Here is a 111556-nt window from a genome sequence, read left to right on the forward strand (position 1 = left end):
CTCCCGCTACTGTAATTTCGACGCAACACGTTAAATATTGTTCCAAGAACAAATAGAGAACAATCGAGCCCAATTTGTGGCCTGATTTGATTCAGCGAGTGGCCTATTTCGGCCAGTACCGGAATTTCGGTACTGGCCTGTTTCCGACCGCAGTGGCCTAATTTGAGAACAGCACTGGCCTACTTTGATTCTTGGAGTGTTCGATGTCCGATACCGTGCGCGATCTATTCGACCGCTGGGAGAAGATTTGGCATGAGTGCCAGTACGATTTAATTCCGAACTGCGTGGGATCGCACTACATCCGGCATGACGAAAAAGGCGACCGGACCGTCACTCGGGACGCCTACGCGACTGAATTAATGACGGTGCACAAAGAGCGGCCCGGGACGCGCGTCGTAGTCTACGACCATTCCTTCACGGATGACCGCGCATGGTTTCGATTTGCGTTCGTCTGGCCCGATCCGGCGAGTGGTAAGCAGCGCAGCCGGGCGGGGATGCAGAGCTATCGGATCGAGGACGGCAAACTTGCCGAGACATGGATCACGCTGCTGGCCTTGGGCACCACATGGGCCGATGAGCCACAAGAGCGCTGGACCGTCCGTCGAGCATAAGACAAGGTCGTCTCAGTGGGCGGCCTCTTTCTTAACCCGCTACGACTTCTTGAAAAGTGCAGGCTTCGAAGTAATCGCTTCCCAAAGGCCCGTGATTTGCCTACAGGCTGCGCGTATGCCGCGGCGCCTGTAGGCATGGTCTGACGCTGGGCCAATTCGCTCACCGAGCCGGACATCCGCGACGAGCAGAGGTTTCGCTGCATCCCGAGCGGACGGAATCTGGTCAGGTAGTCATCACCGGAAGTTGCCCCTTTTGCTTCGAGTGCCGGATTGATGAAGAAGCTCACGACCATCATTCACTTCATCTGGGCAATCTCTGCGGTTACGTTGGGTACGACAATCGGCGCTCTGTACGGGTGGGAGCATCATGGGTGGATTGGTGCCATCGCCCTTGGCTTCGTTGGATTCTGTTTCGGCACGCTTGCTGCGGCTTCCCCTCAAATGGTCATGCAACTCTTTCGCTAGCCTCAGTGGCCTGGTTCGAAAACGGCAGCCGCCCTATTTGCCTCATCGAGCCACTTTTGAACCTTCCCGCGCGTTTCCCGCACAACAGGATGTCCGCATCGCTCATGCGTTCAATCCGACATGGGAAGGTCACTCGCCGTGAAGACGATCGCACTGCTCTCCGTCGCTGCCCTGTTGCTCGTCGAACTCAGCGGCGCGATGCCCAGGTCGAGCGTGGGCGGCCCGCTGACCATCATGCTGATCATGTTTATCGCCATGCTGGCGGTGGGAATTCACGAGGCCTGGACAAAGAAGCGCGGCCCGCTCGGATGGATTGTGAGTATTGTCGCTGCGGTCGTCGGCGGCTTCGTGGCGGCGAGCCTGGTCGGCATGGTCATGGACATGATACGCTCGCACCTGTACCTGAACGGGTCGCTCGTATCCTCACAACATCCTCTGCTCTATATCTCGCTCGCGGGCATGGCGATCCTCACGGTGCTCGGATCATGGATCACGCTGCAGATCCCAGGCTGGCTCGTGAAGCGCAGCGAAGCCCCCCGTAGCGGTGCATGAGGCGGATCACCCTTCATTGAACCTTCTTGCAGCTTTCCTGCACAACAGGGGGTGAAGCCAGCGAGTAAAATCCGATGAATAGAAATCAGCGCATGGTCGTGGCAACAGCACTCTGCGTGATCGCAACCGTGCTGGCATTTACATTTCTCGTGTGGTCACACGGGCACATATCCAACGCCGCAAAATTTGTCGTCTTCTATACGACCACCGATTCCCGTTACCCCGGCCTCGTCAACTATTGGGGCATCTACATTCGACACGGCCTTGCCGGATACCTGCTCGGTCTGATTGCGCCCATCTGCCTTCTGGCAGTCGCAGCATTCGTTGCCCTGGGCAGGCCTTCATCGAGAGATCTGGGAACATTGCCAAGGTAAGGCCGCCTCGGGGCGCGGCCTCTTTTGGTCAGTGCAGCGGTTGAACCGGCCGGACGCCCGGGTCACCCCAAGACAGGCAAGTCGGGTCACACAAATTGCGAGCCCGGCACACTCTGGACAGTTCCCTGCCACCACTTTAGAACGCTTCTAGCCAGGGAGCGTGGATGCCCAAGCCAAAGAAAACCGCCGCCGAACTTCAGAAGATCATTCGAGAAGCCGCCGCCATCGCCGGGCCATGGCCCAAGAACATGAGCGTGATCATCTATTCGCTCGATGACAGCTGGCGCGTCATCGTCAGCTACTCGGATCCGGCCCAGACCCCCTTTCGCGACAGGTTGATGGAGATCTGCCGGGGCCTCGCCCACTTCTACGATCTGGACGAGCCAGCCTAGAGTCGCCCGGCGCCGCGCACCGGGCCCATGGCACCTCTGCCTTATCCCGCGAGATGCGTTTCGCGCGTGGCGATCAAATCGCGGATCGCTTGCGCGATCGGCACCGGACGATGGTCTTCTGATCGGTATTGACCCAGACGATCTCGCCGGTGGCAAACAGACCGCCGGCTGCGCGCGCGAAGATGCCGAGTTCGAACACCAGACTGGAGTTGCCGATTCGCGCCACGCGCGCGGCAACATCGAGCTCCTGATCGAACAGGATCGGCGCCTTGTATTCGATCACCGATTTCACGACGTGAAAGTCGACGCCGCTCGCCTTGGCATCGGCAAACTGGTCATAGCCGAGCGCACGAAAATATTCGGTGATGGTCGTGTCGAAGTAAGTGAGATAGTGCGCGTTGAACACGACGCCCTGGCCGTCGATCTCGGAATAGCGCACCCGAAACGGGTGGAAGAACCAGAACCGGTCGCGTGACATATGCCCCTCGCCTATGTGCGGCGGCTTCGTTCTCCGCCCTGATGCTCCCCTAGCCTCTCTTGCCCGGCGAAGCCAGCCGCCGCAGGGAGACGTCATGCCGCAACTCAGCTCCGCTTGATGGCCTTCAGCACAATGAAAATGTGCGACGCTGCGATGATTACCGACGCCAGCATGAGTCCGAGATTGGCGCCATGAACCTTCTCCGGTGCGAAGGTTGTCGCCGTCCAGATGATCAGGCGCACCGTCAGCATAAAAACGACCATGCCCCACAGTGCAGTCCGCTTCGGCGCATCCCATGTCGGCTTGCCGTCGAAGCCCCACTGCATCGCAACGCGCTCACCTGCGATCCGCGGCTCGCCATAGAGGTTGCACCCGATCATCACGGCCAGAGCACATGCAAAGACAATATCGGCCGACGACATGATTGCCCCATATGTGAAATCGCGGCCGGATGACTTCCGTATCTCATCCCATCATACCGCAACGATCATGGCGCCCGATACAATGGCCGCCTTCGATGACAACCCAGAGATGCATCACGGTTCCGAAAGCGGATCCCTGCACGCGACGGGCTGCGCAAAAAAACCGTTTATTTGCCGCAAATTTTGCACATTTCTATCGACGCACGGAACAAGTTAGTTTAGCGGTATCATTGTCTTACAGCAACCTCAGGTGCTGCAAGCCATTTACACGCGCGCCAGCTGTGGTCGTTTCCCGTGCCTCGATATTTCTTTCATATTATCGCCGAAAACACGTTCCTCGACGAAGAAGGGACGAGCTTCAAGGACGATCAGGAAGCGATGCTGCACGCACGTCAGCTCGCATCGGAGATGGTGCGCAGCCTCGGCGTCGTGAGGGGCGCGATCGTCGTCGAGAATGAAGACAGCGGCGGATTGTTCGAAGTGCCGCTGTCCTGGAGCAACTGACACAGGCGCATATGTCAGTGGCCGCGCGCAGGCTTCAGTCAATTTGCGCGCCCGGCGGCACGAGCCGCCGATGCCACGTCATCGCCTGATCAATTCGCAGCGCTGCCGGTCTTGGTGCGTGGCTGTTTAGCGGGTGCAGCCGCCTTCGGCGCATCGCTGCGCACATTGCCCCATGGATCGGCCGCGGCCTTGGTGTCGGGAATCTTGCGCAGCGACTCGCGATACGCCTTCTCGGTGATCGCGTCCTGCTCCTTCTCCTCCGCCGACTTGGACTTCACCTCCGGCATCAGGTTCATCATCTGCGCGGCGGCCGGTCCGGTCAGAAGCGCGAGCGCTGCGACGACGCTGAATAGTTTGCTGGATCGTTTCATGGCACCAAAGCTCCGTGAATTTCGGAGGGGTTATACCACCGGCCATTCGGGCCCGCCAAGCGCCTGACGCAAGGCACCCCGTCGTGCCTCACGCAGGTTGAAATCTTCGGAAACCGGGAAGCCGGGAAACCCGGACGCTGGCCCGGACTGGAGCCTAGTCGCCCAGCACTTTCTCCGCGGCCGTCACGATGCTGATGGTCGGGTGCGCCGCGCAATAGGTGCCGAACTTCTTGGCGTTCTCGACGAACACCTCGGTATCGATGATCGCATCGTCCGAGTCGCCCTTGTACCAGCCGTCCATCCAGGTCAGCACCATCTTGATCTCGTCGGGGCCGGCTTCGACGAATTGCTTGCAGGACATGGTGGACAAATCGAGCACGACGGCCTGGGCCGGCGCGGCAGAGAACATGGCAGCGACAGTCAGAAACGCGCAGGCGAACTTCATCATGGTCCCCTTCCCCGAAAAATGACGCCGGCCAATGGCTGGCTGAGCGTCCAACGGCCAGACGGTATCATGGAGCCCATTTCCTTGATTTGATATTTTTATGAAATCTTCTGATCCTCCAGAACTTCACGAAGGATGAACAGGCGGGTCCGGATTTCTGCGATCGGCTTTATCGGCCGGCAAGATCGCGGTGCTAGGCATGGCGCGTGCAGACGATGCGGACGACGACCATGATCGAGAAACGAACGGCTCCACGACACCGGGTTCTGAAGCGCGGCACGCTGGCCTTTGGCGGCGGCGGTATCGATTGCACCGTCCGCAACCTCTCGGCCTCCGGCGCGCGTGTCGATATCGCAAGCCCGCTCGGCCTGCCCTCGAATTTCATGCTGGTGATCGAGGCGGATCACTTCATCCGCCGCTGCCGTCCGGTCTGGAATAACGACCGCCAGCTTGGCGTGGCGTTCGAGTAGACGCCCGTCAGTAGCGCCCGCGGCCGCCATAGTTGCCGCCGCCGTAACCGCCATAGCCTCCACCGCCGTAATAGACGCGCGGTACCGGCTCGTAATAGACCGGCGGCGCACGGCGGATGATGACCTCTTCCTCCACGATCTCGCGGCCGCGCCGCGGTGGTGGCGATGGCTTGTCGGCGCGCTTCTTCGTGGGCTCGGTGGTTTTCTCCGCTTTCTTCGATGCAGGCGCTGCCGCGGGCGGCGCGCCGCACGGGCATGTCGGTCCGGGTCCGGCCAATGCGACATTGGTCGGTGCGTTCGCCGCCGCATCCGGCACCGGCTTGTTGCGCGTGCGCTCCTCGAGCTTCTGCGCGGTCGATGTCAGATCGCTGTCGGGATATTTCGCCAGGAAGTCGCGATAGGACGGCGCGGTGTTGGTGATGACGGCGTTATTCCACGCCACCATCTTGTAGTGACGGTCGAGCCATTCTTTCGCCTGCGGGCCGAGCGGCGGCTCAGCATAGAGGCCGACAAAGGCCTCATAGGCTTCCACCGAGCCGTCCGACACGATCAGGTTGTTGGCGTCCTGCACCGGCTTGCCCTGCAGCTCCTTGCGCCATTGATCGACGGTCTTCTTGGTCACGGCGGGCTTGGCGCTGGCATCAGTGCCAAAGAAGCGAAAGTCATTGACCAGCGATGAGCTCTCCCACGGCGTTTGCCGGCCTTCGGTGGCCTGATTGACCGATAGCCGCACACGCTTGAACGCATCCTCGATCGGCAGGCCCGGCTCGCGCCCCGCCTTCAGCAGCGCCGTCGTATAGGGGCTGTTGCCGTCCTTGCCGTCTTCGGCTTCGGCGCCGGGCGACGTCGAGAAGGACAGCAACGTGCCGGGCGTGCCGAATTTCACGTCGACCTGGGCGAGCCCGCGGCCGGTGGTCTTGCTGATGGCTGGAAACGGATTGTTGCGGCAAGCATCCAGCAGGATGATGCGGCTCTTGCTCGGCACGGATGTCAGTGTGTTCAGGATGTCGTTGAGGCGCACCGCCTGCAGCGGAATATCGGCTTCGCGCTTCGGATCGATATCGACCGGCACCAGATAATTTTCGCCGTCGATCTGCAGACCGTGGCCGGCATAGAACACCAGCGCCACCGTGTCGGGCCCCTTGGCGGACACATTGGCGGCGAAGCCGGCGATCCTGGCGCGCAGATCGGTCTGCGACAGGTCCGTGGCCGACTGCACCTCGAAGCCGGCATCGCCGAGCATCTGCGCCATGGCCTTGGCGTCATTGACCGGATTGGGGAGCGGCGCGATGGACCGATAGGAGGACTGCCCGATCACCAGCGCCAGACGACTCTCCGCCCATGCGGCTTGCGAGTCGAGCATTACCGTGGCTGCAACGATCGCGCTGCGAATGACAGGACGAACCATCGAACAGTCTCCCCGGCCTGGGCCAGCTCGCGCGACGGATAATTCCCCGCCTGATTCAACTGAAATCAGGATGGCCGCACGCCAACAATGCGACGGCCTGCCGCTGCCCAATTTGGTCGCTGTCAACGCAAGCGCGGTTCACGGGAACCGCGTGCGACATATGCAGTCGAAGATTACTTTTTCTTCGCTGCCGTTGCGGGCGCGGGAGCTGGCGCGACGCCGCCCCACGGATCGTATTTTTCCTTGGGAGTCGGAACGCGTTCCAAGGCGGCCTTGTAGGCCTTCTCGTCGATCTTCGGCTTTTCGGGCGCGGGCGCATGATCGCTGCCGCCGCGTTTGCCGCCGCCCACCTGTGCGTTCGCCGGCGCAGCCAGAAGCGCCACTGCCGCGATCGCCAATACCAATGCTCTCATCATAGGTCCCTCCGGCGCCTTGATAGCCTGACGTAGAGGCCATTTTCCAGCCCCAACATGGCGAGGCCGCGACCATCGACCGCAGGTCCGCCCGTCCGCGGAAACGCGCGAATACTCCGGCACCCGTCACCCCGGCCGGCCCATATCCACTGAAAACACAGGCTTTTCAGCGACCGTTTGGTGAACGATCGGTTGCACATTCCCGTCAAATTTCGTGTCCGGAAAAACCGGATCTTGGAATGTTTCTCCTAATCTCGGCAGACAGCAATGGAGAAGCGGCCTGCGCCGCCTTCCTTGCGACGGGGATCGGGGACGTGGTCGACATTGCGAACTCAGCCGGCATGCATGGCAGCAGAGCAACGGGCGCCGGGATGACCGCGGCGAACCGCCCAGCGTCTGCGCCCGATGCGCTTGCACCGCTCGCAGCAATCGCGCCCGAGCCATGGCGCGCGCTCGCGCAGCAGGCCGTCGAGCCGAACGGCTATTACCTCGCCGACTGGGAACTGGCCGTCAATGCATCCGCGCGCGGCCGCACCGATGTCGCCGCGCTCAGCGCCTGGGCGAGCGACACCGGAACACCCCGCTTGATCGGGCTGCTGCCGGTGATCACCGCGCGGCGCGCCTATCGCATTCCTCTCCCCGTACTGGTCAGCGCCGATCCCTATGGCACGCTGTCCACGCCGCTGCTCGATCGCGACATGGCAACGGATGCCGTGACGCGCCTGCTGGAACAGGCCCGCAAGGCTGGCGCGCATGCGCTGATCCTCGAGAACGTCTCGCTCGACGGCGCCGCAATGCAGGCGATCCGCAAGTCGCTCGCCATGCAGGATCTGGCGCCGCGCATCCTGCAATCCCACGCCCGCGCCTGCCTCGATGCCACGCGCGATGCCGAGGATCTGCTGCGCGATGCGCTCGGCGCGAAGAAGCTGAAAGAACTGCGCCGCCAGCGCAATCGTCTCGCCGAACATGGCGATGTGACATTCGAGATCGCGCGCACGCCGGCGGAAATCGCTGCGACCATCGACACGTTCCTGACGCTTGAAGCGAGCGGCTGGAAAGGCAAACGCGGCACCGCCCTGATGCAGGATGCCGGCGACAACAACTTCATCCGCAGCGCCACCAAGGCGCTCGCCGAACAGGGCCAATGCGAGATCGTCACACTTCGCGCCGGCGACACGCCGGTCGCCTCCGGTGTGCTGCTCAGGCATCTCGATCGTGCCTTCTATTTCAAGCTCGGCGTCGACGAGCGCTTCGCCAAACTGTCCCCTGGTGTGCAGCTCACGCTCGACGTGACGCGGCATCTCTGCGCCGATCCCGTGATTGCAAGTGCCGACTCCACGGCCAATGCCGGTCACCCGATGATCGACCCGATCTGGCGCGGCCGCCTTGCCATCGGCGACGTGCTGATTCCGCTGCGCAAGCACGATCCGCTGGTATCGCTGATCCACGGCGCACTCACCTTGCGTCGCTCGATCCGCGAGCCGCTGCGGCACGTCGCCCGCTCCATCCGCAACCGCCTCCGATAGATATCCAGGGGTTCAACCATGAACGCTGCAACTGACGTCGCGCCGGTGATCTCGGCCGCCAATCAATCGCTCAAGAACGATTTTCCGCTGAAGCCGTTTGCCATCAAGCACAAGCTCGCCGGACATCCGCTGCTGACGCTGCAGCGTATCGCGCAGCTCGCATCCGAACTGCCGCGCGATCTCATCGAATACAATTCGGGAAAGGTCGCGATCAGCCAGGACCCCGACGCGATCCCGTCGGTGGATCTCGACCCGGTCGAAGTGGTCAAGCGCATCGAGACCGCTGGTGCGTGGATGGTGCTGAAGCGGATCGAGAACTCGCCGGAGTATCGCCAACTGCTCGAAGACACGTTGCTGTCGGTGGCGCGCGCCCGCGGCTTCAACAGCCTGCTCGATGCCGGCTTCGAACAGCTCGAAGGCTTCCTGTTCGTGTCGTCGCCGAATTCGACCACACCGTTCCATCTCGACAGCGAGGATAACTTCTTCGTCCAGATCCACGGCGAGAAGTTCTTCACGATCTATGACAACAAAGACCGCGCGATCGTCTCCGACGACGAGATCGAGCGCTCGATGACTAAGCACCGCAATCTCAAATTCGACGACAGTTTCGCACCGCGCGCCGTCGAGTTTCACATGTTCGATGGCGATGGCTGCTACGTGCCCTATCAGTGGCCGCACTGGGTGCGCACCGCCGGCTCGTTCTCGATCTCGATGGCAATCACCTGGAAGACCAAGGAAGTGCGCCGCGTCAACGACCTGCACTTCTTCAACTCGATGCTGCGCGGCATCGGCTTCCCACAGAAGCCGCCGGGACAGCAGCGGATGCTGGATCTGCTGAAGCTCGCCTTCTACCGGACGGTGACCACGGCGATCAAACCGCTCCGTAGCTCACTGGCCATGCGCAAACTGCTGCGCCGCATCGCGCTCGGCAAGAAGGCAAATTACTATCTAAAGGGCGCGTAAGCGCGCGCCCTACTCCGCCGCCTCGGCGTTGATCTCCGCGGATACCTGACGGATCGCGCGCGCGAGCTTCTCTGCATCCTGCGCACCGGATACGGCATATTTGCTGGCGAAGACGAAAGTCGGCACGCCGGAGATGCCCTTGTCGGCGGCTTCCTTGGCGTTGCCGGAGATCAGTTCGACGTCCTCATCAGTGGCAAGGCGCTTGCGAATGTCATCCGCATCGAGACCGACATCGGCCGCAGCCTGCACCAGCGTCTCGCTCTGGGTGAGATCGCCGCCATCGCGGAAATACAATTCCATCAGACGCTGCTTGACCTCGGCCGACTTGCCGGAGACTTCGGCCCAATGGATCAGCCGGTGGCAATCGATGGTGTTCGGCTGGCGCTTCACGCTGTCCGGGCGATAGGTCAAGCCTTCCTGCTCTGCCGCATCGACCACCCGGCCGGCGATGCCTTTGTAGGCTTCCACCGATCCGAATTTGGTCTCCAGATAGGTCGAGCGATCGATGCCCTCGCGCGGGATCCACGGATTGAGGAAGAACGGCCGCCAATTGACATGCACTGGCACGTCGGGGACCAGCGCCAGCGCATTCTCGATCCGGCGCTTGCCGATATAGCACCATGGGCACACGACGTCGGAGACGATATCGATCTGAAGCGGCTTGATGGTGCTCATGGGCGGGCTCCCTGTATTTGTTCCGCCCACAAATAGGCGTCATGGACATCACGGACAAGGCCGTTAGTTCCCGTTTGAAGCGATCTCGCGGAGCCTGTTCGCCGTGACCTCATCTGCCGGAAAGAACGTCTCGATGGCGATTTCGGACAGGGTGATATCCAGCGGCGTACCGAAAGTCATGGTCGTCGACATGAAGCTCAGCACATCGTCGCCCAGCCTCATCCGGAACGGCACCACGACGCTGTCAGCCGCGATCGGCGCCGACCGCGCCGGCACCGGATAGGTCTTCAATTCCTGATACAGTTTGAGCAAGTCAGGATCGGCGGTTGCCTCGCATTGCCGGTGCAGACGTTCCAGCAGATGCGCGCACCATTCGCCGAGATTGACGGTGCGCGGGGCCAACGCCTCCGGATGAAAGCTCAGCCGCAGCACGTTGAAAGGCTGCCCGAGCAAGCGCGGCGCGATGCCTTCCAGCAGCGGCATCACCATTCGGTTGGCCGCGACCAGATTCCAGTGCCGATCGACCGCCAGCGCCGGATTGGGCTCATGGGCCTTCAGCACGAGGCCAATGGCCTGTCGCGCTGAATTCAGCGCGGGATCGTCCAGCGCCCGCTGCGGAAAGGCCGGTGCGAAGCCAGCAGCCACCAGCAAGACATTGCGCTCGCGCAGCGGCACGTCGAGCCGCTCGGCCAGCCGCAACACCATCTCGCGCGAGGGCGAGGCGCGGCCGGTCTCGAGGAAACTCAGATGACGCGTGGAAATCTCGGCATCGCCGGCCAGATCGAGCTGGCTCAGGCGGCGGCGCTGCCGCCATTCGCGCAAATGATGGCCGATCCCAGCGGGCCGGGATGTTGCGGAGGACGCTGCAAGCTGTGTGTTCATGGCAAAAAGCTAACACGCGAATTTCGCAGCTTCCATGACCTCACAGGTAATCGATTTGGCTCCGCCGCGCCGTCATGGTCGGGACATCCACAACGACCAACCGAAGGACAACGACCATGATCAATCCCTCTCTCCTGCTCCGCCGCGCCATCCAGATCGACGCTGTCGTCAGCGGCGCCATGGCGCTGCTGCTGACCTTTGCCACGGGCCTGCTGGCGCCCCTACTGCATCTGCCTGAAGCACTGCTGCTGGAATCCGGTCTGTTTCTGATCGCCTATGCGGCGCTGGTCGGCTGGCTCGGCACCCGCGCGACCATGCCGAAGCTGCTGGTGCTGGTGATCATCATCGGCAATGCGCTGTGGACGCTGGGCAGCATCGGCCTGCTGTTCTCGGGCGCGGTGACGCCGAACCTGCTCGGCCAGATCTTCGTGGCCGCGCAGGCGATCGCAGTCGGTGTGTTTGCGGAGCTGCAATATATCGGACTGCGCCGGAGCGCAGCGGCACAGGCGGCTTAAGCCGCCTTGCTCTTGACCTTGCCGGCCTTTGCCTTGCTAGCCTTGGCCGACCTGGAGTTAGCCGACTTGGCCTTAACAGACTTGGCCTTGGTCGTTGCGGAGGTCTTCTTCGCGGCGGCCTTGGTCGTTTTGGCTTTGCCCGAAGCCGCTTTGCCCGAAGACTTGGCCTTCTTGGCCTTATCTTTGGCCCTCTTGGCCTTCGCCTTTTCTTCCTTCTTCAGCGCCTTGCGCTCGGCCTTCTCCTTGGCCTTGAGCTTCTCGGCACGTGCCTCGGCGCGCTTCTTCTTGCGCTTCTTCTCGCAGGAATCGCATTTGCAGCCGATCGGCTTCAGGTATTCCTTGAAATACTCCGTGCCGTAATCGTAGTTGATCTCTTCGCCCGGCTCGATCTTCTTGATCGAGCGGATGATGATCTTCTTCTTCGCCGCATTGACGTCGGACTCGGCGTTCGGCTTGCAGGCGTGGTTGATATAGCGCGCGATGTTCTTGCGGATCGAACCATCGACGGTCCAGCGCTTGCTGATCTGGAACAGATACTTGTTCTCGATCGCGTCGTGCTTCTCGTTCTTCGAATCCAGCAGGGGCCCGAAGTATTGGACGATCTTGACGCCCTTCTTGATCGGCTGGGTGGCGAAAAGACCGAGACCGGTTTTGGAACGGCCGATGCGATATGGCTTGGCGGAAGTCGAGGCGGGCATGGGATGAGGAACTGACGCTGCTGGAGACAAAATGAAGGCTGACCAAGCTGTCTAGCGCGATTCAACCAGCCCTGTCAGCCGCTTCCGTTGAACCTTCCCCAGCTTGTGAGCGTCAAAGCAGCACCTTTCCCGTGCTGGATGCCCTTGAATGCCCCGCCTGCCCGCCCTCGCCGCCGCCCTAACGATCCTGCTTGGCGCCACGTCGCTCGCCGCAGCCGACAATATCGGCAGCCTCTACAGCTCCGTGGCCGACAGGGATTGCCGCGGCGTCTCCAACTTCAAGATCGATGGCGACGACTATGCGCGAGAACAGGTCTGCAAGGGCCCCGCAGGCCTCGTCGTGTCCAAGAACGAAGATGATCTCCGCGAAACCATTTCGGCCGGCACCACGGCTGCGGCCGCCAACAGCGAGCCCGCAGCGTCGCAGGGCTTCGGCCCGTTCAATTCGACGACCAATACCATCGAATGGCGCACCATCGCCGGCAAACCATTCGCCATGATCCAGCGCTGGCACATCGCCGATAACGATGATCCCGAGAAAAATGGCAGGCCAAAATCCAAACAGATGCTGGTGGTCACGCGGTTGCCGCCGGGCGCCGTGTGCCATGTCGCCTATATCGACGTGACGGCCAATCCGGAGGCCAACGAGCTGGCCCGCAAAGCCGCTGACGAACTCGCCCGCGGCTTCGATTGCAAGACGGACAAGGTCAGCGTGATCGGCATCGGCGGCCGGGCTACGGCACTGGCGATGGCATCGCGCAATATCCCGGGCCCGGCCAAGTAGGTTCAGATCGATCGCGCGGTCAAAGTTTCGGTATTTTCGCCGCGTCGATCACCGCCGTCCATCGCGCGATTTCCGACGTGACCAATTCGCGCATTTCCGGCGGCGTGCTTCCCCGCACCTCGCCACCGATCGCCGCTTCCAGCCGCGCCCTGATCCCCGGGTCGGCCAGAGACTTCAGAACGGCCGCGTTGAGTTGGGCGATGATCCCTGGCGGAGTGCCCTTCGGCGCCAACAGCCCGGCCCACGTCCTGACATCGAACCCCTTCAGACCTGCCTCGCCGGCCGATGGAACATTCGGCAGCAAAGCACTCCGGGTCGATGATGTGACGGCGAGGCCACGCACCGCACCACTCTCGATCTGCGGCGCAACAAGCACGCTGGTGCCAACGATCATCGGCACATCGCCCGCGAGTAGCGCGGTGATCGCCTGGGAGTCGCCGCGGTAGGGCACGTGCAACACGTCGATGCCGGCTGCTGCTTTCAACAATTCGCCAGCAAGGTGATGCGTGCTGCCGAAGCCGACCGATCCGAAACTCAGGGATCCCGGCTTGGCCTTTGCGAGTGCGATGAGCTCTCCCAACGTCTTTGCTTCATAGTCGCTGCGGGTCGCGACGACGAGCGCATAATAGACGATCGTGGAGATCATCTCGAAACTATCGACGGGTTGATAGGACAGCGATTTGTAAAGTCCTGCAGAAATCGCATGGCCTCCGGTTACAAGGCCGAGTGTGTATCCGTCAGGCGCAGCCTTGGCGACAGCGTCCGATGCGAGGTTGCCGCCTGCGCCAGGCTTCGCTTCGACGATGACGGTCTCATTAAGCTGTTTCGCCAGCCCGTCGGCAACGACGCGAGAGAGCGTGTCCGCCGCCCCACCCGATGCGAAACCGTGAACGATACGAATGACACGATTTGGGTAGGCTTGCGCTGAGGCGCCAGGCACGTCGATCGACGAGACTATAAATATAGTCACCGCGAGGCATGCGAGAACTCTGCCTCGAATAGATTTCGACAGCTGGCTCATTATTTCCTCCCCTTTTATTTCTTCAGCACTGATCGCCGAGGTGCCGCTCTGTCGCTTCATGGCGGCGACTTTGTCGGCAGCGATGTCATGTCGCCTTGCGTTTGAACTCCGCGAGCTCCGGCGATGGAGCAGGCCCCCATATATCTCGGGGGAGACCTACCCAGACCTTGGGGCGCTGCGGACGATCCCGGTGCCATGGACGCGGCTCGAAATAGCCGAGATCTTCATCGATCATCTGATCGAGATCGAAGAACAGTTCGATGAGATGGCCATCGGGGTCGCGGTGATAGATCGCGACATTGTGGCCCGGGCCATGACGCACCGGTCCCCACAGGATCTGCATCTTCTTGCGCCCGAGCAGGTCGCAGGCGCGATGCATGTGCGAGGCATCACGGAGCTCGAACGCCGCGTGATGCAATCGCCGACCCGGGCCGCGCGCGAAATTGACGGAGTGATGATCAAAACCACACCGCATGAAGACGAAGGCGTCCTCGATCCAGTCCGACACCCTGAAATTCAGCACGTCACCATAAAATTTCGACGCCTTCAGTGGGTCTTGAGTGTAGAGCGCGATATGGCCGAGGCGGTCGGCTGCAATGCCGCCGACAGGCTGCTCCGCGACAGCGAATGTCGGCCCCGCAAGCAGTTCGATCTCCATGTCCTCAAAGTCGCGGAACAGCACCGAACGGGACACACCCGGAAGCGGATCGGACTGGATCTCGGCTACAATTCCAGCACGCGACAGTGTTGCCACCAGGTCGGCGAAATCCAGATCAGGCGCCACTTCGAAGGTCAATCGCCGACAGGCCGCCTGATCGCCACGCTGCAGGACGACGGCGAGTTCGTCCGAGTCGGTAGCCAGCGATGCGCGACTGGCGTCACGCGTCACCACACCGAGACCGACCACCGTTTGATAGTAGTCGATCTGCCTGTCGATATCAGGCGTAACGAACGTCACATGCCTGATGCGTTTTACCTTGATCATGTGGTCCTCCGTATCTCGTTCTAGACCAATAGCCGTTCGCCTACGGGGTCATGATGATCTTGCCGAGTGCGCCTCCGGACTCCAGCAGCGTGTGCGCCTGCCGGACCTCGGATAATTTCAGCCGCGCGGAGATTGCGGGCTTGATCTCCCCGCGCCCAAGCAGCGAGATCAACTTCCCCATGATGGCGCGGCGCGCATCGCGGTCATGGTCGTAGATGTGAAAGGAGAAACAGCGGACAGCCGGACAGACGTCGAGATACTTCCGCATCTCTCCCATCAGGTTTTCTTCGGGAAGGCCGGCGAAGGCGTTGTAGGAGACCAGCGTCCCCCATTTGCCGAGCACGCCGAGATAGGAGACGAATTCGGGACCGCAAACATGGTCGAGCACGAGGCCGACGCCCCTCCCCCCGGTCAATTCGCGCGTCCGCGCGACGACGTCCTCGTCACGATAGAAAATAACGTGATCCGCACCGTTGGATTTAGCGAATTGGGCTTTTTCCGTCGTGCTCACCGTACCGATCACAGTCATGTTGGCGAGCTTCGCCAGTTGCACGATCGACGTGCCGACACCGCCAGCAGCACCAATCACAAGCACACTGCCTGCCGGATTACGCCCACCGCATTCATGCAGCAGCGCCCAGGCGACTTGATAGTTCGCAAGGCACACGGCGTCCTGCAAATCGACGGCATCAGGCAACAGATGGATGGCATCGGCCGGCGCGACCACATATTCGGCGTAACAGCCGCCGCGCTGTGACAGATCGCGGGCGCTCAGCAAAACCTTCTGCCCAACCGAGATACCGACAACACCGTGACCCACCGCGGAGATGCGCCCGGCGACATCATTCCCCGGATTGGCCGGTAGTGGCGGCATCCACTTGTAAACGCCGCGCCGGATCAAGGCGTCCGGCTGGCCGACGCCAAAAGCCTCCGCCTTGATCTGCACCTCTTTCGGGCCCGGAGCCGGAATGGCGACATCGACATAATCGAGCGCGTCGGGACCACCGGGACGATGAACCAGCACAGCCTTCATGAATCCACCCTGCAGAACTTATTTTCGAAAATATGTCCTATTACGAAAATTATTGCAATAGCGGTCATGCGCCGGCATTCTGCAACCAGCCGGCGCCATCAGCCGGCGGAATCCGAGGTCCATTCCATGACTGCTTCGGCCGTCAAATCGCGCAAAGAATTCGGCAAAACACTCGCAGTCGATATCACGCACCGACTGCGTCAGGATATCGTCGCTTGCCGGCTCAAGCCTGGCGAACCGCTAAAATTCGATGCCTTGAAGCTCGCCTTCGGCGCAAGCTTCACGACCCTGCGCGAGGCGCTGACGTCGCTGACGGCGGACGGCCTGGTCGTTGCCGAGGAGCAGCGCGGCTTTCGCGTGGCGCCCGTTACGAGCGACGACCTGATCGACATCACCCAGACCCGGATCCTGATCGAGATCGAACTGCTCAGCCGCTCCATCGCAAATGGCGGAGATGACTGGGAAATAGCGGTTATGTCGACCCTGCACAGGCTGGGACGCATTGAGGAAAGGCTTCCCGGTAATCACGTCGAGAATCCGGAATGGCAGATCGCCCACCGCCAGTTTCACGAGGCGCTGGTGTCGTGCGGGCGCTCCCCGACGTTGTTCGGCATTCGGGCTTTGCTGTTCGAGCGCGCCGAACGCTATCGAAACCTGTCCGCCATGTTTCGCCCGCAACCACGCGACAAGGTCGGTGAGCATCGCGCCATCATGCAGGCCGCGATCGCCCGCGACACGGCACTGGCCACATCCCTGATCGACCGGCACATCCGCAGCACCTCCGACAATGTCGTGAAATACGCGTCTCATCTGCTGACTGAATCCTGAGACGGGATCGCCGGCTAGTCGGCGAAGAAACAGACGGCAGGCCCAACATCCCACATTGAAAGTCGCCGTAGGCGCCGCCAGCCCTCTTGTCAGGCATTATTTTCGAAAATATAATAAACTTACGAAATTTCGATATCAGGGATTACATAGGAAGGCCTCATCATGAAGCTCTTGTCTTTCAGTCATCAGCAGCGCGAGAGCTGGGGAGCCGTCGTCAACGACGCGATCGTCGATCTCGGCAAGGCGCTCCCGCACTATCCGACGCTCGCCGATTTCATCGCCAGCCCCGACTTCGCCAAGCGCGACCAGATCGTTGACGGACACAAGCCGGACCTGAAGCTCTCGGACATCAGCTACCTGCCAGTGATCCCCCGCCCCGAAAAGATCGTTTGCGCGGTGCGCAACTATCTCGACCACCACAAGGAAGCGGTGGCTCATGGCATGGACCGTCAGATCACCGAATTCCCGCCGATCTTTCTGCGGGTCTGGCGCTCACAGGTTGGCCACAACCAGCCGGTGATCCGACCGAAGGTCTCCACGCATCTGGACTGGGAAGGTGAACTCGCCGTCGTGATCGGAAAGGGCGGCCGACACATTCCCGAGAGCGAAGCCATGGATCACATCGCGGGCTATTCGATTTATAACGATGTCAGCGTCCGTGATTATCAGCGACACGCGCAGCAGATCGCGGCCGGCAAGAATTTCGTTGGCACCGGCCCATTCGGGCCCTGGCTGGTGACCACCGACGAATTGCCGGATCCCACCAAGCTCAAGCTCGAAACCCGCGTGAATGGCAACATCGTCCAATCCTCGGACACATCCTTTTTGATCTTCTCGATTCCCCGGCTGATCAACTACGCGTCTGAAATCTTCGACCTCGTCCCGGGTGACGTCATTGCAACGGGAACGCCTGCCGGCGTCGGCTTTACGCGCAAGCCTCCAATCTTTCTGAAGGCCGGCGACGTCGTGGAAGTCGAAATCGAGAAGCTCGGCATCCTCAGCAATCCCATCATCGACGAGTAGTCAGCGGACGGCTTCCTCACAACGCTCGCACAATAGGGACTGGGTCAGCCATGACATCCTATGACATTCGCAAGACCCAGATTTCCGTCGAGACGATCTGGCACGAACGCGGGCCGCGCCTGGCACAACCACTTCGCATCGGCACGGCACTGGCGATCATCCGCAATCCTTTTGCTGGTCGCTACGAGCCCGACCTAATGGCCTTCCAGGCCGAACTACGCGAACTTGGGCGCAAACTTGCGGCCGAACTCGTTCAGGCGCTCGGCGGCAAGGAACGCATCGAAGCTTACGGCAAGGGCATGATCGTGGGCGACGACGGCGAGCTTGAGCACGCGGCCGTATGGCACGAGGCTGGCGGCTGGGCGATGCGCGAGATTCTCGGCCAGCCCAAAGCCATCGTGCCAGCTGCGAAGACCGTTGGCGGAATCGGCACACGGCTGATGGTCCCGCTGGGCCATATCGAAGCGGCCTATGTCCGCAGTCATTTCAGCACCGCTGAAATGACTGTCTGGGATGGCCCGCGTCGCGACGAGATCGCCTTCGGCCTGGTGATGGCCACCGGCGGAAGACCGCATGCACGTATTGGCGGGCTGGCCGCGTCCGATATCTCGGTGCATGATGGACAGCGATAGCTACCGCAAACAGCGCCTGCACACGACGCAGGCGCTTCGCAAAGAGTTTCGCTACTTCGGCGTCTCCATCGCCCTGGCGACGGTGATCTTCAACATCTCGACGAACAGCTTCTCTGCGTCGGTGCCATCAGGCAAGCGGCGCAGGATATCAGTGAGCCGGCCATCGAGGGTCAGCATGGTGAAACCATGCACCAGCGACCACGTCCGCGCGATCTGCGCAGCCTGCTCGATGGTCAGCGCATCGGTGGCGACATTGCCCGGATGATGTGCGCCGACCACGCTCGCAAGACCGGCGAAGGATGCATTGGCTGCCTCGCGCAGATTCGGCCGCGTCATGTCGAGCCGCTCGGTACGAAACATCAGCTGATACATACCGGGCTGCGCACGTGCATAAGCGAGATAGGCCTTGGCGCGGGCGAGCGCGCTTTCGAGCGGCGTCGTGCCGCTCGCACCAGCTGCAGTCATTGTGGCGTTGAAGTTGCGAAAGCCGATAGCGGCGAGTTCGCTGACGAGGCCGGTGAGATCACCGAAGTGATGTGTCGGAGCCGCATGCGAGACGCCGGCCTCACGGGCGACGGCGCGCAGCGTCAGGCCAGATAGTCCATCGCGCTCCAGCACGATCTCCGCGGCTTTCAGCAGCGCGCCGTGCAAGTCCCCGTGATGATAGGGAGATTCGGCGCCGGCGTTTTTTTTGGGCGCGCCCTTGGCTTGCGAAATTCCTGCGACCTTCTTGCGGCGGTCTTGCGGAACGGCGCGCGGTTTCGCGATCTTGGTCTGCTTCGTCATGGTCATGTTATAGGTCGTCATTTTTACACTGTAAAGATTTTGCTTGACGGGCCGACCGTTCACATCTAGCAATCTAGACAACGTAAAGATAACAGCATGGGAGACGACGATGGCGCTGCTGGACCCGATCGAGGCTGCTCATGACAATCTTGCGCCGATCCCGATGGAGTGCGACGCGCCATTCCTGACAGTCGTCGGCGAACTGCCACGTGAGCTCAATGGCACGCTCTACCGTAATGGCCCCAATCCTCAATTCGAAACCAAGGGCTCGCACTGGTTCGTCGGTGACGGCATGCTGCACGCCTTTCACATCGAGAACGGCCGCGCGCGCTATCGCAATCGCTGGATCCACACGCCGAAATTTCTCGCTGAGCACGATGCCGGCCGCGCGCTCTATCGCGGCTTCGGCCAGAAAATGCCGGATGCCCCCGCTTCGCTTGGCAATGACTCAGGCGCGGCCAATACCAACATCGTCTTTCATGCCGGCCGCCTGCTCGCGCTGGAGGAAGGCCACGCGCCAACCGAGATCGAACCGGGCACGCTGAAGACGCTCGGCTATCAGAACTATGGCGGACGCATTGGCGGGCCGTTCACCGCGCATCCGAAGATCGATCCCGTTACCGGAGAGATGAATTTCTTCGGCTATAATGCCCGGGAAATCTTCAGTCCGACGATCTCGTTCGGCGCAATCGATTCATCGGGCATCGTGACGCGTTTCGAACGTTTCGATGCGCCCTATGCCAGCATGGTGCATGACTTCATCGTCACCGAGAACCACCTGCTGTTTCCGATCCTGCCCATCACCGGCAGCATGGATCGCGCCCGGTCTGGTCGTCCGCCCTATGCATGGGAGCCGGACAAGGGTTCTTACGTCGGCGTGATGAAGCGCGGCGGCAGTGCCGATGATATCAAGTGGTTTCGCGCCGAGGCCTGCTACGTCTTCCATGTGATGAATGCGTGGGAGGAAGGCGACCGCATCATCGCCGACGTCATGCAGTCCGAGGAAGCGCCGCTGTTCACGCATCCCGACGGCTCGCCGACAGATCCTGCGAAATCCAACGCGCGACTTTGTCGCTGGACCTTCGATCTGGCCGCCAATACCGATCGTTTCACCCGCACCTATCTCGACGACGTTACCGGCGAATTCCCGCGCATCGACGAGCGCCGCTCTGGCCTCGTCAGCACGCAAGGCTGGTACGCCTGCGATAACCCGGCACCGGGTGCCAGCAAGGCCTTTTCCGGGATCACACATGTCTGGCGCGACGGCGTCAGGCTCGGCCAATATATGCTGCCGCTCGGCGACAGCATCTCCGAGCCGGTCTTCGTCGCGCGCGGCAAGGATGCAGCCGAAGGCGACGGCTGGCTGCTCGCGGTGGTGTGGCGCGCCCGGCAGAACCGCAGCGATCTGGCAGTGTTCAACGCCACCGATGTCGCCGCGGGGCCGATCGCTCTTGTCCAGCTCGGTCACCGGGTACCGGCGGGCTTTCACGGCAACTGGGTTGATTCTTTATAAACCATTGATCTAATGACAGTTAAAGATCTCGCCTCACATAATTTTGACAGTGTAAAGATTTTTGTTGACGAGCCCGCGGGCAAGGCCTAGAAGGAATCTTGACAACGTAAAGATGGAGCGACGGGAAAACAGCGTGACGTCCTTTCTCATGATCGGCGCGGCTGCCATCGCCTCCTGAAGCACAACGACAAAATACTCATTCGACAACAAGCGCGCGGAACCACGCCATGATCAACGTCCTCGCCAAGCTAATTATCGGCTTCCTTTCCACCATCGCCTTCTTCACGACCTTTGCGGTCGCAGGAGACGTGCTGATCGCGACTGCCGTCGCCATCGCAAGCGCTGCTACGCAGTTCGTTCTCGCACGAACCGCATATCGCAGGCCGGACATGATGACCCGGACAGCAAGCTGGGGCAGCCTGGCCCTCGTGCTGGTTGTGACCGGGACCACGCTCGTCGGCATCGAACCATCCGGCGCGGCCGCCACGGCTTCTCATGACGTTTTCACGCCGGTCAGCAATGTCTGCCCGCTCTCACAACAAGACATATGATCGCAGAATGATGCGCAACGACGCAACGGCTTCATAAGCCGGCCCGCAACGCACTTTTACAACATCAAGACAGCCCGAACTGGAAACGCCATGGCTTCCTTTCTCATCATCGCCCCGTTCGGTGCTTTCGCCATACTGATGATGGTGTCATCGGTCGCGATCAGCCTCTTCGCCGCAGCCGCGCTGTCGCTCGGCATCGTGGTCTGGGACGTGATCCGCGGCGGCTCGCTGAAGATGCTCGCAGCAGGCTCGGTGCTGATCTTCAGCGCGCTCGGCTGCTACATCACGCTGGTCGACGGCAATTGGAGCACGGTGGCCGTCCGCCTCGCCGTCGATGTCGGCCTGCTCTCCATCGTGCTGCTGTCGCTGGCGATCCGCCTGCCCTTCACGCTGCAATATGCCCGCGAGATGGTCGACGCCGAAACCTCGAAGCTGCCCGGCTTCATGAAGGCGAACTACATCCTCACCTGGGCCTGGGCCGGCGCATTTGTGCTGATGCTGGTGGCGGACATGCTGATCATCTACATGCCCTCGCTGCCACTGTGGATCGGCTTTGCGGTGGCCTTTGCCGCGCGCAACTCTGCCGTTGCCTTCACCAAATGGTACCCACAGTATCGCCGCGCAAAATACGGCGCTGCGAAGCCGGCAGAACCGCTGAAGCCCTGATCCACTTCGCCTGCAAATCGACGCCTGACCATCTCGACTGCATTGGGAGCACTGCGATGAAGGACGTATTCGCTAAACTTGGCCAGGATTTCTTCTCCACCATCGTCTTCCTGGTGCTCTACCTCGTCACCGGTGACGTCCTGCTGGCGACCTGCGTGGCGATCGCGGGTGCCGTCGCACAGTTCGTCTATGCCCGCATCAAGGGCTCGAGGCTTGATGTAATGACCTATGCCAGTCTCGCGCTGGTGGTCGTCCTCGGCGGCGCGACGTTGCTGACCAAGGATCCGCGCTTCGTGCTGGCCAAGCCCAGCATCGGGCATTTCGCCATCGGCGCGATCATGCTGCGCAAGGGCTGGATGCTGCGCTACCTGCCACCCATCGTCAGCGAGACGATCCCAGAATATGTGACCGCTGCGGGCTATGCCTGGGCCGCGCTGATGTTCGCGCTTGGCGCCGGTGTCATCGCTGTGGCCATGACCGGCGATATGAAGCTGTGGGCGTTCTATGTGTCCGTCGTAGCCATTGGCGCCAAGGTGCTGGCCTTCGCGATCCAGTATGTCGTGTTCCGGGTGATCGTCAGCCGCAAGCTTCGCGCAGCTGCAGCGACGGCGCCGCAAATGGGCGCCTAGTCGCCGGCGTGCAACTGCGAGCTTCGCAGACAGGCCACTCCGACATCCACGGTCAGCGGCGGCGATGCCGCGGGCGCATGAACCGTGTCGCCCTCATATTCAGCCGTGATCCAGCGCGTGCCATCCGCCAGCGCCGAGGTGGTGAACGACGCCGTGCCGGCGCGATCGAGGCCGACATGGGTCGCAAGAACCTGCTCGCCATCGCGAAAGGTGACGGCACCTTTCGGAATGCCAACACCGCCGGCAATCGCGGCCGTCAACGTGACCACCGCTCCAGACGGACAAGGATTCTCGGACGACGACAGCGCCACCGCCGGCATGACGCGTACGATCTCGACCACCACCGCCGACTGGCTCGGCTGCACCACGACAGGCAGATAATTCGACGTCCCCATATAGTCCGCGCGGAAGCGATGCGGACCCGGCGGCAGTCGCTGGACCACCAGCGACGGATGAGCCACATCGACCCAGCCAAGCACCATGAGCGTCGTCTCATCGACAAAGCGGACGATGCCGCCCGGGACGCCCCCACCACGTTCACTCGTCACCGACGCCGTGAGCGTCGTGCGGCCGGTCGCATCGATGGATGATGCCAGCGTGGTGCGGGTCTGTTCGGAGCGGATGATGGATTGGGCGCGGACTGCGGTCGGACTGGCGAGCATAACTGCAGTGACGACGACCAGATGAAAATTGTTCACCTGTTACACTCCGGTTTGCCACCCCTGGGATGAGGCGCGTGGCCGGCGAAAAGGTTCAAACACAAAAAACCGGATGCGGAGAGGCCGCATGCCGATGTGAACAATTCGTCACAGATACTGATAAAACATGATTCCGTTGACCGCGCTGGCCGCGGCCAACAACGTCACCACCGTCGCATTCAGCTTCAGAGCATCCAACATGGCGCGGCCTCAAATTCGTCTGCAGTCTGATCGCTATTGGAACAGCGCCGCCTGAGTCGTCACCGCTTTTCTTTTTCCTCCGCATCCTTGCGAGTCACCGGAGAATCGAGTCCCGCGCACAGACCGAAATTCAGCGGGGTTGCTGCAAGCCTGAGTCGCGTTTTGTCGAACCAAATCGCTGGTGCCGCGACACAAAACCATGACCCGAATCGCCATCCTGATCGCCGGCCTCATCACCTCCGGCACCGCCTTTGCGCAACCGCTGACGCCACCACCGGAGCTGCTATCGCAGGAGACACCGGAGTGGTTTGCGAGCGCCCGTGCGTTCGTGCCGCCGGACCGCATGGCCGGTCAGGCGTTTCATGTCGATATGTCCGATCCGCAGGAGCCGGTCGGATACGTCGCGATCTATCCAGCTGGTGCCAACGATCCGAAGACGCCAGCGAGCGCCTTCGATGCCGGTGAGATGCTGGTCGCAAAACTCGCGCGCAGCGACGGCAAGCTGACCACCCTGTCAGCCGAGCTGCGCTCGCGTGACGTCACGCTGAACAGCAGCATCCCGCGTGTACTGAGCGCTGCGCATGACGATGCGGAATATCGCGAACTCCACGCCGAATTGCTGAAGACGCGCGGCACGTTGCCGGATGGCGCCATTCCCTGCGATATCCATGGCTGGTCGACCGACCGCGACCCCAACGGATTGAATGTGCGCGCCGGGCCATCGACGAAGGCCAAGGTGCTCGGCACACTGCCGCCGCCCTACAAATTCAAGAGCAAAGGTGAGAACGTGCCTGACGGAGGCTGGCTGACGGAATTTTCCATCATCGGCTTCAAGGATGGCTGGTTCCTGATCGAAGGCGCAGCGCCGCCCGGCAAGGAATATGAGGACGAGAGCAGCTATCCGCGCAATCATCCAAAGCCCTATGGCGGCCGCGGCTGGGTCTCAGCCAGCAAGGTCGGCGCGCAGTATGCCAATGGCGACACGCGGATGGGCGGACTGTTCCAGGCGCCGCATGTGGACGCGCAGTGGACGCCGGCCAAAGGCGAAGGTGGCAGCGAGATCAGCGCCGACGGTGGCCCCAAGCGCGTTCTCGCCTGCAGCGGCTTCTGGGCGCTGGTGGAAAGCCACGACGGCGTCCGCGGCTGGTGGCGACGGCTGTGTTCAAGCCAGGTGACGAATTGCAGTTAGACCTGTCCCATTGGTTCTTATGTGTCATCCCGTGCATCGATCCCCCGCTGCAAGAGAACCGATAGGCGCAGCAATCTCCCTCTGCTACACAAGCTAAAGGGAGAAACAAATGACCGACATGTCGAGCGAAGAGACTGAGGGCGAGACTGAACTGTTTGGAGACTGGCTTCGAGTTCAGATGGCAGAACAGAAGATGTCCATCCAGGAATTGGCCGATAAAACCAAAATCTCGTACCCAGGCATCTGGAATATCTATAAGGGCAACACGAGGTATCCCCGAGAGTCTACCCGCAAAAAAATCTCAGAAGCTTTAAATCAAAAAGTTCCTGAGATTATTGAAAAGCAAATCGAAACCGAGGCTCAGGTATCGGGTCATGAGTGGACCGACTTCAGCCCCTACGATCTTGAAACTATTCCAGAGGCTGGAGGCGTTTACGCGTTCTATGATATTACTGGACGTCCTGTTTACGTTGGGAAATCCAGAACCAATGTACGGCGCCGCGTAAAAGATCATCAAACTCGATTTTGGTTCAAGGCGCCGCTCGTCGAACGTGGATCATTCTTGGCAATTGAAGATCCCAATCTTTGTAACACAATCGAAATGATCTTGATCAAGTTCATGGGAACGCATGCGCTCATGAACTCGAAAGGAGTCGTGCGCGACGTGGAGGATTGAGCCACGTAAGCGCCAGCAGTCAATTGCTCCCACAATGTGAGAATCAATTAACGATCTTCAACTAGACCCAGATTTGCTGTGGCACGCCCAGCGCATCGCGCGGTGCATTGCCTTCCGGCAGACAGCCCACGCAATCGCGCGCGACCAGCGCCACCGCACAGGCATCGAGCACATCATCCCGCTTTGCGCCGGTGCGCGCTCGCCTGACGGTCAGCCAGTCGTCGAGATCGCTGAAACCGTTCGCCGTCAGCAGATGACGACGCAGCGCGAGCCCCTCCTCCGCATGTTTGGACGGCAGCGGCACATCGCCGTTCAGACGGAGAAACACGAGTTCGGGATGAGCTTCGCGGATATCGAGGTCGCGATGCGCCTGCACGAAGCCATCGACCTCCATGATCTTCGGCCCGAGATGCCAGAGCTGGCGCGAGACTTTCTTCTGCCCGCGCCTCTCGGCCTCCGCGTTGGCGAGGTCGGGATCGGTGAAGTCCTGCCACAGCCAGCGACGTCCGCCGGAAAATACGCGCGAACCGTGGGGGCTGAGCTTCTTGCGGGCGAGCTGATCGCAGGCACGCACGCCACCGTCGCCGAGACCGATGGGAATATCGATGGCCGCACGGGCAAAGCGCTGCGTCGCAAGCCAGGAGATATCGCTGATGAAATCGATGGAGCGGCGGTCGCCGTCGAGTGTGACGGCGACCCAGCCTTTGCTGAAGCCATCGAGGCCAATGAAGGTCACGACATCCTCTCAGCCGTCATTGCGAGGAGCATCTTGCGACGAAGCAATCCAGTCTTCGCTTGTAGCTTTCTGGATTGCTTCGCTGCGCTCACAATGACGCCAAGAGGTCGCAGCATCAACCGAGGTTCAATTCCTTGAAGAAGTCGTTGCCCTTGTCATCGATAATGATGAAGGCCGGGAAATCCACGACGTCGATGCGCCAGATCGCTTCCATGCCGAGTTCGGGATATTCCACGACCTCGACCTTCTTGATGCAGTGTTCGGCGAGGTTGGCCGCAGAACCACCGATCGAGCCGAGATAGAAGCCGCCATGCTTCTTGCAGGCCTCGCGCACCGCAACCGCGCGGTTGCCCTTGGCCACCATCACCATCGAACCGCCCGCCGCCTGGAACTGATCGACGAAAGAATCCATACGGCCGGCCGTGGTCGGGCCGAAGGCGCCGGAGGCATAGCCTTCGGGCGTCTTGGCGGGGCCGGCGTAATAGACCGGGTGGTTCTTGAAGTAATCCGGCAGCGGCTCGCCCTTCTCCAGGCGATCGCGCAGCTTGGCATGCGCCGAGTCGCGCGCGACGATCATGGTGCCGGTGAGCGACAGGCGCGTCTTGGTCGGGTAATTCGACAGCGTCGCCAGAATGTCCTTCATCGGCTGGTTGAGATCGATCTTCACCACCTCGCCGCCGAGCGCCTGCTCCACCTGCGGCAGATACTGTGCGGGGTTATGCTCGAGCTCTTCGAGATAGACGCCGTCCTTGGTGATCTTGCCGAGCACCTGACGATCCGCGGAGCACGACACGCCGAGCCCGATGGGCAGCGACGCGCCGTGGCGCGGCAGGCGGATGACGCGGACATCGTGGCAGAAATACTTGCCGCCGAACTGCGCGCCGACGCCGGACGACTGCGTCATCTTGAGGATTTCCTGCTCCATCTCCAGATCGCGGAACGCATTGCCGTCCGGCGAACCTTGCGTGGGCAGCGCATCGAGGTAACGCGCGGAAGCGAGCTTCACCGTCTTCATGCAGAGCTCAGCCGAGGTGCCGCCGATGACGATAGCGAGGTGGTAGGGCGGGCACGCAGCGGTGCCCAACGTCATGATCTTCTCTTTGAGGAAGGCGAGCAGACGATCCTTGGTCAGCACCGACGGTGTCGCCTGGAACAGGAAGCTCTTGTTGGCGGAGCCGCCGCCCTTGGCCATGAACATGAACTTGTAGGCGTCGTCGCCCTCGGCATAGATCTCGCACTGTGCCGGCATGTTGTTGGCGGTGTTTTTCTCTTCATACATGGTCAGCGGCGCGACCTGCGAATAGCGCAGGTTGCGGCGCAGATAGGCATCGCGGGCGCCTTCGCTGAGTGCAGCCTCATCGTCGCCATCGGTGATGACGTTGCAGCCCTTCTTGCCCATGATGATTGCGGTGCCGGTGTCCTGGCACATCGGCAGCACGCCGCCGGCAGCGATATTGGCGTTCTTGAGGAAGTCGAAGGCCACGAACTTGTCGTTCGGCGAGGCCTCGCTGTCATCCAGGATGTTGCGGAGCTGTTGCAGATGGCCGGGGCGCAGGTAGTGGTTGATGTCGCCGAACGCAGCCTCCGAGAGCGCCTTCAGCGCATCCCGCGATACCACCAGCATGTCCCTGCCCAGCACTTTCTCGACCCGCACGCCCTCGGTGGTGACCTTCTTGTAGGGGGTGGTGTCCGCGCCCAGCGGAAACAGCGGGGTGTGCTTGTAGGGCGGCACGGGCTTCGGATCAGGGAAAGCGGTGGGAGCGTTCATGGCGGGGCCTCAAAAAGGGAGGGGATTTGAGGCCCTTGTAGGCGGTTTCCCGACTGTTTTGAAGGGTTCAAAACAGGGGGACAGGCCCGCAATCGCGGGGATAATCCCCCTGTTCCAGCAATAACCGGCTGCGCCCGCCGCGCCTTGCATAAAGTGGCGTCCCGCGTTTCAGTGCGGCCGGGGATTGAGGAGAATCTGGAATGTCCATCGACCGCCTGCGCGGCATTTTTTCGGCTGTGGCGCTGCTCGCCACCGTAACCCTTGTCGCCTCGCCTGCCCGCGCCGACCGCTGCGATGATCTCGCGCGGCAGCTCAAGAGCCAGATCGACGGGCTCAGCGTCGGGCGCACCGCAGCCAATGTGATCTACCTGTCGCATCCGGCGGCGAAGCAGTTGCGGCTTGGCTGCGCCAGTCGCAATTTCAGCAACGAGCTCTATGCGGCCTCCGCGACCCGCAAGCCGGCGCCGGCGTTCACGGACCTCGTCGCCAGTGCGGCAGCCGTCATCTTCACGATCCCCAAACCGGATACGGTGAAGGGCACCACGCGATGTCTCGGCCGCATGGGGATTTTCCGCGGCGATGACGTGAAGCTGCGCTATCGCCGGCTCGACCTGCGCTGCACCCGCAACAAAACATCGACGAACATCACGATCTCCCGCGGCAAGGACGAATGAGTATTTCGTTTCAATTGTAGTGAAGTCCTGGACGGCACGTTTACCACCGTTTCCGATCCACACCGATTGCTGCAAATTGCGGCGCCTGATTTACCAACTCCTTGTTGGCGCATACGCCATGGTTCGACTGCAAGTGTTGGAAACAGGGAATTTGAAATGAGCGTTTCAAGCGTCAGCAGCGCACCACCGGTCGCTGAGGTAAAGCCGATCGAGGCAAAGCCGCCGGAGCCGAAGAAGAACGACGACAACGACAGCCGCACCGCGCCGCCCCCACCGCGTGCAGCACTGCCGCCCGGCCAGGGCACCCGGATCGATCAGCTCGCTTAACTCGGCACCGTCGGACAGAGACCAGCCGCCGGTCGCGTTGACGCGAGGCCTGCCCCATCACTGCCGCGAATCTGGTATCGGATGCGGGCCGAAGGAGGCCCGACATGATCGCTCGCCTCGTGATACGTACGCTGGTCTGGTTCGGCGTGATCGGCGCCGTTTTGTTCACCGCCGCCGGGACCTGGCAATGGCCGGCGGCGTGGTCATTTCTGCTCTTCATGATCCTGCTCGGCCTTGGCGGCGGCCTGTGGCTGATCCAGATCGATCCCGCGCTGTTTGAAGAACGCATGCGCCCCGTCGTACAGCAGGGGCAGCCCACAGCGGACCGCGTCTTCATGGTGGCGTTCTTTACCGTAGCACTGGTCTGGCTGATCGTTGCGGGGCTGGATCAGCGCTTCGGTCTTTCGCAAATGACCGTTGGCGTCCAGGTCGCGGGTACGGCACTCGCAATCACGGGAATGGCAATCTCATTCTGGGTCCTGCGCGAAAACAGTTTCGCCGCACCGGTCATCAAGCTTCAACGCGACCGCGGCCAGCACGTCATCGATACCGGTCCGTATCATCTCGTGCGTCATCCCATGTATAGCGGCGCCATCCTGTTTTTCCTCGGCACATCCCTCTGGCTTGGCTCGTGGTGGAGTGCCGCGCTGACGCTGATCATGGCCGTGCTGTTCGCATGGCGCACGACAGCCGAAGAGCGCACCTTGCGGGACGGCCTCCCCGGCTACACCGACTATACGACGCGCGTCCGCTATCGTCTGTGTCCGGGGCTGTGGTAACCCCGCCACGCGAGCTGCGCGGCGCTATTTATCCAGTGCCTTGTAGTGCCGGAAGATGCCGTCCTTGTTGAAGGCAATGCGGCGGTCGCTGTCGAGATAGGCCTTGATGTTCGGGCGAACCGCCACGCGGTTATGCAAATCGATCAGGCCCGGAATCTCCCGCTCGAATTTTTTCATGCGTTTCGGAAATGCGTAGCGCAGTCCTTCAACGATCTGAAACAGCGACAGATCGACATAGGTCGCCTTGCGGCCGGTGACATAGGCGCCATCGCTGGCTTTTAATATCTGCTCGAAATAGCCGAGATATTTCGGCACGCGCTCTTTCAGGAATTCGGCGCTGCGCTTTTTGGCGGGACCTTTCTGATCCTCGTAATAAAGCGATACACCGATCGGGTGATGGGTGTCGTGTACCTCGGCCACGAAATCGGTGATCGTGAGCTGCAACTCATGCAGTTGCAGGCGCGCCGCTTCCGACTTCGGCGCCAGACCGTGACGTGGGCCGAGGTAGAACAGGATGTTGGCAGTCTGGCCGATCACCGTGGCACCGGCCTTGAGAAATGGCGGCGCAAATGGCGGAATGCCTTTCTTGCTGTCGAGCATCCTGGTCATTGCGGCCATGCCGCCCTTGCCGCGCGCCATATCGCGGTAGTCCGCGCCGGCATCTTCGAGCGCCAGGCGCACGAATTCGCCGCGGCCCTGGATCGTCGGCCAGTAATACAGCTCATATCGCATAAGAAACCTCGCCGAATGTCGCATCAGGGGTTCCAGGGTAACTGCTCACCGCGGAATTCGTTCGCCGCGCTGGTCCGGCCAGAACTCCGCGCCGTCGTCCAGCTATCGCCGCAAAACGCGCCATGGCCGGGACAGGCCCGGCCATGGCGGAGTGTATTGCTACTTGTTTGCCGCAACAGACCTCAATTCGACGCGAAGCAATATAGCAACCCGTCGCCGCCGGTGCTCTTCAGGTCGTTCTGCGAGCAGCCGCCATCGGGGCCGCGCGACGGATGCGAGGTGTTCCATGACTTGGACGGCGGTTCTTCGTTCAGCCCCGTACGATCGATATGACCGACCATGGCGGCCCCCTGGGTGCTGCTCGTCCAGTTCTTGCAGGTGCGATCCTCGCCGGCGGCGAAGGCGGTGCCATCGGCTTGTGAGCCGGTCAGCACGTCATGGCGATTCGGCGTATCGCCGCGGCCATTGATGACTTCGCCCTTCTCGCTGAGCGAGGTCTGCTTGGAGAGGTTGTTGCTGGCGCCGTGCAGATCGGCAACATCCTTGGCGACGACGACGCCCTTGGCATTCTTCCATGGGCCGTTGCCGATCCGGTCCTTGGCATTGATCGCGGGCTTGCCGTCGGCGGCCTGCGTCGAGAGATAAGCGCGCCATGTCTTCGCGCCCGCGCCCGCAGCCTGTGCCAGCGTCTGGCAATGATTGTCAGCACCGGCGAGGCCACCGAGATTGCCGCCATTGCCGATGCCGTTGCTGGTGACGAAGAAGCTGGTATCCGCGCCCTGCGCGAATGATGGCGACGTTGCTGCGAGCGAGACGGCGACAGCACCGGCGCATAGGCCGAGACGGGTCATGGTCGAGAGAATAATGGGCATCGATTCCTCCAATTTGTTTTTGTAGCCACGCAACGCCAGTCGCGATGGGACGCAACTGACCAACACGTCATCCGGCGGATTATTCCCGCTCTCTTATTGAGATCATCGCTTGGCAATGCACACGCATGAGGCCAACAAAAAGCGCCGCGGAATGATCCGCGGCGCTTGTCCGATTTCAATGACGCAAGGCTTACGCCTGCTGGATCGCCGACAGTTCCCAATCGGCGCCGCGCGGGCGCACGAAGGTCCAGATCTCGGTCGCTTCGATCGGCGTTTCACTACCAGCCACCAAGCGATTGGTGCCACGCTCCAGCGTCTTGTCGACCAGCGAGAAGCGCATTGCGACGCTCGCATAGTCGGTGTCGCCTTCGCGCCAGGCTTCGGCCAGGTCGCCCTGCAGCAGCTTCACATCCGACACCTTGTTGATGTCGTTGCGGGCCTTGTTCTCGGCGAGGTCCTTGGCGAAGTACGACACCATTTCCGGCGTCGACAGCTTGCCGAGCTTCTCCACATCTTCGTTCGACCAAGCAGCCTGCACGTCGCTGAGCAGCTTCTCGAAAGCTTCATAATCCTGCGGTGCGATCTCGATCGGCTTGTCATTGTTCGAGCCGCCGAAACCGAAGCCACCGAGACCACTGCGCTGGGTCGGCTGTGCGCCATAACCCTGCTGCGCCTGGTTCATGTGTGCCTGGTTCTGGTCGGGACCATTGGCCGGCCCGGTATAGGCCGAGTTGGCCGGACCGGCATAGGCCGACGCCGTCTGGTTGCGACGCTGCCACCAGGACATTGCGAGGCGGACGACGATGATGATCAGGCCGACCTGCAGCAGCAGGCCGATGATCGACGAGATACCGCCGAGGCCGCTGAACAGACCGCCGCCGAACAGCATGCCGAGCAGGCCTGCGCCGAGGAAGCCGGCAGCGAGGCCACCGAGCATGCCCATGCCCGGACGGTTGAAGAAACCGCCCTTGCTGGCTGCGCCCGTGGTCGCGCTGTTCATGCCGGGCGACCCCGGCTGTTGCATGGTGCGGTTGAACGGCTGAGCTGCGTTAGGCGCCGTCGACGTGCTCGGCGGGGCCGAGAACGTGCGGTTGCCGCGCGAGCCCGAGCTGCTGCCACCGCCAACGCGGGCGTCGGCAGAGGAGATTGCAATTGTGAGCGGCATCGCCAGCGAAAGGACGACGGCCATCGTCTTGACGACGCCGCGCATGCTGAACGTGAAAGTCATGGTCATTCCCTCAATCCCCGGCAGGGGGAAAACACCCCTAACATGGCTACCCCAGCCTAAAAGGGAAGCACCGTTCGAGGGTAAACGCTGCGGCCCTCGGTCGCGGCTCGTCATTGAACCTTTGGCGCAAGAGTCATCTTGCTTTCAAACACTTATGCTGCATTGCGGGGTGAATGCGCATTAGAAGGCAGGATGGTATTGTCGGCGGCGCTCCGTTAATTCGGCGCCATGGTTTCCTTGACCTTGGCGATCAGCGCGCTCAGGGCGAACGGCTTGGCCAGGAAGGCGAATTGCTGGTTTTCCGGCAGGCTCTTTTCGAAGGCTTCCTCGGCGTAACCTGACACGAAGATGATGCGAATATCCGCATTGCGGGCGCGCATCTCCTTCAGCAGCGTCGGTCCGTCCATCTCCGGCATCACCACGTCGGACACCACAAGATCAATGGCACCGTTCTGTTCGTCGAATAGCTCCATCGCCTCGACGCCGTTGCCGGCTTCGACCACCGTGTAACCGCGCGAGCGCAGACCGCGGGCGTTCAGCGCGCGCAGGCCCTCTTCGTCCTCGACCAGCAGGATGGTGCCCTGTCCGGTCAGGTCCGCGCGCGGCTTGGCGTCGGCAGCGGCTTCCTTGGCGGCGACGGCGGCTGCGATCGCCGGATCGGGAGCGACTTCCTTTTCCTGATGATGGCGCGGCAGGAAGATGCGGAACGTGGTGCCTTTGCCGGGCTCGGAATCGACATAGACGAAACCGCCGGTCTGCTTGACGATGCCGTAGACCGTGGAGAGGCCGAGGCCGGTGCCCTTGCCGACATCCTTGGTGGAGAAGAACGGCTCAAAGATCTTCTCGACGATGTCGGCGGGAATGCCGGTGCCGGTATCGCTGACATCAATGCGCACATAATCTGATGGCGGCATACCCTTGTAGGACAGTCGCCCGGCTTCCTCGGCCGAGACGTTGACGGTGCGCACGGTCAACGCGCCGCCGTCCGGCATCGCGTCGCGCGCATTGACCGCGAGATTCACGATCACCTGCTCGAATTGCGAGATGTCGACCTTCACCGGCCACAGATCGCGGCCGTGCACGACTTCGAGTTTGACCTTCTCGCCGATCAGGCGCTTCAGCAGCAGATCGATATCGGACAGCGCGTCACCAAGATTGAGCACCGTCGGGCGCAGCGTCTGGCGGCGCGAGAATGCGAGCAACTGGCGCACCAGCGTCGCCGCGCGCGTCGCGTTCTGCTTGATCTGCATGATGTCCTGGAACGACGGATCGGTCGGCTTGTGCGCGTTCAGCAGGAAGTCGTTGGCCATCATGATGGCGGAGAGCACGTTGTTGAAATCGTGCGCGATGCCGCCGGCCAACTGGCCGATGGTGTCCATCTTCTGCGCCTGGTTGACCTGGTTCTCGAGCGTGCGGCGCTCGGTGGTCTCCAGCATGTAGACGATGGCCGCCTCGGTCTCGCGTTCGTTCTCTTCGACAGCGGTGACGAAGAACTGTCCCCAGCGCTCCTTGGCACCTTCCAGCAGCGCTTCCACCGGCGGGATATCGCCCTGCCCCTGCGCGGCGTGGCCGATGGCCGCGACGAGCTGGTTGCGGTCGCGGTCGCTGACGGCGGCGAGGATCGACTTGTTGACGGCGCCCGATGTGTTGAGGCTCTGCGCCAGCTTGGCGAAGCGGGCATTGCCGCGCACCACGGTGCCGTCGCGGTCCACCGTCGCAATCGCCATCGGCGTATGGTCGAAGAAGCGCATGAAGCGCACTTCGGCGGCGCGTTGCGGATCCGAGCGCTCGTCGCGCGCGCGCGAGATCACGAGGGTGCGCGATGCACCCGGCACCCCATCGGCGCCGAAAGCGAGCTTATGATAGAGCCGCACCGGCATGGTCTTGCCGTTGCGCATGCGCAGGTCGATGTCGAAGACTTCGGTTTTGACCTCGCCGGGCATCGGCACGATCGACGTCAGCAACGAGGCGCCGTCGCCAGAGACGATGTCCGTGAGCTTCAGACCGCCGGAGCCGATCTCGGCAAGATCGTGATCGAGCCAGTTCGCCAGTGTGGCGTTGACATAGACCAGCTCGCCCTTTGGATTGACCGAGAAGAAGCCGCACGGCGCGTGATCGAGATATTCGATGGCGTGCTGCAATTCCTGGAACACGTCTTCCTGACGCTGGCGATCGCGGGAGATATCGGCCACCGACCACACCGTGGATTTGGCTTCGCGCTTGCCTTCACCCAGTGGACGCACGCGCATCCGCAGCCAGCGGCCATGGCTGCCGTCGGGCGCTGCGACACGGACTTCCTCCTGCTGGCGCTTGCCCTCGCGGGCAGCCTTGAGCAAACGGAAGACGGCTTCGGAGACATCCGGATTACCGATGAAGACGCGCTCGACCGGTCGCGCATCCTGTGCGGAGGCCGCGCCGGTCAACGTGAGATAGGCAGCATTGGCATAGACCACATGGCCCCGCGCATCGGTGACCGCGATACCGTCAAAGGCATGATCGGCCACGGTGCGCATGATCGGATCGTCGGAGGTGCGATCGGCAAAGCGGACAATACCGGCGGCAAAGGCGAACAACACGAACAGGCCGACCATCGCCAGCAGCGCCAGCAGGCCCAGAATATAAGGCTGCGCCTGGGCGCGGCCGAGAGTCATGAATGCCACGGCGCAGGCGATGATCGCGGCGGCAATCAGCAGCACCAGCACGATGCTGCCGCTGCGCCGGGCCGGCTCGTGCAGAACCGGATTCTGCGCCGTCATCGATTGGCGATCGTGGTCGGTCTCGGCAATCATCGGACGGTTCGTCGCCTGTTGGCAGTTGCGGCAGCGCGGGTTTGCGCGCCTCCTGAGTGCATCAATCGGCTGGCCTTACGCAAGCGCCGCGTCGGCCTATTCGCTTCCAATCCGCCGATTCGCAACACGTTCCCGACCCCTTGCCCGGCCCTTTGCCAGGCGCTTCCCCGAATCATGACGGGCGCCCGGACAGGCCACGCTTCAGGCCCATGACGTAGCCAATGACTTCGGCCACCGCATGGTAGTGTTCGCCCGGAATTTCCTCGTCGATCTCGACGGTGGCGTAAAGCGCGCGCGCCAGCGGCACGTTCTCGACGATCGGAATGTCGTGCTTGCCGGCAACTTCCCTGATCTTCAGCGCGATGTTGTCGACGCCCTTGGCGACGCAGATCGGCGCGGTCATACCGCGCTCATAAGACAGCGCTACGGCGTAGTGCGTCGGGTTGGTGATGATCACCGACGCCTTCGGCACCGCTGCCATCATGCGCTTCTTCATGTTCTGCTGACGCAGCTGCTTGATCTTGCCCTTGATATGGGGGTCGCCCTCGGACTGCTTGTATTCTTCCTTCACTTCCTGCAGCGACATCTTCAGCTTCTCGTACCAGGTGCGGTACTGGAAGAAGAAGTCGGCAATGGCGACGAAGGCGAGCATCGCCACCACCGAACCCATCAGCTGCAGTGTCAGCGATGTGGTGATACCAAGGATCGCCGACGGATCGATATGGATCAGCGCATCGAGACGAAAACGCTCGGGCCACAGCACCGCGCACATCACGGCGCCGAGCAGGACGAGCTTGAACAGCCCCTTCAGGAAATTGGCCAGCGCCTGCTTGCCGAAGACGCGCTTGGCGCCTTCCATCGGCGACAGCTTGCTGAACTTGGGCACCAGACCTTCGGTGGAGAACACGAGCCGGTGCTGGATCAGATTGCCCGCGAGCGCGGCGATCACGAGAAACAGGATCGGCATGCCCATGGTGGACAAGATGGACATGCAGAGGCTCTTGGCCAGCAGCAATAGTCCGGGCCCGTCAGTCCGTATCATCCAGGAATTTTGCAGAAGGTTTTTGAGCGGCGTCTGCAGCCCGCCGCCGACCGAGCCGTTGAAGGTCGACAAGACCAGCGTCGCACCCGCCAGCAGGAACCAGGTATTGACCTCCTGGCTTTTGGCTACGTCGCCGCGTTCGTGAGCATCGTCGAGCTTTTTTTGCGTGGGGTCATGTGTCTTCTCGGAATCGTCGTCGGCCATCCGCGCGCCCCTATATCCGCGGCATCATTTGTTGCATGACGCCGGTGACGTATTCGAGGTAGGTCCCCATCATGGTTGCGAGCACGACGGCGAAGATCAGGAATCCGATCATGATCGAAAGCGGTACACCGACGAAATAGACCTGCATCTGCGGCATCAACCGTGCCAACACGCCAAGCCCCATGTTGAAGACGAGGCCGAACACCAGGAAAGGCGCAGCAAGCTGCGTGCCGATCTTGAAGGCCGCCGCGAAGGCATTGGTCGCGAGCTTCGCCACATCGCCCGTCGACATGATCTCGCCGGGCGCGAAAATCTTATAGCTGTCATTAATGGCGGCGATCACAAGGTGATGCGTATCGGTGGCGAACAGCATCGTGATGCCGAGCATCGTGAGAAAATTGCCGATCAGCACGCCCTGCTGACCCTGGGTCGGATCCACCGAGGTGACGAAGCCGAGACCGAGTTGCTGCGCGATGATTGATCCGGCGACCTGCAGCGCCGACAGCGTAACGCGCGCGGTGGCGCCGAGCACGACACCGATGATGATCTCATGCACCAGCAGAACCAGCATCGGCACGATCGATCCCATATCGACGTTATAGGCGCCGCGATGCGCCGGCAGCATGAGAAGGGTCAGTCCCAATGCGATCGATAGCTTGGCCCGTGCGGGAATGTTGGTTTCACCAAAGCCCGGCATCAACATCACCATCGTACCAATGCGGGCGAAGGCCAGCATGAAGGCAGCGGCGAGAGCGGGCAGAAGCGAGACATCGATGCGCATACGGGATTGTGCATCACCCCCCGATGATTCGCGACGATATCCGCAACATGTAGCTCGACAATGCGTCCCCCATGAACGGGAGCGTCAGCATCATGGTGGCAAAGACCGCGAGAATCTTCGGCACGAAGACCAGCGACTGTTCCTGGATCTGGGTCAGCGCCTGCACCAGCGACACCACGACGCCAACCAGGAGGCCCACGACCATCAGCGGACCGGACACGATCACAATCGTCCAGATCGCATCACGGGCAACGTCGAGAGTTTCGGGGCCGGTCATTGCAGTAATCCTTGTGTTACGCGGTGTTCGTGATGAGGAGGATCAGATCGGCATCTTCATGATGTCTTCGTAGGACTGGATGACGCGATCGCGCACCGAGACCAGCGTCGAAACGGCGACGTCGGTTTCCGCAACTGCCGTGACCACGTCCATCACATTGGCCTTGCCGTTGGCCATTGCGATGGTCTGCGCATCCGACTTGCGGCCGGAATCGAGCACGCTGCCAAGCGCATCCTTGAGGACCGCGCCGAACGACTGACCGCCACCGGCGTCTGCCGCCTTGTTGAGACCGCCACCGACGCCGCCGCCGGCGTCCATGATGCGCGAGAGAGCCGAGTAAGCATTGGCGGCGACAGAGGGAGTTGCCATGGTTCAGCTATCCTGTTCAGGCCTTGAGGATGTCGAGCGTGCGTTGGATCATCCGGCGCGTGGCGCTGATGATGTTGAGATTGGCTTCGTAGGAGCGCTGCGCTTCCTTCATGTCCGTCATTTCCACCAGCGAGTTCACGTTGGGGTATTTGACGTTACCGGCGGCATCCGCCGCGGGATTGCCGGGCTCGTAGCGCGTGGGAAACGCAGACTGGTCGGGCCTGATGCGGCCGAGGCCGACGATGCGGGCATCCAGCGAGCGGTCCAGCTCCGATTTGAAGGTCGGCACCTTGCGGCGATAGGGGTCTCCGCCCGAAGTCTGCGCTGTGGACTGCGCATTCGCGATGTTTTCCGAAATCACCCGCATGCGGCCCGCCTGGGCGCGCAGACCGGAGGTCGCGATGCCCATGGAGCGCGAGAAGTCGCTGATATCGTCTGCCATGATGAGCTCCCTTTATGCGCGCGGCGGCGTCAGCGCTTGCCGATAGCGGTCTTCAACAGACCGAGGCTGCGGGTGTAGAGCGAGGTCGCGGCGGCATAGTCCATCTGGTTGGCCGAGACCTTGAGCATCTCGTCTTCCAGATTGACGGCATTGCCGGCGGGGCGGGTCTCGTAGCCGACCCGGCTGTTCTGGTTGAAGGAGGCCGAGCCCCCGGTCGGCAGGATATTGGTGCCGGCGGTGCGCATCATCGGCAGCGAGCCCATACCGCCGGCGGTGACGGACGTGTTCCCGGCCTTGTCGAATTTCGGTTCCACGAGATCGCGGGGGCGGAAGTTCGGAGTGTCCGAATTCGAGATATTTTCGGCCAGCACACGCTGGCGCTCCTGATGCCACTGCATCTTGGTGCGCAGCGCCGACAACATCGGCATGTCGCTGATCGCCATCGGCCTTCTCCGCCCGCCCGGACGGAGTGTCCTGAGCTAGGCAGAATTTGCCGCCTGCATGGTTAATACGAAGTTAATTTCCGGCGGTACTTGTTACCGAACCGTAAATGAATGCTGCAAAATTGACGTTTTTCGCAACTGCCAACGCTTTTTCGCCTGAATTGGCCGATTAACCATCCCCATCGGCCATACGACGGGGCGGCAGAAGTCGTTTTGGCTGCAGCGATTCATAGTTTATTATTAACCAACGGCAGGTTCTGCCGTGGGGCGTTAACAGATGGGGCGTGATTCACGCTGCGTGCGGGGCGTGCGGGGGTATGACACCTCCAGCTCTGGACGTGGACGTTGCAGCCACCCTGTCTGGCTGGGGACTTTATGATGCAATCATCGGTGCAATTTATCTTGGCCTTCGTTGTCGTGCTGGCGCTGATCGGGCTTACCGCCTGGCTGGTGCGCCGATTCGCTGGCAACCGGCTGGGCAATAACACCAGCCGCGGGCGCTTGCCGCGACTCGCGGTGATCGATGCCGCCGCCGTGGACGGCCGCCGCCGCCTGGTGCTGGTCCGCCGCGACAATGTCGAACACCTGCTGATGATCGGTGGCCCGTCGGACATTGTCGTCGAGCCCAATATCGTCCGCGCCATGCCCGGCCGCGAGCAGGCCCCGCAGCGCGGCGGCCTCGCCGCCGATGTGGCAAGCCGTGGCCCATCGCTGCCTGAAGCCCCGAGCTGGGCAGAGAGCAACGACTCCGGCTTCGATTCCGAACCGCATGTGCCGGAGCCGGCGCCGCGCCCCGCGCGCCCCTCCTTTATCGAAGAGCCACGCCGCCCGGCCGCGCCTTTGCCGGAGCGTCGACCCGATCCGGTAGCCAGCCTCGCGCCGGAACCTGCGCCGCGCCCCGAACCGGCGCCACGCAACGACCTTTTCCCGCAGCGGCCGATTCCGCGAAGTGAAATGCCACGTGCCGAGATGCCACGTAGCGAGCCGATGATGCCGCGCCCGATGCGTGCCGATCCGCCGATCCGCACCATGCCGCAACCCCGCACGCCGGACCGTCCCGTCGCAGCAGCGCCGACCCCGCCTGCTCCGGTTGTTGCTGCCCCGGCTCCCGCCCCGGTCGTTGCGCCGCCCGTACCGACGCAAGCCCCTACGCCTCCTGCTCCGGCAGTCGCGGTGTCGTCTGCCGATCAGAACCTTGCCGATATGGCGCAGCGCCTCGAAGCAGCCTTGCGCCGTCCTGCCGGCGAAACCCGTCAGGATGCGCCTGAGCCCCGGGTCGGCGCTCCGTCGGTGGCGCCTGAGGCACCATCGATCCGTCCGGCTTCGCGGTCGCCGGAAGTCTCGATCGCCAGCCCTGCCCGTGCGGAAGCGCCCCCCGTCGTCCCGCCGGTCAAATCGGGTTTTGAAAATCTCGAAGACGAGATGGCCTCCCTGCTGGGACGGCCAAAGTCCAGTTCGTGAGTTCGGCGAACCTCCCGCGTAGAGTATTTTTCCTTTCAGTTCTGATCGCCGCCGGGACCCTCACAGGTCCCGCGATGGCGCAGGACATCAGCATCAATCTCGGCGGCGGTGGCGGCGGCGTCACCGAACGTGCCGTGCAGATGATCGCGTTGTTGACGGTGCTGTCGATCGCACCGTCGATCCTGATCATGATGACGTCATTCACACGCATCGTGGTCGTGCTGTCGCTGCTGCGCACCGCATTGGGTACAGCGACGGCTCCGCCAAACTCGGTGATCATCGCGCTGGCGATGTTCCTTACGGCTTTCGTGATGGGACCGGTGCTACAACGTTCCTATGACGACGGTATCAAGCCGCTGATCTCCAACGACATCACCGTCGAACAAGCTTTGGTGCGTGCATCCATTCCGCTGCGCGGCTTCATGCAGAAGAACGTGCGCGAGAAGGATCTCAAGCTGTTCATGGACCTGTCGGGCGAGCCAGTCCCGGCAACGCCTGACGACCTGTCGCTCCGCATCCTTGTGCCGGCCTTCATGATCTCCGAGCTGAAACGCGCTTTCGAGATCGGCTTCCTGCTGTTCCTGCCATTCCTGATCATCGATCTCGTGGTCGCCTCGGTCTTGATGGCGATGGGCATGATGATGCTGCCACCGGCGGTGGTGTCACTGCCGTTCAAGCTGATCTTCTTCGTGCTGGTGGATGGCTGGTCGCTGGTCGCAGGCAGTCTGGTGCAAAGTTACGGGCAGTAGCGAGGCTTACCCTTACCGCGTCATCTCGATCTTGCGGACATTGACCACCGGCTGCGGCTTCAGCGAGCCGGTCGGCATCGGATCGGCACTGGCACCTGGCAGGATCGCCTTGGCGCTGCTTTCGGGGAAGCGCGTCTTCATCTCGCGCAGGAAGCCGTCGAGCGTATCGACGGACGCGGCCATCTTGGCAATGGCGGCGAATTCCGAAGAATTGGTCGAGGTCGGCTTGCTCGCTGTGTCGAAGGCGATCTTGTCGGCACCGACATTCATCAGCGGCGCATACTTTTCGCGGAAACGCGCGAGACCGAGGGCGTCTTCCGCCAGCGCATAACCCACGACAGCACGGATGATGTCGCTCTTTTCGCTTGGCGTCAGCGGCGAGAAATCCCGCCAGCGGTCGCCATAATAGAGTTCGATCTGTTCGGAGGCCTCGCGCCAGCGCCGCGACGACCAGTAGATATCCGAGCGGAGCCGGATCGCTTCGCGCCCGCTGACATGAGAGATGATGTCGAGAGCCAGCTCACGGCGGCCGATGTCGCTCTGCGCCCGCGCCTCAAGCAGCAACCGCTGTTGACGCAGTTCGCCATTGAGATCGGCGATACGCGTGGTGCGCAGCGCGGCGATGGCCCGGTCGGGCTTGCGGCTCATCAGATAGACCATCGCCAGACGCGCAGCGACTTGCGAGCGTGCAGCGCCTTCGAGACGGTGATCGACCTGATACTGTAGAAGCTCGGCAGCCTGATCGAGCAGATCGACAGCTACGAGACGATCTGCGAGACGGCGGATCATTTCGTCACCGCGGCGGCCGATCGGCGTCAGCTCGCGAAACTCGTAGAACATCGCCAGCGCATCGACCGGCGGCAGGCTGTCGCCCTTTGGCGATAGATAGATCTGCGAGAACAACGCCTGGGCTTCGTCCTGCACCTGGCGCGCGGCTTCGCTGTTGGCCTGGCGCTCGGTGGCCGTGCGGGCGGCCAGCAGCGAGTCATTGTAGCGCCCGAGTTCGGCATACATGCGTGACAGGATCTGCAGCACCTGCACTTCCGTGCCATCGCCGCGCCAGGTCACCGCCAGCACTTCGAGATCATGCAGCGCGTCCTCGCTGCTGATCTCGTTGCGCTTCTGGCGCAAATTGATTTCGCGCAGCTTGGCTTCCGCTGCGGATTGACGATCCACCGACCCGGTGACGTCCTGATACTTCGACAGCGCATCCTTCTCGCGACCGAGCGCCTCGTCGAGCCAGCCGCTGAGCAGCATGGCCGCGGGCTTGATCTCCGGCGAGATGCCGACCGTTTCGAGCTCACTGCCGCGCGACGACGCGCCGGCATAGTCCTTGACCTCGAGCGAGGCCCGCAGCGCCAGCATCAAGGCCGCGCGCTGCAGATCGGCCGGCAGCGCGGCGAGCGTGAACTCGGCATTCTTGAAACGCTCGCGCGCCTCGACCCACTTTTCCTGTTTGGCGTAGGCGAGCGCCTTCCACAATTCACCATCGTAACCCGGCCCGAGCACCGGATTGGCGATATCCTTCAGGGTCTGTTCGGGACGCCCCATCATTGCGCTGGCCACCGCATGAACGATCAGCGCGACAGGGCTTTCCTCGCCGACCTTGGTGTCCGCGATCGCGAGATCGGCGACGCCCTTGGCCTCGTGGTACATGCCGCGCGCCATGTAGAATTTGGCCAGATCCATCCGCGCCTGCGGCAGCGAACTAGCTTCGGCCGATGACATCGCGTCGATCAACTCGCCGAAGCGCGCATTGAACGGGCCTTCCTGATCCTTGCGCCATTGGCCGACATCGAAGATCGGCCGGGCGACCGTCGAGGCGCGCTGCGGCGCCGCATCGGCTGCCGACAGCGTCAGGCCGCCGGGCTTGGTGAGCATCACCTTGTCGATACTGGCTTCAACGGACACGTCGTCGGAGTTCACCTGAACCACCACGCCGTGAATCGATTCCAGCAACGAGAATTCAACGAAGTCCTGGCGACGGATGAAGCCGCGCGATGGTGGCAGCGCGGTGATGATATTGAGCGTATCGCCGGCATCCGGATCAACCAGGCGATGCTTGAGACCGGGCTTGGCCAATGGCACCTGCACGCTGGCGCGCGAGGGATCGGCAATGTTGCGCACGGCAGAAAGCGGCTGCGACGGCGTCTGACGTGTATCGGCCAGCATCAGCGACCAGGCCTGCCCCGCGCCGGCAGGATCGTCGGTCGTGAGAGAGGCCAATTGCGGGCGGTTAAGGCGGATGCGGATCGCCTGCCCCCTCTCCAGCGGGATCGTGCTCACATCGGCAATGATCGATCCGCTGTCACGGCGGATCGGCGCGGTGTCGATGGGCCGCGTCGAATCTGCCACCAGCCACAGGATATCGCCGCGACGAAACAAAGCGACCGGCGTTTGCGATGGAAAGGCAAAGGCTATGCGCACGCCGTCGCTGCTGCGCTTGACCTCAACCGGCATGCCCGCCGGTTCGGTCGGCGCAGCAGCAACGGGTGCAGCAGCAGGGGCCGCCACAACGACAGGCGCAGGCGGCGGTGTTTCTTTGGCAGGAGCTACGACAACAGGCTCGGCTGCCGGCGCAGGCTTGGGTGATTCAGCGACCTTGGCCGCCTCGGGCTTTGGCTCTTCCGGCTTCGCTGCCGCGACGGGCGCTGCCGGTGCAGCCGTCGCAACCTCGACCTTCTTCTCCGGAACGATCTCTCTTGCGATCGTCTCGGAGGTCGGCGGCACGATCTCGCCGGAGCGCTGTGCCGGAACGCTGGCGGGCTTCTCGACCTCGGGAGGCTTCGCCGCGACCGGCGGTTTCTCGTCCGCAGGAGCGGCCACCGGCAGCTTGGCCAGCGGCGACGGCTTTTCATTCTGCTGGAAGCCGATGTCGACGACGTAGCTCTTGTCCTCGCGGAACGACTTCACATCGACGTCACCGATCAAGCCGATCTCGACGGCGGTCCGGTTGCCGTCCATCGCCTGACCGATCGATGCGACATTGGCGGGTGCAGACAGTTTGGCATCGGCGAGATCGAACACCAGACCGGCGTTGAAGGTCAGCGTCAGCGTCTTCTCGTTCAGCACCGACGACACACCGACGCCGCCGGTCTCGAACACGAAGCGCACGAAGGTCGGCTGCACGGATGCGCGTACGCGGATCGGCGGCTTCTTCTGGCTTTCCGCGGCAGCGCGTTGCTGGCGCAAGGCGCGCTCTGCCGCGCGCGCACGCTCCGACAATTCCTTGACCACATCCTGCGGCAAACCGGGCGGCATACCCTTCCAGCTGTCGGGCAACAGATCGATGAAGATGCGCTCGCCCGCCGTCATCGAATTGACGGTCACCCTGCGTGACAAAGCGAGGCGGATCGCCGTGCCATCGGGATCGCGGCGTGCGGAGCCGATATAGTCGGGGGCGGCGTCGCCGAGAATCTCGACAGGAATATCGACCGGCCGCTTGAAGCGAATGACGAGAATGGTGCCGGCTTGCGTCACCTCGGACTCCACGTCCTCGGCAAGCTTCAGCACGATGCGGCCATAGCCGCCCGACGTGCCCATGCTCGCGGTGCCCCTCACCGCTTGCGCAGATGCGGCATCCGGGAACGACAGCGCAAGACAGACAATGCCCGCGAGGACCGCACAACGTCGAACGGCCCGCGTCCATGCGCGAGCTTGCGTCCAACATGCAACGGCAGCCGTCCGTGCCATTCAGAAGTGTCTCTCAGCCCGATGCTCGAAGGACGACCAGTCGTTCGCCCTGTGTCGAATCTAGATTCCGCGCTCTAAGGATTTGTTAATTAATTTCTTTAATTCCGGCCCTGCTGGATCGGCCTGCCTTCGATCTTGGGCAGTTCGACCGCCGCGGCAGATCGTTCGCCACCCGAGGCGCGGCGCGCCAGTTCCACGGTGAGGCGTTCAGCGGCCTCCGGCTGCATCAGACCGAGAATGTCGGACATCTTCCGAGGCGCAATCTGCGAGGCGATCTCGAACAGCACCGGCATTTCCAGCCGATCGAAGATCTTCGCCGCGTCCTTCGGCTTCATGCTTTCATACATGGTGACGATACCCTTGAAGCGGGCGGCATCGACCTCGCTCTTCTGGTCGTTCGCAGTCTTGATACCGGCTTCGACGCCCTTCAATTCATCGACGCGGGTTTCGATGCGCTTCTCTGCAGCCTTCAGCAGGCTCTCGCGAATGTCGATCTCGCGTGCACGCGCTTCCAGCTCCTGACGGCGCGCTTGCAGCCGTTCGAGGATCGCCCGTTCGGCCGGCGAGATTTGAGGAGACAGTTCGACAGGCGGGTTGCTGGTCGGTTCGATCGCTGCAGGCGCCGCTACCGCGGGCTTCGGCTCTTCCTTCTTGGCTGACACCGAGCCGGTAATATCGCCGTCCACTGGCTTGCCGCCCGGGAAGTTGAACATCTCCTGCGCCCACGATCCTTTCGTAGGCTGCGGCTGCGGATCGTAGTTGAACACGTAGCCGCCATCGATCACCAGGCCGGCGATCTTGAGAATCGCCAGCCCGAAAACCGCCACCAAGACGACAGGAAGAATACGAACGTCCCGAAAAGCTTTCATGCAGCGATGCCGTCAGGCCTCCTCCGTTCGGCAAACGCCTGCGCTGCCGCGGCATTGGCCCGCGCTGCGGACACCCGCGGCGCATCAGGGTCGGTTTCGGTGAGCGGCCGTGCCGCCACCGCAATCTTCGATAGCCGGCGCACGACAGCGTCGCTCTCGGCGAGCTGGGCTTTCAGTTGATCGGCCAGCGCCGTTGCCGCCGAAATCTGACTGCCCAGATTCTCATTGACGTCGCGCACGGTAAGCTTGAGTCCGCCGATCGCACGCTCGGCGATCTCGGTCACGGTGATGAGCTCGCCGATCGTGGCCTTCAACGATTGCTCGTCCGCCTTGAGGCGCTTCAGGCGCTTATTGAGCAACATGCAATAGGCGATGGTCAGGATCAGAAGCACCGCAACCAGGCTCTCGATCACAATTCCTAATGAATGACTCATTGTGCCTCCATCAATTTAGTTTGCTCATCAGCCTTCTCAAACATGGCGAAGGTTGTGTTAGGCTTGCGTAATTGTTTCGTGACTCTAATGGCAACGCGGTCGCCGACACGGCCCATGCGACCTTCAGTCAAGGTCACGGCTCCGCAACGCACGGCAACAAGGGCATCCGCACGCATTTCCAGCGGCAGCGTATCGCCCACTTTGAGAAGCATCAGCTGCTTCAACGGGATCTCCGCCTCATACAGCACGGCGTCGACGGCGATCTCGGCCTGAGCAATTTCAGTGGCGAGATGGCTTTCCCAGATCGGATCACGGCCGAATTTTTCGCCCATGAACATCTGCATGAGCACGGCGCGGATCGGCTCGATCGTCGCATAGGGCAGCAGCAATTCGATATTGCCGCCGCGATCTTCCATGTCGATATGCAGGCGCACCAGGATTGCGGCATTGGCTGGACGGCTGATGGCGGCAAAGCGCGGATTGGTCTCAAGCCGGTCGATGGTGAAAGCCACGGGCGACAGTGGCCGGAACGCCTGTTCTGCGTCGGCCAGCACGACTTCGATCAGGCGCTTCACCAGATTGGTTTCGATGGTGGTATAGGGACGGCCCTCGATGCGCAGCGAGGCCTGACCACGACGGCCGCCGAGCAACACGTCGATCATCGAATAGATCAGGCTGGAATCGACGGTAGCGAGGCCGAAATTCTCCCACTCCTCTGCCTTGAACACGCACAGCACGGCTGGCAGCGGAATCGAATTCATATAGTCGCCGAAACGCACCGAAGTGATGCGATCGAGCGAGACTTCGACGTTGTCGGAGGTGAAATTGCGCAGGCTCGTGGTCATCAACCGCACCAGACGGTCGAACACGATTTCGAGCATCGGCAGACGCTCATACGACACCATCGAGGAATCGATGATGGCGCGAATGCCAGAATTTTCGTCGAGATGAACCTCGTTGACACTGAAGCCGAGGAGGTTGTCGATTTCCTCCTGCGAGAGAACGCGCTCGCCGCCGTTCTTGCCGCCGCCGATATCGCGACCGCCGTCCTCGACCATGGCGGCCCATTGCTCCGCCATGGTGCCGGTGAGTTCGTTTTCGGCAGCCGCTTTCGCCGCCTCAACGGGATCCTCTGAATCCAGAGACGCTTCCCATTCGGCGGCAATTGCGTCCTGATCGACCTGTTCGGTAGACATCAGCCTAAATCCAATTCCTCACTGAATGAGGATTTCCTTGAACAGCACAGCGTTCACGTGATGAGGAGAGATCGCGGCATTGACGCGCCGCGTCAGCTCTTCCTTCAGCCGGAACATGCCAACGGAGCCGTTCAGATCGGTGGTGCGCAGTTCGCGCAGGTAAACCTGGAACATGTCGGTGATACGCGGCATCGACGGCGTGATTTGCGCCACGAGCGGCGCTTCCTTCACCTCGAGCACGATCTTGGCCTTGAGATATTGCACGCGCTCGCCGGGCTGACCGGCAAGGTTCACCAGGATTTCCGGCACATCAATGAAGGCGAGCGGCTTCGCAGCCGGCGCCGCCTCTTTCTTCTCTTCCTTGGGGTGTCCCTTCAGGAAGAACCAGCCGCCACCACCCGCTGCAAGCACCAGCACGCCCGCGACGATTGCGATCAGCTTGAATTTGCTCTTGGGAGCTGCCGCCTCGTCCCCGGTCGGGGTGCCTTCTGAAGTTTCCGTATCCGCCATCGCCTGCCCGTCCGGGGTTGGGATGAGCTCGATGCTGCAAAGCAGGCAATAAAGACGCGATACAAAATGCTGCCAGCGCCCAAGGCCCTGTGTGATCGTGACGCTAGGTCGCAATGGTTAACGGAATCTTTCTTTTGACGCTCAACTAGGAAAATTCTGCCGGCAAATATGGTCAACAAGACCTTTCTGCCGCCCGTTTTCGCGCCTCGAAAACTACCAACAAGTTGAAAAATATCAGCTTTTTGACTTGGCACGGCTTTCGCTACTCACCTTAGCGAACCGCGGCTTGGGAGAGCTGTGCGGTTTACGGGATCCGCGGCGAGCTTGGGAGAGCGATCCGCGCGAACTTAGGGGAGAACCACCGATGGAGAATATGCTTCTCGTCGGACTGTCGCGGCAGATGACGCTTCGGCGTCAGATGGACGTCGTGGCGAACAACATTGCGAATATCAACACGAGCGGCTTCAAGGCCGAGCGGACGATTTTCGAGGAATATCTGAGCCCGGCCGCCCGCGAAGACAACTTCGTCGGCCGCGACCGCCGCGTGTCCTTCGTCCAAGACCGCGCCACGATGCATGATTTCACCGGCGGCGCGACCGAGCAGACCAAGAATCCGCTGGATGTCGCCATCGACGGCAACGCCTTCCTCGCGGTGCAGACCCCGAACGGCGAGCGCTACACCCGCGACGGCGGCATGCAGATCAATTCGCAGGGCCAGCTCGTGACTGCGTCGGGCGCACCGGTGCTCGGCGCCAATGGCCCGATCGTGTTCCAGCAGACCGACCACGACATCAACATCTCGCAGGACGGCACGGTCACGGTGCTCGAAGGCATCAACCGCATCGACTCCGTGCGCGGCAAGATTCGCATGGTCAATTTCGCGCAGCCCCAGCGGCTGGTGAAAGAAGGCTCCAACCTGTTCTCGGCCGGTCCCGGCGCCAATCCGCAGCCGTCCACCACGTCGAAGCTCAACCAGGGCTTCATCGAAAAGTCGAACGTCAGCTCCGTCGTCGAAATGACCCGGATGATCGACGTCACCCGCGCCTATACCGAGCTGTCCAACATGCTGCAGTCGCAAGGCGACGCGCGGCGCTCCGCCATCGAAAAACTTGCCGACGTTCCGGCTTAAGGAATCTGACCCATGCGCGCTCTTTACACTGCCGCGACCGGGATGGCGGCCCAGGAACTCAACGTCCAGGTCATCTCGAACAATATCGCCAACATGCGCACGACCGGCTTCAAGAAGCAGCGTGCCGCATTCCAGGACCTCATCTACGATCACGTTCGCCGCGTCGGTGCGCAAGCATCGGATCAGGGCACGGTCATTCCGGTCGGCGTCGATATCGGCGGCGGTGTGAAGACCGTCGGTACTCCGCGCATGATGACCCAAGGCACGCTGTCCGCGACCGGCGGCGATCTCGATATCGCGGTCCGCGGCGAAGGCTTCTTCAAGATCCAGCTCACCGATGGCACCTTCGCCTATACCCGCGATGGTACGTTTTCCACCGACCAGCAGGGCCGCATCGTCAACCCGCAGGGCAACCTGCTGCAGCCAACGATCTCGATTCCCCAGGCGTCGTCGCAACTCTCGATCAATGCACAGGGCCAGGTCTCGGTCATCGTACCGGGCTCGACGACCCCGACCGTTCTCGGCCAGATCAGCCTCACCCGCTTCATCAACAAGGCCGGCCTCAATTCGATCGGTGACAACCTGTTCACCGAAACACCTGCCTCCGGCCCACCGCAGGACGGTGTCGCCAATGCCGACGGCTTCGGCGACATGCAGCAGCGCAACCTCGAAATGGCCAATGTCGAAGTGGTCACCGAAATCTCGGACCTGATCGCCGCACAGCGCGCCTATGAAATGAACGCCAAGGTCATCAGCGCCGCCGACCAGATGCTGCAATCCACCGCCGGCATGTTCCGCTGAGGAGAATGATCATGACATCAGCCATGCGTTCGCTTCTCCTCGCCACCGCGCTGCTCGCTGCTGCGGCCACCGCTGCGCTCGGCCAAGCGCAGCGCGACGAGGTCATCGCATCGCCAACGCTGCGCGCCAACGTCACCGTGTCCAGCGACGTGGTGCGGATTGGCGATGTCATCGACAATGCCGGCCCCACCGCGCAGATCGCAATCTATCGGGCGCCCGATCTCGGCACCGTCGGCACGCTATCGACCGCGCAGGTCATCGCGGCGTTGCGGCAGCATCAGGTGATCGGCGTTGATACACGCGAGCTCAAGTCCATCACGGTGACGCGGCTGTCGCGCAGCATCGACAGCAAGGATATCGAGAACCAGGTCGCGCAAGCGCTGGAGAACCGCCACGGCCTTGGTGCCGCCGCCAATCTCAGCCTCACTTTCGACCGCGAAGTCCAGGGCCTGCAGCTCGACGCCAGCAATACCGGCGCGTTGCAGCCCGTCGCGGTCCGCTTCGACGCGCGCAGCGGCCGTTTCGACGTCACCTTTGCGATCGGCAACGACTCCAACGTGTCTGCCACCAAGCTGCGTTTCACCGGGAGTGCCGTTGAGACCGTGGAAGCGGCGGTGCTGGTCCGCGGCGTCGAACGCAACGAGGTGCTGAAATCCTCTGACGTCGTCGTCGAGCGTCGCCCGAAAGCCGAAGTCGGCAACGATGGCGCAACGCGCGACCGCGCCGTGGGGATGCAGAGCCGCCGCCAACTGCGCGCCGGTCAGGCAATCCGCAATGCCGACCTCGCCAAGCCAGACTTGGTCACCCGCGATCAGGCAGTGACGCTGATCTACGAAACCGCCGGGCTTTACCTCACGCTGCGCGGCAAGGCCATCGAAGGCGGCACCGAAGGCGACGTGGTCAATGTGATCAACCTGCAGTCCAAGCGCACCGTCTCCGGCGTCGTGGTCGGTCGCGGCCAGGTCGCCGTCTCCGCTCCATCGCCGCGTCTCCCCGCGCAAGTCGAAACTCCCGCGCCAACTCTTGCTCCAACCCGCGAGTCTCTCCCGTCCGAAAAAATCTCCCAGGCCAGACCTCCCCTGGCCAACTCTCCCGCTGCCACCTCTCCCGTCGCGCTTGCTGCCAACGACCACGTGCCTGTTTCTCGAAAAGCTGAGTAAAGTTGATGTTCCAGTTCCATCGTCCCTTCGCCACCGGCGCTGCGCTTCTGACGGTCGGCCTTGCTGCCAGCGGCTGTTCATCGATCGACCGTCTCGCGTCCATCGGCGAGAAGCCCGCGCTCACGGCGATCGAAAACCCGACGACGCAACCCGGCTACAAGCCGGTGCAGATGCCGATGCCAAAGCCGGAGGTCGCGTCCTACAACGCCAACTCGCTATGGCGCAGCGGATCGCGCGCCTTCTTCAAGGATCAGCGCGCACGCCAGATCGGCGACATTCTCACGGTCACCGTGAACTTCACCGACAAGGCCAATATCGCCAACGAGACCCAGCGCAGCCGCACCAATACGGAAAACTCGGGCATCACCGACTTTGCGGGCAGCAAACTGCTGACAGGTTCGGCCGCCTCGGTCCTGCCCGGCCGTCTGCTGACGGCTGACGGATCGTCGTCGAGCGACGGCAAGGGATCAGTCGCACGACAGGAAGCGTTACAAACCAGCGTTGCCGCTGTGGTTACGCAATTGCTGCCGAACGGCAATCTCGTGGTCGAGGGCAAGCAGGAAATCCGCGTCAACTACGAGATCCGCGAACTGATCGTCGCCGGCATCGTGCGTCCGGAAGACATTCAGAGCGACAACACCATCGACAGCGCCAAGATCGCCCAGGCCCGCATCGCCTATGGCGGCCGCGGTCAGATTTCGGACGTCCAGCAGCCGCGCTACGGCCAGCAAGTGATGGACGTGCTGCTGCCCTTCTAACGTTACGAGCTCCCACATCTCATCGTGCTCCCACGCGATGAGGTGTTCACGCACGGCCTTCCGTCAGCTCCCCTGGCGGAAGGCCGTCGTCGTTCTGGACAGACTGGAAACGCGGCGCAATCATTCGTCAGCTCTTGAAATCCACCTCGACGCTGCCCAGTCCGAGCAATTCCATTCGGACGTGATCTCCGGGATTGAGCCACGCCGTCTGCACGAGACTGCCCGTCAGTACGAAGTCTCCGGCGCGCAATATCTTGTCTCGGGCCGCGAGATGGTTGGCAAGCCAGGCCAGTGCATGATGTGGATGACCAAAAACATCGGCGCCGTTGCCGCGCCCAACTTCCATGCCGTTAACGACGGCACGTCCAATCACCGACAGAAGATCAGGCGCCTTGCCACGAGCAACAGGCGCACCCAGAACACATCCCGCCGCAAAGAAATCATCTGCGATCAGTGTCGGCGCATCCATACTGCGCCAGTCCGCATAACGATCATCGACGATCTCGATGGCTGGATGGTAGGCATCGATCGCTGTCGCTACATCATCAGCCGTGAACGGCTCGCCCGACGGCATCAGATCGCTCGCGAGCTGGACCGCAATTTCACACTCCACGCCGACATGTACATAATCGTTGTAGCGCAGCGACGTTCCGGCGGCATGAACACCACTCATATAGAGTCCGCCGGCGCAAGGGTGCGAAATACCGAGATATTGCTGCATCACCGCGCTTGTGCAGCCGATCTTGTAACCGACCTGCAAGCCGAAATCGGGCGACAGCAAATTGTGAAGCGCGTCCTGTACGCGATAGCCATCGGCCTCATCATGCGGGACCGCGTCTGGCGGCAATACGGCGAGCGGCGTGCGGTTATGGCGGACGTAAGCCAGGATTTCGGCGATCGCGAGATACTTTTCCATCGGCGGTCCCTTCGCTCGTCACACGGCTCATGCCGACATATGACTAACGGGTAGCGACCACCATCCTGCTTGGCAACGTTGCGCAGCGTTGCTGGCGCGAACCGACGCTCGCGCCACTGCAACTCCTCGATTCTGGAGTTCAGCCGAAGACCCTGGTCAGGTCTTCATGAAGCCGACGCATCCCCGCAGGCCCGGTGAAGATCTCCTTCACCTCGGCCAGAGCCTCCGTAGTCAGGACATCTTCAGAACGCCGGCCCTGCGCAGCAGTCGCAAGGATGCGCGAGGCGATCGCGGCCTGATTGCACGAGGTGCGGTGCTGCTCCGGCACCTTTGCGACGACCTTCTGAAGAACATTCCTCATCAGCGCGATCGTATCGGGATCATAAGAGGCAGGCGCAGCCATTGTTCATCCTCCCGTTTTTTTCTGGAGCAAGCCTACGTCCTATCGGCGAATGATGACGTTCATATTCCCGTGTTTAAGAATGTCGCCGTGCTGCAGTGCAGTCATCGCAGATCACTGCATCGCACAGCATGCATGATTGCCTTCCGGAACTCCGAAATGAAAAACGGCCGCCCGATGGGGCGGCCGTTTGGCATCTGAAAGACTATTCGTCGCGATAGACCTTTTCGCGCTTCTCGTGGCGCTCCTGAGCTTCCACGGAGAGTGTTGCGATCGGTCGGGCTTCTAGCCGCTTGAGCGAGATCGGCTCGCCGGTCTCCTCGCAATAGCCGTAGGTATTATCCTCGATGCGCAGCAGCGCGGCGTCGATCTTGGAGATCAGCTTGCGCTGCCGATCACGTGCCCGCAGTTCGATGGCGCGGTCGGTTTCCGACGATGCACGGTCGGCGAGGTCGGGGTGATTGACGTTCTCCTCCTGCAAAGCCTGCAGGGTGAGTTTCGATTCACGGAGGATTTCTTCCTTCCAGGCCAGCAATTTCGCGCGGAAATAGTCGCGCTGCCGGTCGTTCATGAAAGGCTCTTTTTCGGAGGGGCGATAGCTTTTCAACTTGTCCAAGGCCAATCCATCTATGCGTGCAAGGCGCCGGAAATGACCGGCCGCGCCGCAGCTTATATAGCGACGTCATGTGACAGACAATAACGTCAGGATACCTCCAGAACGGCCGTCCACCGCCCGGTTTCATGGTCGGAACCGTGCTGCTGCAGCGCACCACAGCCCCGGCGCGGTCCATTGGTCCAAGAGCCATTCGAGCAGCCATAAACACGGCTTATGCGGGTTTCAGCCGCGCTTGGGGCCGGCCTCGCCGACTTAGACCTGGCCGGCCTTGGCCAGCTCAACTTCAACCCGTAGTTCGATCTCGGACAGCACGGCGTCCAGACCGGGCTCGCCGGATGATTCCTTGAGGTTGGCTGCCGCACTGCGCAACCGCGCCACCATGGCCGGATTGATCGAGCCCGTGAGCAGGCCGATCTTGAGTTCGTCGAGGACATCGAGCGCACCGCGGCCGCGCTTCACCGAGCGCTTGCGGCGCTCCATGGGATCTTCGACGCTCTGCATGGCCAGAAGCGCATCGATGCTGTTGGCCGCCCGGGGCGCTACGGTCGGTTTGGTCTCGGAGGTCGGTGTCGCATCAGGCAACGAAAACCCGGTCGAACTGGTTTTCTTCGCTCCTGACGACGGGGCTCCGAATGTGGTGCCGTTCGGTCCGTAAATGCGCATCGGCGTGTCCAGCAAGGGTAATGGCCGATCCCGGCCCACGGCGGCTTGCCGTTCGCTCAGTACCATCGCGAGCGTAAACGGACCTCCATCCGGAAAGGTCGTCTTTTATGGTTAATCAATCGTAAACGGCCCGGCAAAATCTGCCGCAGGCGGCACTTTCGCCGGAGCGCAAGCCGCTTGTGCAGCCCCAGAGCCTTTATCATTTACATTATAAATCAACATCTTATACCGATTTAGAACGCTGGCACGGCACTCGCATAGTGAAGGCTGGATCGTCGTCATGGGAGTGGCGAGCGGTCCAGTGAAGACCTCAGCGGGGAGCAGAGGATGCCGAGCCTACCTTCGATCCGATTCTGTCAGACGGCCTGTGCGGTGCTGCTCGTGCTGCTCGTGCAGGCGGTGTCGGCACATGCGACGTCGCGGATCAAGGATCTCGCCAATATCGAAGGCGTCCGGCAGAACCAGCTGATCGGCTACGGCCTTGTGGTCGGCCTCAACGGCACCGGCGACACCCTCAACAACATCCCGTTCACCCGCCAGTCGCTGCAGGCGATGCTGGAGCGCATGGGCGTCAATATCCGCGGCCAGACGCTGCGCACCGGCAACGTCGCCGCCGTCATGGTCACTGGCAACCTGCCCGCCTTCGGCACCCAGGGCACCCGCATGGACGTCACCGTCTCGGCGCTTGGCGATGCCAAGAACCTGACCGGCGGTACCCTGCTGGTCACCCCCCTGCTCGGCGCTGACGGCAACGTCTATGCCGTCGCCCAGGGCTCCCTCGCCATCAATGGCTTTGCCGCCGAAGGCGCTGCCGCCAGCATCACCCGCGGCGTGCCGACCGTTGGCCGCATCGCCAATGGCGCCATCATCGAGCGCGAGATCGAATTCGCGCTGAACCGCCTGCCCAATGTGCGCCTCGCTTTGCGCAACCCCGACTTCACCACAGCCAAGCGCATTGCCGCCGCCGTCAACGATTTCCTGGGATCCAAGACCGCCGAGCCGATCGATCCCTCCACCGTGCAGCTGTCGATCCCGCCGGAGTTCAAGGGCAACGTTGTCGCGCTGCTCACCGAGATCGAGCAGCTGCAGGTCGAACCGGATCTGGCCGCCAAGATCATCATCGACGAACGCTCCGGCATCATCGTGATGGGCCGCGACGTGCGCGTCGCCACTGTCGCCGTGGCTCAAGGCAATCTCACCGTGACGATTTCGGAGAGCGCCAATGTCAGCCAACCCAATGCATTCTCCAACGGCCGCACTGTCGTCACGCCAAGTACGCGTGTCGGCGTGACCGAAGACGGCAAGAAATTCGCTCTGGTGAAAGACGGCGTTTCGCTGCAGCAGCTCGTCGACGGCCTCAACGGACTCGGCATCGGCCCGCGCGACCTGATCGGCATCCTGCAGGCCATCAAGGCCGCGGGCGCCATCCAGGCCGACATCGAGGTGATGTGATGAACGTCAACACCGCTGTCGCCGCCTATCAGGCCAAACACCCGACCATCAACGGCCGCCCCGATCAGAACCTGATCGATGCGCTGCAGAAAGTATCTCCGCAAGCTCAGGCCAAGACGCGCAAGCAGTCCGAAGATTTCGAGGCGATGTTCATCAACACGATGTTCTCGCAGATGACATCGGGCATCAAGGGTGAAGGCCCGTTCGGCGATACCACCGGCACCGGCGCATGGCGCTCGATGCTGACAGACGAATATTCGAAGTCCTTCGCCAAGGCCGGCGGCGTCGGCATCTCCAACGAAGTCTTTCGTTCACTCATCATCCAGCAAGCCAATCGCGCCAGCTGATCGCAGAGGACACTGCCATGAACAATGCGCAACGCCAGCAAGCCGCCCCGATCGCCGCACCGCGTTCGGTCGCGACGCTGATGGAAGCCCGTCAGCTCGCCGACGAACTCATGAAGGTGATGAACGAGCTGCTCGCCGTCATCGAACAGGAGACAACGCTGGTCCGCAACGGCCATATCCGCGAGGCTATCAAGCTCGAAGCTCCGAAGGCGGACATTTCGCGTCGCTACATTGCGATGATCTCGCTGCTCAAGATCAGCCAGACATATCTCGCGCAGACGACGCCCGACCTGCTCTCCGCCTTGCGCAAGCACCATGACGTGTTCCGTGCGATGCTGCAGGTCAATCTGACCGTGCTCGCCACAGCGCACGCGGTTTCGGAAGGCATTGTCCGCGGCGTCAATGCCGAGGTTCAGAAGCGCAATTTCCCGCAGACCTATACGGCGGCCGGTCGGCAGGCTCAGCCGGGCCGGGTCAACATGACGCCCATTGTCGTCAGCCGGTCACTTTGATCGTATAATTGGTCATGCGACCGTGGGCGCGTTTGACGCGCCGCGGCATTGCTATCTTTTGACTTAAATTGCAGCGCGCAAGTAAGCACCGGATTCAGCCGTTCGGTGCATAATGTTGTTTGGGAACGGGTCGGGATTTATCGAATGGAGCCAGGAGGGCTGCCATGGGTGCCGACTTCAATATCAAACCGGTGGGGGCACCGGTTGCCACACCGGTCATCAGACCCGCACCAGAAGCGGTGCGCGAAGCCGTGCCTACGCAACTCCCCCCGGACAAGACCGTGTCAGCAGCGCCCCGTGTACTGCAGCCGAACATTTCTGCGGCGAACTATCAGCAGGTCGACAGCGATCGGATTTCGAAGGAAGTCATCATCGACAAGGGCGCAGGCGAGATCGTCTTCGTGTCTGTGGACAAGAAGTCCAACCAGGTGATCGACCAGTATCCCGAGGAATCGCGACTGCGTTCCCGCGCCTATCTGCGCGCTATGGACACGCTGAAGCAGGACGCAAAGTTGCTTGATCGACGTATGGAAACGGATCGCAGCGTCTAACTGCCCCGATCACGTATCGCGCGTAGCGTAGGCCGTATCAAGATAGGTGCTGCCAGTCGCTGCATCGGTCACAACGGTCTTGATGATCGCCTTGTTGTCGCCGTTGAGCTGGAACTTCGTATCGCCCACCCGGAACGAATTATCCTTGATCAGCACCTGCTGATACTTGACGGTTCCTTCGCTCTTGTACTTCACCTGAGCACGAAAGCCGTCGACCTGCGAGATGGCTATTTCGAACTTCTTGCCGTTGGCGTACTTGCCTTCCCAGCTACCCTTATAGGTTTCGGGATCCACCGCCACGTACTTACCTGCCGTGATCGGCACGGTGGTCTTGTAAGCCGTCGAAAGAATGCTCAGAACGTCTGCCATCTCAGCCCCGTCGGGCGCGGTTTCGAATCGCCCGCTGATCCGTCGCTATTAGGCATCGCCGATCATTAAGCTATCGTTACGGATTTCAGGGAGGCTCACGGACGCCCGGACAGACCTGCGGCGATATTGCGATTGATATCGATCAGCGACTGCAGATGTTCGACCTGGCGAACATGCTGCAGGGCGGTGCACTGCGTCAGCACGAAGATGCCGATATTGGCGATATTCTGGCGGATCTCGATCGATTCCGGATTCTGGTCATTGATGGCATCGCCAACGAAGATCGACCAGAGCTTGCGATTGAACAGAAGAGCTTCGTCGAGACCAGCATCGGTATGGTCCCAGTTTGCCACGACGTCCTGCAGCTTGCGCGCTGCTTTCAGAAGGGCTTGCGCTTCGATGTCTCTCGGTGTCGCCGTGGTCTGGGCAGTACGCGCATAGGCTTGAGCACCGATCGACATTCGCTACCTCAAAAACTCTTCTTCCCGCTTGATCAGCGGACGTAATTCCTTGAGTGCTTTGTAAAGCGCGCCGCTTAAAATAAGCTTACTGACGTCCTCAATCGTCTCGCGAAAACTCGGAACCGCTTCGATCAATTCCTTGATGAAGCCGAGATATAGCTCCTGATACGCCGGGATATCGTTCTCCAGATACATCATCTGCACGCAGAGATAGACTCGTTTGACCGGCGTCGTAGCAGTCTCCGCCGTGAGAATGTCCTTCTCACGCATGATCGGTGCATCGCCATCAATCAGGAACGCCGTGCGCGTATCGGAATTGGTGATCACGCTCTGACCGATGATGATTCGCTCACCCGGCTTCAGTTCGACTCGCAAAGGCATTCAGCTCTCCTCCCCCGCAGCGGCCGTGAGACCACATGCAAAGCCAACGGTATCTGGTGCCACGTTTCGGGCGGGCATGCACTATCCAGAAACCCCGAAAATACGCCTGCGATTCGAATAATACCAGCGTTCAGCCGCCGCATCTTCAGTCTGGGGAAAGCAAGGATACCCGGCGACGCGCCTCTGACCACCCCGCGATCAACGGAAAACGGCGGGATTTCTCCCGCCGTTCGGTAATCTTGGTGCGGCCGCCAGACTTACTGGAGCAGCTTGAGCACGCTCTGCTGCGACTGGTTGGCCAGCGCCAGCGCGGAGACGGCGATCGACTGCCGGGTCGACAGCGCCTGGCTGTTGGCCGCTTCTTCGTTGGTGTCGGCCAAAGTCAGGTTCGACGAGCCGGTCTGCAACACGTTGATCAGGTTCTTCGCGAAGTCCTGACGGATCTGCACGATCGAGAGATTCGAGCCGAGCGCCGAAGCCAGCGAGCGCAGCTGCGTGCTGGCCATATTGAGCTGGCTCAGTGTCTGGTTCGTCGACGCGTTGTCGATGAAGTCGCTGCCTGAAATGAGCGTCGGCAGGCCCAGACCGGCGGGCGTCAATTCCGAGCCGGTGATGTTCAGCGTCGACTTGCCGGTTTCGTTGAACACCAGCTTCAGCGTATCGCCGGCCAGTAGGTTGACGCCGTTGAAGGATGCATCCTGCGACGTCGTGGTGATCTGGGTGATGAGGTTATTGTACTGCGCAACCAAGTTGGCGCGGGTCGACTGTGACGGCAGATCGACAAGCGGCGGCGCAGCGCTGGTGAAGCTCAGCGCCGACGTCACGGTGCCGCCCATGGTGCCGCCATCGAGCACCGAGCCCATGGTCGATGACGCGTAGTCGTTGCCCGCCGCGATCACCAGCTTGCCGGTAGCATCGACCGTGGCTGCCAGATTGTTGGCGGCCAGTGCGACGTTCAGCTGCGCCAGCGTCTTGACGGTGCCGTTGGAGCCGTCGCCGAATGTAATATTGACCGGCGTGCCGCCCTTGAACGACGAAAAGGTCAGCGTCGTGCCGCTGATGCCGCCCGGACCCGCGGCGCGTGCAGCAGTAAACACGGTCGACGTGCCGGTGTTGCCGGCGAGGCCGAGTGCCGAGAGAGCATTGCCGCTGCCGCTGATCGACAGATCCTGGATCGTGCCGGTGCTGATCTTGAACGTACCGTTGGCGGCAACGGTCGATGCGGTAGAACCCTGCGTGGTGGTCAGAGCGGCCACACCAGTCGCGGCGTTATTGACCGCAGTCTGCACGCCGGTGGCGAGATCGATGGCCGTGAGAACGTCGGAGATCTTGCCGCCCTGGAGATAGACCGTCGTGTTGCCACTACCGTCCGTCACGAGGTTGGAGCCGACCGGCGAGCCGGAGCCGGCCGGGATGTTGGCCGCTGCCGGAACGGACGCATCCTTGAACGTGATGGTCTTGCCATTGACGTAAAGTGTCGAGCCGCTCTGGATCAGATTTCCGATGGTGCCCGGAGCCGTCGTGCGCGATTGCGAGACGGAAACCGTTCCGGCGCCGACCGATGTCGTCAGGCCGAGCTGCTTCAGCAAGTCCGCCTTTCCACTGATGTTGAGATCCGACCCCGTGGACGTCGACAGCGTGAGGACGCCGGCGGCAATCGATGCGACGGTGCCGGACGACGCTGAAGCCGTCGCGACGCCGTTGGAAATGACGGCTTTCTGCACACCGCTGGCGAGATCAATGGCCTTGGTCAGGTCGGCCACGCTACCGGTCGGGGCGCCCGCCGTACCGAGATAGACCGTCGAGTTGCCGTTGCCGTCGGTAACCACGTTGGTATTGACGCTATCGACGCCAAGCCCCACGGGAGCGGTGGCCGCGGTGGGTGCCGGCCCGGTTCGGAAGGTGATCGTCTTGCCGTTCACCATCATGGTGTCGCCGTCGTTCGGCTGCGCCGTGGCGCCGATGGTCGCAGCGCCGGCAGGCGTACCGATCAGTTTCAACGTGCCGGACAGCGACGCCGCAGTACCGGCGCCGTCAGGCGCGGCAGTACCGACCAGCGATGCCGCCACGCCGCCCAGCGTGGTGCCTCCAGTGACCGGCGTCGTACCGCCGGCCGTGCCGTTATACACCGCGTTGCTGGTAGCCGTCGCGCTGGCGAAAGTCTGGGTGCCGCGCAGATCGTCCGGTGTTGCGCCCGCGATGGTGGTGGAGACGTTCGACTTGGTCGAATAGCCCACCGGGGTCTGCAGCGCCTGATTCGCGAGCGACTTCGCGGTATCCACGAGCTTCTGCAGCGAGGTGATGCCGGTATTGGCCGCCTGCAGGATCTGCACGCCGTTGCCGATGCCGTCGAGAAGATTATTGATGTCACTGGCGCGGCTATCGAGGCCTGCAGCCGTGAAGAAGTTGGTCGGGTTGTCGAGGGCCGTGTTGACCTTCTTGCCGCTCGCCAACCGGTTCTGGGTGGTCGACAACAGATCAGCGGTGGATTGCAGCGAAAGCAGATTCTGACGAACTGACGCCGAGAGAACGACTGACATGTTGTAACCTTCCTGTTCCCCGCGCATGCCGACCTTCGGGTCGCATTGCGCATGGTACGTCTGGGACGAGACTCGGTCTCGCCGCGACGCTGCCGGTGAAGTTTGACGCCCTTCTGGAAGAGGAATCTCGGCCCGCCTGACGGCGATCCCGGATTAAACGCGGTCGATTCTCGACCTACCTGCTTCCTACACGGGCCGAATATGACCGACGACCATTTAAGATATGGTTAACAGCGGATTAAGGCTTTCGTAAAACTGTCCCAAAATGGCAAAGGCCCGAAAAGCGTAAGCTTTTCGGGCCTTTGAGCAGCGATTATGACAACGAAAAACGGCGGGGCTTTCTGCCCCGCCGCTTGGTTTTCGTATGATCAGTGCGCCGTGATTAACGGAGCAGCTGGAGAACGCCCTGCTGCGACTGGTTGGCCAGCGACAGCGCGGAGACGGCGATCGACTGGCGGGTCGACAGCGCCTGGCTGTTTGCCGCTTCCTCGTTCGTGTCGGCCAGGGTCAGGTTCGACGCACCGGTCTGCAGCACGTTGATCAGGTTCTTCGAGAAGTCCTGACGGGTCTGCACGATCGAGAGGTTCGAACCGAAGGCCGAAGCCTGGGCACGCAGCGAGGACGACGCGACGTTCAGGGTGGAGAGCACCTTGTTGGTCGCGGAGTTGTCCAGGAAGTCCGTTCCCGAGGTCAGGCTCGACAGGCCGAGACCGGCCGAACCGAAGTCGACGCCGGTGATGTTCAGCGTGGACTTGCCGGTTTCGTTGAACGTCAGCTTCAGAGTATCGCCGCCGAGCAGGTTGACGCCGTTGAACGACGCGTCCTGCGCGGTGGTGTTGATCTGCGTCAGGATGCCGTTGAACTGGTTGACGAGGTTGGCGCGGGTGGCCTGAGCCGTCGCGTCTTCCACCGGATCCTTCGGCGTCGTGAAGGTCAGCGAGTCCTTGAGCGTGCCGCCAAGGGTGCCGCCGGACGTCGCCGAACCAAGCGTCGACGACGCGAAGTCGTTCGAAGCCGAGATCTTCAGCAAGCCGCTGGCGTCGACCGTAGCGGTCATGTTGTTCGCCGACAGCTTGTCATTGAGCTGGTTCAGCGACTTCACAGTGCCGTTGGTGCCGTCACCGAAGGTGACGTCAACCGCCGTACCGCCGTTGAAGGAGGTGAAGCTCAAGGTCTTGCCCGAGACACCACCGGTGCCGGCAGCGCGCGAGGCGTTGAACGACATGTCGGTTCCGGTCGAGCCCTTCAAGCCGAGCGCCGCCAGGGCATTGCCCGTGCCGGTGATCGACAGGTCGGCCGCAGTGCCGGTCGAGATCTTCAGCGCACCGCTGGAGATCGACGAAGCCGTGCCCGTGGTGGTGACGGTCGCAACGTTGGTCGCAATCGTCGCCGAGCTGACGCCGGTGGCGAGGTCGATTGCTGCAGTGATATCTGCAACGGTACCGCCCTGCAGGAACACCGTCGAGTTACCCTTACCGTCGGTGATCAGGTTCGAGCCAGACGGCTTACCATAACCGGTCGGAATGGCATTCACATCGGCAGCGTTCGCATTCTTGAACGTGATGGTCTTGCCGTTGACGTTCAGCGTCGAGCCATCCTGGATCAGCGAGCCGGTGGAACCGGTCGCCGTTGCGCGAGCTGCGCCCACGGTGGTCAGGGCGGTGCCCGTTGAGGCCGTGAGGTTCAGCGTCTTGAGCATATCGGCGGAGCCGGTGACCGACAGATCAGCGCCCGTCGAGCTCTTCAGCGAAACGACACCAGCCGTAATGGTGCTGGCCGTACCCGAGAGCGTGCCGACGCCCGATGCCACGGCCGACACGTATTGGGTGCCGCTGGCGACGTCGACGGCAGCCATCAAGTCGCCGACAGTCGCAGCCGATTCTGCGGTGGTGCCCATGTAGATGGTCGAGTTGCCCGACGCGTCGGTAACAACGTTCGCACCGGCGCCAGACGCAGCAAGCGTCGAGGAACCAGCTGCAAGATTCGCCGCGGTCGGCACCGCAGCAGCCTTGAACGTAATGGTCTTGCCGTTGACGCTCAGTGTCGAGCCATCGGTGAACTTCGAGTTGGCTTGAGTGCTCAGACCGTTGCCGGTAGCGCCGCCCGCCGAGAACAGGAGGGTGGAAGTATCGATGTTCGGGGTGCCCGTACCGTTGCCGGTAACAGCAGCGGAGGCCACCAGCGTGCCGGCCGTGCCGCCGAGGGTCGAGGTCGAAACCGCTGCGGTGGCACCGCCTGCGGCGCCGGAGAACACGACGCTGCCGGTTGCGCTGGCGCTGGCATAGGTCGTGGTGCCGAGCAGGTTGTCAGCGGTCGCGCCGGTGATCGTGGTGGAGACGTTCGACTTGGTGGAGTAGCCGCCCGTGGTCTGCAGCGCCTGGTTGGCGATCGACTTCGCGGAGTCGACGAGCTTCTGCAGCGAGGTGATGCCGGTGTTGGCAGCCTGGATGATCTGGACGCCGTTGCCGATGCCATCAAGCAGGTTGTTGATGTCGCTGGCGCGGTTGTTCAGGCCCTGGGCCGTGAAGAAGTTGGTGGGATTGTCGAGCGCCGAGTTGACCTTGTTACCGGTCGAGAGGCGGTTCTGGGTGGTGGAGAGAAGGTCCGCGGTCGACTGCAGTGAGAGCAGGTTCTGACGGACGGAGGACGAGAGTGTAATGCCGGACATGTTTGGTTACCTTCCTGGTAGACACAACGAGCGACCTTCTTGGTCGACGAAGGGAAGATGACGCTGAGGTTCTAAAATTGCGTAAAGGGAATTGTGCGGATTTAGCGCTCCCTGTGCGTGTGTTTGACTACCCGCACCCGTCCCCCAAAACGACAAAGCCCGACTCGTAAAAGTCGGGCTTTGTCGTTTGTTATCAGTGCTTTTGTATCGTTGGGAGGTTGGCTTCCCGGATTTTGACGAGGCGACCAAAACCCGGCGAAGTTGTAAACACGAAGCAATTCGTTAAAGAAACTTAACCAGGCTCATCTGATAAAGATTTGACGTTGTCTGATACGAAGCCTGCAAAGCGGTCTGCAGCGCCAGAATTTTGGTCGCGACCTCGTCGTCATTAATGCCCTCGATGGAGTCGAGCATCGTCTGGGCCATCGCCTTGGTCTGCACCTGCCGATCCGTAGTCGACTTGATCGACGCCTGCGCGCCGGCGAAGTCGGCCTGAATGTCCTGAATCGTCTGCTGGCCGGGGATATCCGCCAGGTTCTGCGCCACACGCTGGTTCAGCGCCGCGATCTGCGCGCTGGCGTTCTTGGCATAGGTCGCATTGCCGAGTTGTGCCGGATCGACGGCCACGGCCGCGAACACTGCGACTGTCTGCAATTGCGAGCGCAGGGCCTGCTCGTCGGCGCGCGCGCCATATTGCACCTTGATCGATGTATCGACCTGGGAGATTGCCGATCCGCGGGCCGAGCCGTTGGCGGCCGTGTCCTGCTCGCCCTGATACCAGATCACGGTATTGTCGGCCGTGCCGGCAACGAGCGTGGTCGCAGAGCCGAGCGGCGTCGACCCGACGCGCAGCGGCGGCTGGTCGAAGAAATTGTCGCCAGCCTCGATCGCAGAGGCCGCCACCATCGGCCCGTTGGCGAGATCCTTCATAGCTGTGCCGAGCGCGGTATTGAGGTTCGCTGCAGTTGCCGTCGATGACGGCGCCACCGGCGGAACGGCGTTCGGCTGACCGGGATCGATCAAGAACGAATTGGCTGGCAGGGGTGTCTTATCCGATGCGGTCAGGACGATGTCTTCCTTCGTGCCATCCGGCATCGTGAAGGTGAACTTGACCTGATCGCCGACATTCGGGTTGGTCGCCCCAAGATCGATCGACATCGACTTTGCCACCGGCGTTGCCGGCGGCGTCGGCGGAACGGTCGCCGGCAAATCGACGGGCTGGGTGACCGTCGCACCGGCAATCGTGGTGGACACACCGGTGACCTTCATGCCGAAGGGCTGCGCCACAGCCGGCGGTGCCGGTGTCGCGTCCTCTTCGGAAATCACCACCGAGGTCACCGGGGTTCCGATCGCGCTGCCGACGCGTCCGTTTGCGTTGACACCGAGATCGGCCGTCTTGCGCTCGCCGATCACCTGCTTGAGGCCGGCGACGAGCGCACCATTGCCATTCATGATCTGGTCGGCCGGCGCGACCGGCGCCGTATCGGTGGCGCGGCCGGAGAACAGGTAGCGGTCGCCCGACCGCGCATTCAGCATATCGACGGAATCGAAGAAGCCGAGCGACGCCGTCTTCTGCCCTGGCGTCTGACCGGTATTGTCGAAATTGCCGCCAGCGCTGACCGCGGCGCCTTTCACATCCGATCCGATCGCCACGAGGCGCTGCAGCGACAGGTTTGCGACGCCGATGCGCGTGTTCAGATTGACGGCAGTATCGGCATAGGCCGCAACATTGCTGATCTGCGCGCGCAGCGCGATCGCGAGACTGCGACCGCTGCCCTGCCCTGCATAGGTGTTGGAAATCTTGCCGCTCGACAGCTGCTGCGTCAGCGCGTCGAGCTGATCGCGCAGATTGGTAATTCCGGATCCGATATAGGATGTGCGTGAGCCGACACCGCTGATTGTCATGATTGCCTCAGAATGCCTGCATCAGGGTTTTGTACAGTTCGTTGACCGTCGACATCACGCGCGCATTGGCCGAATAGGCGTTCTGCAGAGACAGCAGATGCGCCATCTCGTCATCCATATTCACGCCGGACGCGTCTGCCATCTTCTTGTCGAGTGTATTGAGAACGACGTTCTGGCCATCCGCGAGTTGCTTGGCGGAATCCGCCGCAGCGCCCTGTTGCCCGACGAACTGGCGCATATAGCTCGACAGCGTCCCCTTGAACGGTGCCGTATCACTGCCCGTTCCCGTCGCCGGCGAATAAGTGAAACTGGCATTGTTCAACTGGTTGAGCAGGAGGGCCGACCGCGTCGTGTCGCCTGCTGCCGTCGATCCGCTATAAACCACCAGCTTGGAGGGGTCGGCGACGATCGCATTGTTGATCGTCAGCCGGCCGGCAAGACCGGTCATCTGCGAACCGTTCTTGCTGATGCCACCGCTATAGGCGGCGCCGTTGTCAGTGAACAACGCCAGCTCCGGGCTGCCGTTGCTTAGATCAGTGGGACCTTGCGTGACCGTCACCGACGCCGCGTTGATGTTGGCGAATGCGGGATTGTTGACGACGGTGAGCGCACCGGCCGTGCCGGAGAACGTAGCCTGGCCGCCAAGCGCCGCGTTCAACTGATTCAGAACCGAGCCGAAGCCCGAAGAAAAATCGAGGCCGATGACGGTATCATTCGGATTGGTTGTTGCCGTGTTCGGCAGCGGCAGCACGCTGGGATCATCGACCCGCATGAACGAAATTTCGCGCTGCGTGTTGGTCGCCGTATCCGTATACGTGAAGTGAATGACATTGCCCGGCTTCATTTGCGATACGTCGAGCGTGAAGCCGGTCGGCGTTCCCGGCGGCAGCGTCGTCGGCGGCACCGTCGGCGCCGGGAACACGCTTCCCGCCGTCGTCTTGTCCGAGAGCGCGCTCGAGATCGACGCTGCGAACTGATCGAGCTGGTTCTGCGCCTCGACAAGCGTCTTGTCGCGAAGTTCGGTATATGCGGCGATCGTGCCCGACTTGATAGCGCCGGCAGCAGTCAGGTCGATCGATCCGCCGTTCGGAAATTCGATCACCACCGAGCCGAGATTGCTCTTGCTGGGATCCGCGCTCCACGTCGTGTCGGCCGATACTGTGCCTTGGGCATTAAACGCCAGTGTCGCCGCTTCGTTGCCCACCAGCTGCACACCGGAACCGGTGAAGATGGTGACCTGATTGGCACCGTTGGTGGTGACGCGGATATCCATCAGCTGCGACAGCTGCGTGACGTATTGATCGCGCTGATCGAGCAGCGCGGCGGTGTTGGAATCCGTCGATGTTCCGCCTTGCGGATTGGCCGTCAACTGATTGTTGATCTTGGCAATCTGCTTCATCAGAGTGTTGGCGGTCGTCACCGAATCCTTGATGCCGCTTTCCGCCGAGCTGCGCAGGTTCTGAATACCCTGCGTCATCGAATTCAATTGTTGCGCGAGTGTCTGCGCGGCGTTGAGCACGCCGATCCGCGCCGACTGACTGTCCGCGCTCGTTGACAGCGCCTGCACTGCTGTCGTCAGGGCATTGAAGGAGTATTCGAGCGAGCCGACTGAACCAGGATCGCCATAGAGGCTCTGCATCTGCTGCAGGAAGCTCGACCGGAGCGAGGCATAGCCCGCGCCCGACGTTTCGGTGCGGAGCTGCGCCTGGATATACTGATCGAGTTCACGATTGACGCCGACCGTGCGGACGCTGCTGCCGTTGCCGGAATTGACTGCGACCTGATCCGTCGACTTGCGAATGTAGCCAGGCGTTTCCGCATTGGCCACATTCGAGGAGACCAGCGACATCGCGGCCTGATTGGCGCGCAGGCCGGACATGGCGATGGAGAGTGCGTCGTTCAGACTCATAACTAACTGTCGCTCTCAAGGTTGACGCAGGAAGAAGGCCGCAGATGCGGCCCTCCGATTAACGCATCACGTTCAGCAGATCCTGAACCATGGTGTTGGTGGTCGTGATCACCTTGGTATTGGCCGAATAGGCCTGCTGGGTGACGATGAGCTTGGTGAATTCGTCGGCGATGTCGGTGTTGGACGACTCCAGCGACGAGCCGGAAATACTGCCACCCTTGCCGTACAGCGCTTCGCCGGATTCGTTGGTGGTCTCGAACGCACCGCCGTCGATGCGCTTGAGGAAGTTGGCGCCGTTGAAGGTAGCAATGCTGACTTCGGCAAGATCGATGTTGCGGCCGTTGGAGTAGCTGCCGACCACACGTCCTTCATTGCTGACCGACACGCTCTGGAGCTGACCCGCAGCGTAGCCGTCCTGCTCGAGCTGATTGACCTGGACGTTGCCATTGGTGTCGGCGAATTGCGTGAGACCGCCCGTGCCGAACGCCATGGTGACATTGCCAAGGCTCTTGCCGCTGACGGTCAGGCCGGTCAGCGTGATCTGGCCGACGACCGGCTGCATCTGGCCGTTCGGCCCGAACTTGAAGTCGGTGCCGACATTCTGCCAGGCAGCGGTCGCGCCCGTGGCCGCGGGGTCGGTCTGGTAGAACAGGTTCCAGGTATCCGTTCCGCCCTGCGTGGCGGACTCGACCTTCGCCCACCTGAATTGCAGGCTGACCGGTGCACCATTGCCGTCATAGACGGTCTTGGCGCCGCCGCTGATCGATTCATCGAGGAAGGTCTGAGCATCACTGCCGATCACGATGCCGGTGCCCGCCGTGCCGCCGCCCGAACGAAGGCCGGTGACAGTGCCGGTGAAACCCAGGGCCTGGAATGCGGCGACCGCCGTGGTCGTCGAACCTGCGGCCAGCGTAAAGTCGTTTGCCGTACCGGAGTTCAACGTGATCACGCCGGTGGCGGACACGCTCGATAGCGGCGACGTGTTGCCGGTCGCGGTGTCGATGGCGGTGAGCACGTCGCCGACATCGGCCGTGTCGATAGGGATAAAGGTCGTGCCTGGCACGGCTGCAGGAGCAACGGCGCCCGTGTAGAACGAAAGCGTCTTGGTCGTGGTGACGCCGGCGCTGGTCGTCTTCAGCACGAGCGTATCGCCGTTTGCGAAGCCGACCGGCAACGTATCGCTGCCGGACACCGGCGCGAGTTTGGTATTCGCCGAGATCGGCGCCGGTGTCGTCGCGAAATTGTTGCGCGCATTGCCGGGAACACCCGTATTGCCGAAAGGCGTAGCCGCAGTGCCCAGCACACGCGGGTTCGACACGAAGTCGGCGGATCGTAGCAATTCGGAACCAGGCACCGACGTCTGATGCTTGGTGGTCAGCGGATAGCTGGCGAGGTTGGCGCGGTAGTCGATCTTGGTGGTGGCCTGCGACGGCAGGAAGTCATTCTGGAAGCGCAGCACTTCCGGCGTGCTACCGGCCGGGTTGCCGGTCGAGGGATCAATCTTGACGCCCTGCAGATAGTAACCGGCGCCGTTGACGAGATAGCCGTTCTTGTCGAGCGAGAAGTCGCCGCGACGGGTGTATTTGTTGACACCGTCAAAGATCGGCGTGGAGTCGGAGACGTTGCCCGGCTTCTGCACCGCAAAGAAGCCGTCGCCGTTGATCGCCATGTAAGTCGCGACCGAAGACGACTGCACCGAACCCGCGATGGTGTTGGTGCTGCGCGACTGCGCCGTCACGCTGCCGGCCACCTGTGCGGATGTGCCGGCATCGGGAATGAGGTCGAGGAAGCTGGTATCGATCCGCTTGAAGGCGGTGGTCTGCGAGTTGGCGATGTTGCCGGAAATGTTTTCCAGCGCATAGGAGTTCGCCCGCAGGCCCGCAACGGACGTGGTGAGAGCGCCGAAGATACCCATTACATCGTCTCCAACTTCGATCCGGGCGGCCCGCCGGATGGTGCCAAATTCACAGCCGCTGTCGGAGGAGATGTCGCAAGCCCCGTGCCAAGGGGATAAATTCAACGAATTCAACGCACTAAACAAAGAACCCCGGTCCATGGACCGGGGCACAATTGCCTAGCAGGGAAATAATTGCCGGATCGGCGCCTGATTTCACCGGGTTCTGCGTAGTTGCTCAGGTCGCCGACGGCGCGGCCGGTTTGAAGATCATCGCGAAGCCGTCCATGCAGTAACGCAGACCGGTCGGCTTCGGGCCGTCATCGAAGACGTGACCAAGATGGCCGCCGCAGCGACGGCAGTGGATCTCGGTGCGAACCATGCCGAGCGTCGAATCCTTGCGCTCGCCCACAGCATTCTGCAGCGGCTGCCAGAAACTCGGCCAGCCGGTACCGCTCTCGAACTTGGTCTCCGACGAGAACAGCGGATTGTCGCAGCCGGCGCAGGCGAAGGTGCCCTTGCGCTTTTCCTTGTTCAGCGGGCTCGAAAATGGCCGCTCGGTGCCTTCCTTGCGCAGGATTTCGTATTGCTGCGGCGTGAGCTGTTTGCGCCATTCCTCGTCGGTCTTCACGACTTCGAACTTCTCGTCCGAGGCAGCCCGCGCCGGCGAAGCCGTCAGCCATTTCAGCGACAGCAATCCTCCCAGGCCAGCAGCGGTCGTCAAAAGAAAGCGGCGGTCGATCATGGTTGGTATCCCTGACAATCGAGACGATCATCTCGTTCGCTTGAAATACGGGCGGACGAGCCGGAAGTTACACGCCGGTTCCGAAATGTTACTCACGTTTTGTTGCGCGCCCAAACCGGGTGGATCGGCCTAGCCCGGCCGCGGGCCCCGCGTTCCCGCGCGCAGATTGGCCTCGGCCAGCCGCGCCTCGCGGATTCGCTCCCGTGCCCCGGCCCGTTCGCGGTACCGCGCCAGCGTGCCGGCCAGCGCCGAGCCCTGCCGCTCCCATAGCCCGACCGCGTAGCCGACGGCCCGTCCGGTCGTGCCACCAGCCCAGACCAGTTCGAACGGCGCAAACAGCTTGAAGCGATCGTCATAGGCATACATGCCACGGGCGATCAGTTGCCCGGCCATCGCCGTCGTGTTGAGGCCCCGATGGCTGAAGCCGCTGGCGACCCACAATCCCTGACGGAGTTGCCCGATCTGCGGCATGCCGTGCACGGTCTGGCCGAGCGCGCCGCCGAAGGTCTCGGCGATGGCGACCCTGCCCAGCGCCGGAAACACGGTGCGGATGCGGCGCGCGATGGCGCCGGCATAGCGCTCCGGCTGCCCGGCCCAGGTTGTTTCCGGGCTCGACCACATCAGCCGATCGCCATCGACAATACGGAAATGGTCGACGCCGTCGCTATCGCTCACCGAGCCCTGAAACGTCACCGCCTCGGCGAGACGCTCACCAAGCGGTTCGGTGATGCCGGCATAGCGCCACACCGGCAACAGCGTGTCCGACAGCTTTTGCGCAGGCGCACCGAGATGGATATTGCCGGCCAGCACGATGTGTGTGGCACGCATTCGCGCTGACGGCGTTACGATACGCTTGCGGATGCCGCCGGCATCGATGCTGACCACCGGCGTATCCTCGAAGATCCGCACACCGGCCTGTTTCGCCAGCGCTGCGAGACCCAACAGATATTTGCGGCCATCGATCTGGAACGCCTTCGGATAGTGCACGCCGTGAAAGTAGCGTTTCGTTTTCAGCATGTCGCGGACGCGGTCGATCTGCCAGCCGTCCACTTCAGTATCGAAATCTTCGCCGAGCATCTGCAGGCGGGCGATCAGGCGATCGCCGACATCGACATTGGAGACTTCCAGCGCGCCCTCGGACAGGCCGAGACCGGGGATCAGCTCGTCTGATGCCTGGGTCCGGACATACTCTGCGCCCTGCTTCGACAGCGCCCACAACTCACGAGCGTCCTCCAGGCCAACACGCGCAATCAGATCGGCGAGCGGCAGGCCAAAGCCCGGCATCACGGTTCCCAGCTGGTTGCCGGACGCGTTCCAGCCGACATAGCGCCCTTCGAGCACCGCGACGCTTGCACCCAGACGCGCCGCTTCCAGCGCAATGCTGAGCCCGGCGAGCCCGGCCCCGACCACGCAGACATCGACATCGAGGCTGAAGGTCAACCGCGCACGGTCGGCGTCGGCGACCTCAGGTCCAAATGTCACGCTTGCGGAAGGGGCAGTCATAACGTTTTCTTACGGACAGGTGGGGCGCTTGTCACCTTGTCCTCACGGTTCATGTCCATTAATCCGCAGACCTGACGTCTGGCGCGACCGCGCCGCTCGCCTCGCTACTACCTCTTGCTCTTGCCGAATCGAGATCGCGCCATGCGCCGTTTATTGCTGCTGCGTCACGCCAAGACTGAAACGGACGCGCCGAGCGGCAAGGATTTCGATCGCAGGCTGGATGACCGCGGCCGGCTGGATGCGGCTCTCATGGGCGCCTGGCTCAGCAGAAATCCGCCCCTGCCCGATCTGGTCTGCGTCTCCACGGCGGTACGCGCGCAGCAGACCTGGAGCCTCGTGGCCGCGGCGATGCCGGCGGCGAAACCGACAGTCGCCAGCCTTGATGAACTCTATGGCGCCGGCCTCTCCGAATTGCTGGCGGTGATCCGCGGCGCCGCCCTGGAAGATCCAGAGCAGCTGATGCTGGTCGGCCACAATCCCGGCCTGCATGAAATGGCGCTCAGCCTGATTGGCGGCGGCGATGCCGCAGGCAGGAAAGCCGTCGCCGACAACCTGCCGACCGGCAGCATCGTGGTGATCGACTTTCCCATCGAGGACTGGAACGACGTTGCCTTCCGCGATGGAAAACTCGTGCAATTCGTCAGCCCGAAACTGCTGAAGGGCGCCGCGGGCGAATAAGCCGCGCCCATCGGAACCGGTTTGTGCTATCCTTCTCCGGACGACGATGGAGGTGCGCATGTACAAATCCATTCTGGTCCCGATCGATCTGGCCGAAACCGATGTGGCCAAACCCGCGATTGCCCAGGCCGCGACGCTGTCGCAAACCTTCGGTGCCACCGTCCGGCTGCTCAACATAATGCCGATGACGCCGGTGATGCTGGCCGAATATGTCCCGGCGGATTTCGATACTCAGCAACTGGAATCGTCGCAGGCCGCTCTTGCGGCGGTGGCACGCGATTGCGGCATCGACAGTACCCGCGTCTCCAGCGTGGTGCGACAGGGCGGCATCTATCACGAGATTCTCGAAGAAGCCTCGGCGATCAAGGCCGATCTCATTGTGATGACCTCGCACCGCCCGGCGATGCGCACTTACTTTCTCGGCTCCAATGCCGGCCATGTGGTGCGCTATGCGAAATGTTCGGTACTCGTCGTGCGGCCGTGACTACGGCAACAGGTCGGCCGGCACACTGCTGAATGTGTAGTTGCGCGGTTTGTTGCGGCGGATGAAACCGCTGATCTGCCAGCCGAAGAATATTGCGAAGCCAATGATAAAGACCACGCCGGCAAACTCCCCGGTGAACAGTGCACGCAGGAGCAGCGCGGTCATTGCGAGACCGACAAAGGCCAGTGCCGCGACAATCATTGTGTAGATGCCTGGTCGCAGGCCGGAGCTGAGCTTGGCCAGACTACCTGCCGCAGCGAGGCGGCGATGCAGCTCCAGGATAAACGCGCTGAAGCCCGACTGCGGCTCCATCAGCGCGACGGTTTGTTTCGACGTCGAGAAGATCGTGATGTGACGACCGTCGGCATGATCGATATCGGCGCGAAAGCGGCGGTGCTGCATACCCATCGGCCGATAGGACAGCCGGATCGCCGCGATATCCGCATAGGCCCAGACACCAGAGCGACGACCTGTGCGCCATAACAAACCTTCATCGGTCAATTCATAACGATGCGCGGCGCCAATCAGGGAGGCCTTGTAGGCATAGGTGTGCCCCGGCCCTGCCGCTTCTGCGGCAGACGATGCGTCCCTGCGCCTGAAGAGGGTCTTGAGCAAACAGAATGTCCCCTGCGCTGTTCGACCTCGCTTGCTTGCGCGATCGCCTGCATGTCCCTTACAAGCTTGCCATGGCCGAGACGACCACTTTTCCGCGCCGCCTGATTCTGGCCGGCGCGATGATTTCAGGATTGCTGCTGGCGCTGGCCGTACACATGCTCGGCCAGCGATTCGGCCTCGACCTCGGTGGCCTCTGGCGCAACGATCCCGACAATTTCATGCCGATCGGATCCGCCTTCGCCTGGTGGCTGATAGCGGCGATGGCCTTTGTCGGCGGCTATGTGACCGCTAACCTGCTGCACAGCGCAGCATCCGGTCGCATCCCGCAGCGCATGCGGCAGTTTCTGATCACCATTGGCGTGCTGTTTCTGGCCGGCGCCGGTCAGGCGGCCTCGGCGCCCAACGCTATACCGACGGCATCGGGTGTTCTGGCCAGTCTTGCCGCCCTCGGCCTCGGCGGCGTCATGGCGTTCTGCGGCGCCCATTTTGCGCTGCGAAAGGCATAGGCGAAGCCCAAAAAAATCGCGCAGGCTTTCGCCCGCGCGATTGTTCTGTGCCGTGTGATCGCTGGTACCGCGATCAGCTTGCGGCGCGCATATTGACCTTGCCTTCGGCCAATGACGTCAGCTTCTTGTCGGTGGTCTTTTCCTCATCGAGCGTCTTCTGCAGCACGGCCGCGCAATCGTTGCGGCCAAGCTGGCGCGCCCAGGCGATCAGACTACCGTACCGTGCGATCTCATAGTGCTCGGCGGCCTGAGCCGCATTGATCAGTGCGGCGTCGAGTACCTTCTTGTCCTCGACCTCCCCGGCGGTCTCGTCGGCTTCCTTGATGATACCGTCGATTGCCGGGCAGGTAACCGCCTTTACCTCGGCGCCGTGCGTGGCGAAGACCTGCTCAAGCCGCTGCACATGCACTTCGGTTTCTTGCAAATGCGTCATGAAGCCCTGTTTCAACAGCGGTTCGGTCGCCTTGTCAGCCATCTTCGGCAGCGCCTTCAGAAGCTGCTTCTCCGCGTAATAAATGTCCTGCAGCTGGTGCACAAACAGGTCATCCATCGTCTTGATGTCCTTGGTGAACAGTCCCATCGTTTCAATCCCGGTGTTCTGGAACGGGGTGGCCGCTGCGGCGCATTGTCCCGCTCGGTTGCGATAGGCCGGTAACCATCGATATTGGGACGTGTTCCGGGACCGTCTTGATTTGCCGCATGGAACATTCGACTTGCCCGCCTATATGAAATGCGGGACGAATGGCTCGGAATTGTCTGTGCGATTGTCGTGCAGGGTCAGGGCTTTGCAGCCGGCGCGGGTATGTGGCGACCTTGCGGCGCGGCATTAACGCTGGCGCTGTCAAGGACTGCACAACGGAACGTTTTTGCCGTAAGGGTTTGGGCTTGATGAGTGAACTTCGCGTATGAGTGAATTGGTCGCCGCTTGCCGCCTGTTACCCCGATCGGCTTTCCACCTGTTCGCGCTCCGCCGGGAGGACGAATGCAACGATTGCTGACCGCGCTCGGGCGCGGCTTCAAGCAACACGTCGGCTGGAAACGGCTGGGTGTTGTTGCAAGCCTGATCGTCATCGCCCTCGCCATCTCCCATCTGGTGCATACGCTGAAGGGCCTCGATACCGCCAAGATCCTGGCGGCGATGGCCGCAAAATCGACGATGCAAATCGCCATGGCGACGCTGTGCGTGATCGGCGCCTTCTGCACCCTCACCTTCTACGATTACTTCGCGCTCAGAACGATCGGCAAGAAACATGTGCCGTATCGGATCGCGGCGCTGTCGGGCTTCACCAGCTACACCATCGGCCACAATATCGGGGCCACCGTGTTCACTGGCGGCGCCATCCGCTTCCGCATCTATTCGGACTACGGATTGAATGCCATTGACGTCGCCAAGATCTGCTTCATCTCCGGACTGACCTTCTGGCTTGGCAATCTGTTCGTGCTGGGCATCGGCATGGTCTGGCATCCGCAGGCCGCCTCGGCCATCGATCTCCTGCCCAATGCCATCAATCGGCTGATCGGGTTCGGCTGTCTGGCCGGCATCATCGGCTATCTGATCTGGCTGTCGATCGGCAAGCAACGCCGCGAGCTCGGTCAGAACGGCTGGAAGGTCGTCCTGCCCTCCGCCCAGTTGACGCTGCTGCAGATCGCCATCGGCGTTGTCGATCTCGGCTTCTGCGCGCTGGCTATGTATCTGCTGATGCCAGATCAGCCCACTATCGATTTCGTCTCACTGGCTGTGGTGTTCATCCTGGCCACCCTGCTGGGCTTCGCCAGCCATGCGCCGGGCAGCCTTGGCGTGTTCGACGCAGCCTTGCTGGTGGCGCTGCCGCAGTTCCGCCAGGAGGAGCTGGTCGCCACCGTGGTCATGTTCCGGATCCTGTATTTCATGATCCCGTTCGCTATCTCGATCTGCATCATGGGCACCCGCGAAATCTGGCTCAGTGTCATCCAGCCATGGCACAGGCGCCGCCTGGATGACCGCAATGAACGTCGCGAGACCGAGCCCGCCCCGGTCGTGGTGCATGAGCAGCCATTGAAGCGTCAGTCACAGGGTTGAATCAGTCGCGGGCGCGCCACATCGCGCGTCCGGCCAATCGATTTCTTACTTCCGCCCCATACGTGACGTTCAACACCGCCATGGCCCCCATTTATTTCAGACGTTCATTGATCAACTTCGCCTTGCTGCTCGGCATGCTGGGCGCGCTGCCGGTTGAACCGGCCGCCGCGCAGGGCGTGGCCAACAGTTCGATCCAGATTTCCTGGGAAGTGCGCAACCGCTTTCGACTGTTCCGCGAAGAACGTGACTTCCAGCTCCATGTCGACGCCATGCGCAACCGCAGCGTGCTGGGTGCCGAACAGGCTTTGGGCGTGCAGAGCGACGGCCGCGGCTGGGCGCGCAACACCGTCAACCGGCTGTGCATCGATCTGGCCGGAAAGGTCAGCGAGCCCTGCACCCGTGACACCGTCAAGGAAAGCTACCTGACGCCGACCGAACATCCGATCACCGTCCGCCTCACCGGCGAAGTGCCCGTCGGTGCGATCTGCGCCTGGACCTTCGAGGACGGCGAAGGCCCACGTCAATCCACGCTCGATTGCGCCGAGCCGATCAATTTCCGCGCCATCTATGGTCGCCGCACGGTCGCGACCGTGGAGGTTACCAGCGGCGCCGAGGCGCCTGTGCGCGTCACCGCCGACATCGCCGTGCGCGACATCCTGATTGCGGGCCTCGGCGATTCCATTGCGTCGGGCGAAGGCAATCCGGATCGTCCGGTCGCGCTGTCCGATGACGGCTTCTGCTTCCGCTCTTATCTCGGCGGCCCCAGCGGGCAGTTCTACCGGCCGAGCCGCGCCGGCTTCAAAGGCGGACGCTCCTGCGATTCCTACGAGTCGCTACAGGCCTGGCAGCGCGCGGGCGCGCAGTGGTTCAATGCCGCGTGCCACCGCTCGCTTTATAGCTACCAGACACGCGCCGCGCTGGCGCTCGCCGTGCAGTATCCGCACATCGCCGTCACCTATCTGCCGCTGGCCTGTTCGGGCGCGACCATCGCCGACGGATTGCTGGGTGGACAGCGCGCGCGTGAGTGCCTCACCACGAAGAATGCGAGCACCTGTGCGGGCAGCGTCAACGCGCAGATCGCCGAATTGCGCGAAGCCATCACTGCCGCCAAGCGCCGTCAGCCGGCACGCCGGCTCGATCTCGTGCTGCTGTCGATCGGCGCCAACGACATCAACTTCTCCGGGCTCGTTGCCGACGTCATCGTCGAGAACGCCACCGAACGCGCGCTGTTCAAGCGCGGCGGCATTCTCGGCTCGGTCGAGGACTCCCGCAGCGCGCTGGTACGCGAACTGCCCTCCAGCTTCGGCAAGGTACGGGAAGCCTTGAAGCCGCTGCTCGGCGGAGACATGTCGCGCGTGGTGTTTGCCGCTTACGCCAACCCGACTTTCGCCAATGGCGCACCCTGCCCCGGCGGCCCGGCCGGCTTCGACGTGCATCCGTCGTTCTCAGCCGATCCGCAGCGGCTGGCCAATGTCGCGAATTTCGTCGAGTCCGAATTCCTGCCGCAACTGAAGTCCATCGCGCTGTGCCAGGGCGGCGTACTGTGCCGCAATCCCGAAGCCGACCGCATGACCTTCGTCGATCAGCATCAGGCGAGTTTCGCCAATCACGGCTTCTGCGCACGCTCCTCATCCGATCCCGAATTCGATCGCGCCTGCTTCTCGCCCAAGGGCGACAGCTTCGAGACCAGTCTCGTCGAAGCGGCGGCGCAGCCGATGGTGTGCGGTCGCGGCGCCAGCGAATTCCGCCCCTATTTGCCGCGTGGCCGCTGGATCCGCGACGCCAATGACAGCTACTTCGCGGCGATGACCTATCCGCAAGGCTATTCGGCCGCGATCCAGCCGGCCGACATCCATGACGCGACCTGGGGCATTCTCTCGGCCGTCTATGGCGGCGCGATCCATCCCACCGGCGAAGGTCATGCAGCAATGGCCGATGCCGTCGTGCCGGCAGCGGCGAGCGTATTGCGGCTGGGCGCGGAAGCTGATGTCACGCAGGAGCCGCTGGCACCGATGGTGCTGCAGCCAGCCGCGCGATAGGACGATCAGCTCAGCTATCCATCGCGGTCCCGGCAGAAGCGAAGCGGTCCGGACTACGCCCGACCGTCGCCTTCGACACAGCTTTGACCATGTGGCGCGCGTCTCGGCAGTCCATGGCCGAAGACAACAAAGCTGATGCCCGCGAGAATCCACACGCTCATTCCGCCATAGAGCATGACCCAGCCGAACCCTTGGGTCAGGGCGTCTTGAATGACGGCTCCGCCGGGATTGTATTCGGACGCGAGCGCCGTGCCGGCTGCGACGCTTTCTGCCAGCGAGCGTAAGAGCTCGACACTGGTACCGCTTGGTAGCGCGGCCTTCAAAGACGCACGAACTCCCTCGACGAGAATGAGGCCCATGAGCGCGATATTAATGGCAAGCGCAATCATGCGGGCGCTCATATCGATGCCTGACGCCATGCCCGCGCGTTCCTGCGGCACTGATCCGGTCGTCGTGTTGGTCACGGGCGTATTGGTCAGCCCCAATCCGATGCCGGCAAGGACGCATCCCGGCAGCATCGTCAGCCAGCTCGCATGCGCGACCGAGCTGCCGATCTTCATGGCGAAGAAGCCCGCTCCGATCGTGAACAGGCCGAGCGGGATGACCAGACCCGGATGGAAACGTAGCACGAGCCGTTCGGCCACCGGCGGCACGACCAGCGTCGGCAACGTATAGGCCAGAAGCGACAGTCCGGCGCCGACGCTGCTATAACCCAACCCTGCCTGGAAATAGATCGGCAGATAGATCATGAACGGCCAGAAGCTGAAGTTCATGGCCATCGAGCCGACCAGCGCGCCGGAAAAATTACGGATCCGGAAGACGGTGAAGTCGAACATCGGCCTCGGGCTGAGACGCTCGGCGAAGACAAAGCCGATCAGGCTTGCAGCGAACACGCCGACGACCGCAAACGCCGTCCAGCTGTCGAAGCCGATATCCGGGCCTTGCGTAATGAAGAATGCGAGGCAGAAGACTGCAAGCGAGAGCGTGATGATCCCTGCAAGATCAAGGCTGCTGGCCTCCGGATCGCGCGACTCGCGAACTCCGCTCCCGGCGAGGATCAAGGCGATCACGGCAAGCGGGGCATGGATGAGGAAGGCCCATTCCCAGCTCGACAAAGCCACGATTGCGCCGCCGATGATCGGGCCGAAGCCCAGACCGATGCCAAAGATGATCCCCCACCAGCCGAATGCAACGGCGCGTTGCCGCCCTTCCGGAAATTGATGGGATAGCACCGCGACCTGGCAGATCAGCATCGCCCCGCCGCTCATGCCCTGGAGAAATCTGGCAACGATCAGCACCAATATATTTTCGGTCAGGCCGCAAAGCAGCGATGCAGCGGCAAACGCGACGATCGCAATCAGATAGACGCGCTTGCGCCCATAGCGATCCGCGAGCGTGCCGGTTGCCATCAGCACCGTCGTCACCGCGATCGTATACGCATTCATGACCCATTGGAGCTGTTTGAAATCGGCATGAAGCACCCGCTCCAGTGTCGGCAGGACCGCGGGAATGCTGGAAATCTCCAGACCGAACATCAGGGAGGTGAGACAGGCAGCCGCCAAAGCCAATGTGCTTTGTCGTGTCGATTCGGAGAGCATGGGAGCCTTTCGGGATAATAACGCGCCACAGTGAAGCCCGACGACAGAGGATGAGGTCCACCCGGTCTGCGTTGTGATGAACGCAACATAGGCAGAGGTTGACCATTTCAGAATTGGATGATTGATTATTTCAGAGACAACAAATCTGGATAATTCAAATGAGCGCCCTGGACGTGGATGCCGTGCAGGCATTCGTGACCATCGCCAATCTTCAGAGCTTCACGCGTGCGGCGGAAGCGCTTGGCACGACCCAGGGCGCGATCAGCGTGAAGCTGAAGCGGCTGGAAGACCGCCTCGGCCATAAATTGATCGAACGAACCCCGCGAATGGTGCGCCTCTCGGCGCAAGGCGCGCTATTCGTCGATTCAGCCCGCGACTTCCTGGCCGCGCATGATCGCGCTGTCGCAGCTTTGTCTGCGACCCGTCGCCGTTTCGCACTCGGCATTGCGGCCCATGTGGCCGGGCCGGAGGTTCCGACGCTGCTGGCTCGCCTGAATGCCCATGACCCCACGCTCACGATCGAGGTTCGCCTCGATAATTCACGCAATTTGCTGGACGCATTCGACCGCGGCGAAATCGATGCGGCCATCGTCCGGCGTGAGGATGACCGACGCGACGGCGAAGTGCTAGCGCCCGAGCATTTCGGCTGGTTCGCAGCACCAGGCTTTGTGCACCGGCCGGGCGAGGCATTGCGACTGGCGGCGCTAACGCCAGTATGTGGCGTGCACGACGTTGCCATTCATGCGCTGGACGCGGCCGGCATCGCATGGACGGAGGTGTTTCTCGGTGGCGGCTCTTCAGTCGTGTCGGACGCTGTCTCGGCGGGCCTTGCCACCGCGGTCTTCTCCTGCCGGCTTGCACCGGCCGGCACCATCGAAGTCAGCCAGAAGTTTGGCCTGCCACCGCTGGCGTCGTCGGAAATCGTACTTCTCTCGACACTGTCGGATATGCAGTCTCGCCAAGCGCTGCGAACCCTCGCGGCTGCGTTCCGCGAACACCGCGCGCATACGAGCTAGGTAGCGTATGGAAGGCGATCCAGCAGCGGCTGCGCCAGATGCAGGATCTGGTAGCAAGCGCCAGCATGGGTGCATTCATTCTCCGAGAGCAGGACGCGGGTGAAGACCCACTTCTCGGCATCCAATCCGATCACGGCTGCAACAATTCCGGCGCGCGCCGAGAGATCCGCGTTGCGCTCGATCTCCCCTCTTATCGTTGTTTCAAGATCGGCGTCGGGCGGTATGGCGATATCTTGCCGATAGGCGAAGCGAGCTTTCAGGCTACGCCCCTTGCGGGCATCGAGGGCAACGCGTGTTTCGATCCGCGCCCGACCGAACATATCGACGACGATCTTGTAACCGCCGTTCACGAGAAAATCGCGAAACGCCTCGTCGTGCCGCCACAGATAAAGCGAGGAATAGCTAGACGTCGTTGCCCCGAAGCGCCCGCTCTCTCGCAAGAGAAATCCCTTGAAATAAAGCTCCGGCTTTGCATCCCAGAGCGGCCCACGCTCCTGTGCGCGTGAGCGGATCAGGCCGAGATCATAGTCGGCGGGCAAGCGATGCTCGTAATGCGCAACGATCATCGTGATGGGCTCCTTCAGCAGCCATTGTCATTGGATCGATGCACGATATCGATCGACGGGCCGCGAAGAACAGACGTGGAATCATATTTCTATGATCCGGTATTCAAATAAATGACGTCCGGAGAGAGCCGATAAGCACCGTTGGAAGCTGGCGCGCCACGATTGAATTGGCAGCGAAATGACCGACGCGCCATGGCGTCGGCTTCCAGAATGTGGGGTGTTGGACAGTCTTCGCTTGTGGGGGAGCCACAAGCAAGTTGGTGGCGATCAGCGCGCGACGTTGCTACCCGGGGTCACGTTGCTGGCCTTCTTCATCGGCGCGACGGGGGCCTTCGCGGCCGCATTACCGACGGTTGGCGGCTTCACGGCTGCTGCCGCGAGGGTCGGCACATATTTCGCGATCACGGTTGGATCGAGCGAGGCCATTTCGGTGTCGGGCAGACGGTACCAGGTCTCGTCCTTGCCGAGTAGCGCAATGCCCCAATAGCCACGCACGGTGAGCGCCCGACCATCGGCGCTGACGCTCATCTTGGCCTTGTAGACCTTGCCGTCGCGCGGATCGAGAATGTTGCCGTTCTCGTATTTCAGTCCCTGCTGCTGCATGTTGCGGATGAAGGAGATGCCCAGCACTGGCTGGCCCTTCCGGTCATCGACGCACTTGCCGCAGAAGTCGTCGCCCGGCTTGTCATCGGGGCTCGGAAACGTCTTGGCGATCGCGCCTTCGAATACGCCGCCGCCATGATCAACCACCAGAACCCAGACGACAGGCTTGTTATTCTCAACCTTCTGCCAAAGCCCGGCAGCAGTCGGCTCAGCGGCGTGGAGAGGGCCGGCAAACATCGCGCATGCGGCCAGACTTGAGGCGACTGTGAGCGCCAGACGTCGGGATCGAAGTTGTGCCATCGCCTTCCCCAGTGCAGTTCGTCGTCCAGGCATCCGCCGAGTCCGCACTCGATCCGATTGCATAGACTATCAATCTTCCGCGACGAGAGAGTGACCGCGGTTGATGGCTTTTGCAAGATTGCCGATCGCGCGCCGGATGTCCGATTGTGTCAGCGGCCACAGCTTTGCCACAAGCTGCCCCACCGAACCCGACGCGGTTACCGGCGATCCGAACCGCCTTTGCATCTCCGTCATACAAGATGATTCCAACAACTAGCCGAAGTTAGTTAACGCCGAGCTTCTTCTGCAGGCTGGAGGAGGACGTCGTGTACTGAAACACTAGGCGCTTGTCCGGATAGACGTAGTGATATGCCTTCTGTGCCATCAGCGCGCCCTCGTGGAAGCCGGACAGGATGAGTTTCAGCTTGCCGGGATATGTATTGATATCTCCGATGGCGAAGATGCCGGGGACATTGGTTTCGAACGACGCCGTCTCCACCGGGATCAGGTTGTTCTCCAGCGTGACGCCCCAGTTGGCGACCGGACCGAGCTTCATGGTCAGGCCGAAGAACGGCAGGATCGTATTGCAGTCGATCCGGACACTTTCGTTGTCATTGCCCTTGATGACAGCCCCAGTGAGATGGCCTCCCTCGCCTTCGAGCGCGGTGACCTGACCGATCTGCAGGTCCATCTGACCGGCTGCCACGAGCTTGCGCATCTGCTCGACACTGTGAGGCGCAGCACGAAAATCATCGCGCCGATGCAAGAGCGTGACGCGCCGCGCGACCGGATGCAGGTTGAGCGTCCAGTCCAGTGCACTATCGCCACCGCCGACAATCAGCAGATCCTTGTCGCGGAATTGCTCCATCTTGCGCACCGCGTAGAACACCGACGTGCCTTCATAGGCTTCGATGCCCGGCACCGGTGGACGCTTCGGCTGGAACGAGCCGCCGCCGGCGGAGATCACCACCACCTTGGTTTCGAACACCTGGCCGGCATCCGTCGTGACACGAAACAAGGGATCGCCGATCTTCTCGATGGTCTCGATCATTTCATTCAGATGAAAGGTCGGATGGAACGGCTTGATCTGCTCCAGCAGTGCTTCGGTCAGCCCCTGACCGGTGACCAGCGGAATCGCAGGAATGTCGTAGATCGGTTTTTCAGGATAGAGCTCGGCGCATTGGCCACCGATCTTGTCCAAGATATCGACGAGGTGGACCTTCATATCGAGCAGACCAAGTTCAAAAACGGCGAACAGTCCGCAGGGGCCGGCGCCGATGATCAGCACGTCCGTCTTGATCGTTTCGCCCATAGTGTTTTTTCTCGGTTGAACCAGCCCTGCGAGATCGCAGAGCCCGGCGCCATCCGGCAATTGCGTCCAGCCTAGCGGCGCCACACGGGGAAAGCCACAGCGGCTCGGCCTGAAATCAGCATGTGTCCCGCCCTTGCCTGGGCTGTGCAACTGCGCTGTAACAGGCGCAAACCTGCCAAGCATTGCTGGAGATCAATTTCGTGAACGCCCCTGCCCGCGCCCCGGCGCCCGTCCTCGACGACTATCCCTATCGCCTGTCGGACAATGTGCGCTTTGCGGATCTCGATCCGAACAACCACGTCAACAACGCGGTGTATTCGAGCTATTTCGAAACCAGCCGCGTGTTGCTGATGCGGGACCCGGCATGCGGGCTGATCGCGCCGGGGCAAAGCTGGGTGCTGGCGCGGCTCGATATTCACTTTCGCGCCGAATTGCACTGGCCCGGCAAGATCGAGCTCGGGCTTGGCGTCACCAAGATCGGCCGGACCTCGGTGACCTATTCGCAGGTGGTGTTTTCGGAAGGCAAGTGCATGGCCTCGGCGATCGCAACGACCGTGATGGTTGGCCTCACCAGCCGCCAGCCAACGCCGATCCCGTCCGACGTCGTCGACCGGTTTCAGCCATGGATGCTGCGCGGCTTGAACGCGCAGTAAATAACAAGTCTTGGGAAGCTCAGGCCTGGCGTTCCGGCGTGATCACGACAAGCCCATCGAGTGCATCGGTGATCTTGATCTGGCACGACAGCCGGGAGTTCGGCTTGATGTCGTAACCGAAGTCCAGCATGTCCTCTTCCATCGGCGTCGGCGCACCGACGCGCTCCTGCCAGGCTTCGTCGACATAGACGTGGCAGGTGGCACAGGCGCAGGCGCCGCCACATTCGGCTTCGATACCCGGGATGGCATTGCGAATGGCCGCCTCCATCACCGTGGAGCCGATCTCGGCGTCAATGCTGCGGGTCTCACCGGAGTGATCGACAAAGTTTATCTTGGCCATGATGCTCGCGCTGCCGAAAGGAAGATACCGGCTGTCCTATAACGGGTCGATCCGGATCGCGCCAGCGCTCCGCAGCAAAACCGTCATCTAGAAAAGCAGGGCCAAGCATGACCCCTTGTTGGGGGATCAAAAACGATCCCTTTTGGGATCAAAGCTGATCCCTTGGGGATCAGGACCGTTTCAGAAGGACGTCGATCTCCGCCCGCGCCTCGAGAACGGCGTCAGTGAGCGTCATCAGGGCCTCAGAGGTATCGCTGCTGTCGCGCAGCGTCGTTTCCAGCCATTCGGCAGCTTCCGTGATGCGGAACGCGCCGACCGCCTGCGCGGAGCCCTTCAGCTTGTGCGTGAGTTCAGCTGCATCCGCCGGCATTTTGACGATCTTCTCGATCAACTCGCTCGACTGGGCCGCGAACATCGCCAGAACTTCACGTTCCAGGCTGCTATCGCCCATAGTCATACGTTGAAGGTGGGGGAAATCGATCGGTCCGTCATCGGGAACCAGCGGCGGTGACGGCATCCATTGAACCCGTTCGAGGTGAAGCGGCATTGATGATGGCCCAAATTCCCGCCAACCGAACGATCCGGCTGCGATTTTTTGCAGCCAAACACGGAATTGGTTAACGGAACGTTCTAGGTACAATCCGCTGGGTTGACGCAGTTTTGACGCAAACTCGCCACGATTGAGGGGCCATTCCGTTTATTTGAGGCGCTACAAGAAGTTACCGGGGGAAGCCGTTAACTATCATTAAGAATGTCTTAACCAGAACCATTTCATTCGCACGACCAAGCCAATAGGATGTTTGCGGAAGTAGCGGACAAGCCGAGCGACCGGCAGTCCGAAATTCGTCCCGCGGGGTGCACATGGCCAGTCGCCATGCTGCAGGCGGGAACGAATCGTGGGGACTTCTGTCAGTTGCGTAATCAGGGGGCGTGGAACGAGCATGGCAAACAACACCAAAAAGGCCAAGGATCCGACCGAAGTCGCGCTCTCTGCCATCCAGGAAGCACTCAACATCAGCGACCCCGCGCATGTCGATCGCGATCAACCCGCGATCCGTGCCGACAACGCCCCCACCAATCCATCTTCCCCCGTCGACCTCGACGACAACGCCTTCGACGCACGCATCGCCAATGATCGCCCGAGCTTCGAACCGCTGGACGATCAGCGCTTTGCGCGCCGTCCCGCGAACGATGACCGCGAAACTATCGGCCAGATCCTGCAGGCGCTGCAGAAGAACCGCCCTGCCCGCAACGTTTATACGCTCGCCACCCTGTTCGCCGGCTTGTGGATCGTCGGCGCAGGCCTGTTGACCGTTGCGTTCCTGCCGTCGCTGCAGGCCCTGATCGGTCAGGGCTCCGGCGGCACGCTGGCGCTGGCTGGTCTCGCCGCGCTGCTGTTCGCCCCGATCCTGCTGTTTTACTTCCTCGCCAGCCTCGCCTGGCGCGGCCAGGAAATGCGCCTGATCGCCCAGTCGATGGCACAGGTTGCGATCCGCTTCTCCGAGCCCGAAAGCACGGCGAGCGACTCGATGGTCACGGTCGGCCAGGCGATCCGCCGCGAAGTCGCCGCGATGGGCGACGGCGTCGAGCGCGCGATTGCGCGTGCCGGCGAACTCGAAACCCTCGTCGCCAACGAAGTTTCCGCGCTCGAGCGCGCTTACTCTGACAACGAAGTCCGCATCCGCGCGCTGCTGCAGGACATCGCGCATCAGCGCGACAACCTGGTCGGTCAGGCCGAGCAGGTTCGCTCCGCCATTTCGGGTGTGCAGATCGATCTTCGCCACGACATCGCGCTGATTTCGGACGCCATCGCATCGCGCGTCGACGAAGTCGCCAAGAGCATCACCGGCGCCCTCGAAGAGCGCGGCGAACACATCACTCGTGCGCTCGGCAATGCCGGCGACAACATGATCCTCGCGCTCGGCGAGCGTGGTGGCGACCTGCTCGACCGCCTCGAAGAGGCCAGCGCCGAGACCACCCGCGCGGTGCTCGACGCCAGCGAGCGTCTGACCACCAGCCTCAACTTCAAGACCGGCCACGTACACGACGAGTTCGTCGATCTCGCCGACCGCGTCCACGAAATGCTCAACGAGCGTATCGACCGCATCACCAGCGAATTCGAACAGCGTTCGTCCACGATTGTCGATCGCGTGTCGGATCGTACCGAACAGGTCCACGACTCGCTGAAGAATTCCAGCGATAGCTTGCTGCTCGAACTCGAGCTGCGCAGCGGCGACCTCGTCAGCAAGATCGACGATGCCGGCAACCGCCTGGCCAACCAGATCCTCACGTCAGGTGACAAGGCGGGCGAGTCCCTCGACGCCACCGTCAACGCACTGGTCGCCAAGGTCGCGAGCCAGACGGAAACCGCGCACGACACCCTCAGCCTGCAGATGAACGCCTTTGACGAACTGGTGAAGGAACAGGGCTCTGAGCTGGCCGAGCGTTTCTCGCGCGACAGCGGTACGCTGGGCGCACTGATCACCAAGCACATCTCGGAATTCGACCGCACCGTGAAGACCTTCGGCGGCGAAGTCGTCGATCGCCTGGGTCAGCGCACGCAGGACATCTCGGAAACGCTGAAGACCTATGTCGATAATTTCGACACCCGCGTCGCGTCCAATGTCGGCGGCATCACGTCGTCGCTCGACACCCGCCTCGCAGAATTCGAGACCAAATTCGAAGGCCGCGTCGTCAATCTCGATGCGTCGCTTGACACCAGGATCAAGTCGTTCGACGAGACCGTCGATGGACGTCTCAAGAGCCTTGAAGAAACGTTTGACGCTCGGGCGCAGTCCGTCACCGCGACCATCGATACGCGCCTTGAGAACCTCGCATCGACGCTCTCGGAAGGTGCCAATCAGGCCGTCCAGTCGGTCGACGCGCGCCTGACGCATCTGACCACCGCCCTGACCGAAGGCGCGAATCTCGCAGTCAGCTCGGTCGACGGCCGCCTGACCCACCTGACGACCGCGCTCACGGAAGGCGCCGTGCAGGCGATCCACTCGATCGACGACCGCCTTTCCTACTTCACGAGCTCGCTCACCGAAGGCACGACGCAGGCGATCACGGCCATCGACAGCCGCATCAACAACGTCACCGATGCCATCGACAGCCGCAGCACACAGTTCGCGGATACCATCACTGCGCGCTTCCAGACGATCCACGAAGGCATGGAAGGTCGTATCGGCATCGTCGCCGGCGGCATCGAAACCCGCGTCGAACAGTTCGAGGAACTGCTCGGCTCGCGCATTGAGGCTGTTGCCGGCCGTATCGAAACCTCCGGCCGCACGGCCAGCGACTCGCTCATGGCCCGCGCCGAAGAACTCTCGATCGGCATCAAGACCAATGTCGAGGACGCCGAACGCTCGCTCACGCATCTCATGGTCAATACCAGCGAGACCATTCAGGCCGGTGCCCGCGCCGCACAGGAATCCCTCGTGTCGGTCTCGACCGATGTCGGCGCGCAGCTGAAGCTGACGGCGTCCGATATCGAGAGCTCGCTGACCGCCGTCGGCACCACTGCCGCCACGGCCATCGTCAACAGTGCCCGCGATGCGCAGGCCACGCTGGTCAATGCGTCTTCGGAAGCCTCGCTGCAGGTTAAGTCACTGTCGGCCGATGTCGAACGCACCCTCACCGCGGCCGGCTCCGCCACCGCGGCCTCAATGCTCTCAGGTGCCCGCGACGCCCAGTCGACCCTGGTCGCCACCTCTTCGGAAGTCGCCAGCCAGATCCAGTCGCTCTCGGCTGATATCGAACGCACGCTCACTGCCGCCGGCACGGCGACGGCCGACTCGGTCCTGTCCGGCGCCCGCGCCGCGCAGAGCACACTGGTCGCCGCATCGACCGACGCCTCGCAGCAGGTCCGCACCCTTGCGGCCGATGTCGAGCGAACCCTGATCGCCGCCGGCACCGCCAGCGCGGACTCGATCCTGGCCAGCACGCGCAACGTCCAGTCCTCGCTGATCGACGCCTCGACCGAAGCGTCGAACCACGTCCGCAACCTCGCGGCCGACATGGAGCGCAGCCTGACCACCGCCGGCACCGCAACTGCCGAGTCGATCGTCGCCGGCGCCCGCGAAGCCCAGAGCACGCTGGTCACGGCGTCTTCCGAGGCATCAAGCCATGTGAAGTCGCTCTCGATCGACGTGCAGCGCACACTCACCGCGGTCGGCGCCGACACGGCGGCTGCCATTCTCTCAAGCGCTCGCGAAGTGCAAACCTCGCTGGCAACCTCCTCGGCGGATGCCGCGAACCAGATCAAGGTGATTTCCGCCGACATCGAGCGTTCGCTCTCGAACGTCACCGCCAACACGACCGACAACATCCAGACCAGTGCGCAGAATGCGCACAACTCGCTGGTTGCCGCCTCGAACGAGATCACCACCAAGATCAAGACCACCTCGTCGGAGATCGAGCGGTCGGTATTCGCCGCTTCGGGCAGCTTCGGCACCACGATGACCGGCAAGACGGACGAAATCGTCACCTATGTGCAGCAGCAGACCGACCGTCTGTCGCAGATGGTCGACGCCAAGCGCGGTTCGCTGGTCGATGCGCTGGGCGCCAAGGCCAATCAGCTCACGGTCGATATCGATCGCGTCACCGCCGACGCGCTCAAGGCGATCGAGAGCCGCGGCCAGACCTTCTCGCAGACCATGGTCACCAACAGCACAGACGTGGCTCGCGCCATCACCACGGCTGGCGAACTCGCCACCGGTGCGGTCAACAAGTCGCTGAAGGATCTCGAGCAGAGCTCGCGCACCGCCATCGAGCAGTCGCGTCAGGTCTCGATCACTGCGGTCACGGAGATGCAGGAAACCAGCAAGATCCTGCGCACCGATACCGTGGCGCTGTTCGAACGCCTGCGTGAAGGCAACATCCTGCTGCAGGAAGTCCTCACCGGCGCCCACGACAATCTCAACTCGCTGGAGCGCGCTCTGGTCACCCGCGTGGCGGACTTCGTGTCCACCATGAACGACGTGACGTCGCGCAACGGCCTGGCTACCCAGACGCTGGAAGAACAGCTCACCGTGTTCACCTCCAAGACCTCCAAGGCCCTGGAAGATCTCGGCTCACTCTCGGGCCAGTTCGAAACCCATGGCCATGCCCTCGTGGATGCCGCGGCTCTGGTCGAACAGAGCAACCGCACCACGATGTCGTCGGTCGGCGAACGCAAGGCGGCGCTGGAATCGCTGGTCACCACCATCGATCTGCGCACCACCGATCTCGATCAGCGCCTCACCCGCTTCACCGGCCTGCTCGATGAATCGCTGGCAGCCGCCGAAGAACGGGCCCGTGACATCGCCCGCGTCGTCGCGGAGACCGCAGGTCAGGGCTCGGCAGCGATCAGCCGGCAGTTCGAAGCCGTCCGCACCGCGGCGGAAGAAGAACGCCGCGCGACAACGCAAGCCATGAGCGAAATCTACCAGCAGGGCACGCAGGAAGCCGATGCCATGTTCAAGCAGTCGGCCGACAAGTTCTCGTCGATGGTCGCCAGCATGAAGCAGATGGCTGCCGAAATGCACAACGAGCTCGAGAGCACCCGCACCGAACTGCGCCGTGGCGTTCTCGACATGCCGCAGGAAGCCGCCGAGAGCACTGCGCAGATGCGCAAGGTGATCGTCGACCAGATCGAGGCGCTCGCCGAGCTCAACCGCATCGTTGCCCGTCATGGCCGCGGCCTCGACGTGGTCTCGACCAGCCGCACCACCAGCGTGCAGCGTGACGAGGAGCCGGCGATGGCGATCGCCAGCAGCCGTAGTGAAGCGCGCCACGAGGCTCCGCGTCCGGCCCCACGCCGCGAGGAGCCGCCTGCCCGTAGCGCAACGAACTTGCCGATGCCCGATATCGGTGGTCCTGCGCCGCGTCGCACCGAAGCGCCGTCGGTCGCTCCGGCCAACTCCGACCAGGGCCGTGACGGCTGGCTGTCGGATCTGCTCGGCCGCGCCGATCACGTCGAGGAAGATCGCACGCCGCCGCGCCGCGCACCGGCTCCGCAGCAGCCTGCAGCCTCGGCCAATCCGCTGGAGTCGCTGTCGCTCGACATCGGCCGCCTGATGGATCGGACGCTCGCCGCTGAAATGTGGGATCGCTATCAGCGCGGCGAGAGCAAGGCCTTCAGCAAGCGGCTCTATACGCCAGCCGGCCAGAAGGCTTTCGACGAAGTCGCTCGCAAGTATCGGTCGGACCGCAACTTCAAGGGCACGGTGGATCGCTACATCACCGAGTTCGAACGCCTGCTCGACGAAGTCGCCCGCGATGAACGCGGCCCGGCAGCGCTGCGCAGCCATCTGACCTCGGAAACGGGCCTGGTCTACACCCTGCTCGCGCATGCAGCGGGTCGGCTGGGCTAAGCAAGATTAAATACGAACGCGAAAAGCGGAGGCAGCGATGCCTCCGCTTTTTTGTTGAGCCTGTTGTTGTGCCGGAGCGCTAGACGCGGGGCCAGACCGGTGCCGTCATCACGCGGGATCCTTGTCGTGAATGTTGACGCCGAATGGCAAAGACACCCAGGCATGCCGGCGACAGTGATAGACGGAAATCTCCGGGGGCGGAAAATCCGGATCGGCAAAGCAGCCGACCGCCACGGCTACGGAACGCGCTTCATATCCTTCTTCGGTGTGGAAGAGATTGGTGCCGCAGACGGGACAGAACCGGAATCGGAAGCGCGCCCCCTGATCCCCTGTGCGGACATATTCAGTCGCGGTGCCGCTCACATTGTAACTTGGCCCGAAGCCCGCGAGCGCTGCAAAGACGCTGCCGGTCCGGCGCTGACAAGCAAAACAGTGGCATATACCGACGCCCCTCGGCTCGCCTTCGAGCACGATGGACAGCTGACCGCACGAACAGGACGCAGTTCTCGACATGACGGGACCTCCTCGATGCAGCGGTCTGCTGGATCACGGGCCGCGACAGTTACCTTATGCGAACCCGATGCGTTGGGTGAAGCTGCGCGTCTCGCCCACCGCAATGTGCATCACGCCCGGCTTGTCGGCGAACTCGCCGTCGAAATCTACCGGGCTGGCATAGCCGTACCACGGTTCGATGCAAAGGAATGCAGCGCCGGATGGTTTCGACCAGATGCCAAGTTCGCGAAAGCCTTCCCAGGCGAAGGTGATCGTCGGTCCGCCAGGCGCGCTATAACTCAGCGACCTGCTGGCAAGATGATCGAAGATCATCGCGTCCTTCACGAACAGCGATTCCGACAGCGCCAGTGCGCCGCCCTGCACCGGCGATGGTTCCGGCTCCCTCAGCAACAGTCCACCCTCGAGCCGTCTGATCGGCGCCGGTTCAGCATCGGAGAAGATGATCGTATGCGCGCGCTTGTCGGCGCCGTCCGTCAGCGGCCAGTGAAATGCCGGATGCGCACCGATCGAGGCCGGCAGCATCTCGTCGCCTGTATTGGTCACGGCATAGCCGATCACCAGCTCATCACCTTCGATGGCGTAGGTCACGTCCAGCTTGAAGGCGAACGGATATTTCGCCCGGCTGGCGTCGTTGTCCGCCAGCGACAGCGCGCAGGATGCAGGTCCCTGCCCGGTCCAGCTGAAGCGCTGGTCGCGCGCAAAGCCGTGCTGGGTCATTGCATAGACCTGGCCGCGATGGCGCAGCACATCGTCTTTCAGCTTCCCGACGATCGGAAACAGTAGCGGCGCGTGGCGAGGCCATTCCTCGCCGGCCTGCCAGAGCACCTCATGCCCATGCGCATCCTTCAATGAGCAGAGTTCGGCGCCATCGGCCTTGATCGTCGCCGTGACGCGGCCATTGCTGATGGTGAAGCTATCTTGGGTCTCCATCAGCGCTCTCCATGTATATCGGGACTGGTGTCTATTGAGCCTGCTGGCGACGACGCGGCGGAGCGACAGATGCCGGAGGCGCCGCCGGTGCAGGCGCAGCCGCGGGTGTGCCGCTGCTGGCGCCAAACAACAGGCGCGTCGGGTTGCGGTCAAGATTGTTCACCGCACGGCTGATATCGGCGAGCGTGCGGCGACCGTCGAGGATCAGAGCACCCGAGCGCTTGTCGAGGTTCTCGGTCAGCTCATGGAACGACTTTACGGCCGCCGTGAGTTCGCCGCCGTCCTTGCCGCCCGCGAGCGCATCCAGGCCGAGCAGGATGTTGTCGGTCCGCGCGACAACGCTGTCAGCCTTGCCCATGACACCGTCGGCCTTGCCCATCACGCTGTCGATCTTCAGCATGATGCCGTCGATTACTTCCGAATTTTTCGCCAGCGTCGCCGTGAAGGTTTCGACATTCTTCATGGCACCCTTGAGAGTATCCTGATTGTCGGCGACCAGACGATTGACGTTGTTCAGCGTTGCCCGGATCGATTCAGAGATATCCCGCAGCAGCTCCGGATCGGCCGTCAGCACCGGCACGCCGTCGGTATCCAGCGGGACCGCGGGCGCAGCTTCATCGCCGCCCTTCAGCGCGATCGCAGCTACACCGGTGAGCCCCTGAAATTCTAGGCCGACCTGCGTGTCCTTGCGAATGGGCGCGATATTCTCGACCATCGCCAGCGCAACGACGCGCTTGGGATTGTCGAGCTTCACCGAGACGACTTCACCGACCCGGATACCATTGAAATTGACATTGCCGCCGTTGCGCAGGCCCGACGCCGCGCCTTCGAAAATGATGCGCAGCGGCGTGCGCTGCGTGGTCGAATGCAGATTCTGGAACCACAACACGAAGCCGAACGCTGCGGCGATCACCGCCAGCGTGAAAATTCCGATCAGGACGAAGTTCGCCCGCGTTTCCATCAAACCAACTCCAGTACAACTAGCCGATAACAGCGCGTGCGCGCTTGCCGTGGAAATATTCCCGAAGCCAGGGATGCTGCGAGGCCAGCATGTCGGCCATCGTTCCCTGCGCGATGATCTTGCCATTACCGAGAACGGCGATCCGGTCGCAGGCTGTATGCAGGCTGTCGAGATCATGAGTTACCATGAAAACGGTCAGCCCCAAAGTTCGCTGCAGCGTGCGCACCAATTCGTCGAAATCGCCGGCGCCGATCGGATCGAGACCCGATGTTGGCTCGTCCAGGAACACGATCTCCGGATCGAGCGCGAGCGCCCGCGCCAGCGCCACGCGCTTGATCATGCCGCCCGAGAGTTCCGACGGATAGCGATCGGCGACCTCCGGCTTGAGACCGACCATGGTAAGCTTGGCCATGGTGATCTCGTCGAGCAGACGTTCCGAGACCTTGAGATATTCGCGCACCGGAAACTGGATGTTCTGTCGCACGTTGAGCGACGAGAACAGCGCCCCGTGTTGAAACAGGATACCCCAACGCCGCTCGACTTCGCGGCGTTCCTTGTCGCCGCTGTCGAGATCGGTGCCGAACACTTCGATCGTGCCGGAGACCTTTGGCACGAGGCCAATGATCGTGCGCATCAGCACGGACTTGCCGGCGCCGGACGCGCCGACGAAACCGAGGATTTCGCCGCGCGCCACGTTCAGGTTGAGGCCGTCGAGCACACGGCGGCTGCCGAATGCCACGGTAAGATCGCGCACGCTGATGATCGCATCGGCAGAGGTGGAGGCGGCAGCCGTCGGCGTCTCAGTAATGGGCGTCGCAGTCGTCGAGGTCATGGCCGTCAGATCCCGATCGTTGCGAAGAAGATCGCGAATACGCCATCCATCACGATCACGAAGAAGATCCCCTTCACCACTGACGAGGTGGTGTGCTGCCCCAGCGACTCCGCGCTGCCCTGCACGGCCAGGCCTTCGACACAGGCCACGATGCCGATCACCATGGCCATCACAGGCGCTTTCACCATGCCGACGATGAAGTGGTTGATCGAAATCGCCTCGCGCAGCCGCGAGAGGAACGACGACGGATCGACGCCGCCATAGAGCCAGGCGACCAGACCACCGCCATAGAGCGCAGCCATCGCGCCGAGAAATGCGAGAATAGGCAGCGCCAGTACCAGCGCCACCATCCGCGGCAAGATCAGAACTTCGATGGCATCGAAACCCATCGTGCGAAGCGCATCGATCTCCTCGCGCATCTTCATGGAACCAAGCTCGGCGGTATAGGCGCTGCCGGAGCGACCGGCGACCATGATCGCCACCAAGAGCACGCCAAGCTCGCGCAGCACCAGCACGCCGAGCATGTCGACCACGAAGACGTCGGCGCCAAAGCGGCGGAAATGGAACAGGCCCTGCTGGGCTACGATACAGCCGATCAAGAAGGTGATCAGGACCACGATCGGTACTGCGTTCCAGCACACCTGCTCCAGGTGATGCACCACCGAGGTGAGCCGGAATTTCGACGGATGCCGCCAGACGCGAAACCAGGCCGCGATCACGGCACCGATCATATCGACCAGCGCGACGAGGGTTTCCCCGATGCCATAGATATTGCGGCCGATGCCATCGAGCACGGCAGTCAGAGCGCTACCGCTTGCCGGTAACGGGACCGCAGGCTTCACGCGGCGGACCTCGTCGACCAGGGTCGCGTAATTCGCCGACAGGCCCGCGATCTGCGCCTCGTGGCCGCCATTGGTCAGCGCCCGACGCAACCGCTCGATCAGCCAGGCGCCGAATGTATCCAGCTTGGAGACCTGCGACACGTCGATGAAGATGTTGGGGCGGCTACCGGTCAGCTTTTCGGCCTCACCGACGAGTTTTTCGAGCGCGGGGGCAAAACGCGCTGTCCACGACCCAGCCGCGCACAGCGCCAAGCCGTCGCCTTTCGCGATCTGTTCCAAGGTCGGGCCGCTCAAAACAGGCTCCCGCGGGCGTTCAGTCTGTGCATGAACAAAGTATTAACACGCCCAAATACGTTTCTGAGAAGCCAAGTGAAGCCAACACGTTGCTATGGTTAATATAGCCTTAATCCGCCCTGTCAGACACCGGCATTGCGTCGCAAACAAGTTCACGGCGATCACGTAAACTTATAGACACGTCATTACCCGCCGTTGCCGGCACAGCCCGAAAGACACCGCATTGTCCGCATCCGACGCTGCCCCCGCCCTAATGACCGCCCGGATCGAGCAATGGCCGATCGCTGGCGCCTTCACCATCAGCCGCGGCGCCAAGACCGAGGCCGTCGTCGTGGTCGCCGAAATCCACCGCGGCGGTTTGACCGGCCGTGGCGAATGCGTGCCCTATGCGCGCTATGGCGAGACCCCGGAGGCTACGCTGGCCGCCATTCTGGCGATGCAGGACCGATTTGCCGCAGGCCTCGGCCGTGACGCCTTGCAATCGGCCATGCCCGCCGGTGCCGCCCGCAACGCCGTGGATTGCGCCCTGCTCGACCTCGAAGCGAAGAGCCAGGGCCAGCGCGTCTGGGACATGCTGCAGCGGCCGGCACCGCGCGCCTGCACCACCGCCTATACGATCTCGCTTGGTACGCCCGAGGCGATGGCCTCCGCCACCGCAAAGGCCGCCTACCGGCCGCTGCTGAAGATCAAGCTCGGCAGTGACGACGACATCAGCCGCATCACGGCCGTGCGCCAGGCTGCACCGGAATCCGAGTTGATCGTCGATGCCAATGAGGCGTGGACGCCGGACAACCTGAAAGCCAATCTCGACGCCTGCCATAACGCCGGCGTCACGCTGATCGAGCAGCCGTTGCCGGCAGGCAAGGATGATGCGCTGATGCATGTGCATCGGCCGATCATGGTTTGCGCCGACGAGAGCGTGCATGGCCTCGCTTCGCTCGAGGCGTTACGCGGGCGTTACGATGCGATCAACATCAAGCTCGACAAAGCCGGCGGCCTGACCGAAGCGCTGGCGATGGCCGATGCCGCGCGCGCCATGAATCTCGACATCATGGTCGGTTGCATGGTGGCGACGTCGCTGGCGATGGCGCCCGCGATGCTGATTGCGCAATATGCACGCTTCGTCGATCTCGATGGCCCGCTATTGCTCGCCGGGGATCGCGACGGCGGTTTGCGCTATGACGAAAGCACGGTCTATCCGCCCGACGCGGCACTCTGGGGCTGATCGCCCGCAACGCCCGGCGGCTGCCCGGCGCGATGCCGGCCGAACCATATGACGGTCGCCCCGGCAAGGCCAAGCACGGCCATCACGTAGTAAACGCCCTCGCCGTAACGCGCATAGATCGCGCCTGACAGAACTGCCATGCTGCTCATCACGAGGCCGGTGCAGGCGGTGACGTAGCCCTGCGCCCGCGCCATCACATGCGGCGGCACGTGATGCAGCAACAGGCCCATTGTGCCGAGTTGCGTCAGACCGTAGGTCGCGCCGTGCAGCAATTGCACAACCACGAGAATCGGGAGCGGAAGCGTTTGCGCGGTCAGCGTCCAGCGCAGCAATGCGCCAAGGCCACCAAGGATGACCATGGTTGCAGGTGACAAAGTCAGGCGTGGCGACGCTGCGAACAGGATGATTTCGGCGAGCACGCCGAGCGTCCATAGACCAGCGATGGTGAGGCCGTCGAGGCCGGACGCCTGCCAGGTGATCGACGCGAAGGTGTAATAACCGGCATGGCTGCCCTGGATCAGCGCGGCGGAGATCGCTATGGCGAGGAAGCCGGGGTCGCGTAGCAGTGCGCTTGCCTTCGACAGCACCGTGCCGTCGCCTGTCGGCGCGCCCAGTGGCTGCAGACCAAGGCTGACGACAGCCGACAGCACCATCGCTGCAACAATCACCCAGATCAGATGCTCACCGTCGAGCCAGTTGACCACCAGACCGCAGGCAAGCGCACCAACCACGAAGGCGGCCGAGCCCCACAGCCGTAGCGGACCGTAACTGAAGCCGAAGCGCACCACGCCTTTTAGCGCATAGCCATCGGTCAGCGCCGTGAGCGGCGTCCAGACCACTGCCGTCAGCGCGAACACCAGGAGCACGGCGAGCGGTTCGCGTAGCGTGCCTACTGTCGCAAAGCCGATCATGGTGAGAAAGGCACAGACAATCATCGTCTCGCGCAGGGCATGACGGCGCTCTGCGAAAGCGGTGATGAACGGCAGCGTAGTGAAGCGCGTCATCGACGGCACAGCAAGGATGGCGCCGATCCAGGTCGGATCGATACCGATCGCCTTCAGCCAGACCGGGAAGAACGGCAGATAGAAGCCGCTGGAGCCGAACACCGTGCCGTAGAACATCGCCAGCCGCTGCGCGAATTTGCGGCGGATTTGCGGGGCGCTATGGGTGGCAGATTCGGCTATCATGAGGTGAACTGCGATTCGCCACGGGATCGTGGAGATGGTTACATACCGCGCATCCCTGTGCGCGCCACGAGTTATCATGATGGCCGAAGAAGCATTTGCCCTGTCGCCGATCTCTGCCCGCCCCACCCTGCCGGGCGAGGCAGACTATGACGCGATCCGCGAAGCCTTCATGGAGACCGCGCGCGGCCGCTGGTTTCTCGCCGAATATGCCAAGCGCAACCGCACGGCCGATACCAGCCTGGTGCTCGAAGCCGTCACGCGGCTGGAAGCCAATCTCGCCGCCCAAAAGCAGGCGCCGGCGCTCAGCCTGATCGCCGCGCTCGGCGCGATCCGTTCTGCCGTCCGTCAGGCCAAGGCCAGCGCCATCGAGGCGATGCCGCGCGTCGACGCCGACGAGGTTTTGACCGGCGCCCGTAACGGCACCCGCATCATTCGCGAGATCGCCTGGACGCTGCGTGAATGCGGCGCCGACACGCGGATCTGCGATCTGCTCGACACGCAGGTCAAGGCTATCGAGGCCGGGCAGCAGGCTCTCAATGGCAACGGCCGTGAGGATGTGCTGGCGAGCTACGACTTGCTGATGCAGCGGGTCGAGCAGATGGTCGATGGCAGCGCGGCGACGGTTGCGCAGGCCGAACCGACTCCGGCTGCCGAAAAGGTCGAGCCCGTTGTCGCCGAAGCGCGCGAAGCATCCGTGACGCCGTTGTTCAAGTCGCAGGCGAGCGAAGTGCTGGCTGAGACGGTCACGATCTCAAGCGTCGAACCGCCGCGCGCCTCCGTACAGCCGCCCGTTGCAGAGACGGTGGTCGTAGAGACCGTCGCTGAAACGGCCGCGCCTGTCGCAGAAGCCACCGCGGAGCTTGCCGCCACGATGGCCGAGGCCTCCGCGGCTATCGCTGCGGACGATGTCCCGGAGGCGCCTGAAACGGCAGGGATTGCTGAGGACGAACATGACCTCGCCGTCCTCGATATGGTCGCCGCAGAGATGGGCGCGCTCGATCTGAGCGAGCCGGACGTTATTGAGCCTCAGCTTGCCGAGCCTCAATACGTTGAGCCTGAGGTGATGCAGGTTGAAGCTGTCGCTGTTCAGCCAGCAGAGCCCGAAGCCCTCAATCCCGATCTGATGACGCTGGCGCAGATTGCAGAGGTTGCGCTGGCACCCGAGCCGCCGCAGCCGGATCTGGTGCCTAAGGTGGAAGCTGCCGCGCCGTCCCTTGGCGCAGCGCTGATCGCTGGCGGCGTGATCGCGGATCCGAACGCGCCGGCATCGGACCCGCTGGCGCCGATCCGCAAGATGACGCAGGCTGAGAAGATCGCGTTCTTCTCGTAAGCGCCTCTCGCCAGATCAGGCGTTGATGATCCTGGCGTAGAGATCCGCATCGACATTGCCGCCGGACAAAACGATCACCACCGTCTTGCCGCGCGCGTCGAAACGCCCGTGCATCAGCGCAGCCAGCGCCACGGCACCGCCGGGCTCGACCACCAGCTTCAATTCGCGGAACGCAAAAGCCATCGCCTTGCCGACTTCCTCGTCAGTGGCGGTGACGGCCCCCGACAGCAGATGCTGGTTGACCGCAAAGGTGATTTCGCCGGGCGTCAGGGCCATCAGCGCGTCGCAGATCGTGCGGCCCGCATTGCTATGGGCGACACGTTTGCCGGCGCGCAATGAGAGGCCGTGATCGTCAAAGCCCGCGGGCTCTGCGACGATGATCGAGGTCTCGGGGAATCGCGCCTTCACGGCGGTCGCGATGCCGCCGATCAGGCCGCCACCGGATGCCTGCGCAGACACGATGTCCGGCACGATGCCCAAGGCGGCCATGTCTTCGGCGATCTCGCGGCCGACAGTGCCCTGCCCGGCCATCACGAACGGATCGTCATAGGGCGGCACGACCGTCGCGCCGCTCTTGCCGGCGATGTCGCGGGCGATGGCTTCGCGGTCTTCCTTGTCGCGATCATAGAGCACGACTTCGGCGCCATAACCCCTGGTGCGCTCGACTTTCGACACCGGCGCATCGGACGGCATCACGATGGTCGCCTTCATGCCGAGGATCTGCGCTGCAGCGGCTACGCCCTGCGCATGATTGCCGGACGAGAATGCGACGACGCCCCTGCCGCGCTCACCCTCGGGGATCGAGGAAATCTTGTTGAAGGCGCCGCGAAACTTGAACGAGCCGGTCCGCTGCAGCACTTCCGGCTTCAAGAACACTTTCGCGCCGGTCAGCGCATCGAGCGCAGGCGACCGGAGCAACGGCGTACGCGTTGCATAAGGGGCGATGACGCGCGCGGCGGCATCGATATCGGCGGATGTAATCGGCAATGGGGTGTTTGTCATGCGCGCATTTTATCGCGCGGCACAACCGGCGGGCAAGCTATACAAAGAGCATGTCAGGCAGCGAAACGCGGATGCTTCGCTGCGGACGGTGCACGGGCGGCGATTTCGGCCCGCACATGGCTGATATTGTTGACGAAAGCGCGTGCCGACGCTTCCCAGGTGTGACCGGCAGCAAACTTGAGACAATCTTGCGGCGAGATTTCGAGCGCCTTGAGACAGGCCTGCCGCAAGTCATCCGACAACACACCGACCGGCGACGCGCCGATCACGTCCTTCGGACCCGTTACCGGGAACGCAGCCACCGGCACGCCGCTCGCCAACGCCTCGAGCAGGACGAGGCCATAGGTGTCGGTCTTACTCGGAAACACGAAGACATCGGCTGAGGCATAGGCAACGGCCAGAGCCTCACCCTGCAACGCGCCCGTGAACAGCGCCTCGGGATATTTCGCTTCGAGCGCGGCACGCGCCGGGCCATCGCCGACCACGACCTTGGTGCCCGGCAGATCGAGATCGAGGAAGGCTTCGAGGTTCTTCTCGACGGCGACGCGGCCGACCGAGAGGAAAATCGGCTTCGGCTTGCCGAGATCGACCTGACGCGGATGAAACAGATTGGCGTCGACACCGCGCGGCCACAGCACGACGTTGCGGAAGCCGCGGTCACGTAACTCGGTCGCGAGCGCTGGCGTAGCCGCCATCACGGCAGAGCTGGCGCCATGGAAGCGGCGTAGGCCGGCCCAGACCCAGGATTCCGGAATCGGAAAACGCGCCGAGATATATTCGGGAAAGCGCGTGTGGAAACTGGTGGTGAAGGGAATGTTGCGACGGCGGCAATAGGCACGCACCGAAAATCCGATCGGGCCTTCGGTGGCGATGTGGATGTTGTCGGGCTTTGCCTCATCAATCAGTCGCGCGATCTTGCGGCGGCTCGGGATCGCGACGCGTAAATCAGCGTAGCTCGGCAGCCCGACCGTGCGAAACGATTCCGGCGTGAGAAAACTCACATCGACGCCAAAGCCCCTCGCCGCCTCCGCCATCATCGTCAGCGTGCGTACGACACCGTTGACTTGGGGATGCCAGGCGTCGGTAGCGACGAGAATGCGCATCAGGCCGCCATCCTTCACGCCGCCTTGGCCGGTGCGAGCGCCTGCACCGGCATGCCGCGGCGGACCGGATCGGTCCAGGTAATGATCTCGAAGCGGCCATCCTCGTGTTCGACCAGCGCCGTACAGCTTTCGACCCAATCGCCGCAATTCATGTAACGGATGCCGTGCTCGTCACGGATCGTCGCGTAGTGGATATGACCGCAGATCACACCGTCAGCGCCATGGCGCCGCGCTTCACCGGCCAGCGTCTCTTCAAACGCGCCGATATAGTTGACCGCGTTCTTCACCTTCATCTTGGCCCATTTCGACAGCGACCAGTAAGGGAAGCCGAACAATTTACGCAGCGCATTGACCAGACGGTTCATCTGGATCGCGAAGTCATAGGCCTTGTCGCCGAGATGGGCGAGCCAGCGCGCGTTCTGCACCACGAGGTCAAAAATGTCGCCATGGATGACGAGATATTTCTTGCCGTCCGCGCCTTCATGCGTCGCGGTCTCGACGACCTCGATGCCACCGAAATGCGTGCCGTAATAGCTGCGCAGGAATTCGTCGTGATTGCCGGGAATGTAAACGACCTTGGCGCCCTTGCGCACCTTGCGCAGCATCTTCTGGACGAAGTCGTTATGGGACTGCGGCCAGTGCCAGCCGGATTTCAGCGCCCATCCATCGACGATGTCGCCAACGAGATAGATGGTATCGGCATCATGGGTACGGAGGAAGTCCAGCAGCCGGTCAGCCTGCGATCCGCGGGCGCCAAGGTGGACGTCGGAGATAAACAAGGTGCGAAAGCGCTTTTCGTTGCCTTCACTCATCACGTCTCTTTCCATGTCGAGCAGCTAACTGATTTGCATGACACGGCGATGACGATTTACGCCGCCAGCGCCGCCGCGGTTCGTTCGAAAGTTACCAATGTATAGATGCCGAACGGCGCCACCTTGCGGCGTTCGACGAGGATCGATTCAGCATTCGCCTGCGACCACGCCTGCAGCCGCGCGAACGGGAATTCCGGGCGCAGACCGAGGGAACGGGTCTTCACGGCGGCCCAGCGCTCGACGGCGGCTGCCAGACCAGTCTCCGAATACAGATGATTGACGAGAATGATGCGGCCGCCCGGCTTCACCACGCGGTGGCATTCCGACAGCACCTGCTCGGGATTCTCGACGAGCGTGATCACGAACTGGGCGACGACACAGTCGAAGGTCGCGTCAGAAAATGTCATGGCATGGGCGTCCATCTCCCTGATGTCCTTGACCCATGGATAGCGGCCCGTTGCCATCTTGGTGCGCGCCTTGGCCAGCATGGGCGCGCTCAGATCGATACCTGTGATCTCGGTTGTCGCATCATAGTCATCGAATGACAGGCCAGTGCCGACACCGACTTCAAGCACCTTGCCACCCACAGCACGCGCTGCTTCCGCAGCCGCACGGCGCCCCTTCAGCATCACCGGACCGCACACCGCATCATAGATCGGAGCCCAGCGCGCATAAGCCGTTTCAACAATGGATTTTTCGAGATCCAGCGTCGTCATTGAAGGTTCCGCCCAGCGTGTCCGGAAGAATCGGACAACCCATTTGCTGTTCGGCTGATATCAAGCCGGGATGACAGATCGACGACAGAGTGTCGCAGGAACTAGTATCTGAGTGCTGTGGACACACCCTGTGTCGTCGCCATCCTGAGAAGCTCGCTCCTGGGAGGCTCGAAGGATGAGGCTACGGGTGCCTCGGCGCATCCAGGGCCCTAAGACGTTGACGGCAATGGCTAAGAACCATGCCACCCGCAGAACCATTCGTATCTATTAACAGCCACTAAAGGTTTTCCACGCAGGATTCGACGATGGGCACGCTCAGAATCATCCTCGCGATTTCCGTTGCATTCGCGCATTTCGGGCTGCCTTTCGGCATTCTCACCAGCGATATCGCCGTACAGAGCTTCTTTGTTATTTCTGGGTTCTATATGGCCCTGGTGCTGAACGAGAAATACGCGCCCGGTTCCTATCGGCTGTTCATCTCCAACCGCCTGCTGCGCCTGTTTCCGGCATACCTGCTCGTGCTGGCTCTCTCCCTCGTCGTGACCGGGCACTGGAAGCAACTGATGTCTCTGGACCCGTTTGGCGCCGCATATTTCGTCGTCTCCCAATTAGTGATCATTGGTCAGGAGACGTATTTTTTTCTGGTCGTTCGAGATGGTGGGCTGGCGCTCGCCTTGCAGCCGGCCGGTGTGCCCGACCTGCTCTACACATTCGCCCCGATTCCGCAGGCATGGACTCTGGCACTGGAGATCTACTTCTATCTGCTCGCGCCGTTGCTGGTGAGACGAGGACCGATCGTGATTGCCTCAGTTATCGCTGCAAGCCTTGTCTTCCGGATGGGAGTTCAATGGCTATTCGGCTTCAGTGGAGACCCGTGGTCCTATCGCGTATTTCCTTCCGAGATGGCGTTGTTCTGCGCGGGAGCGCTAGGCTACCAAGTATACGCATCCGGAGATGACAGCCGACGAGCCCGCCTGAACGCATTGCTCGTACTGGCTTCGGCGCTGATATTCGTTTGCCTCACGATCAACAAGTCGAAAGGATTCGAGACGCTGCCGTCGATCCTGTTCCTCGCCATTGTGATCGTCGCAGTTCCCAGACTGTTCGAGCTGAGCAAGAACGTGACCTGGGACAGATATCTCGGTGAGTTATCCTATCCGATCTATATCTGCCACTTTCTGTTTGGATGGATATTGCTGCCGGAGACGCTTCTAGCGTCCTATGGCGCGCTATTCCTCACCGCGACGACGTCGATACTGATCTATCATCTTGTCGATCAGCCGATCGATCGCTGGCGACAAAAGCGCTTTGCCCGAATTCAACGCAAGGCAAGCGAGCGCGGCCTATTAAGCAGCCGCGTAACGGTGTGACCGACTTAATAGAACGCGTAGAAATGATGCACCCGGCCGGTCCCGTGGCCGCCCCTGATCAGCGCAGCCTTGCAGCCCGAGCGCAAGCGTTTCGCGGACGTGCGTCTCTCCGGCTTCGGCATCAAGCTTCAAGACGGATCGCTAGAAGCGCGTGGATCGCGAATCCGGTGCTGACGCGTGGAATTTGCGGGACGAAGCCCTTCCTGAACGGGTTCGACACGCCTGGCCGCCTTTTCGCGGCGCCTTGAGCGAAAATAACGCTGCTCTGACGCCTGACTGACGTCGGCACGACGTCGACAGGCTTCAATGCTTGTCACGCAGCGATGTGCCGGGATATCCGGTCGCAAAAATCGGAGCACCACCATGCGCGCCTACGCACAGTTTGTATCAGGCGACGATCATCTGCGTCTCGGCGCGATCTTCAGCTTGCCTGCCACGTGGCGGCAGCGAGCCCGTTTCAGAGCAGAATTGCGCGCGGATATCAGAGACAGGCCCGATTTTCTCCACGATATCGGCATCGGCCTGTACGAAGCGCATGCCGAAGCGTCACGGTTTTTCTGGGAGCCTTGGCTACTGAAGCGCCGCTAGTCCAAAATCATACGTTGCTGCGGCGGACCTGCGCTCGACCAAGAGCATAACATTCGTCTTTTCCAACAACGGTTGATCAGACGATTTAACGCTCATACTGCGCGCATCTCTCACCCCCCCTTCTGTAGCGCCCAACTAACGCCGGCGACGACGTCGACAGGCTTCAACGGGTGTCACGCGAGTCCTGCCGCCGCACGTTCGGGTCGCAAGAGTTTTTGCCAGATAGTTACCGATTTCAGACCGCTGCAATTCCAATGATTGCGATCGCGATTGCTTCGCATTCCGCGGAGCACTTGAGAGGCCCACCAGGGCAAATACGTAAACGAGGCAAGGGGCGCGCATGCAGATGGTTGGCAGGCTATTGTCCGCACTTGGCGGACAAGGACCAGCGCTTTTGGTGATCTCGCTTTGTGCAGGGCTGTTGATCCAACCTCTCGCTCATTTCGGCTACGATCTTTTGCCGTTCTCGGCATTTCTCCTGACACTGGGCTCGTTTCTCACAGCCGGTCTCGCGCCATCCGAAGCCAGGATTCGTCTGCCCCTGATGGCCCTGGTGGTTGCCTGGGTCGGCCGGTCGGAAGCGCGGCCGCGATCGCCGGGATGCTTGGTCTGCGAACACGTCTCGCTTTACTCGTGTCCATCGCACTCACCCTCCTCACGCCTATTTCAATTCCGTGCTTTGCCACAGTGCTCGGACTTGGAATTGAATTCGACATGGGCGCGCTGGCTATCCGATTGTTCAGCATCATCGGCGCTGCAGGCTTGGTTGCCTTTCTGGCAATACGGTTTCGCCGGAATCTGATGCCCGTTCTGCCCGACCAACACGCTGCCACCGGGGTCGCCGTTATCGGACTCATCATCGTCGGACTGGCAACCTCACAGGGCATACGGACCCACTGGATCAGCAATCCGCTAGGTTTCGATGTCATGCTGGCCGCGGCGGTCGTCTCCAACTTCGGACTGTGCGTGCTCGCAACTTTGACATTCGCGAGAATGGGATTACAGACCGCCGGAACGATAGGCCTCGTGAGCGGAAACCGTAATGTCACTCTCGTGTGGGCAGCGGCCAGCTTTGGTCTGCCATCTCTCGCGGAGGGTTATGTCGCTGCGTGCGTCATCCCGGTCCTCGCGCTCCCTCTCATCGTCAAGCTTTGCCTCAAACTACCTTCCTTCAGCCGTCTCCTCCCGCAAAACTGATGACCAAGAGGCGACAGCCCCCGATCAGCACTCGTACGGGGGGCCAAATCCCGCGTAAACAGACACAGACATTGTATTTCGCTGGGAAACGCGCTGGGCCATAGATACGATCTATGGCCTATGGGGGACGGCACATTGGACAAACTCGCTCTGAACGATCCGCTATTCGCTACCTACGTCATTGCTGCGAGCCTGACGATCCTCAAGGCTGTGGCGATGTCGTGGCTGACTGTAGTCCGTATGGTCGACGTCAAAGGCGGCTACCGTTCACCCGAGGATATCAAGAAGACGCCGATGAACCCCGCGCCCGACCCGGCGCAACTCTTGCCCAACGAGCGCGTCGAGCGGATCCGCCGGATCCAGATGAACGACCTCGAGAGCCTGCCCTACTTCCTGGTCGCGGGTTTGCTCTACATTCTCACGCAACCGTCCCTGCTGCTCGCCCAATGGCTGCTATACGGTTACGTCGCCTCACGTCTGCTTCACTTCATCGCCTATCTCACCGAACAAATTCATGAGATACGCGCGACCTTCTGGACTGTGGGCTCGCTCATCCTGATCTTCATGACCGTCCGGACGTTGATATCTGCGGTCGGCGCGTGAAGTTCAAGCCGTAACGCCGGCTTCGCGCTGAGCCGATAGGTAACGTTCAAGATCGTCGTCCTGCTTGAAAAAGCGCATGGCACGAAGCTCTGCGATAGTTGTCTTTTGCACGGCATCGCGCTGGCGCGTCACGTCGCGGGCCTCTTCCAATCGCCTGGCGGCTACAAGATTGGCTACCAGCATGCGATGGCCCGTACCGTTGGCCGGATTCTGCTGGATCGAGTTGCGCGCCCACAAGACACCATCCTCAGGGCGCCCGAGCGCAAAGCATGATGCAGCCAGGCCCGTCATCCAAAAATGGAGCATATTGTCATAGGGGCTGAGGGCGATCGACCGGTGAAGGCATGTGACAGCATGCTCATAGTCACCACCCATGCTGTCGATCATTCCAAGAATGCCCCAGGCGAAGGCGGAGCTTGGATTGAGGCGCACAGCTTCCTTGCAGTGGATGCGCCCCTGATCGTTGTTGCCGACCGGACCAAACAATGTGAAGCCATAGACCGCATGGGCGAACGCATCTGCACCATCTTGCTCGACGGCGCGGCGCGCCAAGACGACGGCTTCGACCAACGTTTCCGGCAAAGCCGCCGCCCCCAGAGGCGACGCCATGACAAGTGCCCAAGCAAGGGACGCCAGCGTGGCTGGGCGCAGCTGATCGCGGTTGAGAGACTGTCGCAACAATACGATCGCCCTCGTGATCCCGTCACGGGTTCCGTTCCATAGATGGGGAAGCGCTCGCAGGTAGATGTCGTAAGCCGAAAGATCAGAGAGCGGCTTGCGCCTTGCGCGCTCGACCTCGGCGCTCCGCACGGCCGGATCAATCACTGCAGCGACGCTCGCGCTGATGTCATCCTGCAGATCGAAAACATCGACGATGGCGCGATCGTAGCGATCAGACCAGACCTGAACCTCATCGCGGGCATGGGTCAGTTCGGCCGATACACGAATGCGGTTGCCCGCTTTGCGGATGTTGCCGCTCAGGACGTATTGAACACCGAGTTGTTGCGCGATTTGCCGGCTGGTCAGCCTTCTATCCTTGAAGGCGAAGCTCGATCCGCGTGCGATGACCACGAATTCGCGAAAGCGCGACAAAGCGGTGATGATGTCCTCGGTGACACCGTCAGCGAAGTATTCCTGCTCCGGGTCGTCGCTCATGTTCCGAAACGGCAGAACCACGATGGATGGTTGATCCGCGACCATCATCAGAGCAGGCGCAAGTGGAGTCGATATCTCGATCTCGCTGACAGCCACCGATTCGATCAGTGTCTGGGCTCTGCGTAGTTCAGCAACGAGCGCTCTGGTTGCTTCGTCCGGCTCTGTATTGAGCTCTCGCTTCAGAAGCCCAACGACCTCTTGATAGTATTTGAGCGCTTCAGCTTTACGCCCGGTTGCAGACAGAGCTTGCATGATCAGCCGGTGCGCATCCTCACGCATGTTGTTCAGTGCGCTGGCACGGTGCCCGGCCTTCAATGCGTGATCGGCGCGACCGGCGACCAGTTCTTTTTCGCCGAGCCCGACCATCGCAGTCAGAGCCAGCTCCTGAAATCGCTGGCGTTCGCCAGCCAGCCAATCGCTCCAGCCTTCTTCGCTAACTCCGATGTCATCGACGAAGCGCCCTCGATAGAGATCCGCTGCCTCACCCAGCGCATCACGGCCGCCCTCCCGCACCAGGGCCTCGAACCGGCTGATATCGCACAGGATCACCGTCGTATTCAGCGATACGAACTCGCCATCGCTCTTGAGAGCATCCCGACCCAGAATTTGACGTAGCTTGAACAGTGACTGACGAAGGTTCTGCCTTGCTTGCGCGTCGAAATAAGACCCCCAGAACAGGGTCGACAGTTTTTCGCGCGGCTGAGGCTCCGGTGCCGTGCAAGCCAGATAAGCAAGCAATCCCGAGAGCTTCTTGTTTGGCAAGCCGACCACGCCGTTCGGCCCGGTGAGCACGACGCGTCCCAAAAGCGAAAGATTAAATTTTGGGCACACCGTCGGCTACTTCCAAGTTTTGAACAAATGCGTCCTCTGAATATACATTTAACTTAGATTGGCAACTTTGCGAGCAGTATTAACGCAGCGATGACGGCTGACTAACGCCGGTGAGACGGCAGCGGGTTCAAGTCAAAATGCGACGAGATGCGAATGGCATTCGGCGCAGAGCAACTTCACCCGGAAGCCGTCATGCGCACGCGTCACATCATTGCAGTCGTCGCTACCCTGACCGTGATCCTCGCCGGAGTTGATGTGGCGCTGACTTCCCTGGCTGCTCCGAAAGCCAAGGCGGCTTCGCACGCCACGCCTCCCGTCTCACCCCTCCTTTTCGGAGGCGACTGATCTCAGTTCGATTTCGAAGTAGCCATCAAGCAGGAGGCCGCATTGACCAATACCGCGCAACTACGAGCGCGATCGTATGCCTTTCTCTCAACCGAAGACGAACGACGAGTCATCGCGAGATGGAGAACTGGAGTGATCGCGTTCTATGGCTCGATTTTGTTGATTGCATTGGCAGCAACGAGCCAGAGGCCAAAAGCGGATCAGCCTGACCTCGCTTCCGATGATTTCGTCACATACGACATGTCGAGCCCGCCGCTACCGTAGGCGAACAAAGCCAACGCCGCGACAGCGTCGCTGCCAATGCCAGCAAGCGCAACGAAGTTTCAATGCAAATTTCAAGGGTGTCAGGCGGGCCGAGCGGTCAGCAAGCTCACCTGCATCATCCCGTGAAGTATCAGGAAAAGAGCGATGAAGACCGACTTTCCGGCGCCGTCTCCAGCACCTGTGGGGGCTTCGATGATCGTCAGCGCACTTCATGAATCCCGTCGCCGGCAGGCAATCAACGTCATTCATCGCTACCAGCATCTCATCTCCGACCGCGTCGAAACCAATCCTGGCAAGCCCATTCCATCGCCAGACGCGAAAATGCGCGTTCGTCAGATACAGAACAGTGAAGGGAAAAGAAACGTGAGGCGACTGAGCGAAACACACCTGATCATCCTGATCCTTATCGGCTTCGGCATTGTGCACGTGATTGGCGGCGTCCTCCTGGCACGGGCGGCGCCCGAGCACAGTCGCCCTGTGAATATAGCGTCCTGGGGCGACTGACTGCGGCAGGCGAAGAGGCATCAATCATCAATGGATGGCAACAATCGTGAGGCTGACATGACTGCAATCGCGAGCGCGATGTCCCGCGCGATTCGTTCGATCACCGGAGCCGATGTGCTCAAGCATTTTCTGTTTTTCTGCGGAGCCGGAATTCTGGTGTTCGTGCTCTCGCTCACTTACGGCCTGGATCTGAGTCCGGGACTTTTCTGATCCGCGCCACGGTTGCGCAAACTGAAGCGTCCAATTCCCCGCAGACCATACCCGCACGAGGTCACTACGTGAACGCCCTGATCGCCACCTATATCGCATGGATCATTGCCCAAACCGGCTTCGTCCCTCCGGCTCACCCGCCAATCCATTTCGCGACGTCAGCAGAAATGGCTGTGCTAAGTGGCGCACCGGAAAATAGCGGGCTCGAATTTCAAGCCCTCTACAGCCGCGAACAAGGTGCGATCTACCTTCCCCACGAATGGCAACCGGTCAATTTGCGGCAGAAGAGCGCGCTGCTGCACGAACTCGTGCATCACGTGCAACGGGCCAACAACGTCGAAGCTCCGTGTGTGGCAGCCCACGAACGCCAGGCCTATGACCTTCAGATGACATGGCTCCGCGAACAGGGGGTCGAGGATCCCTACGGCCTCGTCGGCACGAATGAACTCACAATCTACATGGTGAGCGTCTGCCGCGACGGTTCGTAAGCGGCACGCGACGTTCCTTCGTCATATGCCATGAGATGCAACAGGCTCGTACGCGGACCGATGCTCAGGCGATTGGAACGCGCCGAGGTTGGTTTGAGCCGATCTGGACCTGCCTAATAGAACGCATGGAAGTGATGCACCGGGCCGTGGCCGTGACCGACCGTAAAACGATCCGCCGCAGCGATCGCAGCCGTGACATAGGCTTTCGCCGCACGCACGGCGGCTTCCATGTCCTGCCCCTTGGCAAGGCCTGCCGCGATCGCTGACGATAGCGTGCAGCCTGTACCGTGCGTGTTCTTCGTCGCCACGCGCGGCGCAGGCAATGCGATGGCGCGGTCTGCGGTGATAAAATAGTCGGTGCTCTCCGGGCCGGTCCCATGGCCGCCCTTGATCAGCACAGCCTTGCAGCCGAGCTTGAGCAGACGCTTGCCCTGCGCCTCGATGGCCGCATCGCCCTCTGCCATCGGCTCGTCGAGCAGCGCGGCGGCCTCTGGCAGGTTCGGCGTGATGATCTGCGCCCGCGGGATCAGTGTACTGCGCAGCGCGGCGATGGCCTCCGGCGCCAGCAGACGATCGCCTGAGGTCGCCACCATCACGGGATCGAGCACCACATGTTTCGGCTGCCATGTCGCAAGGCCCGCGGCGATGGCCTCGATCACATCGCGCTGAGCGACCATGCCGATCTTCACTGCGCCGACCGCGAGATCGACGAACACGGCATTGATCTGCTCGCTCACGAACTCTGCAGGCACCTGATGGATGCCGGTGACGCCCATGGTGTTCTGCGCGGTCAGCGCGGCGATCACCGAGGCGCCGTAGACGCCCAGCGCCGCGAAGGTCTTGAGGTCGGCCTGGATGCCGGCGCCGCCCGAGGAATCCGAACCGGCAATGGTCAGGGCAATGGGTGTGGGCATCGGAAAAACTCGCACGAGATCAAGGGATAAGCGGGCTCCTCAGTCCTAGCCCTCTATTGCCTGAGCGACAAGGTGGCGACATGCTGGCGGCTTGCGCCGCACCCTGTTTTGGGCTTGATGATCTCTAAAATCGCCCGTTTCCGGAGAATCCCGATGGTCCCCTTCTTTGTCCAGTTCAAGTGCAAGCTTGGCCAGTCCTATGCCGTCGCCAACGCGCTGGCCGAAGCCGAAATCGCCTCGGAGATCTATTCCACCGCCGGCCACTACGACCTGCTGGTGAAGTTCTATGTCGATAACGCCACCGACATCGGCCATTTCGTGAACGAGAAGGTGCAGACCATCCCGGGCATCCAGGACACGCATACGATCATTACGTTCAAGGCGTTTTGAGAAACGCACCGGCCGTGCGCTCCTTCTCCCCGCTCTGCGCGGGGAGAAGGGTGGGATGAGGGGCGAGGCACAATAGCCGCTCCTATTCACCTTGAGCATGTCGCACAGATTCCGATCCGCGAATTGCGGGTATGTGGTGAGGCCGTGCCATGCCCCTCACCCGCCGCGAAGACGCGGCGACCTCTCCCCGCAAGCGGGGAGAGGTTAAGAGACCTACACCGCCATCTTCCGATGCAGCACGGGCACCCCGCTCAGCTCCTCCGCCGCGTCGACGATCGCATTCGCGTCGATGCCGTGATGGCGATAGAGATCGCCGATGGTGCCGGTCTGGCCGAATTGTTCGACGCCCAGCGCTTCCATGCGATGACCGCACACGCTGCCGATCCAGCCCAAAGTCGCCGGATGGCCGTCG

At 61.9% G+C, this 111556-nt stretch carries 119 protein-coding genes (1 of these 119 running past the window's edge); 53 read left to right on the plus strand and 66 right to left on the minus strand.

The window, feature by feature from the left end:
- The first annotated feature begins 203 nt into the window (after window positions 1-203).
- From CHC01_RS15415 to CHC01_RS15435, 5 genes are all read left to right on the plus strand, one after another.
- Window positions 204-611, plus strand: a complete 408-nt coding sequence (locus CHC01_RS15415) for an ester cyclase (protein WP_089265138.1) — start codon at window positions 204-206, stop codon at window positions 609-611.
- A 273-nt stretch (window positions 612-884) separates the two neighbouring features.
- On the plus strand, window positions 885-1076 hold the full coding sequence (locus CHC01_RS15420; RefSeq protein ID WP_089265139.1) for a hypothetical protein: 192 nt from the start codon (window positions 885-887) through the stop codon (window positions 1074-1076).
- Window positions 1077-1214: 138 nt separating this feature from the next.
- The gene (locus CHC01_RS15425) at window positions 1215-1628 is read left to right on the plus strand and encodes a hypothetical protein (protein ID WP_141137108.1); all 414 of its coding nucleotides are present in this window, start codon (window positions 1215-1217) and stop codon (window positions 1626-1628) included.
- 92 nt (window positions 1629-1720) lie between these two features.
- Window positions 1721-2002, plus strand: a complete 282-nt coding sequence (locus tag CHC01_RS15430) for a hypothetical protein (RefSeq protein ID WP_089265141.1) — start codon at window positions 1721-1723, stop codon at window positions 2000-2002.
- A gap of 164 nt (window positions 2003-2166) precedes the next feature.
- On the plus strand, window positions 2167-2394 hold the full coding sequence (locus CHC01_RS15435) for a hypothetical protein (RefSeq protein WP_068735728.1): 228 nt from the start codon (window positions 2167-2169) through the stop codon (window positions 2392-2394).
- 73 nt (window positions 2395-2467) lie between these two features.
- Here CHC01_RS15435 and CHC01_RS15440 read toward each other — a convergent pair whose 3' ends face one another.
- Together CHC01_RS15440 and CHC01_RS15445 are read right to left on the minus strand one after the other, a co-directional pair.
- Window positions 2468-2872 carry an acyl-CoA thioesterase gene (locus tag CHC01_RS15440; RefSeq protein WP_244558374.1) on the minus strand — a complete coding sequence of 135 codons (405 nt, stop codon included), beginning with the start codon at window positions 2870-2872 and terminating at the stop codon, window positions 2468-2470.
- A 104-nt stretch (window positions 2873-2976) separates the two neighbouring features.
- Entirely contained in the window at window positions 2977-3294 is a 318-nt protein-coding gene (locus CHC01_RS15445) for a hypothetical protein (RefSeq protein WP_089265142.1), read from the minus strand.
- Window positions 3295-3588: 294 nt separating this feature from the next.
- On the opposite strand from CHC01_RS15445, the gene CHC01_RS15450 reads away from it, so the two are divergent.
- Window positions 3589-3798, plus strand: coding sequence for a DUF6894 family protein (locus tag CHC01_RS15450; protein ID WP_089265143.1), 210 nt, complete (start codon window positions 3589-3591; stop codon window positions 3796-3798).
- Between the two features lie 89 nt (window positions 3799-3887).
- Here the strand turns inward: CHC01_RS15450 and CHC01_RS15455 are convergent, their stop codons facing one another.
- Window positions 3888-4169 carry a hypothetical protein gene (locus tag CHC01_RS15455; protein WP_089265144.1) on the minus strand — a complete coding sequence of 94 codons (282 nt, stop codon included), beginning with the start codon at window positions 4167-4169 and terminating at the stop codon, window positions 3888-3890.
- A 154-nt stretch (window positions 4170-4323) separates the two neighbouring features.
- Window positions 4324-4614 (minus strand): HdeA/HdeB family chaperone, encoded by a 291-nt coding sequence (locus CHC01_RS15460; RefSeq protein WP_176454631.1) that lies wholly within the window; start codon window positions 4612-4614, stop codon window positions 4324-4326.
- Between the two features lie 230 nt (window positions 4615-4844).
- On the opposite strand from CHC01_RS15460, the gene CHC01_RS15465 reads away from it, so the two are divergent.
- Window positions 4845-5084 (plus strand): PilZ domain-containing protein, encoded by a 240-nt coding sequence (locus tag CHC01_RS15465; RefSeq protein WP_089265685.1) that lies wholly within the window; start codon window positions 4845-4847, stop codon window positions 5082-5084.
- A gap of 7 nt (window positions 5085-5091) precedes the next feature.
- Here CHC01_RS15465 and CHC01_RS15470 read toward each other — a convergent pair whose 3' ends face one another.
- Window positions 5092-6492, minus strand: a complete 1401-nt coding sequence (locus tag CHC01_RS15470; protein WP_089265146.1) for a caspase family protein — start codon at window positions 6490-6492, stop codon at window positions 5092-5094.
- A 173-nt stretch (window positions 6493-6665) separates the two neighbouring features.
- Window positions 6666-6905, minus strand: a complete 240-nt coding sequence (locus tag CHC01_RS15475) for a hypothetical protein (RefSeq protein ID WP_089265686.1) — start codon at window positions 6903-6905, stop codon at window positions 6666-6668.
- Window positions 6906-7219: 314 nt separating this feature from the next.
- On the opposite strand from CHC01_RS15475, the gene CHC01_RS15480 reads away from it, so the two are divergent.
- Window positions 7220-8431 carry a GNAT family N-acetyltransferase gene (locus CHC01_RS15480; RefSeq protein WP_502695668.1) on the plus strand — a complete coding sequence of 404 codons (1212 nt, stop codon included), beginning with the start codon at window positions 7220-7222 and terminating at the stop codon, window positions 8429-8431.
- A gap of 18 nt (window positions 8432-8449) precedes the next feature.
- Window positions 8450-9394, plus strand: a complete 945-nt coding sequence (locus tag CHC01_RS15485) for a JmjC domain-containing protein (RefSeq protein WP_089265147.1) — start codon at window positions 8450-8452, stop codon at window positions 9392-9394.
- Between the two features lie 9 nt (window positions 9395-9403).
- On the opposite strand, the gene CHC01_RS15490 is transcribed toward CHC01_RS15485, so the two are convergent.
- Window positions 9404-10069, minus strand: coding sequence for a DsbA family oxidoreductase (locus CHC01_RS15490; RefSeq protein ID WP_089265148.1), 666 nt, complete (start codon window positions 10067-10069; stop codon window positions 9404-9406).
- A 63-nt stretch (window positions 10070-10132) separates the two neighbouring features.
- Complete coding sequence (locus CHC01_RS15495) at window positions 10133-10951, minus strand: helix-turn-helix domain-containing protein (RefSeq protein ID WP_089265149.1); 819 nt, start codon at window positions 10949-10951, stop codon at window positions 10133-10135.
- Between the two features lie 116 nt (window positions 10952-11067).
- Between CHC01_RS15495 and CHC01_RS15500 the strand changes: the two genes are divergently transcribed.
- A complete protein-coding gene (locus tag CHC01_RS15500; RefSeq protein ID WP_089265150.1) occupies window positions 11068-11466 on the plus strand; it encodes a hypothetical protein in 399 nt (132 codons plus the stop codon).
- On the opposite strand, the gene CHC01_RS15505 is transcribed toward CHC01_RS15500, so the two are convergent.
- Window positions 11463-12164: an SET domain-containing protein gene (locus CHC01_RS15505; RefSeq protein WP_089265151.1), complete on the minus strand. Its 702-nt coding sequence runs from the start codon at window positions 12162-12164 to the stop codon at window positions 11463-11465. The genes CHC01_RS15500 and CHC01_RS15505 overlap by 4 nt on opposite strands.
- Before the next feature lie 148 nt (window positions 12165-12312).
- On the opposite strand from CHC01_RS15505, the gene CHC01_RS15510 reads away from it, so the two are divergent.
- On the plus strand, window positions 12313-12948 hold the full coding sequence (locus tag CHC01_RS15510; protein WP_089265152.1) for a hypothetical protein: 636 nt from the start codon (window positions 12313-12315) through the stop codon (window positions 12946-12948).
- A 19-nt stretch (window positions 12949-12967) separates the two neighbouring features.
- Here CHC01_RS15510 and CHC01_RS15515 read toward each other — a convergent pair whose 3' ends face one another.
- From CHC01_RS15515 to CHC01_RS15525, 3 genes are all read right to left on the minus strand, one after another.
- Entirely contained in the window at window positions 12968-13918 is a 951-nt protein-coding gene (locus CHC01_RS15515) for a tripartite tricarboxylate transporter substrate binding protein (RefSeq protein WP_244558375.1), read from the minus strand.
- Between the two features lie 136 nt (window positions 13919-14054).
- A complete protein-coding gene (locus tag CHC01_RS15520; RefSeq protein WP_089265154.1) occupies window positions 14055-14954 on the minus strand; it encodes a VOC family protein in 900 nt (299 codons plus the stop codon).
- A gap of 40 nt (window positions 14955-14994) precedes the next feature.
- Complete coding sequence (locus CHC01_RS15525) at window positions 14995-15987, minus strand: zinc-dependent alcohol dehydrogenase family protein (RefSeq protein ID WP_089265155.1); 993 nt, start codon at window positions 15985-15987, stop codon at window positions 14995-14997.
- Between CHC01_RS15525 and CHC01_RS15530 the strand changes: the two genes are divergently transcribed.
- From CHC01_RS15530 to CHC01_RS15540, 3 genes are all read left to right on the plus strand, one after another.
- The gene (locus CHC01_RS15530; RefSeq protein WP_502695659.1) at window positions 15967-16815 is read left to right on the plus strand and encodes a GntR family transcriptional regulator; all 849 of its coding nucleotides are present in this window, start codon (window positions 15967-15969) and stop codon (window positions 16813-16815) included. The genes CHC01_RS15525 and CHC01_RS15530 overlap by 21 nt on opposite strands.
- A gap of 162 nt (window positions 16816-16977) precedes the next feature.
- Window positions 16978-17838, plus strand: coding sequence for a fumarylacetoacetate hydrolase family protein (locus CHC01_RS15535; RefSeq protein ID WP_089265156.1), 861 nt, complete (start codon window positions 16978-16980; stop codon window positions 17836-17838).
- A 50-nt stretch (window positions 17839-17888) separates the two neighbouring features.
- Window positions 17889-18470: an amino acid synthesis family protein gene (locus tag CHC01_RS15540; protein ID WP_089265157.1), complete on the plus strand. Its 582-nt coding sequence runs from the start codon at window positions 17889-17891 to the stop codon at window positions 18468-18470.
- Window positions 18471-18521: 51 nt separating this feature from the next.
- On the opposite strand, the gene CHC01_RS15545 is transcribed toward CHC01_RS15540, so the two are convergent.
- The gene (locus CHC01_RS15545; RefSeq protein ID WP_089265689.1) at window positions 18522-19256 is read right to left on the minus strand and encodes a TetR/AcrR family transcriptional regulator; all 735 of its coding nucleotides are present in this window, start codon (window positions 19254-19256) and stop codon (window positions 18522-18524) included.
- Between the two features lie 109 nt (window positions 19257-19365).
- Between CHC01_RS15545 and CHC01_RS15550 the strand changes: the two genes are divergently transcribed.
- The 4 genes from CHC01_RS15550 (at window position 19366) to CHC01_RS15565 (ending at window position 22615) form a co-directional block, all read left to right on the plus strand.
- A complete protein-coding gene (locus CHC01_RS15550) occupies window positions 19366-20769 on the plus strand; it encodes a carotenoid oxygenase family protein (RefSeq protein ID WP_089265158.1) in 1404 nt (467 codons plus the stop codon).
- 227 nt (window positions 20770-20996) lie between these two features.
- Window positions 20997-21320: a hypothetical protein gene (locus tag CHC01_RS15555; protein WP_089265159.1), complete on the plus strand. Its 324-nt coding sequence runs from the start codon at window positions 20997-20999 to the stop codon at window positions 21318-21320.
- 90 nt (window positions 21321-21410) lie between these two features.
- A complete protein-coding gene (locus CHC01_RS15560; protein ID WP_089265160.1) occupies window positions 21411-21986 on the plus strand; it encodes a hypothetical protein in 576 nt (191 codons plus the stop codon).
- 56 nt (window positions 21987-22042) lie between these two features.
- Window positions 22043-22615: an inner membrane-spanning protein YciB gene (locus tag CHC01_RS15565; RefSeq protein WP_089265161.1), complete on the plus strand. Its 573-nt coding sequence runs from the start codon at window positions 22043-22045 to the stop codon at window positions 22613-22615.
- Here CHC01_RS15565 and CHC01_RS15570 read toward each other — a convergent pair.
- Entirely contained in the window at window positions 22612-23313 is a 702-nt protein-coding gene (locus CHC01_RS15570) for an Ig-like domain-containing protein (RefSeq protein WP_244558376.1), read from the minus strand. The genes CHC01_RS15565 and CHC01_RS15570 overlap by 4 nt on opposite strands.
- A gap of 127 nt (window positions 23314-23440) precedes the next feature.
- Here CHC01_RS15570 and CHC01_RS33325 point away from each other — a divergent pair, with 127 nt between their 5' ends.
- The 3 genes from CHC01_RS33325 to CHC01_RS15580 all read left to right on the plus strand — a co-directional run bounded on the left by CHC01_RS33325 (window position 23441) and on the right by CHC01_RS15580 (window position 25379).
- Window positions 23441-23569 carry a hypothetical protein gene (locus CHC01_RS33325; RefSeq protein WP_283805454.1) on the plus strand — a complete coding sequence of 43 codons (129 nt, stop codon included), beginning with the start codon at window positions 23441-23443 and terminating at the stop codon, window positions 23567-23569.
- A gap of 144 nt (window positions 23570-23713) precedes the next feature.
- On the plus strand, window positions 23714-24703 hold the full coding sequence (locus CHC01_RS15575) for an SH3 domain-containing protein (RefSeq protein ID WP_141137109.1): 990 nt from the start codon (window positions 23714-23716) through the stop codon (window positions 24701-24703).
- 109 nt (window positions 24704-24812) lie between these two features.
- Window positions 24813-25379 (plus strand): helix-turn-helix domain-containing protein, encoded by a 567-nt coding sequence (locus CHC01_RS15580; protein ID WP_089265163.1) that lies wholly within the window; start codon window positions 24813-24815, stop codon window positions 25377-25379.
- Window positions 25380-25440: 61 nt separating this feature from the next.
- On the opposite strand, the gene CHC01_RS15585 is transcribed toward CHC01_RS15580, so the two are convergent.
- Entirely contained in the window at window positions 25441-26115 is a 675-nt protein-coding gene (locus CHC01_RS15585; protein ID WP_089265164.1) for a DUF429 domain-containing protein, read from the minus strand.
- A gap of 115 nt (window positions 26116-26230) precedes the next feature.
- Complete coding sequence (locus CHC01_RS15590) at window positions 26231-27883, minus strand: fumarate hydratase (protein ID WP_089265165.1); 1653 nt, start codon at window positions 27881-27883, stop codon at window positions 26231-26233.
- Between the two features lie 200 nt (window positions 27884-28083).
- Here CHC01_RS15590 and CHC01_RS15595 point away from each other — a divergent pair, with 200 nt between their 5' ends.
- From CHC01_RS15595 to CHC01_RS15600, 3 genes are all read left to right on the plus strand, one after another.
- Window positions 28084-28557 carry a hypothetical protein gene (locus CHC01_RS15595; protein WP_089265166.1) on the plus strand — a complete coding sequence of 158 codons (474 nt, stop codon included), beginning with the start codon at window positions 28084-28086 and terminating at the stop codon, window positions 28555-28557.
- Between the two features lie 156 nt (window positions 28558-28713).
- On the plus strand, window positions 28714-28884 hold the full coding sequence (locus tag CHC01_RS32590; RefSeq protein WP_170849544.1) for a hypothetical protein: 171 nt from the start codon (window positions 28714-28716) through the stop codon (window positions 28882-28884).
- A 104-nt stretch (window positions 28885-28988) separates the two neighbouring features.
- Window positions 28989-29663, plus strand: a complete 675-nt coding sequence (locus CHC01_RS15600) for a methyltransferase family protein (protein WP_089265167.1) — start codon at window positions 28989-28991, stop codon at window positions 29661-29663.
- A 24-nt stretch (window positions 29664-29687) separates the two neighbouring features.
- Here the strand turns inward: CHC01_RS15600 and CHC01_RS15605 are convergent, their stop codons facing one another.
- The 10 genes from CHC01_RS15605 to flgB all read right to left on the minus strand — a co-directional run bounded on the left by CHC01_RS15605 (window position 29688) and on the right by flgB (window position 38842).
- Window positions 29688-30395: a glutathione S-transferase gene (locus CHC01_RS15605; RefSeq protein ID WP_089265168.1), complete on the minus strand. Its 708-nt coding sequence runs from the start codon at window positions 30393-30395 to the stop codon at window positions 29688-29690.
- A gap of 182 nt (window positions 30396-30577) precedes the next feature.
- Entirely contained in the window at window positions 30578-31246 is a 669-nt protein-coding gene (locus CHC01_RS15610) for a lectin (protein WP_089265691.1), read from the minus strand.
- 211 nt (window positions 31247-31457) lie between these two features.
- Entirely contained in the window at window positions 31458-32495 is a 1038-nt protein-coding gene (locus tag CHC01_RS15615) for a Tim44 domain-containing protein (RefSeq protein WP_089265692.1), read from the minus strand.
- A gap of 215 nt (window positions 32496-32710) precedes the next feature.
- Window positions 32711-35284, minus strand: coding sequence for a cell cycle histidine kinase CckA (cckA, locus tag CHC01_RS15620; protein ID WP_089265169.1), 2574 nt, complete (start codon window positions 35282-35284; stop codon window positions 32711-32713).
- Window positions 35285-35456: 172 nt separating this feature from the next.
- Window positions 35457-36530, minus strand: coding sequence for a flagellar biosynthesis protein FlhB (gene flhB / locus CHC01_RS15625; protein WP_089265170.1), 1074 nt, complete (start codon window positions 36528-36530; stop codon window positions 35457-35459).
- Window positions 36531-36540: 10 nt separating this feature from the next.
- Window positions 36541-37311, minus strand: coding sequence for a flagellar biosynthetic protein FliR (gene fliR, locus CHC01_RS15630; protein ID WP_068735671.1), 771 nt, complete (start codon window positions 37309-37311; stop codon window positions 36541-36543).
- 13 nt (window positions 37312-37324) lie between these two features.
- Entirely contained in the window at window positions 37325-37588 is a 264-nt protein-coding gene (gene fliQ, locus CHC01_RS15635) for a flagellar biosynthesis protein FliQ (RefSeq protein WP_068735669.1), read from the minus strand.
- A gap of 42 nt (window positions 37589-37630) precedes the next feature.
- Window positions 37631-37957 carry a flagellar hook-basal body complex protein FliE gene (gene fliE, locus CHC01_RS15640; protein WP_068735666.1) on the minus strand — a complete coding sequence of 109 codons (327 nt, stop codon included), beginning with the start codon at window positions 37955-37957 and terminating at the stop codon, window positions 37631-37633.
- Between the two features lie 16 nt (window positions 37958-37973).
- A complete protein-coding gene (flgC, locus tag CHC01_RS15645) occupies window positions 37974-38399 on the minus strand; it encodes a flagellar basal body rod protein FlgC (RefSeq protein WP_089265171.1) in 426 nt (141 codons plus the stop codon).
- 29 nt (window positions 38400-38428) lie between these two features.
- Entirely contained in the window at window positions 38429-38842 is a 414-nt protein-coding gene (gene flgB, locus CHC01_RS15650) for a flagellar basal body rod protein FlgB (RefSeq protein ID WP_089265172.1), read from the minus strand.
- 375 nt (window positions 38843-39217) lie between these two features.
- Between flgB and CHC01_RS15655 the strand changes: the two genes are divergently transcribed.
- Window positions 39218-40303 carry a flagellar biosynthetic protein FliO gene (locus CHC01_RS15655; protein WP_441230246.1) on the plus strand — a complete coding sequence of 362 codons (1086 nt, stop codon included), beginning with the start codon at window positions 39218-39220 and terminating at the stop codon, window positions 40301-40303.
- Window positions 40300-41052, plus strand: a complete 753-nt coding sequence (gene fliP, locus CHC01_RS15660) for a flagellar type III secretion system pore protein FliP (protein ID WP_089265173.1) — start codon at window positions 40300-40302, stop codon at window positions 41050-41052. The genes CHC01_RS15655 and fliP overlap by 4 nt, the downstream gene beginning before the upstream one ends.
- A 12-nt stretch (window positions 41053-41064) precedes the next feature.
- On the opposite strand, the gene CHC01_RS15665 is transcribed toward fliP, so the two are convergent.
- From CHC01_RS15665 to fliL, 5 genes are all read right to left on the minus strand, one after another.
- Complete coding sequence (locus CHC01_RS15665; protein ID WP_089265174.1) at window positions 41065-44745, minus strand: tetratricopeptide repeat protein; 3681 nt, start codon at window positions 44743-44745, stop codon at window positions 41065-41067.
- Window positions 44746-44843: 98 nt separating this feature from the next.
- The gene (locus CHC01_RS15670) at window positions 44844-45614 is read right to left on the minus strand and encodes a MotE family protein (RefSeq protein WP_089265175.1); all 771 of its coding nucleotides are present in this window, start codon (window positions 45612-45614) and stop codon (window positions 44844-44846) included.
- Entirely contained in the window at window positions 45611-46048 is a 438-nt protein-coding gene (locus CHC01_RS15675) for a DUF6468 domain-containing protein (RefSeq protein WP_089265176.1), read from the minus strand. The genes CHC01_RS15670 and CHC01_RS15675 overlap by 4 nt, the downstream gene beginning before the upstream one ends.
- Window positions 46045-47244 (minus strand): flagellar motor switch protein FliM, encoded by a 1200-nt coding sequence (fliM, locus tag CHC01_RS15680; protein WP_410001823.1) that lies wholly within the window; start codon window positions 47242-47244, stop codon window positions 46045-46047. Before fliM ends, CHC01_RS15675 begins: the two co-directional genes overlap by 4 nt.
- A gap of 18 nt (window positions 47245-47262) precedes the next feature.
- Window positions 47263-47754: a flagellar basal body-associated protein FliL gene (gene fliL, locus CHC01_RS15685; RefSeq protein ID WP_089265178.1), complete on the minus strand. Its 492-nt coding sequence runs from the start codon at window positions 47752-47754 to the stop codon at window positions 47263-47265.
- 364 nt (window positions 47755-48118) lie between these two features.
- Here fliL and flgF point away from each other — a divergent pair, with 364 nt between their 5' ends.
- From flgF to flgH, 4 genes are read left to right on the plus strand one after another with little or no spacing between them, the layout of a single operon-like run.
- Entirely contained in the window at window positions 48119-48883 is a 765-nt protein-coding gene (gene flgF / locus CHC01_RS15690; RefSeq protein WP_089265179.1) for a flagellar basal-body rod protein FlgF, read from the plus strand.
- 12 nt (window positions 48884-48895) lie between these two features.
- Window positions 48896-49684: a flagellar basal-body rod protein FlgG gene (flgG, locus tag CHC01_RS15695; RefSeq protein WP_089265180.1), complete on the plus strand. Its 789-nt coding sequence runs from the start codon at window positions 48896-48898 to the stop codon at window positions 49682-49684.
- Between the two features lie 11 nt (window positions 49685-49695).
- Complete coding sequence (gene flgA / locus CHC01_RS15700; RefSeq protein ID WP_502695660.1) at window positions 49696-50844, plus strand: flagellar basal body P-ring formation chaperone FlgA; 1149 nt, start codon at window positions 49696-49698, stop codon at window positions 50842-50844.
- 5 nt (window positions 50845-50849) lie between these two features.
- On the plus strand, window positions 50850-51602 hold the full coding sequence (gene flgH, locus CHC01_RS15705; protein WP_068736258.1) for a flagellar basal body L-ring protein FlgH: 753 nt from the start codon (window positions 50850-50852) through the stop codon (window positions 51600-51602).
- A gap of 127 nt (window positions 51603-51729) precedes the next feature.
- Here the strand turns inward: flgH and CHC01_RS15710 are convergent, their stop codons facing one another.
- The 4 genes from CHC01_RS15710 to CHC01_RS15725 all read right to left on the minus strand — a co-directional run bounded on the left by CHC01_RS15710 (window position 51730) and on the right by CHC01_RS15725 (window position 54197).
- On the minus strand, window positions 51730-52518 hold the full coding sequence (locus CHC01_RS15710) for a 2-keto-4-pentenoate hydratase (RefSeq protein WP_089265182.1): 789 nt from the start codon (window positions 52516-52518) through the stop codon (window positions 51730-51732).
- A 139-nt stretch (window positions 52519-52657) separates the two neighbouring features.
- Window positions 52658-52921 (minus strand): hypothetical protein, encoded by a 264-nt coding sequence (locus CHC01_RS15715; protein WP_089265183.1) that lies wholly within the window; start codon window positions 52919-52921, stop codon window positions 52658-52660.
- A 202-nt stretch (window positions 52922-53123) separates the two neighbouring features.
- Complete coding sequence (gene dksA / locus CHC01_RS15720; RefSeq protein WP_068735634.1) at window positions 53124-53534, minus strand: RNA polymerase-binding protein DksA; 411 nt, start codon at window positions 53532-53534, stop codon at window positions 53124-53126.
- 252 nt (window positions 53535-53786) lie between these two features.
- Window positions 53787-54197 carry a flagellar assembly protein FliX gene (locus CHC01_RS15725; protein WP_089265694.1) on the minus strand — a complete coding sequence of 137 codons (411 nt, stop codon included), beginning with the start codon at window positions 54195-54197 and terminating at the stop codon, window positions 53787-53789.
- Between the two features lie 327 nt (window positions 54198-54524).
- On the opposite strand from CHC01_RS15725, the gene CHC01_RS15730 reads away from it, so the two are divergent.
- The 4 genes from CHC01_RS15730 to CHC01_RS15745 all read left to right on the plus strand — a co-directional run bounded on the left by CHC01_RS15730 (window position 54525) and on the right by CHC01_RS15745 (window position 57059).
- On the plus strand, window positions 54525-55649 hold the full coding sequence (locus CHC01_RS15730) for a flagellar basal body P-ring protein FlgI (protein ID WP_089265184.1): 1125 nt from the start codon (window positions 54525-54527) through the stop codon (window positions 55647-55649).
- Window positions 55649-55996 (plus strand): flagellar assembly peptidoglycan hydrolase FlgJ, encoded by a 348-nt coding sequence (gene flgJ / locus CHC01_RS15735; RefSeq protein ID WP_089265185.1) that lies wholly within the window; start codon window positions 55649-55651, stop codon window positions 55994-55996. The genes CHC01_RS15730 and flgJ overlap by 1 nt, the downstream gene beginning before the upstream one ends.
- A gap of 17 nt (window positions 55997-56013) precedes the next feature.
- Entirely contained in the window at window positions 56014-56508 is a 495-nt protein-coding gene (locus CHC01_RS15740) for a hypothetical protein (protein WP_089265186.1), read from the plus strand.
- Window positions 56509-56672: 164 nt separating this feature from the next.
- On the plus strand, window positions 56673-57059 hold the full coding sequence (locus CHC01_RS15745; RefSeq protein ID WP_089265187.1) for a hypothetical protein: 387 nt from the start codon (window positions 56673-56675) through the stop codon (window positions 57057-57059).
- A gap of 9 nt (window positions 57060-57068) precedes the next feature.
- On the opposite strand, the gene CHC01_RS15750 is transcribed toward CHC01_RS15745, so the two are convergent.
- The 10 genes from CHC01_RS15750 to CHC01_RS15795 all read right to left on the minus strand — a co-directional run bounded on the left by CHC01_RS15750 (window position 57069) and on the right by CHC01_RS15795 (window position 71434).
- Window positions 57069-57428 (minus strand): hypothetical protein, encoded by a 360-nt coding sequence (locus tag CHC01_RS15750; protein ID WP_089265188.1) that lies wholly within the window; start codon window positions 57426-57428, stop codon window positions 57069-57071.
- A 95-nt stretch (window positions 57429-57523) separates the two neighbouring features.
- On the minus strand, window positions 57524-57889 hold the full coding sequence (gene flaF / locus CHC01_RS15755) for a flagellar biosynthesis regulator FlaF (RefSeq protein WP_089265189.1): 366 nt from the start codon (window positions 57887-57889) through the stop codon (window positions 57524-57526).
- 3 nt (window positions 57890-57892) lie between these two features.
- Window positions 57893-58270: a flagellar biosynthesis repressor FlbT gene (flbT, locus tag CHC01_RS15760; RefSeq protein WP_089265190.1), complete on the minus strand. Its 378-nt coding sequence runs from the start codon at window positions 58268-58270 to the stop codon at window positions 57893-57895.
- A gap of 257 nt (window positions 58271-58527) precedes the next feature.
- On the minus strand, window positions 58528-60810 hold the full coding sequence (locus CHC01_RS15765) for a DUF1522 domain-containing protein (protein WP_089265695.1): 2283 nt from the start codon (window positions 60808-60810) through the stop codon (window positions 58528-58530).
- Between the two features lie 382 nt (window positions 60811-61192).
- Window positions 61193-63478 (minus strand): DUF1522 domain-containing protein, encoded by a 2286-nt coding sequence (locus CHC01_RS15770; RefSeq protein ID WP_089265191.1) that lies wholly within the window; start codon window positions 63476-63478, stop codon window positions 61193-61195.
- Window positions 63479-63760: 282 nt separating this feature from the next.
- The gene (locus CHC01_RS15775; protein ID WP_089265192.1) at window positions 63761-65383 is read right to left on the minus strand and encodes a flagellar biosynthesis protein FlgL; all 1623 of its coding nucleotides are present in this window, start codon (window positions 65381-65383) and stop codon (window positions 63761-63763) included.
- A 7-nt stretch (window positions 65384-65390) separates the two neighbouring features.
- Complete coding sequence (gene flgK / locus CHC01_RS15780; RefSeq protein WP_089265193.1) at window positions 65391-67292, minus strand: flagellar hook-associated protein FlgK; 1902 nt, start codon at window positions 67290-67292, stop codon at window positions 65391-65393.
- Between the two features lie 58 nt (window positions 67293-67350).
- On the minus strand, window positions 67351-69207 hold the full coding sequence (locus tag CHC01_RS15785; protein WP_089265194.1) for a flagellar hook-basal body complex protein: 1857 nt from the start codon (window positions 69205-69207) through the stop codon (window positions 67351-67353).
- 217 nt (window positions 69208-69424) lie between these two features.
- Window positions 69425-69931, minus strand: coding sequence for a peptide-methionine (R)-S-oxide reductase MsrB (msrB, locus tag CHC01_RS15790; protein WP_089265195.1), 507 nt, complete (start codon window positions 69929-69931; stop codon window positions 69425-69427).
- 129 nt (window positions 69932-70060) lie between these two features.
- The gene (locus CHC01_RS15795) at window positions 70061-71434 is read right to left on the minus strand and encodes an NAD(P)/FAD-dependent oxidoreductase (protein WP_089265196.1); all 1374 of its coding nucleotides are present in this window, start codon (window positions 71432-71434) and stop codon (window positions 70061-70063) included.
- Between the two features lie 141 nt (window positions 71435-71575).
- Here CHC01_RS15795 and CHC01_RS15800 point away from each other — a divergent pair, with 141 nt between their 5' ends.
- Window positions 71576-72112, plus strand: coding sequence for a SixA phosphatase family protein (locus CHC01_RS15800; RefSeq protein ID WP_089265197.1), 537 nt, complete (start codon window positions 71576-71578; stop codon window positions 72110-72112).
- Window positions 72113-72170: 58 nt separating this feature from the next.
- On the plus strand, window positions 72171-72596 hold the full coding sequence (locus tag CHC01_RS15805) for a universal stress protein (RefSeq protein WP_089265696.1): 426 nt from the start codon (window positions 72171-72173) through the stop codon (window positions 72594-72596).
- Here the strand turns inward: CHC01_RS15805 and CHC01_RS15810 are convergent, their stop codons facing one another.
- Window positions 72597-73211: a hypothetical protein gene (locus CHC01_RS15810; protein WP_089265198.1), complete on the minus strand. Its 615-nt coding sequence runs from the start codon at window positions 73209-73211 to the stop codon at window positions 72597-72599.
- A gap of 71 nt (window positions 73212-73282) precedes the next feature.
- On the opposite strand from CHC01_RS15810, the gene CHC01_RS15815 reads away from it, so the two are divergent.
- On the plus strand, window positions 73283-73717 hold the full coding sequence (locus CHC01_RS15815) for a hypothetical protein (RefSeq protein WP_089265199.1): 435 nt from the start codon (window positions 73283-73285) through the stop codon (window positions 73715-73717).
- Between the two features lie 73 nt (window positions 73718-73790).
- On the opposite strand, the gene CHC01_RS15820 is transcribed toward CHC01_RS15815, so the two are convergent.
- On the minus strand, window positions 73791-74297 hold the full coding sequence (locus tag CHC01_RS15820; protein ID WP_089265200.1) for a YciE/YciF ferroxidase family protein: 507 nt from the start codon (window positions 74295-74297) through the stop codon (window positions 73791-73793).
- Window positions 74298-74699: 402 nt separating this feature from the next.
- Here CHC01_RS15820 and CHC01_RS15825 point away from each other — a divergent pair, with 402 nt between their 5' ends.
- Both CHC01_RS15825 and CHC01_RS15830 read left to right on the plus strand, forming a co-directional pair.
- The gene (locus CHC01_RS15825; protein WP_089265201.1) at window positions 74700-75776 is read left to right on the plus strand and encodes a lysylphosphatidylglycerol synthase transmembrane domain-containing protein; all 1077 of its coding nucleotides are present in this window, start codon (window positions 74700-74702) and stop codon (window positions 75774-75776) included.
- 134 nt (window positions 75777-75910) lie between these two features.
- Window positions 75911-77815, plus strand: a complete 1905-nt coding sequence (locus tag CHC01_RS15830) for an SGNH/GDSL hydrolase family protein (protein ID WP_244558410.1) — start codon at window positions 75911-75913, stop codon at window positions 77813-77815.
- 53 nt (window positions 77816-77868) lie between these two features.
- Here the strand turns inward: CHC01_RS15830 and CHC01_RS15835 are convergent, their stop codons facing one another.
- Window positions 77869-79413, minus strand: coding sequence for an MFS transporter (locus CHC01_RS15835; RefSeq protein WP_089265202.1), 1545 nt, complete (start codon window positions 79411-79413; stop codon window positions 77869-77871).
- 158 nt (window positions 79414-79571) lie between these two features.
- On the opposite strand from CHC01_RS15835, the gene CHC01_RS15840 reads away from it, so the two are divergent.
- Window positions 79572-80429: a LysR family transcriptional regulator gene (locus CHC01_RS15840; protein ID WP_068735591.1), complete on the plus strand. Its 858-nt coding sequence runs from the start codon at window positions 79572-79574 to the stop codon at window positions 80427-80429.
- On the opposite strand, the gene CHC01_RS15845 is transcribed toward CHC01_RS15840, so the two are convergent.
- The 3 genes from CHC01_RS15845 to CHC01_RS15855 all read right to left on the minus strand — a co-directional run bounded on the left by CHC01_RS15845 (window position 80426) and on the right by CHC01_RS15855 (window position 83189).
- On the minus strand, window positions 80426-80995 hold the full coding sequence (locus CHC01_RS15845) for a DUF4865 family protein (RefSeq protein WP_089265203.1): 570 nt from the start codon (window positions 80993-80995) through the stop codon (window positions 80426-80428). The genes CHC01_RS15840 and CHC01_RS15845 overlap by 4 nt on opposite strands.
- A 267-nt stretch (window positions 80996-81262) precedes the next feature.
- Entirely contained in the window at window positions 81263-81898 is a 636-nt protein-coding gene (locus tag CHC01_RS15850; RefSeq protein ID WP_089265204.1) for a DUF2147 domain-containing protein, read from the minus strand.
- A gap of 262 nt (window positions 81899-82160) precedes the next feature.
- Window positions 82161-83189 (minus strand): NAD(P)/FAD-dependent oxidoreductase, encoded by a 1029-nt coding sequence (locus CHC01_RS15855; RefSeq protein WP_089265205.1) that lies wholly within the window; start codon window positions 83187-83189, stop codon window positions 82161-82163.
- A gap of 200 nt (window positions 83190-83389) precedes the next feature.
- Here CHC01_RS15855 and CHC01_RS15860 point away from each other — a divergent pair, with 200 nt between their 5' ends.
- The gene (locus tag CHC01_RS15860) at window positions 83390-83842 is read left to right on the plus strand and encodes an acyl-CoA thioesterase (protein ID WP_089265698.1); all 453 of its coding nucleotides are present in this window, start codon (window positions 83390-83392) and stop codon (window positions 83840-83842) included.
- Window positions 83843-83861: 19 nt separating this feature from the next.
- Here the strand turns inward: CHC01_RS15860 and CHC01_RS15865 are convergent, their stop codons facing one another.
- A complete protein-coding gene (locus tag CHC01_RS15865) occupies window positions 83862-84182 on the minus strand; it encodes a 2Fe-2S iron-sulfur cluster-binding protein (protein ID WP_089265206.1) in 321 nt (106 codons plus the stop codon).
- A 169-nt stretch (window positions 84183-84351) separates the two neighbouring features.
- Entirely contained in the window at window positions 84352-84699 is a 348-nt protein-coding gene (locus CHC01_RS15870) for an Hpt domain-containing protein (RefSeq protein WP_502695661.1), read from the minus strand.
- Window positions 84700-85123: 424 nt separating this feature from the next.
- Here CHC01_RS15870 and CHC01_RS15875 point away from each other — a divergent pair, with 424 nt between their 5' ends.
- Entirely contained in the window at window positions 85124-90538 is a 5415-nt protein-coding gene (locus tag CHC01_RS15875) for an apolipoprotein A-IV repeat region-like domain-containing protein (protein ID WP_089265208.1), read from the plus strand.
- 108 nt (window positions 90539-90646) lie between these two features.
- Here the strand turns inward: CHC01_RS15875 and CHC01_RS15880 are convergent, their stop codons facing one another.
- The 5 genes from CHC01_RS15880 to CHC01_RS15900 are packed head-to-tail and all read right to left on the minus strand — an operon-like array spanning window position 90647 to window position 94910.
- The gene (locus CHC01_RS15880; RefSeq protein WP_089265209.1) at window positions 90647-91051 is read right to left on the minus strand and encodes a GFA family protein; all 405 of its coding nucleotides are present in this window, start codon (window positions 91049-91051) and stop codon (window positions 90647-90649) included.
- 54 nt (window positions 91052-91105) lie between these two features.
- Window positions 91106-91981, minus strand: coding sequence for an aldose 1-epimerase family protein (locus CHC01_RS15885; protein ID WP_089265210.1), 876 nt, complete (start codon window positions 91979-91981; stop codon window positions 91106-91108).
- Window positions 91982-92012: 31 nt separating this feature from the next.
- A complete protein-coding gene (locus CHC01_RS15890; RefSeq protein WP_089265211.1) occupies window positions 92013-92942 on the minus strand; it encodes an MlaD family protein in 930 nt (309 codons plus the stop codon).
- 19 nt (window positions 92943-92961) lie between these two features.
- Complete coding sequence (locus tag CHC01_RS15895) at window positions 92962-93774, minus strand: ABC transporter ATP-binding protein (protein WP_089265212.1); 813 nt, start codon at window positions 93772-93774, stop codon at window positions 92962-92964.
- A 5-nt stretch (window positions 93775-93779) separates the two neighbouring features.
- Entirely contained in the window at window positions 93780-94910 is a 1131-nt protein-coding gene (locus CHC01_RS15900; protein WP_089265213.1) for an ABC transporter permease, read from the minus strand.
- 253 nt (window positions 94911-95163) lie between these two features.
- Between CHC01_RS15900 and dgcA the strand changes: the two genes are divergently transcribed.
- A complete protein-coding gene (dgcA, locus tag CHC01_RS15905) occupies window positions 95164-96135 on the plus strand; it encodes an N-acetyl-D-Glu racemase DgcA (protein ID WP_089265214.1) in 972 nt (323 codons plus the stop codon).
- On the opposite strand, the gene CHC01_RS15910 is transcribed toward dgcA, so the two are convergent.
- Entirely contained in the window at window positions 96105-97322 is a 1218-nt protein-coding gene (locus CHC01_RS15910) for an MFS transporter (protein ID WP_089265215.1), read from the minus strand. The genes dgcA and CHC01_RS15910 overlap by 31 nt on opposite strands.
- Window positions 97323-97398: 76 nt before the next feature.
- On the opposite strand from CHC01_RS15910, the gene CHC01_RS15915 reads away from it, so the two are divergent.
- Window positions 97399-98652 (plus strand): hypothetical protein, encoded by a 1254-nt coding sequence (locus CHC01_RS15915; protein ID WP_089265216.1) that lies wholly within the window; start codon window positions 97399-97401, stop codon window positions 98650-98652.
- A 15-nt stretch (window positions 98653-98667) separates the two neighbouring features.
- Here CHC01_RS15915 and CHC01_RS15920 read toward each other — a convergent pair whose 3' ends face one another.
- From CHC01_RS15920 to CHC01_RS15935, 4 genes are read right to left on the minus strand one after another with little or no spacing between them, the layout of a single operon-like run.
- Window positions 98668-99654 (minus strand): threonine ammonia-lyase, encoded by a 987-nt coding sequence (locus CHC01_RS15920; RefSeq protein ID WP_089265217.1) that lies wholly within the window; start codon window positions 99652-99654, stop codon window positions 98668-98670.
- Window positions 99655-99707: 53 nt separating this feature from the next.
- On the minus strand, window positions 99708-100757 hold the full coding sequence (locus CHC01_RS15925; RefSeq protein ID WP_089265699.1) for a glycosyltransferase family 4 protein: 1050 nt from the start codon (window positions 100755-100757) through the stop codon (window positions 99708-99710).
- A gap of 14 nt (window positions 100758-100771) precedes the next feature.
- On the minus strand, window positions 100772-101569 hold the full coding sequence (locus tag CHC01_RS15930; protein ID WP_374725715.1) for a UDP-2,3-diacylglucosamine diphosphatase: 798 nt from the start codon (window positions 101567-101569) through the stop codon (window positions 100772-100774).
- Between the two features lie 56 nt (window positions 101570-101625).
- On the minus strand, window positions 101626-102285 hold the full coding sequence (locus CHC01_RS15935) for a class I SAM-dependent methyltransferase (RefSeq protein WP_089265219.1): 660 nt from the start codon (window positions 102283-102285) through the stop codon (window positions 101626-101628).
- A gap of 305 nt (window positions 102286-102590) precedes the next feature.
- Here CHC01_RS15935 and CHC01_RS15940 point away from each other — a divergent pair, with 305 nt between their 5' ends.
- The 4 genes from CHC01_RS15940 to CHC01_RS15950 all read left to right on the plus strand — a co-directional run bounded on the left by CHC01_RS15940 (window position 102591) and on the right by CHC01_RS15950 (window position 106043).
- Window positions 102591-103655 carry an acyltransferase family protein gene (locus CHC01_RS15940; RefSeq protein ID WP_089265220.1) on the plus strand — a complete coding sequence of 355 codons (1065 nt, stop codon included), beginning with the start codon at window positions 102591-102593 and terminating at the stop codon, window positions 103653-103655.
- Between the two features lie 363 nt (window positions 103656-104018).
- Window positions 104019-104243: a DUF1127 domain-containing protein gene (locus CHC01_RS31945; RefSeq protein WP_141137110.1), complete on the plus strand. Its 225-nt coding sequence runs from the start codon at window positions 104019-104021 to the stop codon at window positions 104241-104243.
- A gap of 633 nt (window positions 104244-104876) precedes the next feature.
- Complete coding sequence (locus tag CHC01_RS15945; RefSeq protein ID WP_244558378.1) at window positions 104877-105440, plus strand: hypothetical protein; 564 nt, start codon at window positions 104877-104879, stop codon at window positions 105438-105440.
- Between the two features lie 135 nt (window positions 105441-105575).
- Window positions 105576-106043, plus strand: a complete 468-nt coding sequence (locus CHC01_RS15950) for an MAPEG family protein (protein WP_176454602.1) — start codon at window positions 105576-105578, stop codon at window positions 106041-106043.
- Window positions 106044-106046: 3 nt separating this feature from the next.
- Here the strand turns inward: CHC01_RS15950 and CHC01_RS15955 are convergent, their stop codons facing one another.
- Window positions 106047-108029: a BTAD domain-containing putative transcriptional regulator gene (locus CHC01_RS15955; protein ID WP_244558379.1), complete on the minus strand. Its 1983-nt coding sequence runs from the start codon at window positions 108027-108029 to the stop codon at window positions 106047-106049.
- Window positions 108030-108182: 153 nt separating this feature from the next.
- Here CHC01_RS15955 and CHC01_RS15960 point away from each other — a divergent pair, with 153 nt between their 5' ends.
- The 4 genes from CHC01_RS15960 (at window position 108183) to CHC01_RS15975 (ending at window position 109840) form a co-directional block, all read left to right on the plus strand.
- Window positions 108183-108374: a hypothetical protein gene (locus tag CHC01_RS15960; RefSeq protein ID WP_089265222.1), complete on the plus strand. Its 192-nt coding sequence runs from the start codon at window positions 108183-108185 to the stop codon at window positions 108372-108374.
- A 408-nt stretch (window positions 108375-108782) separates the two neighbouring features.
- The gene (locus CHC01_RS15965; RefSeq protein WP_089265223.1) at window positions 108783-109142 is read left to right on the plus strand and encodes a hypothetical protein; all 360 of its coding nucleotides are present in this window, start codon (window positions 108783-108785) and stop codon (window positions 109140-109142) included.
- 57 nt (window positions 109143-109199) lie between these two features.
- Complete coding sequence (locus CHC01_RS32595; protein ID WP_158596836.1) at window positions 109200-109352, plus strand: hypothetical protein; 153 nt, start codon at window positions 109200-109202, stop codon at window positions 109350-109352.
- Between the two features lie 68 nt (window positions 109353-109420).
- A complete protein-coding gene (locus CHC01_RS15975; RefSeq protein ID WP_089265225.1) occupies window positions 109421-109840 on the plus strand; it encodes a DUF6647 family protein in 420 nt (139 codons plus the stop codon).
- 113 nt (window positions 109841-109953) lie between these two features.
- Here CHC01_RS15975 and thiD read toward each other — a convergent pair whose 3' ends face one another.
- Window positions 109954-110754 (minus strand): bifunctional hydroxymethylpyrimidine kinase/phosphomethylpyrimidine kinase, encoded by an 801-nt coding sequence (thiD, locus tag CHC01_RS15980; RefSeq protein WP_089265226.1) that lies wholly within the window; start codon window positions 110752-110754, stop codon window positions 109954-109956.
- A 153-nt stretch (window positions 110755-110907) separates the two neighbouring features.
- Between thiD and CHC01_RS15985 the strand changes: the two genes are divergently transcribed.
- A complete protein-coding gene (locus CHC01_RS15985; RefSeq protein ID WP_068735543.1) occupies window positions 110908-111144 on the plus strand; it encodes an Lrp/AsnC ligand binding domain-containing protein in 237 nt (78 codons plus the stop codon).
- A 213-nt stretch (window positions 111145-111357) separates the two neighbouring features.
- Here the strand turns inward: CHC01_RS15985 and CHC01_RS15990 are convergent, their stop codons facing one another.
- Window positions 111358-111556: the final stretch of a thiamine pyrophosphate-binding protein gene (locus CHC01_RS15990; RefSeq protein WP_089265227.1), read on the minus strand. 2186 nt of this gene lie beyond the right edge of the window; only the last 199 of its 2385 coding nucleotides appear in the window; its start codon lies beyond the right edge, outside the window — the gene reads right to left on this strand; the stop codon is at window positions 111358-111360.

The organism is Tardiphaga sp. OK246 (genome assembly GCF_900188215.1).
GTDB lineage: Bacteria > Pseudomonadota > Alphaproteobacteria > Rhizobiales > Xanthobacteraceae > Tardiphaga > Tardiphaga robiniae.

Coding starts and splice junctions, on each gene's coding strand:
- CHC01_RS15415 (WP_089265138.1), top strand. CDS start 204: ATGTCCGATACCGTGCGCGATCTATTCGACCGCTGGGAGAAGATTTGG.
- CHC01_RS15420 (WP_089265139.1), top strand. CDS start 885: ATGAAGAAGCTCACGACCATCATTCACTTCATCTGGGCAATCTCTGCG.
- CHC01_RS15430 (WP_089265141.1), top strand. CDS start 1,721: ATGGTCGTGGCAACAGCACTCTGCGTGATCGCAACCGTGCTGGCATTT.
- CHC01_RS15435 (WP_068735728.1), top strand. CDS start 2,167: ATGCCCAAGCCAAAGAAAACCGCCGCCGAACTTCAGAAGATCATTCGA.
- CHC01_RS15440 (WP_244558374.1), bottom strand. CDS start 2,872: ATGTCACGCGACCGGTTCTGGTTCTTCCACCCGTTTCGGGTGCGCTAT.
- CHC01_RS15445 (WP_089265142.1), bottom strand. CDS start 3,294: ATGTCGTCGGCCGATATTGTCTTTGCATGTGCTCTGGCCGTGATGATC.
- CHC01_RS15455 (WP_089265144.1), bottom strand. CDS start 4,169: ATGAAACGATCCAGCAAACTATTCAGCGTCGTCGCAGCGCTCGCGCTT.
- CHC01_RS15460 (WP_176454631.1), bottom strand. CDS start 4,614: ATGAAGTTCGCCTGCGCGTTTCTGACTGTCGCTGCCATGTTCTCTGCC.
- CHC01_RS15465 (WP_089265685.1), top strand. CDS start 4,845: ATGATCGAGAAACGAACGGCTCCACGACACCGGGTTCTGAAGCGCGGC.
- CHC01_RS15470 (WP_089265146.1), bottom strand. CDS start 6,492: ATGGTTCGTCCTGTCATTCGCAGCGCGATCGTTGCAGCCACGGTAATG.
- CHC01_RS15475 (WP_089265686.1), bottom strand. CDS start 6,905: ATGAGAGCATTGGTATTGGCGATCGCGGCAGTGGCGCTTCTGGCTGCG.
- CHC01_RS15485 (WP_089265147.1), top strand. CDS start 8,450: ATGAACGCTGCAACTGACGTCGCGCCGGTGATCTCGGCCGCCAATCAA.
- CHC01_RS15490 (WP_089265148.1), bottom strand. CDS start 10,069: ATGAGCACCATCAAGCCGCTTCAGATCGATATCGTCTCCGACGTCGTG.
- CHC01_RS15495 (WP_089265149.1), bottom strand. CDS start 10,951: ATGAACACACAGCTTGCAGCGTCCTCCGCAACATCCCGGCCCGCTGGG.
- CHC01_RS15500 (WP_089265150.1), top strand. CDS start 11,068: ATGATCAATCCCTCTCTCCTGCTCCGCCGCGCCATCCAGATCGACGCT.
- CHC01_RS15505 (WP_089265151.1), bottom strand. CDS start 12,164: ATGCCCGCCTCGACTTCCGCCAAGCCATATCGCATCGGCCGTTCCAAA.
- CHC01_RS15510 (WP_089265152.1), top strand. CDS start 12,313: ATGCCCCGCCTGCCCGCCCTCGCCGCCGCCCTAACGATCCTGCTTGGC.
- CHC01_RS15520 (WP_089265154.1), bottom strand. CDS start 14,954: ATGATCAAGGTAAAACGCATCAGGCATGTGACGTTCGTTACGCCTGAT.
- CHC01_RS15530 (WP_502695659.1), top strand. CDS start 15,967: ATGAACCAGCACAGCCTTCATGAATCCACCCTGCAGAACTTATTTTCG.
- CHC01_RS15525 (WP_089265155.1), bottom strand. CDS start 15,987: ATGAAGGCTGTGCTGGTTCATCGTCCCGGTGGTCCCGACGCGCTCGAT.
- CHC01_RS15535 (WP_089265156.1), top strand. CDS start 16,978: ATGAAGCTCTTGTCTTTCAGTCATCAGCAGCGCGAGAGCTGGGGAGCC.
- CHC01_RS15540 (WP_089265157.1), top strand. CDS start 17,889: ATGACATCCTATGACATTCGCAAGACCCAGATTTCCGTCGAGACGATC.
- CHC01_RS15545 (WP_089265689.1), bottom strand. CDS start 19,256: ATGACGAAGCAGACCAAGATCGCGAAACCGCGCGCCGTTCCGCAAGAC.
- CHC01_RS15550 (WP_089265158.1), top strand. CDS start 19,366: ATGGCGCTGCTGGACCCGATCGAGGCTGCTCATGACAATCTTGCGCCG.
- CHC01_RS15555 (WP_089265159.1), top strand. CDS start 20,997: ATGATCAACGTCCTCGCCAAGCTAATTATCGGCTTCCTTTCCACCATC.
- CHC01_RS15560 (WP_089265160.1), top strand. CDS start 21,411: ATGGCTTCCTTTCTCATCATCGCCCCGTTCGGTGCTTTCGCCATACTG.
- CHC01_RS15565 (WP_089265161.1), top strand. CDS start 22,043: ATGAAGGACGTATTCGCTAAACTTGGCCAGGATTTCTTCTCCACCATC.
- CHC01_RS33325 (WP_283805454.1), top strand. CDS start 23,441: ATGATTCCGTTGACCGCGCTGGCCGCGGCCAACAACGTCACCACCGTC.
- CHC01_RS15575 (WP_141137109.1), top strand. CDS start 23,714: ATGACCCGAATCGCCATCCTGATCGCCGGCCTCATCACCTCCGGCACC.
- CHC01_RS15580 (WP_089265163.1), top strand. CDS start 24,813: ATGACCGACATGTCGAGCGAAGAGACTGAGGGCGAGACTGAACTGTTT.
- CHC01_RS15590 (WP_089265165.1), bottom strand. CDS start 27,883: ATGAACGCTCCCACCGCTTTCCCTGATCCGAAGCCCGTGCCGCCCTAC.
- CHC01_RS15595 (WP_089265166.1), top strand. CDS start 28,084: ATGTCCATCGACCGCCTGCGCGGCATTTTTTCGGCTGTGGCGCTGCTC.
- CHC01_RS32590 (WP_170849544.1), top strand. CDS start 28,714: ATGAGCGTTTCAAGCGTCAGCAGCGCACCACCGGTCGCTGAGGTAAAG.
- CHC01_RS15600 (WP_089265167.1), top strand. CDS start 28,989: ATGATCGCTCGCCTCGTGATACGTACGCTGGTCTGGTTCGGCGTGATC.
- CHC01_RS15605 (WP_089265168.1), bottom strand. CDS start 30,395: ATGCGATATGAGCTGTATTACTGGCCGACGATCCAGGGCCGCGGCGAA.
- CHC01_RS15610 (WP_089265691.1), bottom strand. CDS start 31,246: ATGACCCGTCTCGGCCTATGCGCCGGTGCTGTCGCCGTCTCGCTCGCA.
- CHC01_RS15615 (WP_089265692.1), bottom strand. CDS start 32,495: ATGACTTTCACGTTCAGCATGCGCGGCGTCGTCAAGACGATGGCCGTC.
- cckA (WP_089265169.1), bottom strand. CDS start 35,284: ATGATTGCCGAGACCGACCACGATCGCCAATCGATGACGGCGCAGAAT.
- flhB (WP_089265170.1), bottom strand. CDS start 36,530: ATGGCCGACGACGATTCCGAGAAGACACATGACCCCACGCAAAAAAAG.
- fliR (WP_068735671.1), bottom strand. CDS start 37,311: ATGCGCATCGATGTCTCGCTTCTGCCCGCTCTCGCCGCTGCCTTCATG.
- fliQ (WP_068735669.1), bottom strand. CDS start 37,588: ATGACCGGCCCCGAAACTCTCGACGTTGCCCGTGATGCGATCTGGACG.
- fliE (WP_068735666.1), bottom strand. CDS start 37,957: ATGGCAACTCCCTCTGTCGCCGCCAATGCTTACTCGGCTCTCTCGCGC.
- flgC (WP_089265171.1), bottom strand. CDS start 38,399: ATGGCAGACGATATCAGCGACTTCTCGCGCTCCATGGGCATCGCGACC.
- flgB (WP_089265172.1), bottom strand. CDS start 38,842: ATGGCGATCAGCGACATGCCGATGTTGTCGGCGCTGCGCACCAAGATG.
- CHC01_RS15655 (WP_441230246.1), top strand. CDS start 39,218: ATGATGCAATCATCGGTGCAATTTATCTTGGCCTTCGTTGTCGTGCTG.
- CHC01_RS15665 (WP_089265174.1), bottom strand. CDS start 44,745: ATGGCACGGACGGCTGCCGTTGCATGTTGGACGCAAGCTCGCGCATGG.
- CHC01_RS15670 (WP_089265175.1), bottom strand. CDS start 45,614: ATGAAAGCTTTTCGGGACGTTCGTATTCTTCCTGTCGTCTTGGTGGCG.
- CHC01_RS15675 (WP_089265176.1), bottom strand. CDS start 46,048: ATGAGTCATTCATTAGGAATTGTGATCGAGAGCCTGGTTGCGGTGCTT.
- fliM (WP_410001823.1), bottom strand. CDS start 47,244: ATGTCTACCGAACAGGTCGATCAGGACGCAATTGCCGCCGAATGGGAA.
- fliL (WP_089265178.1), bottom strand. CDS start 47,754: ATGGCGGATACGGAAACTTCAGAAGGCACCCCGACCGGGGACGAGGCG.
- flgF (WP_089265179.1), top strand. CDS start 48,119: ATGGAGAATATGCTTCTCGTCGGACTGTCGCGGCAGATGACGCTTCGG.
- flgG (WP_089265180.1), top strand. CDS start 48,896: ATGCGCGCTCTTTACACTGCCGCGACCGGGATGGCGGCCCAGGAACTC.
- flgA (WP_502695660.1), top strand. CDS start 49,696: ATGACATCAGCCATGCGTTCGCTTCTCCTCGCCACCGCGCTGCTCGCT.
- flgH (WP_068736258.1), top strand. CDS start 50,850: ATGTTCCAGTTCCATCGTCCCTTCGCCACCGGCGCTGCGCTTCTGACG.
- CHC01_RS15710 (WP_089265182.1), bottom strand. CDS start 52,518: ATGGAAAAGTATCTCGCGATCGCCGAAATCCTGGCTTACGTCCGCCAT.
- CHC01_RS15715 (WP_089265183.1), bottom strand. CDS start 52,921: ATGGCTGCGCCTGCCTCTTATGATCCCGATACGATCGCGCTGATGAGG.
- CHC01_RS15725 (WP_089265694.1), bottom strand. CDS start 54,197: ATGCGCATTTACGGACCGAACGGCACCACATTCGGAGCCCCGTCGTCA.
- CHC01_RS15730 (WP_089265184.1), top strand. CDS start 54,525: ATGCCGAGCCTACCTTCGATCCGATTCTGTCAGACGGCCTGTGCGGTG.
- flgJ (WP_089265185.1), top strand. CDS start 55,649: ATGAACGTCAACACCGCTGTCGCCGCCTATCAGGCCAAACACCCGACC.
- CHC01_RS15740 (WP_089265186.1), top strand. CDS start 56,014: ATGAACAATGCGCAACGCCAGCAAGCCGCCCCGATCGCCGCACCGCGT.
- CHC01_RS15745 (WP_089265187.1), top strand. CDS start 56,673: ATGGGTGCCGACTTCAATATCAAACCGGTGGGGGCACCGGTTGCCACA.
- CHC01_RS15750 (WP_089265188.1), bottom strand. CDS start 57,428: ATGGCAGACGTTCTGAGCATTCTTTCGACGGCTTACAAGACCACCGTG.
- flaF (WP_089265189.1), bottom strand. CDS start 57,889: ATGTCGATCGGTGCTCAAGCCTATGCGCGTACTGCCCAGACCACGGCG.
- flbT (WP_089265190.1), bottom strand. CDS start 58,270: ATGCCTTTGCGAGTCGAACTGAAGCCGGGTGAGCGAATCATCATCGGT.
- CHC01_RS15765 (WP_089265695.1), bottom strand. CDS start 60,810: ATGTCAGTCGTTCTCTCGGCGTCAGTTCGTCAGAATCTGCTTTCGCTG.
- CHC01_RS15770 (WP_089265191.1), bottom strand. CDS start 63,478: ATGTCCGGCATTACACTCTCGTCCTCCGTCCGTCAGAACCTGCTCTCA.
- CHC01_RS15775 (WP_089265192.1), bottom strand. CDS start 65,383: ATGACAATCAGCGGTGTCGGCTCACGCACATCCTATATCGGATCCGGA.
- flgK (WP_089265193.1), bottom strand. CDS start 67,292: ATGAGTCTGAACGACGCACTCTCCATCGCCATGTCCGGCCTGCGCGCC.
- CHC01_RS15785 (WP_089265194.1), bottom strand. CDS start 69,207: ATGGGTATCTTCGGCGCTCTCACCACGTCCGTTGCGGGCCTGCGGGCG.
- msrB (WP_089265195.1), bottom strand. CDS start 69,931: ATGATCGACCGCCGCTTTCTTTTGACGACCGCTGCTGGCCTGGGAGGA.
- CHC01_RS15795 (WP_089265196.1), bottom strand. CDS start 71,434: ATGACTGCCCCTTCCGCAAGCGTGACATTTGGACCTGAGGTCGCCGAC.
- CHC01_RS15800 (WP_089265197.1), top strand. CDS start 71,576: ATGCGCCGTTTATTGCTGCTGCGTCACGCCAAGACTGAAACGGACGCG.
- CHC01_RS15805 (WP_089265696.1), top strand. CDS start 72,171: ATGTACAAATCCATTCTGGTCCCGATCGATCTGGCCGAAACCGATGTG.
- CHC01_RS15815 (WP_089265199.1), top strand. CDS start 73,283: ATGGCCGAGACGACCACTTTTCCGCGCCGCCTGATTCTGGCCGGCGCG.
- CHC01_RS15820 (WP_089265200.1), bottom strand. CDS start 74,297: ATGGGACTGTTCACCAAGGACATCAAGACGATGGATGACCTGTTTGTG.
- CHC01_RS15825 (WP_089265201.1), top strand. CDS start 74,700: ATGCAACGATTGCTGACCGCGCTCGGGCGCGGCTTCAAGCAACACGTC.
- CHC01_RS15830 (WP_244558410.1), top strand. CDS start 75,911: ATGCTGGGCGCGCTGCCGGTTGAACCGGCCGCCGCGCAGGGCGTGGCC.
- CHC01_RS15835 (WP_089265202.1), bottom strand. CDS start 79,413: ATGCTCTCCGAATCGACACGACAAAGCACATTGGCTTTGGCGGCTGCC.
- CHC01_RS15840 (WP_068735591.1), top strand. CDS start 79,572: ATGAGCGCCCTGGACGTGGATGCCGTGCAGGCATTCGTGACCATCGCC.
- CHC01_RS15845 (WP_089265203.1), bottom strand. CDS start 80,995: ATGATCGTTGCGCATTACGAGCATCGCTTGCCCGCCGACTATGATCTC.
- CHC01_RS15850 (WP_089265204.1), bottom strand. CDS start 81,898: ATGGCACAACTTCGATCCCGACGTCTGGCGCTCACAGTCGCCTCAAGT.
- CHC01_RS15855 (WP_089265205.1), bottom strand. CDS start 83,189: ATGGGCGAAACGATCAAGACGGACGTGCTGATCATCGGCGCCGGCCCC.
- CHC01_RS15865 (WP_089265206.1), bottom strand. CDS start 84,182: ATGGCCAAGATAAACTTTGTCGATCACTCCGGTGAGACCCGCAGCATT.
- CHC01_RS15870 (WP_502695661.1), bottom strand. CDS start 84,699: ATGCCGTCACCGCCGCTGGTTCCCGATGACGGACCGATCGATTTCCCC.
- CHC01_RS15875 (WP_089265208.1), top strand. CDS start 85,124: ATGGCAAACAACACCAAAAAGGCCAAGGATCCGACCGAAGTCGCGCTC.
- CHC01_RS15880 (WP_089265209.1), bottom strand. CDS start 91,051: ATGTCGAGAACTGCGTCCTGTTCGTGCGGTCAGCTGTCCATCGTGCTC.
- CHC01_RS15885 (WP_089265210.1), bottom strand. CDS start 91,981: ATGGAGACCCAAGATAGCTTCACCATCAGCAATGGCCGCGTCACGGCG.
- CHC01_RS15890 (WP_089265211.1), bottom strand. CDS start 92,942: ATGGAAACGCGGGCGAACTTCGTCCTGATCGGAATTTTCACGCTGGCG.
- CHC01_RS15895 (WP_089265212.1), bottom strand. CDS start 93,774: ATGACCTCGACGACTGCGACGCCCATTACTGAGACGCCGACGGCTGCC.
- dgcA (WP_089265214.1), top strand. CDS start 95,164: ATGACCGCCCGGATCGAGCAATGGCCGATCGCTGGCGCCTTCACCATC.
- CHC01_RS15910 (WP_089265215.1), bottom strand. CDS start 97,322: ATGATAGCCGAATCTGCCACCCATAGCGCCCCGCAAATCCGCCGCAAA.
- CHC01_RS15915 (WP_089265216.1), top strand. CDS start 97,399: ATGATGGCCGAAGAAGCATTTGCCCTGTCGCCGATCTCTGCCCGCCCC.
- CHC01_RS15920 (WP_089265217.1), bottom strand. CDS start 99,654: ATGACAAACACCCCATTGCCGATTACATCCGCCGATATCGATGCCGCC.
- CHC01_RS15925 (WP_089265699.1), bottom strand. CDS start 100,757: ATGCGCATTCTCGTCGCTACCGACGCCTGGCATCCCCAAGTCAACGGT.
- CHC01_RS15930 (WP_374725715.1), bottom strand. CDS start 101,569: ATGAGTGAAGGCAACGAAAAGCGCTTTCGCACCTTGTTTATCTCCGAC.
- CHC01_RS15935 (WP_089265219.1), bottom strand. CDS start 102,285: ATGACGACGCTGGATCTCGAAAAATCCATTGTTGAAACGGCTTATGCG.
- CHC01_RS15940 (WP_089265220.1), top strand. CDS start 102,591: ATGGGCACGCTCAGAATCATCCTCGCGATTTCCGTTGCATTCGCGCAT.
- CHC01_RS31945 (WP_141137110.1), top strand. CDS start 104,019: ATGCGCGCCTACGCACAGTTTGTATCAGGCGACGATCATCTGCGTCTC.
- CHC01_RS15960 (WP_089265222.1), top strand. CDS start 108,183: ATGGCATTCGGCGCAGAGCAACTTCACCCGGAAGCCGTCATGCGCACG.
- CHC01_RS15965 (WP_089265223.1), top strand. CDS start 108,783: ATGAAGACCGACTTTCCGGCGCCGTCTCCAGCACCTGTGGGGGCTTCG.
- CHC01_RS32595 (WP_158596836.1), top strand. CDS start 109,200: ATGACTGCAATCGCGAGCGCGATGTCCCGCGCGATTCGTTCGATCACC.
- thiD (WP_089265226.1), bottom strand. CDS start 110,754: ATGCCCACACCCATTGCCCTGACCATTGCCGGTTCGGATTCCTCGGGC.
- CHC01_RS15985 (WP_068735543.1), top strand. CDS start 110,908: ATGGTCCCCTTCTTTGTCCAGTTCAAGTGCAAGCTTGGCCAGTCCTAT.